The 109,306-nt window shown below is 60.4% G+C and carries 113 protein-coding genes and 2 tRNA genes (1 of these 115 cut by a window edge); 54 read left to right on the plus strand and 61 right to left on the minus strand.

Annotation, left to right across the window (positions count from 1 at the left end; all coding sequences use genetic code 11):
- Window positions 1–442, minus strand: a 442-nt coding sequence (locus BMZ35_RS10970; RefSeq protein ID WP_165610057.1) for an acetyl-coenzyme A synthetase N-terminal domain-containing protein, incomplete at its 3' end; no start/stop codon positions are given.
- Window positions 443–978: 536 nt separating this feature from the next.
- Here BMZ35_RS10970 and BMZ35_RS10975 point away from each other — a divergent pair.
- Entirely contained in the window at window positions 979–1,845 is an 867-nt protein-coding gene (locus BMZ35_RS10975; protein WP_165610058.1) for a hypothetical protein, read from the plus strand.
- Window positions 1,846–2,256: 411 nt separating this feature from the next.
- Here the strand turns inward: BMZ35_RS10975 and BMZ35_RS10980 are convergent, their stop codons facing one another.
- From BMZ35_RS10980 to BMZ35_RS11070, 19 genes are all read right to left on the minus strand, one after another.
- On the minus strand, window positions 2,257–2,736 hold the full coding sequence (locus BMZ35_RS10980) for a hypothetical protein (RefSeq protein WP_093093907.1): 480 nt from the start codon (window positions 2,734–2,736) through the stop codon (window positions 2,257–2,259).
- A 340-nt stretch (window positions 2,737–3,076) separates the two neighbouring features.
- Window positions 3,077–3,388: a hypothetical protein gene (locus BMZ35_RS10985; protein ID WP_131814363.1), complete on the minus strand. Its 312-nt coding sequence runs from the start codon at window positions 3,386–3,388 to the stop codon at window positions 3,077–3,079.
- Window positions 3,389–3,419: 31 nt separating this feature from the next.
- Complete coding sequence (locus BMZ35_RS21105) at window positions 3,420–5,027, minus strand: phage tail tape measure protein (RefSeq protein ID WP_093093909.1); 1,608 nt, start codon at window positions 5,025–5,027, stop codon at window positions 3,420–3,422.
- Window positions 5,020–5,916: a hypothetical protein gene (locus BMZ35_RS10995; protein ID WP_093093910.1), complete on the minus strand. Its 897-nt coding sequence runs from the start codon at window positions 5,914–5,916 to the stop codon at window positions 5,020–5,022. Before BMZ35_RS10995 ends, BMZ35_RS21105 begins: the two co-directional genes overlap by 8 nt.
- A complete protein-coding gene (locus BMZ35_RS11000; protein WP_093093911.1) occupies window positions 5,913–6,152 on the minus strand; it encodes a hypothetical protein in 240 nt (79 codons plus the stop codon). Before BMZ35_RS11000 ends, BMZ35_RS10995 begins: the two co-directional genes overlap by 4 nt.
- Window positions 6,130–6,309: a hypothetical protein gene (locus tag BMZ35_RS11005; RefSeq protein WP_093093912.1), complete on the minus strand. Its 180-nt coding sequence runs from the start codon at window positions 6,307–6,309 to the stop codon at window positions 6,130–6,132. The genes BMZ35_RS11000 and BMZ35_RS11005 overlap by 23 nt, the downstream gene beginning before the upstream one ends.
- Window positions 6,306–6,584 (minus strand): hypothetical protein, encoded by a 279-nt coding sequence (locus BMZ35_RS11010; RefSeq protein ID WP_093093913.1) that lies wholly within the window; start codon window positions 6,582–6,584, stop codon window positions 6,306–6,308. The genes BMZ35_RS11005 and BMZ35_RS11010 overlap by 4 nt, the downstream gene beginning before the upstream one ends.
- On the minus strand, window positions 6,585–7,904 hold the full coding sequence (locus tag BMZ35_RS11015) for a phage major capsid protein (protein ID WP_093093914.1): 1,320 nt from the start codon (window positions 7,902–7,904) through the stop codon (window positions 6,585–6,587).
- A gap of 3 nt (window positions 7,905–7,907) precedes the next feature.
- Window positions 7,908–8,120, minus strand: coding sequence for a hypothetical protein (locus tag BMZ35_RS11020; protein ID WP_093093915.1), 213 nt, complete (start codon window positions 8,118–8,120; stop codon window positions 7,908–7,910).
- Window positions 8,110–8,358 (minus strand): hypothetical protein, encoded by a 249-nt coding sequence (locus tag BMZ35_RS11025; protein ID WP_093093916.1) that lies wholly within the window; start codon window positions 8,356–8,358, stop codon window positions 8,110–8,112. The genes BMZ35_RS11020 and BMZ35_RS11025 overlap by 11 nt, the downstream gene beginning before the upstream one ends.
- A complete protein-coding gene (locus BMZ35_RS11030) occupies window positions 8,355–8,903 on the minus strand; it encodes a hypothetical protein (RefSeq protein WP_093093917.1) in 549 nt (182 codons plus the stop codon). Before BMZ35_RS11030 ends, BMZ35_RS11025 begins: the two co-directional genes overlap by 4 nt.
- Before the next feature lie 136 nt (window positions 8,904–9,039).
- Complete coding sequence (locus BMZ35_RS11035; protein WP_093093918.1) at window positions 9,040–9,225, minus strand: hypothetical protein; 186 nt, start codon at window positions 9,223–9,225, stop codon at window positions 9,040–9,042.
- Entirely contained in the window at window positions 9,212–9,430 is a 219-nt protein-coding gene (locus BMZ35_RS11040) for a hypothetical protein (protein WP_093093919.1), read from the minus strand. The genes BMZ35_RS11035 and BMZ35_RS11040 overlap by 14 nt, the downstream gene beginning before the upstream one ends.
- 847 nt (window positions 9,431–10,277) lie before the next feature.
- Window positions 10,278–13,007: a DUF3987 domain-containing protein gene (locus BMZ35_RS11045; RefSeq protein ID WP_093093920.1), complete on the minus strand. Its 2,730-nt coding sequence runs from the start codon at window positions 13,005–13,007 to the stop codon at window positions 10,278–10,280.
- A 120-nt stretch (window positions 13,008–13,127) separates the two neighbouring features.
- Window positions 13,128–13,718: a nucleoside 2-deoxyribosyltransferase gene (locus BMZ35_RS11050; RefSeq protein WP_093093921.1), complete on the minus strand. Its 591-nt coding sequence runs from the start codon at window positions 13,716–13,718 to the stop codon at window positions 13,128–13,130.
- Window positions 13,715–14,167 carry a hypothetical protein gene (locus BMZ35_RS20905; RefSeq protein WP_093093922.1) on the minus strand — a complete coding sequence of 151 codons (453 nt, stop codon included), beginning with the start codon at window positions 14,165–14,167 and terminating at the stop codon, window positions 13,715–13,717. The genes BMZ35_RS11050 and BMZ35_RS20905 overlap by 4 nt, the downstream gene beginning before the upstream one ends.
- Window positions 14,164–14,517 (minus strand): hypothetical protein, encoded by a 354-nt coding sequence (locus tag BMZ35_RS11060; RefSeq protein ID WP_093093923.1) that lies wholly within the window; start codon window positions 14,515–14,517, stop codon window positions 14,164–14,166. Before BMZ35_RS11060 ends, BMZ35_RS20905 begins: the two co-directional genes overlap by 4 nt.
- 77 nt (window positions 14,518–14,594) lie before the next feature.
- Entirely contained in the window at window positions 14,595–15,017 is a 423-nt protein-coding gene (locus BMZ35_RS11065) for a hypothetical protein (RefSeq protein WP_093093924.1), read from the minus strand.
- Window positions 15,014–16,045: a tyrosine-type recombinase/integrase gene (locus BMZ35_RS11070; RefSeq protein WP_165610059.1), complete on the minus strand. Its 1,032-nt coding sequence runs from the start codon at window positions 16,043–16,045 to the stop codon at window positions 15,014–15,016. The genes BMZ35_RS11065 and BMZ35_RS11070 overlap by 4 nt, the downstream gene beginning before the upstream one ends.
- 138 nt (window positions 16,046–16,183) lie before the next feature.
- Between BMZ35_RS11070 and dusA the strand changes: the two genes are divergently transcribed.
- The 4 genes from dusA (at window position 16,184) to BMZ35_RS11090 (ending at window position 19,983) form a co-directional block, all read left to right on the plus strand.
- Window positions 16,184–17,191 (plus strand): tRNA dihydrouridine(20/20a) synthase DusA, encoded by a 1,008-nt coding sequence (gene dusA, locus BMZ35_RS11075; protein ID WP_278247143.1) that lies wholly within the window; start codon window positions 16,184–16,186, stop codon window positions 17,189–17,191.
- An 82-nt stretch (window positions 17,192–17,273) separates the two neighbouring features.
- Window positions 17,274–18,101 (plus strand): sulfite exporter TauE/SafE family protein, encoded by an 828-nt coding sequence (locus BMZ35_RS11080; RefSeq protein ID WP_093093926.1) that lies wholly within the window; start codon window positions 17,274–17,276, stop codon window positions 18,099–18,101.
- Window positions 18,102–18,124: 23 nt separating this feature from the next.
- On the plus strand, window positions 18,125–18,883 hold the full coding sequence (locus tag BMZ35_RS11085; RefSeq protein WP_242654769.1) for a phytanoyl-CoA dioxygenase family protein: 759 nt from the start codon (window positions 18,125–18,127) through the stop codon (window positions 18,881–18,883).
- 149 nt (window positions 18,884–19,032) lie between these two features.
- Entirely contained in the window at window positions 19,033–19,983 is a 951-nt protein-coding gene (locus BMZ35_RS11090; protein ID WP_093093928.1) for a calcium-binding protein, read from the plus strand.
- 112 nt (window positions 19,984–20,095) lie between these two features.
- On the opposite strand, the gene BMZ35_RS11095 is transcribed toward BMZ35_RS11090, so the two are convergent.
- Genes BMZ35_RS11095 through ccmI form a run of 3 tightly spaced genes read right to left on the minus strand, consistent with a single transcriptional unit; the run spans window position 20,096 to window position 22,049 of the window.
- Window positions 20,096–20,335 carry a DUF1289 domain-containing protein gene (locus tag BMZ35_RS11095; RefSeq protein WP_093093929.1) on the minus strand — a complete coding sequence of 80 codons (240 nt, stop codon included), beginning with the start codon at window positions 20,333–20,335 and terminating at the stop codon, window positions 20,096–20,098.
- The gene (gene ruvX / locus BMZ35_RS11100) at window positions 20,332–20,814 is read right to left on the minus strand and encodes a Holliday junction resolvase RuvX (RefSeq protein ID WP_093093930.1); all 483 of its coding nucleotides are present in this window, start codon (window positions 20,812–20,814) and stop codon (window positions 20,332–20,334) included. The genes BMZ35_RS11095 and ruvX overlap by 4 nt, the downstream gene beginning before the upstream one ends.
- Window positions 20,814–22,049 carry a c-type cytochrome biogenesis protein CcmI gene (ccmI, locus tag BMZ35_RS11105; protein WP_093093931.1) on the minus strand — a complete coding sequence of 412 codons (1,236 nt, stop codon included), beginning with the start codon at window positions 22,047–22,049 and terminating at the stop codon, window positions 20,814–20,816. Before ccmI ends, ruvX begins: the two co-directional genes overlap by 1 nt.
- A gap of 187 nt (window positions 22,050–22,236) precedes the next feature.
- Between ccmI and BMZ35_RS11110 the strand changes: the two genes are divergently transcribed.
- The 9 genes from BMZ35_RS11110 to rarD all read left to right on the plus strand — a co-directional run bounded on the left by BMZ35_RS11110 (window position 22,237) and on the right by rarD (window position 31,764).
- Window positions 22,237–23,484: a sarcosine oxidase subunit beta family protein gene (locus BMZ35_RS11110; RefSeq protein WP_093093932.1), complete on the plus strand. Its 1,248-nt coding sequence runs from the start codon at window positions 22,237–22,239 to the stop codon at window positions 23,482–23,484.
- Window positions 23,485–23,608: 124 nt separating this feature from the next.
- Window positions 23,609–23,938: a sarcosine oxidase subunit delta gene (locus BMZ35_RS11115; RefSeq protein ID WP_093093933.1), complete on the plus strand. Its 330-nt coding sequence runs from the start codon at window positions 23,609–23,611 to the stop codon at window positions 23,936–23,938.
- On the plus strand, window positions 23,935–26,949 hold the full coding sequence (locus BMZ35_RS11120) for a sarcosine oxidase subunit alpha family protein (protein WP_093093934.1): 3,015 nt from the start codon (window positions 23,935–23,937) through the stop codon (window positions 26,947–26,949). Before BMZ35_RS11115 ends, BMZ35_RS11120 begins: the two co-directional genes overlap by 4 nt.
- On the plus strand, window positions 26,942–27,511 hold the full coding sequence (locus BMZ35_RS11125; RefSeq protein WP_093093935.1) for a sarcosine oxidase subunit gamma: 570 nt from the start codon (window positions 26,942–26,944) through the stop codon (window positions 27,509–27,511). The genes BMZ35_RS11120 and BMZ35_RS11125 overlap by 8 nt, the downstream gene beginning before the upstream one ends.
- 681 nt (window positions 27,512–28,192) lie before the next feature.
- Entirely contained in the window at window positions 28,193–28,528 is a 336-nt protein-coding gene (locus tag BMZ35_RS11130; protein ID WP_093093936.1) for a hypothetical protein, read from the plus strand.
- Window positions 28,529–28,770: 242 nt separating this feature from the next.
- Complete coding sequence (locus BMZ35_RS11135) at window positions 28,771–29,196, plus strand: hypothetical protein (protein ID WP_093093937.1); 426 nt, start codon at window positions 28,771–28,773, stop codon at window positions 29,194–29,196.
- Between the two features lie 90 nt (window positions 29,197–29,286).
- Window positions 29,287–29,886 carry a superoxide dismutase gene (locus tag BMZ35_RS11140; RefSeq protein WP_093093938.1) on the plus strand — a complete coding sequence of 200 codons (600 nt, stop codon included), beginning with the start codon at window positions 29,287–29,289 and terminating at the stop codon, window positions 29,884–29,886.
- Between the two features lie 120 nt (window positions 29,887–30,006).
- Window positions 30,007–30,789 carry an enoyl-CoA hydratase-related protein gene (locus BMZ35_RS11145; protein WP_093093939.1) on the plus strand — a complete coding sequence of 261 codons (783 nt, stop codon included), beginning with the start codon at window positions 30,007–30,009 and terminating at the stop codon, window positions 30,787–30,789.
- A 60-nt stretch (window positions 30,790–30,849) separates the two neighbouring features.
- Window positions 30,850–31,764, plus strand: a complete 915-nt coding sequence (gene rarD / locus BMZ35_RS11150) for an EamA family transporter RarD (RefSeq protein ID WP_093094176.1) — start codon at window positions 30,850–30,852, stop codon at window positions 31,762–31,764.
- Here the strand turns inward: rarD and BMZ35_RS11155 are convergent.
- Window positions 31,707–32,258, minus strand: coding sequence for an LOG family protein (locus tag BMZ35_RS11155; protein WP_093093940.1), 552 nt, complete (start codon window positions 32,256–32,258; stop codon window positions 31,707–31,709). The two genes, rarD and BMZ35_RS11155, sit on opposite strands and share 58 nt — an antisense overlap.
- A 98-nt stretch (window positions 32,259–32,356) precedes the next feature.
- On the opposite strand from BMZ35_RS11155, the gene BMZ35_RS21110 reads away from it, so the two are divergent.
- A complete protein-coding gene (locus BMZ35_RS21110) occupies window positions 32,357–34,099 on the plus strand; it encodes a LysM peptidoglycan-binding domain-containing protein (protein WP_131814365.1) in 1,743 nt (580 codons plus the stop codon).
- 76 nt (window positions 34,100–34,175) lie between these two features.
- Window positions 34,176–36,002: an ABCB family ABC transporter ATP-binding protein/permease gene (locus BMZ35_RS11165; RefSeq protein WP_093093942.1), complete on the plus strand. Its 1,827-nt coding sequence runs from the start codon at window positions 34,176–34,178 to the stop codon at window positions 36,000–36,002.
- A gap of 12 nt (window positions 36,003–36,014) precedes the next feature.
- On the opposite strand, the gene BMZ35_RS11170 is transcribed toward BMZ35_RS11165, so the two are convergent.
- Complete coding sequence (locus tag BMZ35_RS11170; RefSeq protein WP_093093943.1) at window positions 36,015–37,238, minus strand: 4Fe-4S double cluster binding domain-containing protein; 1,224 nt, start codon at window positions 37,236–37,238, stop codon at window positions 36,015–36,017.
- 153 nt (window positions 37,239–37,391) lie between these two features.
- Between BMZ35_RS11170 and BMZ35_RS11175 the strand changes: the two genes are divergently transcribed.
- Entirely contained in the window at window positions 37,392–38,195 is an 804-nt protein-coding gene (locus BMZ35_RS11175) for an efflux RND transporter periplasmic adaptor subunit (RefSeq protein ID WP_165610060.1), read from the plus strand.
- Window positions 38,196–38,204: 9 nt separating this feature from the next.
- On the opposite strand, the gene BMZ35_RS11180 is transcribed toward BMZ35_RS11175, so the two are convergent.
- Together BMZ35_RS11180 and BMZ35_RS11185 are read right to left on the minus strand one after the other, a co-directional pair.
- Window positions 38,205–41,957, minus strand: coding sequence for an efflux RND transporter permease subunit (locus BMZ35_RS11180; RefSeq protein WP_093093945.1), 3,753 nt, complete (start codon window positions 41,955–41,957; stop codon window positions 38,205–38,207).
- A complete protein-coding gene (locus BMZ35_RS11185; protein ID WP_093093946.1) occupies window positions 41,957–43,201 on the minus strand; it encodes an efflux RND transporter periplasmic adaptor subunit in 1,245 nt (414 codons plus the stop codon). The genes BMZ35_RS11180 and BMZ35_RS11185 overlap by 1 nt, the downstream gene beginning before the upstream one ends.
- Window positions 43,202–43,432: 231 nt before the next feature.
- On the opposite strand from BMZ35_RS11185, the gene BMZ35_RS11190 reads away from it, so the two are divergent.
- From BMZ35_RS11190 to BMZ35_RS11205, 4 genes are all read left to right on the plus strand, one after another.
- Entirely contained in the window at window positions 43,433–44,113 is a 681-nt protein-coding gene (locus BMZ35_RS11190) for a DUF2659 family protein (protein WP_093093947.1), read from the plus strand.
- A gap of 25 nt (window positions 44,114–44,138) precedes the next feature.
- Entirely contained in the window at window positions 44,139–45,437 is a 1,299-nt protein-coding gene (locus BMZ35_RS11195) for a PQQ-like beta-propeller repeat protein (RefSeq protein WP_242654770.1), read from the plus strand.
- 49 nt (window positions 45,438–45,486) lie between these two features.
- Window positions 45,487–46,968 carry a ribosome biogenesis GTPase Der gene (gene der, locus BMZ35_RS11200; RefSeq protein WP_093093949.1) on the plus strand — a complete coding sequence of 494 codons (1,482 nt, stop codon included), beginning with the start codon at window positions 45,487–45,489 and terminating at the stop codon, window positions 46,966–46,968.
- 154 nt (window positions 46,969–47,122) lie between these two features.
- Complete coding sequence (locus tag BMZ35_RS11205) at window positions 47,123–48,109, plus strand: fatty acid desaturase (protein WP_093093950.1); 987 nt, start codon at window positions 47,123–47,125, stop codon at window positions 48,107–48,109.
- A gap of 181 nt (window positions 48,110–48,290) precedes the next feature.
- Here BMZ35_RS11205 and serS read toward each other — a convergent pair whose 3' ends face one another.
- Window positions 48,291–49,583, minus strand: a complete 1,293-nt coding sequence (serS, locus tag BMZ35_RS11210; protein WP_093093951.1) for a serine--tRNA ligase — start codon at window positions 49,581–49,583, stop codon at window positions 48,291–48,293.
- A gap of 225 nt (window positions 49,584–49,808) precedes the next feature.
- Between serS and yajC the strand changes: the two genes are divergently transcribed.
- From yajC to BMZ35_RS11265, 11 genes are all read left to right on the plus strand, one after another.
- Window positions 49,809–50,093: a preprotein translocase subunit YajC gene (yajC, locus tag BMZ35_RS11215; RefSeq protein ID WP_093093952.1), complete on the plus strand. Its 285-nt coding sequence runs from the start codon at window positions 49,809–49,811 to the stop codon at window positions 50,091–50,093.
- Between the two features lie 21 nt (window positions 50,094–50,114).
- On the plus strand, window positions 50,115–51,776 hold the full coding sequence (gene secD / locus BMZ35_RS11220) for a protein translocase subunit SecD (RefSeq protein ID WP_093093953.1): 1,662 nt from the start codon (window positions 50,115–50,117) through the stop codon (window positions 51,774–51,776).
- A 3-nt stretch (window positions 51,777–51,779) separates the two neighbouring features.
- Window positions 51,780–52,748 (plus strand): protein translocase subunit SecF, encoded by a 969-nt coding sequence (gene secF, locus BMZ35_RS11225; RefSeq protein ID WP_093093954.1) that lies wholly within the window; start codon window positions 51,780–51,782, stop codon window positions 52,746–52,748.
- Window positions 52,741–53,496 carry a sulfite exporter TauE/SafE family protein gene (locus BMZ35_RS11230; protein WP_093093955.1) on the plus strand — a complete coding sequence of 252 codons (756 nt, stop codon included), beginning with the start codon at window positions 52,741–52,743 and terminating at the stop codon, window positions 53,494–53,496. The genes secF and BMZ35_RS11230 overlap by 8 nt, the downstream gene beginning before the upstream one ends.
- 10 nt (window positions 53,497–53,506) lie before the next feature.
- Window positions 53,507–53,860, plus strand: a complete 354-nt coding sequence (locus BMZ35_RS11235; protein WP_093093956.1) for an Mth938-like domain-containing protein — start codon at window positions 53,507–53,509, stop codon at window positions 53,858–53,860.
- Window positions 53,861–54,138: 278 nt separating this feature from the next.
- Window positions 54,139–54,762, plus strand: a complete 624-nt coding sequence (ccmA, locus tag BMZ35_RS11240) for a heme ABC exporter ATP-binding protein CcmA (RefSeq protein ID WP_093093957.1) — start codon at window positions 54,139–54,141, stop codon at window positions 54,760–54,762.
- The gene (gene ccmB, locus BMZ35_RS11245; protein ID WP_093093958.1) at window positions 54,759–55,415 is read left to right on the plus strand and encodes a heme exporter protein CcmB; all 657 of its coding nucleotides are present in this window, start codon (window positions 54,759–54,761) and stop codon (window positions 55,413–55,415) included. Before ccmA ends, ccmB begins: the two co-directional genes overlap by 4 nt.
- Before the next feature lie 103 nt (window positions 55,416–55,518).
- On the plus strand, window positions 55,519–56,250 hold the full coding sequence (locus BMZ35_RS11250; RefSeq protein WP_093093959.1) for a heme ABC transporter permease: 732 nt from the start codon (window positions 55,519–55,521) through the stop codon (window positions 56,248–56,250).
- On the plus strand, window positions 56,247–56,399 hold the full coding sequence (gene ccmD / locus BMZ35_RS11255) for a heme exporter protein CcmD (protein WP_207502962.1): 153 nt from the start codon (window positions 56,247–56,249) through the stop codon (window positions 56,397–56,399). The genes BMZ35_RS11250 and ccmD overlap by 4 nt, the downstream gene beginning before the upstream one ends.
- Entirely contained in the window at window positions 56,392–56,928 is a 537-nt protein-coding gene (locus BMZ35_RS11260) for a DsbE family thiol:disulfide interchange protein (protein WP_093093960.1), read from the plus strand. The genes ccmD and BMZ35_RS11260 overlap by 8 nt, the downstream gene beginning before the upstream one ends.
- 113 nt (window positions 56,929–57,041) lie before the next feature.
- Complete coding sequence (locus tag BMZ35_RS11265) at window positions 57,042–58,190, plus strand: serine hydrolase domain-containing protein (protein WP_131814366.1); 1,149 nt, start codon at window positions 57,042–57,044, stop codon at window positions 58,188–58,190.
- Between the two features lie 52 nt (window positions 58,191–58,242).
- Here BMZ35_RS11265 and acnA read toward each other — a convergent pair whose 3' ends face one another.
- Window positions 58,243–60,927: an aconitate hydratase AcnA gene (gene acnA / locus BMZ35_RS11270; RefSeq protein WP_093093962.1), complete on the minus strand. Its 2,685-nt coding sequence runs from the start codon at window positions 60,925–60,927 to the stop codon at window positions 58,243–58,245.
- Window positions 60,928–61,123: 196 nt separating this feature from the next.
- Between acnA and BMZ35_RS11275 the strand changes: the two genes are divergently transcribed.
- The gene (locus BMZ35_RS11275; RefSeq protein WP_242654771.1) at window positions 61,124–61,783 is read left to right on the plus strand and encodes a DUF1223 domain-containing protein; all 660 of its coding nucleotides are present in this window, start codon (window positions 61,124–61,126) and stop codon (window positions 61,781–61,783) included.
- Here BMZ35_RS11275 and BMZ35_RS11280 read toward each other — a convergent pair.
- From BMZ35_RS11280 to purB, 7 genes are all read right to left on the minus strand, one after another.
- Window positions 61,780–62,658 (minus strand): DMT family transporter, encoded by an 879-nt coding sequence (locus tag BMZ35_RS11280; RefSeq protein WP_207502964.1) that lies wholly within the window; start codon window positions 62,656–62,658, stop codon window positions 61,780–61,782. The genes BMZ35_RS11275 and BMZ35_RS11280 overlap by 4 nt on opposite strands.
- Before the next feature lie 55 nt (window positions 62,659–62,713).
- Entirely contained in the window at window positions 62,714–63,793 is a 1,080-nt protein-coding gene (locus BMZ35_RS11285; protein WP_093093964.1) for a flagellar motor switch protein FliG, read from the minus strand.
- A 64-nt stretch (window positions 63,794–63,857) separates the two neighbouring features.
- Window positions 63,858–64,400, minus strand: coding sequence for a tetratricopeptide repeat protein (locus BMZ35_RS11290; RefSeq protein ID WP_093093965.1), 543 nt, complete (start codon window positions 64,398–64,400; stop codon window positions 63,858–63,860).
- Window positions 64,401–64,477: 77 nt separating this feature from the next.
- Window positions 64,478–64,639, minus strand: a complete 162-nt coding sequence (locus BMZ35_RS21300; protein ID WP_110680249.1) for a carbohydrate-binding module family 14 protein — start codon at window positions 64,637–64,639, stop codon at window positions 64,478–64,480.
- Window positions 64,640–64,921: 282 nt separating this feature from the next.
- A complete protein-coding gene (locus BMZ35_RS20915) occupies window positions 64,922–65,071 on the minus strand; it encodes a carbohydrate-binding module family 14 protein (RefSeq protein WP_165610061.1) in 150 nt (49 codons plus the stop codon).
- Between the two features lie 49 nt (window positions 65,072–65,120).
- Entirely contained in the window at window positions 65,121–65,291 is a 171-nt protein-coding gene (locus BMZ35_RS20920) for a hypothetical protein (protein ID WP_165610062.1), read from the minus strand.
- Between the two features lie 159 nt (window positions 65,292–65,450).
- Window positions 65,451–66,755, minus strand: coding sequence for an adenylosuccinate lyase (gene purB / locus BMZ35_RS11300; protein ID WP_093093967.1), 1,305 nt, complete (start codon window positions 66,753–66,755; stop codon window positions 65,451–65,453).
- 510 nt (window positions 66,756–67,265) lie between these two features.
- Here purB and BMZ35_RS11305 point away from each other — a divergent pair.
- Window positions 67,266–67,811, plus strand: coding sequence for a hypothetical protein (locus tag BMZ35_RS11305; protein ID WP_093093968.1), 546 nt, complete (start codon window positions 67,266–67,268; stop codon window positions 67,809–67,811).
- 11 nt (window positions 67,812–67,822) lie between these two features.
- Window positions 67,823–68,086, plus strand: a complete 264-nt coding sequence (locus BMZ35_RS20770) for a hypothetical protein (protein WP_131814367.1) — start codon at window positions 67,823–67,825, stop codon at window positions 68,084–68,086.
- On the opposite strand, the gene BMZ35_RS11310 is transcribed toward BMZ35_RS20770, so the two are convergent.
- Window positions 68,087–69,304, minus strand: a complete 1,218-nt coding sequence (locus BMZ35_RS11310; RefSeq protein ID WP_093093969.1) for a bifunctional alpha/beta hydrolase/OsmC family protein — start codon at window positions 69,302–69,304, stop codon at window positions 68,087–68,089. It abuts the gene before it with no gap.
- 108 nt (window positions 69,305–69,412) lie between these two features.
- Window positions 69,413–70,756 (minus strand): dimethylsulfonioproprionate lyase DddP, encoded by a 1,344-nt coding sequence (dddP, locus tag BMZ35_RS11315; RefSeq protein WP_093094179.1) that lies wholly within the window; start codon window positions 70,754–70,756, stop codon window positions 69,413–69,415.
- A 124-nt stretch (window positions 70,757–70,880) separates the two neighbouring features.
- Between dddP and BMZ35_RS11320 the strand changes: the two genes are divergently transcribed.
- A complete protein-coding gene (locus BMZ35_RS11320; RefSeq protein ID WP_093093970.1) occupies window positions 70,881–71,627 on the plus strand; it encodes a heme-dependent oxidative N-demethylase family protein in 747 nt (248 codons plus the stop codon).
- A gap of 91 nt (window positions 71,628–71,718) precedes the next feature.
- Window positions 71,719–72,921, plus strand: a complete 1,203-nt coding sequence (locus BMZ35_RS11325) for a class I SAM-dependent methyltransferase (RefSeq protein WP_093093971.1) — start codon at window positions 71,719–71,721, stop codon at window positions 72,919–72,921.
- A 6-nt stretch (window positions 72,922–72,927) separates the two neighbouring features.
- Here the strand turns inward: BMZ35_RS11325 and BMZ35_RS11330 are convergent, their stop codons facing one another.
- From BMZ35_RS11330 to BMZ35_RS11345, 3 genes are all read right to left on the minus strand, one after another.
- A complete protein-coding gene (locus BMZ35_RS11330; protein WP_093093972.1) occupies window positions 72,928–73,413 on the minus strand; it encodes a flavodoxin family protein in 486 nt (161 codons plus the stop codon).
- 750 nt (window positions 73,414–74,163) lie between these two features.
- Complete coding sequence (glnA, locus tag BMZ35_RS11340; RefSeq protein WP_093093974.1) at window positions 74,164–75,570, minus strand: type I glutamate--ammonia ligase; 1,407 nt, start codon at window positions 75,568–75,570, stop codon at window positions 74,164–74,166.
- Window positions 75,571–75,606: 36 nt separating this feature from the next.
- Complete coding sequence (locus BMZ35_RS11345; protein WP_093093975.1) at window positions 75,607–75,945, minus strand: P-II family nitrogen regulator; 339 nt, start codon at window positions 75,943–75,945, stop codon at window positions 75,607–75,609.
- A 174-nt stretch (window positions 75,946–76,119) separates the two neighbouring features.
- On the opposite strand from BMZ35_RS11345, the gene BMZ35_RS11350 reads away from it, so the two are divergent.
- The gene (locus BMZ35_RS11350) at window positions 76,120–77,760 is read left to right on the plus strand and encodes an NAD(P)H-hydrate dehydratase (RefSeq protein ID WP_093093976.1); all 1,641 of its coding nucleotides are present in this window, start codon (window positions 76,120–76,122) and stop codon (window positions 77,758–77,760) included.
- Between the two features lie 53 nt (window positions 77,761–77,813).
- Window positions 77,814–77,898: transfer RNA gene (locus tag BMZ35_RS11355), tRNA-Leu, on the plus strand.
- A gap of 79 nt (window positions 77,899–77,977) precedes the next feature.
- On the opposite strand, the gene BMZ35_RS11360 is transcribed toward BMZ35_RS11355, so the two are convergent.
- The 5 genes from BMZ35_RS11360 to BMZ35_RS11380 are packed head-to-tail and all read right to left on the minus strand — an operon-like array spanning window position 77,978 to window position 82,386.
- The gene (locus tag BMZ35_RS11360; RefSeq protein ID WP_093093977.1) at window positions 77,978–78,724 is read right to left on the minus strand and encodes an SDR family NAD(P)-dependent oxidoreductase; all 747 of its coding nucleotides are present in this window, start codon (window positions 78,722–78,724) and stop codon (window positions 77,978–77,980) included.
- Window positions 78,721–79,302 (minus strand): DUF3833 domain-containing protein, encoded by a 582-nt coding sequence (locus BMZ35_RS11365; protein WP_093093978.1) that lies wholly within the window; start codon window positions 79,300–79,302, stop codon window positions 78,721–78,723. Before BMZ35_RS11365 ends, BMZ35_RS11360 begins: the two co-directional genes overlap by 4 nt.
- Window positions 79,303–79,310: 8 nt before the next feature.
- Window positions 79,311–80,339, minus strand: a complete 1,029-nt coding sequence (locus tag BMZ35_RS11370; RefSeq protein ID WP_093093979.1) for an SAM-dependent methyltransferase — start codon at window positions 80,337–80,339, stop codon at window positions 79,311–79,313.
- On the minus strand, window positions 80,339–81,091 hold the full coding sequence (locus BMZ35_RS11375; protein WP_093093980.1) for a DUF1365 domain-containing protein: 753 nt from the start codon (window positions 81,089–81,091) through the stop codon (window positions 80,339–80,341). The genes BMZ35_RS11370 and BMZ35_RS11375 overlap by 1 nt, the downstream gene beginning before the upstream one ends.
- The gene (locus tag BMZ35_RS11380) at window positions 81,088–82,386 is read right to left on the minus strand and encodes an NAD(P)/FAD-dependent oxidoreductase (protein ID WP_093093981.1); all 1,299 of its coding nucleotides are present in this window, start codon (window positions 82,384–82,386) and stop codon (window positions 81,088–81,090) included. Before BMZ35_RS11380 ends, BMZ35_RS11375 begins: the two co-directional genes overlap by 4 nt.
- A gap of 231 nt (window positions 82,387–82,617) precedes the next feature.
- Here BMZ35_RS11380 and BMZ35_RS11385 point away from each other — a divergent pair, with 231 nt between their 5' ends.
- From BMZ35_RS11385 to BMZ35_RS11395, 3 genes are all read left to right on the plus strand, one after another.
- A complete protein-coding gene (locus BMZ35_RS11385) occupies window positions 82,618–83,139 on the plus strand; it encodes a sigma-70 family RNA polymerase sigma factor (RefSeq protein WP_093093982.1) in 522 nt (173 codons plus the stop codon).
- Window positions 83,136–83,774, plus strand: a complete 639-nt coding sequence (locus tag BMZ35_RS11390; protein ID WP_093093983.1) for a ChrR family anti-sigma-E factor — start codon at window positions 83,136–83,138, stop codon at window positions 83,772–83,774. Before BMZ35_RS11385 ends, BMZ35_RS11390 begins: the two co-directional genes overlap by 4 nt.
- 139 nt (window positions 83,775–83,913) lie before the next feature.
- The gene (locus BMZ35_RS11395) at window positions 83,914–85,848 is read left to right on the plus strand and encodes an acyl CoA:acetate/3-ketoacid CoA transferase (RefSeq protein WP_093093984.1); all 1,935 of its coding nucleotides are present in this window, start codon (window positions 83,914–83,916) and stop codon (window positions 85,846–85,848) included.
- On the opposite strand, the gene BMZ35_RS11400 is transcribed toward BMZ35_RS11395, so the two are convergent.
- The 7 genes from BMZ35_RS11400 to BMZ35_RS11430 all read right to left on the minus strand — a co-directional run bounded on the left by BMZ35_RS11400 (window position 85,845) and on the right by BMZ35_RS11430 (window position 92,021).
- Complete coding sequence (locus BMZ35_RS11400; protein ID WP_093093985.1) at window positions 85,845–86,537, minus strand: M48 family metallopeptidase; 693 nt, start codon at window positions 86,535–86,537, stop codon at window positions 85,845–85,847. The two genes, BMZ35_RS11395 and BMZ35_RS11400, sit on opposite strands and share 4 nt — an antisense overlap.
- 39 nt (window positions 86,538–86,576) lie before the next feature.
- Entirely contained in the window at window positions 86,577–87,725 is a 1,149-nt protein-coding gene (locus BMZ35_RS11405; protein WP_093093986.1) for a M24 family metallopeptidase, read from the minus strand.
- A gap of 134 nt (window positions 87,726–87,859) precedes the next feature.
- Window positions 87,860–89,044: a vWA domain-containing protein gene (locus BMZ35_RS11410; RefSeq protein WP_093093987.1), complete on the minus strand. Its 1,185-nt coding sequence runs from the start codon at window positions 89,042–89,044 to the stop codon at window positions 87,860–87,862.
- 5 nt (window positions 89,045–89,049) lie between these two features.
- The gene (locus BMZ35_RS20925; RefSeq protein ID WP_093093988.1) at window positions 89,050–89,217 is read right to left on the minus strand and encodes a hypothetical protein; all 168 of its coding nucleotides are present in this window, start codon (window positions 89,215–89,217) and stop codon (window positions 89,050–89,052) included.
- Window positions 89,218–89,222: 5 nt separating this feature from the next.
- The gene (locus BMZ35_RS11420; RefSeq protein WP_093094180.1) at window positions 89,223–90,539 is read right to left on the minus strand and encodes a DUF2927 domain-containing protein; all 1,317 of its coding nucleotides are present in this window, start codon (window positions 90,537–90,539) and stop codon (window positions 89,223–89,225) included.
- Window positions 90,540–90,583: 44 nt separating this feature from the next.
- Window positions 90,584–91,036, minus strand: coding sequence for a GNAT family N-acetyltransferase (locus BMZ35_RS11425; RefSeq protein ID WP_093093989.1), 453 nt, complete (start codon window positions 91,034–91,036; stop codon window positions 90,584–90,586).
- Window positions 91,037–91,181: 145 nt separating this feature from the next.
- Window positions 91,182–92,021: an AAA family ATPase gene (locus BMZ35_RS11430; RefSeq protein ID WP_093093990.1), complete on the minus strand. Its 840-nt coding sequence runs from the start codon at window positions 92,019–92,021 to the stop codon at window positions 91,182–91,184.
- A 183-nt stretch (window positions 92,022–92,204) separates the two neighbouring features.
- On the opposite strand from BMZ35_RS11430, the gene dksA reads away from it, so the two are divergent.
- Window positions 92,205–92,627 (plus strand): RNA polymerase-binding protein DksA, encoded by a 423-nt coding sequence (gene dksA / locus BMZ35_RS11435; RefSeq protein WP_093094181.1) that lies wholly within the window; start codon window positions 92,205–92,207, stop codon window positions 92,625–92,627.
- Between the two features lie 72 nt (window positions 92,628–92,699).
- The gene (locus BMZ35_RS11440; protein ID WP_093093991.1) at window positions 92,700–93,884 is read left to right on the plus strand and encodes an FAD-dependent oxidoreductase; all 1,185 of its coding nucleotides are present in this window, start codon (window positions 92,700–92,702) and stop codon (window positions 93,882–93,884) included.
- 70 nt (window positions 93,885–93,954) lie between these two features.
- On the opposite strand, the gene xth is transcribed toward BMZ35_RS11440, so the two are convergent.
- Complete coding sequence (gene xth / locus BMZ35_RS11445) at window positions 93,955–94,734, minus strand: exodeoxyribonuclease III (RefSeq protein WP_093093992.1); 780 nt, start codon at window positions 94,732–94,734, stop codon at window positions 93,955–93,957.
- Window positions 94,735–95,125: 391 nt separating this feature from the next.
- On the opposite strand from xth, the gene BMZ35_RS11450 reads away from it, so the two are divergent.
- The 3 genes from BMZ35_RS11450 to BMZ35_RS11460 are packed head-to-tail and all read left to right on the plus strand — an operon-like array spanning window position 95,126 to window position 97,911.
- Complete coding sequence (locus tag BMZ35_RS11450) at window positions 95,126–95,836, plus strand: DUF6749 family protein (RefSeq protein ID WP_093093993.1); 711 nt, start codon at window positions 95,126–95,128, stop codon at window positions 95,834–95,836.
- A gap of 57 nt (window positions 95,837–95,893) precedes the next feature.
- Complete coding sequence (locus tag BMZ35_RS11455) at window positions 95,894–96,973, plus strand: DUF6902 family protein (RefSeq protein ID WP_093093994.1); 1,080 nt, start codon at window positions 95,894–95,896, stop codon at window positions 96,971–96,973.
- Entirely contained in the window at window positions 96,970–97,911 is a 942-nt protein-coding gene (locus BMZ35_RS11460) for a DMT family transporter (RefSeq protein WP_110680250.1), read from the plus strand. Before BMZ35_RS11455 ends, BMZ35_RS11460 begins: the two co-directional genes overlap by 4 nt.
- A 10-nt stretch (window positions 97,912–97,921) precedes the next feature.
- Here the strand turns inward: BMZ35_RS11460 and BMZ35_RS11465 are convergent, their stop codons facing one another.
- Window positions 97,922–98,245 carry a HesB/IscA family protein gene (locus BMZ35_RS11465; RefSeq protein WP_093093995.1) on the minus strand — a complete coding sequence of 108 codons (324 nt, stop codon included), beginning with the start codon at window positions 98,243–98,245 and terminating at the stop codon, window positions 97,922–97,924.
- Window positions 98,246–98,343: 98 nt separating this feature from the next.
- On the opposite strand from BMZ35_RS11465, the gene BMZ35_RS11470 reads away from it, so the two are divergent.
- The 7 genes from BMZ35_RS11470 (at window position 98,344) to BMZ35_RS11500 (ending at window position 105,106) form a co-directional block, all read left to right on the plus strand.
- Complete coding sequence (locus tag BMZ35_RS11470) at window positions 98,344–99,489, plus strand: deoxyguanosinetriphosphate triphosphohydrolase (protein WP_093093996.1); 1,146 nt, start codon at window positions 98,344–98,346, stop codon at window positions 99,487–99,489.
- Between the two features lie 52 nt (window positions 99,490–99,541).
- Complete coding sequence (argS, locus tag BMZ35_RS11475; protein WP_093093997.1) at window positions 99,542–101,287, plus strand: arginine--tRNA ligase; 1,746 nt, start codon at window positions 99,542–99,544, stop codon at window positions 101,285–101,287.
- An 81-nt stretch (window positions 101,288–101,368) separates the two neighbouring features.
- On the plus strand, window positions 101,369–102,361 hold the full coding sequence (locus BMZ35_RS11480; protein WP_093093998.1) for an SPOR domain-containing protein: 993 nt from the start codon (window positions 101,369–101,371) through the stop codon (window positions 102,359–102,361).
- On the plus strand, window positions 102,358–103,344 hold the full coding sequence (locus tag BMZ35_RS11485) for a glycoside hydrolase family 3 N-terminal domain-containing protein (protein WP_093094182.1): 987 nt from the start codon (window positions 102,358–102,360) through the stop codon (window positions 103,342–103,344). Before BMZ35_RS11480 ends, BMZ35_RS11485 begins: the two co-directional genes overlap by 4 nt.
- A 12-nt stretch (window positions 103,345–103,356) precedes the next feature.
- Complete coding sequence (locus BMZ35_RS11490) at window positions 103,357–104,154, plus strand: segregation and condensation protein A (RefSeq protein WP_093093999.1); 798 nt, start codon at window positions 103,357–103,359, stop codon at window positions 104,152–104,154.
- Complete coding sequence (gene scpB / locus BMZ35_RS11495) at window positions 104,147–104,803, plus strand: SMC-Scp complex subunit ScpB (RefSeq protein WP_093094000.1); 657 nt, start codon at window positions 104,147–104,149, stop codon at window positions 104,801–104,803. The genes BMZ35_RS11490 and scpB overlap by 8 nt, the downstream gene beginning before the upstream one ends.
- 87 nt (window positions 104,804–104,890) lie before the next feature.
- Window positions 104,891–105,106 carry a hypothetical protein gene (locus BMZ35_RS11500; protein ID WP_131814368.1) on the plus strand — a complete coding sequence of 72 codons (216 nt, stop codon included), beginning with the start codon at window positions 104,891–104,893 and terminating at the stop codon, window positions 105,104–105,106.
- 33 nt (window positions 105,107–105,139) lie between these two features.
- Here the strand turns inward: BMZ35_RS11500 and BMZ35_RS11505 are convergent, their stop codons facing one another.
- From BMZ35_RS11505 to plsX, 6 genes are all read right to left on the minus strand, one after another.
- Window positions 105,140–106,225 carry a 2'-deoxycytidine 5'-triphosphate deaminase gene (locus BMZ35_RS11505; protein WP_093094002.1) on the minus strand — a complete coding sequence of 362 codons (1,086 nt, stop codon included), beginning with the start codon at window positions 106,223–106,225 and terminating at the stop codon, window positions 105,140–105,142.
- Window positions 106,226–106,283: 58 nt separating this feature from the next.
- A tRNA-Pro gene (locus tag BMZ35_RS11510) sits at window positions 106,284–106,360 on the minus strand.
- A gap of 58 nt (window positions 106,361–106,418) precedes the next feature.
- Window positions 106,419–107,432 (minus strand): MerR family transcriptional regulator, encoded by a 1,014-nt coding sequence (locus tag BMZ35_RS21115; protein WP_242654772.1) that lies wholly within the window; start codon window positions 107,430–107,432, stop codon window positions 106,419–106,421.
- A 15-nt stretch (window positions 107,433–107,447) separates the two neighbouring features.
- Window positions 107,448–107,750: an integration host factor subunit alpha gene (ihfA, locus tag BMZ35_RS11520; RefSeq protein WP_093094003.1), complete on the minus strand. Its 303-nt coding sequence runs from the start codon at window positions 107,748–107,750 to the stop codon at window positions 107,448–107,450.
- A gap of 126 nt (window positions 107,751–107,876) precedes the next feature.
- Window positions 107,877–108,851, minus strand: a complete 975-nt coding sequence (locus BMZ35_RS11525; RefSeq protein WP_093094004.1) for a beta-ketoacyl-ACP synthase III — start codon at window positions 108,849–108,851, stop codon at window positions 107,877–107,879.
- 12 nt (window positions 108,852–108,863) lie between these two features.
- Window positions 108,864–109,306, minus strand: partial view of a phosphate acyltransferase PlsX gene (gene plsX / locus BMZ35_RS11530; protein WP_093094005.1) — the 3' portion only. It continues 655 nt past the right edge of the window; the window shows 443 of its 1,098 coding nt (coding positions 656–1,098); its start codon lies beyond the right edge, outside the window; the stop codon is at window positions 108,864–108,866.

The raw sequence follows: 109,306 nt of genomic DNA on the forward strand, positions 1-109,306 counted from the left end.
GGATCATCGGCAGGTAAATGACGACGCGGTCGCCCTTGCGCACGCCCAGTTCCTCGAGAATGTTGGCAAAACGGCAGACGCGGGTGTGCAGCTGTTTATAGGTGATGTGCTGCGCCGCCTCGTTGGGATCGTCGGGCTCAAAGATGATCGCGGTCTGATCGGCGCGGGTCTCCAGATGCCGGTCGATGCAGTTGGCGCTGACGTTCAGCGTGCCGTCCTCGAACCACTTGATGTCGATCTCACCGGGCGCGAAGGACGTGCTCTTGACCTTGGTGAACGGCTTGATCCAGTCGATCCGCTTGCCATGCTCGGCCCAGAACGCCTCCGGATCGGCAATCGACGCGGCATACATCGCATCATAAGTCGCCCCATCCGCATGCGCGTGCGCAACAAGTGCAGATGACGGCGGGTAGGTGCGGTTTTCGGTGGATTCAGACGACATAGAGGCTCCTCCCTCGGTACAAGAATGCGGATCTGGAAAAAGAGCCCTGGCAGGTGGCAGAGCATTATCCAGTTGCCAGAGGATCATATTGCAGACTGAAAATAAGGGAATAAGCTACGGAAACATAACAAAGTTTTTGTAAAGTATTTTCCATTCATTGCTGTAGGTTTGTAAAATCTCTTAGTTTCACAGAAAATTTACTGTATTTGCAATGGTTTGGTGGCGCGCTTTGCGGGGATGGATCGGCGTGGCAGTTTACCGGGCGGAAGCTGTTAGCGCTTATACCCACTACTGGGGAGGTGTGACAAATCGCGTCACGGTCTTGTCGCGGCAGGATTCGAAACGATGAAACGCCGCCCGACTTTGTCCCCGAGCGCCCCCGAGTTGCCCCAATCTTATCGCGATTCTACCCAAAGATGACCCGATTGCCTGACTAGGGTTCGAAAAGCTCCAAATCCATCGGGGCGATTGTGACTAGAAGATTGAGGCGAACGTGTAGGGTTTCGTCTGTCCCGGAGGGCAGCGCTTTGGAGCTGATGCAGGACAAGGCAGGAGTGCGGGTCAAACCGCAGGGCGCGCAGTGGCACGCGGTCGTGCGGTCGCGTCTGGCGGGCCGGCTCGAAGGCATCGCGCGGATCGTTTCCGGGCGCAAATCTGGCGCGGCGCTTGAATTCGACCTGATCCGCTATGGCAGCACTGCGATGTCTCTGGAAGTGCGCGCGGGCGGGCGTCGCGCCTATCTCAAACTGTTTGATCCGGCCCATACCGACTATGCCTACCAACGGGAAAAGGCCGCACTTTGCGCCCTGCGGGAAAGTGGGCTGGTGCCGCGCATTCTCGCCTACGCGGACAAGCCGCGGTTTCTTCTGTGCGAATGGTCCGGCGCGGCGGCAGAGGCCGAAGGCAACGCGTCCCTCAGTCCGACCCAGTTCGCAGAGAAGCTGGGGGTCTGGCTGGCGGAGCTGGACAGCGTCGTGCCGAGCGAAGATGCCTGTGGCAATTGGTATACCTACCTGCAGCAATTCAGCGGTGTGTTTGATATGGAACGCATCCGCATTGCGCGGGACATGCTGTCCGAGATCCCGCTTTGCGGGCGGGCCATGTCGCGCAACGATACCGCGCTGACAAGTTTCCTGAACAGCGCGGAAGGTCATCTGATGGGCTGTGATTTCGAGCGGGCGCAGATGCGGCCGCGCGGCTGGGACTACGTGTTGGGATATATCGGGCTGATCGAACAGTTTCCCGAGAACACGGGGGCCGTGCTCGAAGCATATTCGGCGGGCTTCTCACGGGCGCACAAGGGGGCCCTGATCGTCGAGGAGCTGAATGTGGTGTCCCGTATTCTCTATACTGCGCGCGCCATGGCCGACGGGCGCGCGGCGCAACTGATCTCGTGGCAGTAACCCTGTCGCCACGGTGACGGATCAATCAAACAGATTGCGTAAGGTGCACGTCAACTGATCGCACGGAGCGGCAGTGTCGGAGTTGTCAATTGCTTGAACAATGCGAAGGACCCGTGCAATAGCCCCTTTCCCGGATCGCTGTTTGCGCTTGCCGGATGTGTTACACCGTAGAGCGCGCGATTCGAATTTCCCCGGAAGCAACGTGAAATCCGGAGAGGCGTGCGGCACGGAATCCCGGTTCATGAGAGTTTGGCCACTTGAAACACAGCGTAGAAAAGGCAGCCCGGTTGAGCGTGGCACCCATGATGGATTGTGTCGACACATGGGCGCAATACGGCGCAATTACATACGCTTAGGCGAATCGGTCAGGCTTGCGTTTGCAGATTTGTTTGCAGTCACAGCGGGTGTCGGTCATTTCTTGGCGCTCCGATGCGCCGCGACACGGCATTTGGTGCTGCAATACTTCTGACGTGCATGGGTGCCGGGTTCCAGCGTCTCGCCACAGTGTTTACAGACGCGCGACCCACGCGCCATGTCTTCTGCCACACGGTCCGCTTGGCGCTTCTCACGGCGCATACGGGCGTTCTCGCCCCGCTGTTCGACCACGCGGGCCGCGAGTTCGCAGACCCGATCCATGTCGCCCTGTTCAAGCGCGACGTACATGTGACCCGTCAAATCACCGATTGCGACTTTGGCGGTATCCAGCGAAGAACGCGCACCCGACCGCATGATGCGGTCAAACAGGTCTTGGGCCGTTTCGCCGCGTTCGTTCTGTTCGTGAGGCTCGTACCGTGGTTCGTTCGTCCACGCATATTTGTGGATGTGATACCAACCCCGACGGCTGGCTTCGACTTCAGCCTTGGCAAAGGCGATTGCTTCCCCTTGGTTCATTGTCATTCCTGTAACGCAAAGTGTCATGTCGCAATTTAGTAGATGACATTTTGCGTTACATACAAGCGTGACGTGGCGTAACGCAAAGTGTCGTCGGAGAAATTCACTCACGACATTTTGCGTTTCCGGGTCCGGGATCAAGTCGCCTTCCTGCGGCTCTGGTAGCCAGCTTCCACGGCCCGATTGACGGGTCTTTTTTGGCGGTTTCCAATCCGCCAGAATCCACACCACCATTTTCCTCAGTATTTTCAACGGGTTGGTCAGAGTGCGTAGAATCCGGCATTTGCAGGATTCCACGCACCTTCCAGTCTGACACACCCACCGACCCGGCAATGGTGCGTTACGAGTTGAGGCGGCGCATGGCTTTGGTGTCTGGGTCCGTCTGCTTGTTGCTATTAGCAACGACCGTATGTTGATTGCCCGCTGCATTCAGGGAGAGCGCGCCATCACGGACCTGACTGGCAAGGTTGAGGCGGCGCATGGCTTTGGTGTCTTTGTCGTCAGATGAGGAAGGGGTATTACCCCCTCCGCTGTGCTGGTTACTGCCATTGTTTTCACGGTCTTTTTTGGCGGTTTCCAATCCGCCAGAATCCACACCACCATTTTCCTCAGTGTTTTCAACGGGTTGGTCAGAGTGTCCCATTTCCTGCATTTGCAGGATTCGGGACACCGACCCGGCAATGTCAGGTCGCCTTCCTGCGCACCGGGTAGCCCGCTTCCAGCGCGCGGGCAAAGGTTCCCTGTCCGCTGGCCATGGACTTGCTGAAATCGTTGCGCACGGCTTCCAGCGCCTGTCCGATGATCACGTGGCGTTCACCCTCGCGATCCTCAACCTGCACCTGCGCGCCCGTGTAATTGTGGATCACAACCGGGCTGGCACCGACACCAAGGTTCCCCGATCCGTCCCTTTGCAAAGGCACAATGGCCTCTGGACCCGCTTCACCCATCAGCCCCGCACCGCCCGACATGGGGAAGAGTGTCGGTCCGTTGACGATCCCGCCTTTGCCGAACCGCTGGATGCCAGCAAGACCTTGAATGATGGATTGCATGGTGTTGGTCGGGTTGCCGGGGATGCCGCCAAAGGCCGACATGAGCGAATTCACGATGATCGCGCGCACCATGATCTTGGCCAGATCGTTGAGGACCGAGCGCGCGAAGTCTTTGAACGCCAACTCGCCCGTCACCAGACCGTCCACAAAATCATCCAGCGCGCTGCTTGCCACACCGCCAAGGGCCACATCCAGCGACTCGCCAAACTGGTCGGCCTGTCGTTCTGCTTCGATCAGCTTGTCGATGACCTTTTCCACATCGGAGACCAAATTGTCGGCACCAGTGGCACCGCCACCGCCTGTACTGGTATCCGTCTGACGAGCGGCCCGACGACGACCCTCAAGGATGCGTTCCCACGCAAGTTCCCCAGCGGTCGGTGGCAAGTCCCCAGCCGCCCATGGCGGGACGTCACCGGACACAATGCCCGAACGGGTCGCGGCGGTGTAGTAGCCTGCACCAAGCGACAATTCATCGGCCAGCCGTCCAGCTTCGTCTGCCGCGCCACGCAGCCAGTCGTACCAGTTCGCGATCTGGTTGCTGATCGCCTCAACAAACGGCACGGCGCGCTCATGGGCCGCAGTCTGCGCGTTGAGGGCAATGACGGCCTCTTCCGCCGCCTTGACACGATCCTGCGCTGTCTTCAGGCGCAGGTCTTCCAGTGCCTGCCCGCGCGCGCCACCGACGCCTGTTGTAAGGCGCTCTTCGACTTTCCGCAGTTCCTCCAAAGCTTTCGTGTAGTTGTCGAGCGCCGCTTGTTGTTCAGGCGTGATCGACCACTGGATGCGCTGGGTCGCGCGCTCCAAATCGCGCGTCGCTTGGCGGGTCTCTTCCAGCGTCTTCTTGAAGGCGTTCAAACCCTCATCGGTTTTGAGGATTTGCGTCCCGAAAGCGGCCAACACACCCGTGGCAACCGTGAAGGCGATCCCCCAAGGTCCGCTCAACAGATACGACATCTGATTCAACTGCTGAGACGCACTCACCAGAACATTTTGATTATTGCCGATCTGAACGAGGAAATCGCCCATCTGGACGCCAGCTTGTTGAGCAAAGCGACCGTTGGATTTTAATGCACGATTTGTGTTTGTCGTGGCGCGGGTGAATTTCTTCGCCTCTACTTCGGCCCGGTCAAATTGGGCTGTGAAATTCGCGATCTGTCGGTTCGTATCGCGGATGGTCCGCTTCACCTGATCGGCATCAATGTCCAGAACAACCTGATGATAAGATGCGGTACGTTCATTCATTGCGGATGGCCTCCCGATTTCGGGCGATTGCCCTGAGTGTCAGATTGTCGGCGCGTTTGCCCTTCAGGCGCTGTCGTTTGCGGCGACGGATGTATTGGCGAATATTGCGACGTCGCGCGCCGAGTCGGGCTTTACCGCCCGGTTCTGCGGCTCTTGTGCGGAACGATCCGATAACGCCGAATTCCATCACCGGGACCATCACCGCCGCGCCGGATGTTTTGCGGCGCGGGCCGCGAACATACTTGTGTCGCAGGGCAATCTCGGAATCCCAGCCCTGCGCGATCATGGTCGAAATCGTCAACGACATCAGCCCGCCCGTGGCACCCGTCACGCGCTCCAGCTTGCCCGAGTAGGGTGCAGCGGCGGCGATGGTAATCCGCGTCGGCTTCGGTTCAATCGTGTCGAGCGCGCCGATGTCGACCTGTTTGCCGTCGGCAAAAACAACGAGCATGTCACCATAAGCACCTTGGCTGTCGAGCCACGGGTATTGTTCGTACCGACCGAGCAGGAAATCCCATGCTTCTTTTGCGGCCTCTGCAACCCGCTCCAGCGGCGGTGCTTCAAGGTAAACGATCCGCCCACCAAATTTGACGAGATTGGCATTCCATCCGCTGCGCTGGATTTTCGTGTCGATCACCATCGCGGTATCTGGTTCCACAGGATCGAAATCGCCTTGCGCCTGATACTTTGCGAGATATTCCGCCGCCAGATCAATGTGGGTCTTGCGAGTCGCGGTCACGATACTCTCACCGATCTGCCTGTAGAGTTCATTGCGCGCGGCGACCCGGTTGAGGTTGATCTTGCCATATTTGTTCTTGCGCGCGCCCTTGAAGGACACGGGCCGCACGCCCTTGCGGTAAGCGTTGTCAGGGACGGTCGGAAGTCTCATTGCAGGACGCGCTCCCCAAAGCTGAGAATGCGATGCAGAAGTTCTTCTCCATCGCCCATCTGGACGCCTTCGATGTGATGTGCCAGCGCCACCGGATCAGGGAAGGGATCGGACCGCACGAGACGCCACACATCACGGCATAGGGCCGTCACGTGACGCGCGAATGCTTCGTCATCCTCAGCGGCCCAAGCGAGCCGCAGGGCTATGCCGATTTCATCCTGCAGCACGATCCGCATCAATCAGTTGGAGAATGGTGAGCCTGCGCTCGTTCAGGTCACGCATGGTCTCGCTGACGTCAGCGCCGGGGGTCTTCTGCATCGCCGCGCCGTCGAGTAGCGCCTGTCTGATCAGGTCGAGTATCAACGAGTTGACGGTTTCCAGATCGGGATTCATGTCAGTGCCCCCTTCAACAATTGAGCCAGCGCCTTCGGTCCGTTGGTCTCGGCGTAGACCTTTGCCGCGCCGATGTATTGCCCAGCATCGGCAGGGGTGGCTTTGCGGCCTTCAGGCGCGACCCAGACCGTCGCCTGCGCAGGCAGGTTCAGGTCAACGAGATACGCGCCGATGGCGGCGTTCAGAGCGCCGGGGTGGGTCAGTGTGGCGCGGTGTGCGCCGTTGATGCTGATGCGGGCCGTGATGGCGTCGTCATGGTCGATTGAGACGATCATTTACCAATCCACCGATGTGAGCGTGGCCACGGTATCAGGACGCCCGAAACCCCACGATGCAGGTTGCACGAACCGGAGCGCGACTTCCCATGTTTGGAAGAGTGACCGGACTGGGGTGCCGCCGCTGTCGTTCGCGGGATCGTCCGACATCACCAACATCGCTTGGTTCGACATGTCGATTTCGGGAATGTCGATCCCCATAAACAACGAGTCCGCATCCATCGCGATGACCTGATCAGCGGGCGCGTTGTCGGCAATGACCAGCGGGACACCTGCAAGGGTGCCACGTTCCAGTTCGGCCTGATAGGGACGGGTGCCTGTGCCGGGGGCCGTGGTCAGTGACAGGGACGCCACGCGGAGCGGGTTGATGATGAACACGGGGCGACGGGCGCGGATGCCGATGAGGTGCCCGAGTAGCCATTTGAGGTCTACTTGGACGCTATCAACATCATTGCCCGCACTCACCTGCGATGTGGCTCCGTTCAGGATACCAGCGGGGCGGACGCCTGCGACGGGGGTGTTGGCGTCGAGGAAAAATCCATCCAGCGCTCGGGCACTGTCGTCAATGATACCTTGCTGAACAACGTCCACGATCTGCGGACGCGATACGCGCCGAATTTCTTCCGACAAGGTGGCGATGACGCCCAACGAATAACGGTTGAGCGTGACCGATCCGAACATGCCCGCCTTGACCGGGATTTCCGTCCCTTCCTCTTTCCACGCGGCGGGAAGGGTGTCCCGAAGACGCCGGGGATACGACATCGCGTTATGACCACGGAAATTCATTTCCCGCGCGCCAGCCCCGAGAAGCTGGGGGATAACCGCGCTCGGTGCGCGGTCCACAAAGTCCGGTCCCAGTCCGGTCCAGGTCAGTTCCTGCGCCCATCCTGCGACGTTGGTATAGGCCGGATCAGTTGCGGCTTTCTGCGCGTAACGACGCACCAGTCGCCATTCGTCCCCCGGTCGAACCTGCTTGATAAAGTCAGCGGGGTCGGTGCCATCCAGACGCCGGACAATCTCAGCAGAGACCGCCAGAGCGATGGTTCCCAGCGCCGTGGGAGCCTTCACCGAAGGCTTGGCCTGCGCGGGTGCCTTCAGCGTGGCATCCAGCTTGACCGGGCGATCCAACATGCGCCGCACGGTCGCCAATTCGGCCTCAACGGCAGGCAAGCGCGCCGCCGCCGCTTCCGCGTTTTTCAGTTCCTCATGGGCAAGGTCCAGCGCGCGTTCGGCGCGCATTCGGTCGCGCTCTGTTGCAACCTTCTGTCGCAAAATCGGGTTTTCGATTTCGCCGATCACGGCGGTGGAATCTTTGGGCATTGTTCAGTCTCCTGTGATCACGGCGCGCAGGGCGCTCCGAATGCGGTTTTGTCCGGTGATGGACTTTTCTTCGGCCACCTCGCGCCATACGCGCCGGGTAAAGGATGCGGCTTCTCGCTTGGCATCCACGACCGAACATCCGGCGGCGAGAAGCTTGGCTTTTGCCAGTGTGTAATCGGCGCGGATCGCGGCGCGGAGTTTGTGATCATTTCGCATTGCGGGCCATCCTTTCCAGATCATCCAGTGTGAATTCATCGGCGTGTTTTTCGAGCGCGGCCTCGGCATCGGCCTGCGCGTGTTCCAGCGTCTTCTCCAAGGTTGCAACGCGGTCGCGCAGCGGTTTCACGTGTTTGACGATCAGTTCGCCCATGGCGCGGGCGATGACCTGCATCTGCGCTTGGGTCAGAACTGGTTCGGCCTCTTTCCGGCGATATGGATTTCGGAACTCACTCATGTGCGGGCCTTTCTGGATGCGTTCGCTGCGGCGTTATATTTTCGGCGCAGGTCTTTGATGTCGGGATGTTTGGTATCGAAACCAGCACCGGGCAGAGCGCCCAGCAATTCGCCATGGAGCCGGGTCGCGTCCAGATCGGCCTCGGCATCCACAAGGCGCTTCTCGGCGCGATCTGCGGCGTCTCGGGCGTGCTTGGCGGCGCGTTCCAGCTTTTCGATCAGAACGGGATTTGCGCAACCCAACGCCAGACACCGCTTTGCCGCCCCGATGACGGGCGACGGGTGGAAAGCGCCGGGTTGCTTGAAGCACAGGATATGGACTGCGCGTTCAAATTCTTCGGCTCGTTTGAGGGTATCTTCGACGGCCTGCTCTGCTTCCCTCAGACGGTCGGTGAATATGGATGTCAGCTTGCGCCGGGTCTCGGTCGCTCCGTCGCGGCCTGCTTGTTCGGCCCTGCTTGCCGCTGCGAGTTCTCGGCGGATGTAGCCTGTGGATTTAACGAGGCGTCGAGCCAATGTCGGCGCGGTGCGGACGGTCAGTGTCATATTTCTCGGTCCCATGGTTCGGGTGTTCGACGAGACCGAGCGGATCAGCAAAGCGTCTTCGCACCCGGCCCGTCGCGGTCAGGGTGCACGATGTAGGTGATTCGCACAAGATGTTGGGTTTTGGTCGTACCTAAACCTATATATTGTGTTTCACGAGGTCCAAGATGACATCCGGGTCGATACCCAGCATGGCGGCGACCGCTGGGCCGGATGTTTTCAGCCAATGGATTGCGGCGGCATCTCCGCGCCGTGCGGCCTTTATTTGCGCTTCGAGCGCTGCGGACCAGAGACGGGCGCAGGCCGTTGCATCAATGTGATTCATAAGCTGCCTTCCATCGGTCAAAAATGTCCTTGCTGGATCGCGCCGTGGTGAAGGCGATGGTGGTTTCCAGACACGTGATCTGATGTGTGTAGAAATCCAGCCGCTCGTATTTGGTCGGAGCGCCGACATGGCGCGCGATCATCCGCCGGGCGTGTTGGATCGCCGCTGCGGCGCGTTCTTCTGCGATGAGTCGATCTAGTTCCATTTCGTTCCGATATAGGGCGGGCTGTGCGCGTCGGGGCGCGCGTAGACCGAGTATAATCAAACCTTCCAGTGACGGGAAGGTTGGTCATTTTGCCCGTTCGTTTTTGAGATTCACTCCCCCGTGCGGTTCCGCACCCCTTAAGTCCAGATACGACCCACCGCCCCCCTACGAGCCGATCCCGGTCTGGTGTCGGGGTGGTGCTTGGCTGGTGTCGGGGAGCCATCGGATCGGAGCGGTCCGCCGTCGGGACGATAGCGGATCGCGCTATAGCCAGTGTTGATCAGGGGTTGGGGATAGCGGATCGCGCTATACCTTCTTGGGGCCTCTGTTGGATCGCGCTATATCCCGGAATGCTCACCTATACACAACAGATGATCTGGAACAGTTGGACGCCAAGCCACGCAACCAACCACGAGTCTTCCTGTCATCACTGTCCAACAAATCCGCCAAAGTTTCGCAGAGATGTCCAATCGCCACGTAATCGGCTCTTGTTGGTCTTGGTTTTCCTCTGCCGACGTAATCGGATGGGTATGGCGACAAGATGAAAGGGGGCAACGAGTAAACGCCAACGTCCTTCAGATTGGCGATAGCTGATTCACACTCGCGGCGAAACGCATGGTTCTTTGGCAGACGACCATTGCTCCATTCCAATATCTGAGCAAGCGCAGAAGCCACGTAATCGCGTTCATTCATCGTTTTTTCCTCTGTAGACATTTGAGCCTTGCGCGCGCGATTGGCCCATGTTGGGGGGCTGTTTTGTAGACATTTGAGCCTTGCATACGGGGAGAGATTTTTTTCACCTTATTATTATTATAAAGGTGAATTTGTTTCTCGCGCGCGCTAAGGCTCAAATGTCTACACCCTTGATCTTGGCAATAACTGCGTTTCTGCGTTCACGTTCGGCAACAGCCTGCTCAGTGAACTTTGTGTGCACGCGCGGGTTCACTGTCCAATGACGTGGCAGGAAAGATTCATCGTTGGGCGTCACCCATCCAGCATCCTCAAGGAACCTGAACACACGGCGCTTCCCTGCATCGTCCAGCTTCCTGAACGCACGATAGTGTTGATGGATCACACGCGGCCCGATGACGGTCTGTTCGGGATGTGCAAGGATATACCCAGCAATCCAGCGCACATGTTCCCCGTCACCACCGTCGCCCAAGATGTCGTCATAGAGCGCGAACACGTTGGGCAGGAAAAAGTCCATGTGCAGGTCCGCAACGATTTGCGCCGTCTCGGCCCCTACCAGATAGTCAACGGCTTGCAGGCCGTGACAGGCGCAATGAATTGCGTGCAGCACCAACGCCCAGCGATACAACCCACCTTCCCACTTGTTCAGATGCGCCGTTACGGTCTCGGACAAGTTGCCGCTACTGGTCAGGGTGAAAACCTCACCCCAGCATTTTTCCAAGATGGCGGTTGCCTCGTCCGACAACTGAACGTCACGCCCCCGGCGTTGCCCACTCAGTCGCGCAACAATATCCTGATAACCCCGCATCACCGTCGGGTCCGTCGCCGCGTTCGTGGCCTTGGCGGCGCGGTTGGCGATGATGGGATAGAACCGCTGCAACAGCCCGTCATGCGGTAAGTTCTTCATGGCTTCCTTCAGGGCGGCGGGTTGAATGCCGCCAATGATGGATGCGCTCCAATTGTCCACGATCACGTCACCACGCCCGACGCGATGCACGGGATATTCTCCACCATTGTAAAGTTGAAGGTAAGCGGCGCGGTTCATGGCACCTTCTCCTCGCCCTTCCACACTCGCCATCCATCCCGACAATTCGTCACGCACCACGGTCACGCCACGCGGGTTCCATTGCAGGATGTCGCTGAGTTTTGCCACGGTGACGTCACTCACGAACAAGGTGTGGGTTTCAGGGTGCGTCGGTGGTAGGCCCTCGGGCATCGCGTCCGACTTGCCGTCGGTGTATTTCTTCACCGCAGTGTTCCAGCGTTTCAGGTCCGTCTCGTATTGGGCGATGCGGGCGCTATCCGTTCTCGTATTGTCGCTATTGATGCGGCGCGCAGGCTTCAAAGCCATGTTGATGGCGGGCGTCTTCTTGATTGACGGATCACCGATAAGAGCCATCCAAAGGCGGGGATGTTCTTCCCATCCACGATGGACATAGGGTTTGATGACAATTCTGTGGTCCAGAGCCGCAGCAGCGCCCGCCACACAGGCCCCGAACATAATTTCGCGGGGTACACCCATCGCAGGGGCCTCATGAGCCAGCAGGGGCCGCAGAACGGGCAGTACGCAGTGTTCAGGCAACTTGGTCCCCACAAGCGGCTGCATGACGTCCACAGGCTCTGTTTCTGGCACCGTTACGACGGCGTGCATGTCGGGCGCATCGGCCCATGCATCCTGCGGCATCATCACACCCGGCGGCATCTTTGCTGCTTCCCGCGCGAACGTATCGACCCCGAGCGAATAGCGCATGGGCTTGTCGCCACTCGTGTGTGCGAATGAGGCGATGTAGGGTTCCGGGGAGTCGGCGTAAATCTTCGCCGTTGTCGAACTACCGTAATCAGGCTCCATCGGATCGCGACAGGCAACCCCGTGCCAAGCGGTGGGATTGGCGTTGATCTGCGCGACCGTCACGGGGTCTTTGCGGTGCGGGTAGATCGTTAGACCCTCGGGCAATGTGTTGCCCGTCATCATGACCTCTACGGCCCGCAACGCGGCGTCCTCGGTCATTCCATTGTCCACCAGTTCCGCGACACGGGCCGCGCGGTACTCTTTGACCACCCGGTCGCATTCGGGCTTCAGGCGTTGCGCTATGGCACGTGTTGCCGCGTCAAAGGCGACTTCCTCGTCACGGGTCAGAGCGGGGAGTATGGTGCGCGTGTCGATCACCTCGGTCAGACCGGGGATCAGTTCCACCATCTTGTGTTGCGTCATGCCGGGGGCAAGGACCGCGCGCATGTAGATCGGCTGACTGGGGGTCTCCAATTTCATGTCGACCGCAGAGCGCACCAGACACTGACCCTTTGCGCTCACACGGGACATATCCAGCCCAGCGACCAGAGCGCGCTTGTGAAGCACGTCCAGAGTGCGGGGGATGTCGGTTGCGTCCGACACATGGAAATAGACGTGTGTGCCGCCCAGTCCTTTCCTCTGCGCCCCGTCCGGCCCGTAGACATTCGACGACGTGCTGGACACGGCCAGACAGGTGTAATGGGCAAGCACGGGCAAAGCGGCCCTCAGACGGGCCACGGTGTCCGCTAGGGTGTCACCGAGCGCGCCGTCGATGTCGATCACCAGAAGCCCCGCCTGTGGCCTGTGTGTCAGGTTCTTGTTGTTGCGGGATATGAGGGGAAAGCCCTCGGATGTGGTCTCACCGGGCTTGGTTTCACGACCGACCGCGACGGCTTGTGGATGCACTGACACACCGGATGTCAGGAATGTGTTGGCCGTGGTGCCTGTTTCGATGAAGGTCTTCAGATCGACCAGAGTGGGCAGGTGCAGCGTCTCGTAATTGGCGGCAACAAATCCACCAATCGTTTCGCTTGTGCCGTCGGCATAGAAGTGTTTTCCGGCGCGGGCTTCGGTTTGTTCAAACTTTCCGATAATCATGGTGGTCGGACTCCGACTTGCTGGTGTCCACCCGTCGGCGTAGAATGCCCGGTATTACAGACGTGGTTGGATGTAATTTTCTGTGACCTGACCGGGCGGGGTGGCTCGGTCAGGTCTTTTTTATGCGGGTCTCGGTACTGAACCCGGTGGCATCTGAGGAATTGTTTTGTTCCTCATAGTCATGATCTGTTGAAAACCTTCGACCGCGTTGCGCGCATGAACAACAGCACGGGCTGTTCGGAAGGTCATCCACGCTTCACCCAAGTCGACGTATTTGTTCACAGCGATAAAAATCGGCTTCCCACGGGCAAACGCATACCCGATTTCCAAATGCGTCCCGTGGGCTTCCAGATAGTCACCATCTGCCCAAACGAAGACCCAATCGGCTTGGTCGATCCAATACAAACAACGGGTAAACACTTCATGTGGGTGAATCCCATCACCACACATCTGAGATAGGGCGTGTTTGCTGTCTGGGTGTGTGTGGGCGCAACGATGATCACAAGACGCGAAATGCGGCCCAGTCATGTAGACATCCCGATACCCGCAAGCCGTTTTGCTCAATTTCAACAAACGGTCTGGTTCATTGCGGAACTGATTTGGTTCCCAATACTCCACACCCGTGCGTTGGTATCCATATGTCCCGTGGATCAGACCCAAACGCCAGTCGACGTCGCTGATGCGTCCGGCGAGATAGACTTTTTCCATCATTCCACACCCCCGATCACGGTCAGCGCGGCCTGCAACGCTTCGAAGAATTCGCCACGTTCTAGGCGTCGCCAGATCACCACAAGATTGCGAAACATAGCAGTGGTCAGGGAAGAACCGCGCCATTCTTCCAGCAACTTCACTTCTGCCACGGGTCCATTCGGCAGGCGTGTCACCTTATCACCAGTGTATTGCACCGGGATAATGGTCTCGTACTTGCGCGCCTTGGTCCGGTTGATGACGGCCCGCGCGTGAAGCGTGGCCCGCTCGGTCTGATCTTCGCGCAAAAGGCCCGCGATCACCGCGATGTCCCAAAGATACGCGGATGTGAGAGTCAGACCGTTTCGAGCCTCAAAGAGACCCGATACGCGTCTCGCTTCGGCAAGGATGTGTTCCGACAATCCATGCTTCATGGTGACGGGGGCATAGAGCCAGCCATCGTGTTCAATCATACCGCACCCCCATCCCGGTGGCGCTTGATCCAATCGTGGACGTCTTGGCGATCATAGAAGATTTCGCGGACAACGCGGATCGGGGTCGGGCCTGTGCCTTTGACGCGCATCCGGGCAAGCGTGTCGTGGCTCTTGTCGAGCAACGCGGCCAGATCGTCGTCATCGTAAAGGCCAAGATCACGCTTCAGCCGACACCGGGTTTCCGTCGCGGTCTCGGACGGGAAGGGGACGCCCTGCAAAAGCAGGTCCGCGCGGGTGTGGACGTCGAGTTCGCGCCACGCGACGTGTGTCCCGTCGTCGTAATTGGGCAGGTCCGCGCCTGCCTCGGTCATGTATTTCGGTTCTGACATTCGAGTCACCTTTTCAGTTGGTGACTCCCCTCATAAGCACGGATTTTGCCCGAGTCGCTGCGCTAGCGGCGCTAGTGTCAGACTTTCTTCATCCAGCGAATTACGGTCCGTTTGTCGGGTAAATCGCCATGTTCTTCGGACAACCTCGCCAGTACCAGATCAGCAACAGCCGACTCGCTCAGATTGGACCGTCGCGCCATGATCCGGGCGGCGATGTCCAAAGCCTCACCCCGGACCGCATCCCACTTGCCGCGCCTCACACTGCCCGCAGCGGCACGAGATTGAGCCACACGGGCGATGTCGCGGCGAATGTAGCGCATTGCCAATGCCGCCATGTCGTCACCCTCAGAGGCCAGATTCCCGGCCTGTACGGCGTCCCAGTAGGCGGACACGTCGGCAAACCCAAGCTGGTGAGCGTGTTCAGCTATGAGGCGGTCCACGGTCTCCTGATCGGGGGGATCGACCAACCACGACACCGGACCCCAGACCACGGGAGTCATCGGTGAAGGCTTTCGGGCTTGATCTGTGTGTATCTGCGCAATTGCGCCCAGTCCTGATGACCTGAGACGAGCGAGACCTGTTCGATCTGGTATCCGGCTTCAAAGAGGCGCGAAACACCGTCATGCCTCAGATCGTGGAACCGCAGATCATCAATCCCACAAGACGCCACGCCACGGGTGAAGGTGGTCGATACCGTTCGCGGATCGTGCGGGAATATCTCCGGCGCTTCCCGACGCTGCGCCAGTACCAATTCCAGCGGATCGACCGTCTCGCCGTCGATCACAACAGGACCGAGTAGCAGGGGAACATTCTGATCGTTGCCGATCTTGGCGCGGGGGTGCTTTCGATCCCGTATCCAGATCATGCGGCCTTCCACATCCAGATCATCCCATTTGATCCGGGTAATCTCGGACAGGCGCATGGCGGTCGCGATTGCGAACCGGGTCAAATCCCACATCGGCACGACGCGGCGGCGTTGTGCCCAGTGATTGCGCAAGGCGACGAGTTCGCCGTCGCTGGGGCGTCGGTCGCGCTCTTTGGGGCGTCCTACCGCGCCGGATGCGTTCAGGATCGCGCGGGCCTTGGTGTAGGCTCCAAGCGCCGTGTCGGTGTCCACATCCAGCACCGCGCCGCCCATTTTCAAGATCGTGTGGATGTAGGTCAGGTCTTGACCAATCGTGGCGGGGCCAGCGCCTTCGGCCCGACGCATCTTCGCGAATTCCCGGATGCGGGCCGATGTCAGATCGGGCAGGGGAGTCCGGCCAATCAATTCCGAGATGTGGCGGATCGTTCCGAGTTTGGATCGGCTGGCCTGATCGCCAAATTCATCAAGGTAGGCTTCGATGACATCGTTCAGGCGCAGGTCTGCAATCGCGGCTGTGACCGTGCCTGTGGTGTCCTGATGGGCTTCCTCTTGCCGCGCCCATCGTTCGGCGTCTCGTTTGTGCGAGAAGGTCCGGGATCGGCGCTTGCCGTCCAAGTTCACTTGCGCAGTCCATTTGTCCCGTGATCTATATATCGAAGCCATGTAGAGAGTCCTTTGTTTGCAGAGTGGTTTGCAATCCATACTCTCGTTTGCATGGCGTTTGCAACGGTTTGCACAATCAGACCACATTTGCACTACATCGACTGCAATCGAAACCACATCGGACGGGATCGTAAAGCCTTGGTAGAGAACGAAAAACCCAATGTTTTAAGGGCGGCGCGTCTGTCCATTGCGCCCATGATGGACTGGACCGATCGCCATTGCCGGTATCTGCATCGGCTGATGTCAGGCGAGACGTTGCTCTATACTGAGATGGTGACGGCGCCGGCGCTGGTGCGGGGCGGGGCGGTGCATCTTCTGGACTACAACCCCGAGGAACACCCGGTCGCGCTTCAGCTTGGCGGGAGCGACCCGGAAGAGTTGGCCGCGGCCAGCCGTCTGGGGGCTGCAGCGGGGTATGACGAGATCAACCTCAACGTGGGCTGCCCGTCGGACAGGGTGCAATCGGGCACGTTTGGGGCGGTTCTGATGAAGACGCCGGATCTTGTGGCCGATTGCGTGGCGGCGATGGCCGAGGCCAGCCCGGTCGAGGTGACGGTGAAATGCCGGATCGGCGTCGATGATCAGGAACCGCGCGACGTGCTGCCTGCTTTCCTTGAAAAAATCCGCGCCGCGGGCGTGACGCGGATCACGATCCACGCGCGCAAGGCATGGCTCAAGGGATTGAGCCCCAAGGAAAACCGGGACATCCCGCCGCTGGATTATGCGCTGGTGCATGAGATGAAGACCGCTTTCGCGGACATGCATATCTCGATCAACGGCGGCATTGCGACACTGGAGGAAGCCGAGCAGCATCTCGCGGCGGGGCTGGACGGGGTGATGATCGGGCGGGCAGCTTATCACAACCCGTCCGATATCCTGCTTGGGGCGGATCGCCGGATTTATGGCGTTGACCGGGAGACCGACGCCGAGACCGTGGCGCACTCCATGCTGCCTTATATCGAGCGCCACCTGAGCGCCGGGGGCAAGCTCAATCAGGTCACACGGCACATGATGGGGCTTTTCGCAGGACGGCCGGGGGCGCGGGCATGGCGGCGCACACTTTCGGAACGCGCGACGCGTCCCGGCGCGGGGCCGGAACTGGTCGAAGAGGCGCTTGGTCATGTAAGTGGGGCGGCTGCGGCCTGAGTTCTTGCTCGCTCACTGCGCTTGCGGGAGCGGGCGAAATCAGCTTTACATCGCGCATGCGAACAGACCCGGAGACCCCTACATGACCGCTGATGCCAGCCTGTTGATACAGATGTTTGTCCTGTTGCTTGCCATTGGCGGACTGGCCGGCGTGCTGGCCGGGCTGTTGGGGGTGGGGGGCGGCATTGTTCTGGTGCCGGCGTTTTTCTATGCCTTCCAGGCGCTGGGATATGGCGGGCCGCAGCTGATGCAGATCTGCCTTGCGACCTCGCTGGCGACGATCATCGTGACATCCGTGCGGTCCGTGATGAGCCACAACAAAAAGGGCGCGGTAGATTGGGAGATCCTGCGCGGCTGGGCACCGGGGATTGCCGTGGGGGCCATTATCGGTGTGCTTGTTGCGGCCAACTTGCGCTCGGTGACTTTGCAATTCGTGTTTGGTTGCCTTGGCATCGTGATCGGCGCCTATCTGGGATTCGGGCGCAGCGAATGGCGGCTGGGACAGGCGATGCCCAAGGGCCTCTTGCAGCGGGTCCTCAGCACGGTCATGGGGTTCATGTCGGTGCTGATGGGGATTGGTGGGGGCAGTTTTGGCGTGCCGGTGATGACCCTGTTCAATACGCCGATCCATCGGGCGGTGGCGACCGCGGCGGGGTTTGGCGTGCTGATCGCGGTGCCCTCGGTGATCGGCTTCCTGTTTCTTGAAATCGACGCCGCGCACCGACCGCCGCTGACCATTGGGGCGGTCAATCTCGTGGCCTTTGCCATTATCGTGTCCATGACCCTTTTGACCGCGCCCATTGGCGTCAAGATCGCCCACGCCATGGACCCCAAACCACTGCGCCGGGTATTTGCGCTGTTCCTGACGCTGGTGGCGTTGAACATGCTGCGCAAAGCGCTGGGTTGGTGACGGGGTTTTCCCAAAAAGGTTGGATGAAGATCCCGTTTGATGCGGGGGTATTGGGCTGGGCTGGGATCGCGCGGAAGGCCGGAGACGTCGCCATGCGCGACCCGGCGCTTTCCCATTGGTGGGTGTGTGAGAAGACATGGTTTGTCGGCGTGGATGCCCTGCCCAATGACGGGCGCGGGGCCTTGCTCGGCGGCGTGCCGCTCGGGGGCGCCCCGCAAAGCGCCATCGAGGCGCTATACGGGGCTTTGCCGCGCCTTCACAAGGCACAGCTTTCGGTGGTGAGGCCGGGATATCCCAAGCCGCGCGAAGGGGAGAGCGCGGCGGCGTTCCGCTATCGTGAAAATCGTGATGCTGCGCATGTGGACGGGATCAAGGCCCTTGGCCCGGATCGGCGCCGTCGCGTTGACGAGCGCCACGCATGGATCCTCGGGTTGCCGCTGACGGAAAACACCCCCGAGGAAGCGCCGCTCGTGGTGTGGGAGGGCAGCCACGAGATCATGCGCGCGGCGTTGCAGGCCGCGCTGCTGCCCTATCCGGAAACGGATTGGCAAAAGGTCGACATCACCGATGTTTACCAGACCACGCGTCGCAGGATTTTTGAATCCTGTCCACGCGTTCCGGTCTGCGCGAAACCCGGAGAAGCCTATCTGCTGCATCGTCTCTGCCTGCACGGTGTTGCCCCGTGGTCCGCAGAATCAGCGCCCGAAAACGCGCTCAGAATGGTTGCCTATTTCCGTCCGAATGTGGCGGTGAGCGTTACGGAGTGGCTTGCCCAACCGTGATTTGAGAGCCTTTTGTCTCGCCTGGGGAAACAGGTTTTGCCTGTGGCGGGGAACTGTCCCTGATGGCGAAACGGATTTCTCAATTTCCTCAGAATGGGGCAAGAATGTGTTAACATTTTGGCGTCTGCTTTTGTTTGAGGATTGGCGCCATGTTGACGGCTTTGATGATACTTGGGGGGATTGCCATTGCATATGCCGTTGTCGATTGGATCGACGACGATGATGACAATGACAATCACGGCGACCCTCAGGGAGAAATGGTTATAGGTGGCTCGGCGGACGATCTTCTCAACGGGACGGACAATGCCGACACGATCAACGGTGAAGGCGGAGATGATACCCTGAATGGCGGCGCCGGGGATGACTCGATCGACGGCGGGGCCGGGGACGACAGCATCGAGGGTGGCACCGGGGACGATGCGATTATCTCTGGCGATGGCGCGGACATCGTGCGCGCCGGAAATGGCGACGATTTTGTCAACGGTCAGGCGGGCAATGATGTCCTGCGTGGTGGAGACGGGCACGACGAATTACGCGGCGGCACCGGTGATGATGACATTGAAGGGGGTGCCAACGAGGACAGCCTGCGCGGCGGCAACGGTGATGACACGCTTCTGGGCCAGCAGGGCGACGATACGATCGAAGGCGGCACGGGTGAGGATGTCATCAAGGGCGGGCATGGCAATGACGTGCTTTATGGCATCGAAGACGGGACCGACGATGACATGTGGGGTCCAACCGACGAACCTGATGCGGATACGCTCAAGGGCGGGGATGGCGATGACATGCTTTATCTTGGAACCGGCGATCAGGCCGAGGGCGGTGAAGGCGAAGACACCTTCGTGATCGGCCCCTGGGTTGCCGAGTTCACCAGCCCGTGGATTAGCGATTACAACGGCGCGGAGGATCAGTTGATGGTGCTGGCCCCGGTCGGGGATGGCGGCGAAGTGTCGGTGGCGGAAGATCCCGACAATGCCGGTGTGGCGCTGGTGCTCTATGCCGACAAGATTATTGCAAGGGTCGAAGGCGGTTTTCCTGACCTGAGCGCGGAAGACATCGAAGTCGTGGAGAGCGAGTCTGTCATGGCGGTGGGATCATGATCGACTTTGCCATTTTCCTGACCCTTCTTTACGCCATTCTCCTGATCAAAGGGGCGACCCTTTGGGAGGAAGCACGGGCGCTGGCACAGCGGATCTACGGCGGCTGACGGCTTTAGACGCCGCGGGCCTGACGCGCGGCCCGTCCGCCACGGCGCTTCTTCAGACGTGGGGCGCGCGACGGCAACTCGGCCATGATTGCGCTGCGTTCGTCGGCATCCATCTTGGACCAGCGCGTGATCTCGTCAATCGAACGCAGGCAGCCGGTGCAGATCCGTTCTTCGGGATGCACGACACAGACCTGCACACAGGGGCTTTCGATCTCGTTGCGTTTCCACACGGCGTCCTTGGTCATTGCGCGCTCCTGATATGTCCAAGACGATCCAACACTCCTTGCAGGATATACGACGCGGCGACGTGGTCGATCACCTCGGCGCGACGTTTTCGGGTCGTATCCGCCTCAAGAAGGGCACGTTCGGCGGCCACGGTGGACAGGCGTTCATCCCAGAACCCGATCGGAATCACCACGAGGGGCGCCAGATTGCGGGCAAAAGCGCGGGTCGACTGACAGCGCGGCCCTTCGGACCCGTCCATGTTACGCGGCAGTCCAAGGATGATAGCGCCAATCGAGCGCTTGTCGATGATGTCGATCAGACGCGCGGCGTCGATGCCGAACTTCTTGCGCTTGACGGTTTCCAGCGGCGTTGCCACCGATTGAAAGCTGTCCGACACCGCGACGCCAATGGTCTTGGTGCCAAGGTCCAGTCCCATCAGCGCCTGCATTGGCGGCAGCACCTCGGCCATTTCTTCGATGGTCTCGAAGATTGTGTTCATCAGTCCGCGACCCCGGCGCGTTCGGCGCCCGCGCGCACGATGGCCAGCGCCTCGGGGTTTTCTGCAAAGACGCCCTTGGCCTCTTCCCAGATCACCAGCGCGCGTTCGCTGTCACCCAGAACCCCGTAGGCCGAGATCAGCCGTGCCCATTCCTCGGGTGTGCCGCCCTCGGTGGCGAGACGCTCGGCAAGGTTGCTGACCATGCCGCGGATCATTTCCTGACGGTCTTCGGCCGACATTTCGCTGGCCGCTTCCATGTCGTCGTTGCTTGGGCCGGACAGCCCGTCGCCGGAATGCGGCGCGGCGGGCATCTGGTATTCCACGCCGGCAAACCACGCCAGATCCATGATCCGCGAGCGGATCGCGGGCACCCAGGGCGCGTCCGGCGGGCTCTGGCGCAGCACCTGGTCCCAGATCTTGAACGTCAGGTCCGGGCGATCATTCTGCAGAAGCATCAGCCCCCAGTAATAGCGGGCAAGATTGTTGGCGGGGTTGATCTCCATCGCGCGGCGCAACGCGGCCTGAGCCTCGGGCGAGACATAGCCGTCGGCGGCGGCGATCATCATGTTGGCCAAGATGCTGTAATCGCTGGAACTTGCCCGGTCACCCTTGATGCGGATGATCTGTTGCTGAGCTGTATAGGCGGCCTTGAAGTTGCCCATTGAGGCTTCGTTTCGGGCCAGCAGTTCCTGCCCTTGAAGGTCGTCGGGACGTTCGGCGGCGGTCTGGCGCAGCTTGTCCATCAGGGCGACGAAATCCGCGTCCGGCGTCGGGCCGGGAGAGGCGGGCACCTGCGCTTCGGCTTCGGCTTGGCTTTGGCGGCTGTCCATGCGCGCGCGGGCTTCTTCCATGCGCAGCGTAAGCGGCTGATCCTGAAAGCCGGGCGCGCCCAGTTTCCAGTAACCAAGAAAGCTCAACCCGATCAAAACCACGCCCATGGCGACGATCAACGCCATGCCGCCGCGCGATTTCGTGGTCTCACCGGCCTGTTCCGCCTTGAGCTGGGCATCGGCGGCGAGGATGCGGCGCGACACCTCGGTGCGGATGCGGGTGGCGTCGGCTTCGTCGATCACGCCGCGTGCGAGATCCTTGTCGACCTCCTTGAGCTGATCGCGATACACGCGCAGATCATATTCCGCCGGATGTTCGCTGTTGCCGCGTTGACGACGAACCGCCAGCGCGATGATGCCTGCCGCCACAAGGGCCAGAGCGCCTGCCGTGATCCAGAATACCATGATGCCTCGATGCCTCCTGCAAGTGTCCCCCATCTATAGGCGGAGGGGCGCGGGAAAAAGGGCAAATCGTGATCACGACAGCGTATGTCGCAACCGAACGGCAATGCGGCGGTTTGAACCGCCTGTCCGAGGGCGCAGCAGTTCAATAAGATTGTATCAGGACTCTCCCTAATCGGAATCACTGCCCATGAGACGCTATTCAGCCTTTGCCATCGCCCGCGAAGCCGCCCGGTTCCATACCGGATGGGAACGCGCGTGGCGTTCGCCCGAACCGAAGAAGAAATACGATGTGATCATCGTCGGGGCCGGGGGGCATGGCCTTGCCACCGCCTTTTACCTTGGCAAGAATTTCGGGATCACCAACGTGGCGATCATCGAAAAGGGCTGGCTGGGGGGCGGCAACACCGGCCGCAACACCACGATCATCCGCTCGAACTATCTTCAGGATCCCTCTGCGGCGCTTTATGAAAAGGCGCGTTCGCTCTACGAGACCATGAGCCAGGACCTGAACTACAACGTTATGTTCAGCCCGCGCGGCGTGATCATGCTTGCCCAGACCGAGCACGAGGTGCGCGGTTATCAGCGCACGGCGCATGCCAACGCGCTTCAGGGCGTTCAGACCGAGTTCATTGGTCCGGAGCGGGTCAAGGAGCTGGTGCCGATCATCAATATTGACGGGCCGCGTTACCCGGTTCTGGGGGGGCTCTGGCAGGAGCGCGGCGGCACCGGGCGGCATGACGCCGTGGCATGGGGCTATGCGCGGGCGTGCTCGGATATGGGCATGGACATCATCCAGAAATGCGAAGTCATCGGCGTCCGTTCCGAAGGCGGCACGGTCAAAGGCGTCGACACAACCAAAGGACCAATTGATTGCGACAAGCTGGGCCTTGTCGTGGCGGGGAACTCGGGCGATCTGGCGAACATGGCCGGGTTCCGTCTGCCGATGGAATCCGTCGCCCTTCAGGCGCTGGTCAGCGAGCCGATCAAACCTTGCATGGACGTGGTGGTGATGGCCAACACAGTGCATGGCTACATGTCCCAGTCGGACAAGGGCGAAATGGTGATTGGTGGCGGCACCGATGGGTTCAACAACTACACCCAACGCGGATCGTTCCACCATATCGAGGAAACCGTGCGCGCGCTGTGCGAAACCTTCCCGATGGTCAGCCGCCTCAAGATGCTGCGCCAGTGGGGCGGGATCGTGGACGTGACCGGCGACCGCTCGCCCGTCATCGGCAAGACGCCGTTGGGCAACTGTTTTATCAACGCAGGCTGGGGCACTGGCGGCTTCAAGGCCATTCCCGGTGGCGGCTGGGCCACGGCCGAGCTGATCGCCAAGGGCGAACCGGGTCCGCTTTGTGCTGAGTTCGGCATGGAACGCTTTATCGAAGGCCGGTTTATTGATGAATCAGTGGCCGCAGGGGTGGCGCATTGATGTTTGACGTGACCGTTACATGCCCGGCAATGCCGGGCAGCGCCCGACCCTCCCCACGGGAGGGCGCTTTCAGCACTCGCCAAGGCTCGGGCGCTGCCCTCAACTTTTTGCAGGAGGACGCAACATGCTAACCCTTCAATGCCCCTATTGCGGCGTTCATGCCGAGGAAACCGAACTGCATGCCGAAGGCGAAGCGCACCTCAAGCGTTTTGGCCCCGGCTCAACCGATGACGAGTTCGAAACCTATCTTTTCATGCGCGAAAACCCCAAGGGCGTGCATTTCGAGCGCTGGCGGCATTCCAACGGCTGCGGCAAGTTCTTCCATGCTGCCCGGTCGACAACAACGCTTGAGGTCTTTGGCACCTATCCGGCGCAGACGCTGGAACCGCCAAAGGACATCAAGGACAAGATTTCCGCGAAATATCCCGGCTGGCGCTGGAGGGAATTCTCATGAGCACACGTCTCGCATCGGGCGGTAAGTATCTCAACCGCAACAAACAGGTAAAGTTCAGCTTCAACGGCAAGCAGTTTGCCGGGTACGAAGGCGACACGCTGGCCTCGGCGCTTCTGGCCAATGACCAGATGATGATGGGCCGGTCGTTCAAGTATCACCGCCCGCGCGGCGTGGTGGCCTCGGGCGCCGAAGAGCCGAACGCATTGGTCAACATGGGCGAGGGCGGCAAGTTCGAACCCAACCAACGCGCCACCACGACCGAGATTTTCGACGGGCTGACCTGCACCTCGCAGAATCACTGGCCGAGCCTCGAATTCGACGTGGGCGCGATCAACAACCACATGACCCGCTTCTTCCCGGCGGGGTTCTATTACAAGACCTTCATGTTCCCGCGTTTCGCGTGGAAACACGTCTTTGAACCGATCGTGCGCCAGTCGGCGGGGCTTGGCAAAGTGCCGAAAGACCGCGACGCGGACCGGTACGAGCATTTCTATGCCTTCTTCGACGTGGTCGTCGTCGGCGGCGGGATTGCCGGTCTTGAGGCCGCGTTGGCCGCCGGGGCCGCCGGAGCCAAGGTGCTGATCATGGAACAGACCTCGCATCTGGGCGGGCGTGCCCGTATTGATGGGGGCGAGATCGACGGCATGTCGGTGGATGGCTGGGTCACCGAGGCCGCAGAGGCGCTCGAGGCGATGTCGAACGTCACCATCCGCACCCGGATGATGGGGGCAGGGGTCTATGATCACGGCTATGTGCTGGGCTATGAACGCGTGGCAGATCACACGCCGCTGGCCAATGCGCCGCGCCACCGCCTGTGGCGCATCCGCGCGAACCAGATCGTGACCGCAACCGGCGCCATCGAACGCCCGCTGTCCTTTGCAGGCAACGACATTCCCGGCGTCATGCTGGCCGGAGCAATGCGCGATTACGTGGACGGCTGGGGCGTGTCGGCTGGCGACCGCACCGTGGTCGTCACCAACAATGACGACGCCTATCGCACCGCGATTGCGCTCAAGAAGGCCGGGCTGGAAGTGCCCGTCATTCTGGACGCCCGCAACATGGGCGGCGGGGCGCTGGCCGAAGAGGCGCGCGCGCTCGGCATTCGTATCGAGAATGGCAAGGGCATCGCCAAGGTCAAGGGCGGCAAACGCGTCACCAGCGTGGCAATCTGCACGCAGGCGGGCGAAGGCAGCGTGCTGGAAGAGATCAAGTGCGACGCGGTCGCCATGTCGGGTGGCTGGTCGCCCGTGGTGCACCTTTGGTCCCATTGCGGCGGCAAGCTGGTCTGGGACGAGGATCAGGCCCATTTCCGGCCCGACGCCACCCGCCCGCCGACCAACCAGGACGGCGAAGGGTTCGTCATCCCCGCAGGCAGCGCCAACGGCCCGCTTGACATGGCCGATGTGTTGTCTGATGCCCGTGCGGCGGGTCTGGCCGCGGCCAAGGCCTGTGGCTTTGAACCCGGTGACTGGGACGCGGCCATGGCCGAACCGCAACCCGAAGCGGCGATGGAGCCGGTCTGGCTCATGCCGCAGGGCGCGGGGCCGAAACTGCGCATCAAGACGTGGCTGGATTATCAGAACGACGTCAAGGTGTCGGACGTGCGTCTGGCCGCGCAGGAAGGCTATGAAAGCGTCGAGCACACCAAGCGTTATACCACGCTTGGCATGGCGACGGATCAGGGCAAGCTCAGCAATATCAACGGTCTGGCAACGCTTGCTGGTCAGCTCAACGCACCGATCCCTTCCGTTGGCACGACCACGTTCCGCCCGCCCTATACGCCGATCAGCTTTGGCGCGATTGCCGGTGAAGCGCGTGACGAGGCGTTCCAGCCTTTGCGTCGCACACCGATCCACGAATGGCATGAAGAACAGAACGCCTTCTTCGAGCCGGTTGGCCATTGGCGCCGCCCGTACTGCTATCCGCGCAAAGGCGAAAGCCACGGCGACGCAGTGAAACGGGAGATCCTGCAAACCCGAAACTCTGTCGGGCTGCTGGATGCATCAACACTGGGCAAGATCATCGTCAAGGGGCCGGATGCGGCGAAATTCCTCGACATGCTCTACACCAACATGATGAGCACCCTGAAACCCGGCAAATGCCGCTATGGTCTGATGTGTAACGAGAACGGCTTTCTTATCGATGATGGCGTGGTTGCGCGCATCGACGAAGAGACCTTCCTCTGCCACACCACCACCGGCGGGGCCGAGCGTATTCACGGCTGGATGGAAGACTGGCTGCAATGCGAATGGTGGGACTGGAAGGTCTATACCGCCAACGTGACCGAGCAATATGCCCAGATCGCCGTTGTGGGGCCAAATGCCCGCAAGGTGATCGAGAAGCTGGGCGGCGACATGGATGTCAGCAAAGAGGCGCTGGCCTTCATGGAGTGGAAAGACGGCAAGATCGGCGATTTTGACGCGCGGGCCTACCGGATTTCCTTCTCGGGCGAGCTGTCTTACGAGATCGCGGTGCCCGCGAGCCAGGGCCGCGCCTTCTGGGATGCTCTGCTGAAGGCCGGGGAAGAGTTCGACATCATGCCCTATGGCACCGAAGGGCTGCACGTGATGCGGGCCGAAAAGGGCTTTATCATGATCGGAGACGAAACCGACGGTACGGTGATCCCGCAGGATCTTGGGCTCAACTGGGCGATTTCCAAGAAGAAAGAAGACTTCCTTGGCAAACGCGCGCAGCAGCGTCCGCACATGACCGACCCGAACCGCTGGAAGCTGGTCGGGCTGGAAACGCTGGATGGCTCGGTGATCCCGGACGGCTCTTATGCGATTGCCGAGGGCACCAATGCCAACGGTCAGCGCAACACCCAAGGTCGCGTCACCTCGACCTATTATTCGCCGACGCTGGACAAGGGCATCGCCATGGGCATCGTGCATCGCGGGCCTGAACGTATGGGCGAGGTGATCGAATTCAACAAGGTGGATGGCGGCACGGTGAAGGCGAAGATCGTCGATCCGGTGTTCTATGACAAGGACGGGGAGAAGCAGAATGTCTGAGGCTGTGAGCGCCCTCAACGGGGCAAGCTTTGACGGGTTCGCCCGTGTCGAGGAAACCGGGTTGCGCGGCATGATCACCGTGCGCGGTGATCTGGCGTCCAAGGAGATGGCAGCGGCTGTCCGGAACGTCATTGGCGCAGCAATGCCCGAGACCCGCAAGGTTGTCTTTGGCAAGAGCGGTGCGGTGGCGTGGATGTCGCCGGACGAGCTTTTGATCATGGTAGCGCATGGGGCGGCCTACGAAATGGTTGAGGCGTTGAACGCGGCGCTGGCCGGGCAGCATGCGCTGGTGGTCAACGTGTCGGACGCGCGGGCGGTGTTCCGCGTTTCGGGGGAGGGTGCCCGCGAAGTTCTGGCCAAGCTGGCCCCGGTCGACCTGTCGCCGGACGCCTTTGGCGCAGGCGACATCCGCCGCACGCGCCTTGCGCAGGTGGCCGGCGCGTTCTGGGCCAATGACGATGGCAGCTTTGAGGTGATCTGTTTCCGGTCCGTGGCACAATACGTGTTCGATATTCTCAGGTTGTCCGCCACCCAAGGGGGCGAAGTCGGGCATTTCTCCTGACAAATCCACAAAACGGCATGTGATGCGCGGACCTGACGCAAGGGCCGCGCATTTTTTGTGTTGACGCTAAGTAGCGGCGGTGCAAAATCATTACAACGCAGAGGTGTATTAGAATCGTTATTGTTCAGAGAGTTGGCTTTTTCTGAGGGGGGCATACCCCTTTTGGGTGTCTTGGATCGTCATTCTGCTGCCGGGATGAAATCCATGCGGACAGGCCGCCGAGAAGGCGTTTCGCTTCTTTTTTTGCGTCGGTCAATGGGGTTCGCCGGGTCATTTGAGGGCCGGGTGCACGCCGCTCCGGGATGTTTTTTGGGGAATATTCCAGGGTGAAAAGGCCGTTTTGAGTGTTTTTTGTGGGGGCGCGAGAAGAGGGCGTCGAATGAAAATGACATCGAAAAATCTGCTCCGGATTGCCGCTATTCTGCTGGTTGTCGGGTTCATCATCTATGCGGCACCGGGCACGACGGCGCATTAGGATCACAATGAGCCGACCAGAAAACTTTTTGCCGCGTTCGGTGCGCGCCACGCTTTTCTGGTTTGCGCTTTTTGGCTCCGCAATGAGCGTCTGGTTTGTGCCCGCATAGGCAGAGACTTACAAAGTGAAGCACTCGGCCAATCAGGGGCTCTCATGCCCGTGAAGACCGGCAAAATACGCGACCTTTTTCAATCAGCCCCTGCACAATGAAAAAGACGATCTTCCGAAGTGCAGCCATGGCCGCAACCATGGCCCTCTCCACGGTGCTTGCCGGTCAGACACAGGCGCAGACCGTGATGGATTGCACCATGACCGACTTGCCGCGTAACGGAGCGGCAACGAGCCGGTATTTCTTTTCCCATGATACCGCGAACAACCGCGTCGTCGTGATGGACGAGGTGACACTCGTTGTGGCGAAAACGCCGGTCTCAGCCAAGATCACGACAAACACGGATGAGCGGCTCGGCTTTAAGTGGAAGGTGCGAAAGGTGCCCACGGTGGAGTATCGAACCGGCGCAATTTTGGAAACGACCGACTTTTAGTTCAAGGCAGTCTATTTCAAAAAACAGAAACGCCTGATGGTGCGATCCTATGCAGGGTTCCAAGCCTATGATGCCGCCTATGGGTCCTGTGCACCGGGCAAGGCGCCGCGCCCCAAGCGGTAGGCGCCGGTATTGCATGGGGAAATCCCGGCAAAAACCTGCGCCAACCTATTGAAATCCCCCCTCCGTCGTGACCAAATCTAGGACAGAAGGGTCACAAGGGCCTGTTGGGGGGCGAAAGCATGAAGTTTCTGGCGACAATCCTGTCCGGTGCGCTGCTGACCGCGGGCGCGGCAGGCGCGCAGGAGTTCAACTGCACCTTCCCCAAGCAGGGCGTGAATAGCTGGATCCGGGGGCAGATCATTGTCAAGTTCGATCCCGCGACCCAGACCGCATCGGTGTTTGACAGCCTGATCAACCAGGAATTCGGCGCGCCCATTGCTGCCAAGGTCAGCACCAACAACGACAAGCGCCTGACAGTGCGCTGGCGCCTGCGCAACGTCCAGACCCGTCTGGGCTTTGCACCGTCGATCGACTATACGCTTTCCTATCTCAAACAAACCGGGCAGGCCAACGCCAACGCCATCGCGCCGCTGGTGGACGAGCCGACCAGATCGCCGTTTTCACCGGGGCAATACAGTGCCGGCGGAAGCTGTGCGCCGCGCTAGGAATCCAACGCTTTGCCCTTGACCTTCCCCGCCAATCCCCCGCATCTGGGGATCATCAATTAACGCTCGAACAACCAAGAGGACTTTGAAATGGCTTTCGAACTTCCCGATCTTCCCTATGCCCACGACGCCCTTGCCGACAAAGGCATGAGCGCCGAAACGCTCGAATATCACCACGACCTGCACCACAAGGCCTATGTCGACAACGGCAACAAGCTGATCGCCGGGACCGAGTGGGAAGGCAAGTCGATGGAAGAGATCATCACCGGCACCTACAACGCGGGCGCGGTGGCTCAGAACGGCATCTTCAACAACATCTCGCAGCTCTGGAACCACAACCAGTTCTGGGAAATGATGGGTCCGGGCGCGTCGGCCATGCCGGGTGAGCTGGAAAAAGCGCTGGTCGAGAGCTTTGGCTCGGTCGACGAGTTCAAGTCGCAATTCGCCGCCGCTGGCGCAGGCCAGTTCGGTTCGGGCTGGTGCTGGCTCGTGAAAAACGCCGACGGTTCGCTGGCCGTGACCAAGACCGAGAACGGCGTCAACCCGCTCTGCTTTGGTCAGACCGCGCTTCTGGGTTGCGACGTGTGGGAACACTCCTACTACATCGACTTCCGCAACAAGCGCCCCGCATATCTCGACAACTTCCTGAACAACCTCGTGAACTGGGAAAACGTCGCCTCGCGCATGTAAGCCAAACGCGATCTGCGAATTGGAAAGGGCTGGCCATGGGGCTGGCCCTTTTTCGTTGCAGCGCGGGGGATTGTCAGGGCAGGGCGGCCTGTGCATCCTGCGCGACGGGAGGACAATGCAATGGCCAAAGACCAGACCAAGCTTGTGACAGAGACGCTTGAGGACGGCGTGCTCACGCTGACACTTGGCGGTGGCGTTGCGCACACGCTGTCCAGCCAGATGATCGCGGCGCTTCATGCGGCGCTGGCGCGCGCGCGGCAGGATGCAGAGGTCAAGGTTCTGGTGCTTTATGGGCCGGGCCATATCTTTTGTGCCGGGCATGACCTCAAGGAAATCACCGCCTGCCGAAGCGAACCGGACGATGGGCGGGCCTATCTTGGCGCACTGTTTGACAAGTGCGCGGCGATGATGACGGCATTGGCGACCTTTCCAAGGCCAACCATTGCGCGAGTCGAGGGCATCGCCACGGCGGCGGGGCTGCAGATGGTGGCCGCCTGCGATCTGGCCTTTGCTTCAGATCAGGCGCGCTTTTGCCTGCCTGGTGTGAAAAACGGTGGTTTCTGTTCAACACCGCTTGTGGCGGTGGGGCGGGCGATCGGGCGGCGTCACGCGATGGCACTGGCCTTGTCGGGCGAGGCCGTCGACGCGGTCTGGGCGCATCGGGTCGGGCTGATCAACCGGGTCTCGACCCCCGAGTGCCTTACAGACACGGTGAGTGATTTTGCCCGGCGACTGGCCGCGCAACACGCCCCCGCAATCAGCCAAGGCAAGGCGGCCTTTGATGCGCAGATCGCGCTGCCCCTGGAACAGGCCTACGAGGTGGCCGGGGCGGCGATGCTGGATCACTTCATGGACCCGGAACGCATTGCCATAGAACGCGAAAGCTGGGCGCAAAAGCTCTAGGCGACTTGCCAACCCGGCTTGCCCGGTCCATCAACAGGCGTTGGACAAGGAAGCATGGGCATGAACGAACGCAAGCGGGCATTATTGGCGATGATCCTGGCCTGTGTCATCTGGGGCCTGTCGCCGCTCTACTACAAACTTCTGGCCCATATCGCCCCGATCGAGGTTCTGGCCCATCGCACGATCTGGTCCGCGACGCTTTTTGCCGGGCTGCTCATGGTGCAGGGACGGCAGCGGGAACTGGCGCATGTCGGGCGTCCGCTGAAACAGGGGGCTGCGGTTCTGATCGCCGCACTTCTCATTTCGACCAACTGGTTTGTCTTCATCAGCGCCGTCGGCTCGGATCAGGCGACCGAGGCCAGCATGGGGTATTTCCTGTTTCCGCTGGTGTCCGTGCTTCTTGGACGCGTGGTTCTTGGGGAACGCCAATCAACGGCGCAATGGCTGGCGGTCGGTCTGGCCGGGCTGGCGGTTCTGGTGCTCACGGTCGGGCTTGGCGTCGCACCTTGGATTGCGCTGATCCTGTCGGGCACGTTTGGGCTTTATGGTCTGCTCAAGAAACGTCTGCCGCTTGGCCCCGTGGTGTCCGTTACCGCCGAGGTGCTGCTGCTTTGTCCTATCGCCATCCTCGTGCTGTGGCATTTCCACAGTTCCGGGGGCGGGGTCTTTGGCCAATCCTTGCAGGATTCTGTTCTGTTGGTGTTTTCAGGGGCCCTGACGGCAACGCCGCTTATCCTGTTTTCACGCGCGGCACGGCAACTGCCTCTGTCCACCGTGGGGCTGATGCAATACCTCAACCCCACGCTGCAATTCCTGTGCGCTGTCGTGATCTTTGCCGAGCCGTTCAGCCTCTGGCACATGATCGCCTTCCCTATGATCTGGGCGGCGCTGGCGCTTTATTCCCTGTCCTCGTGGCGTCAGGAAAAGGTCGCGTCGAGAACTTCGGTCGCCCCGGCCACGTCATCGACCACGTGAAAGAACTCGCGCAGCGTGCTTTCGGCGAAGCCTTGTTCGATCACATGATCCACCAAGGCCACCAGCGGCGACCAGAAACCGTTGATGTTGAGGATGATGATCGGTTTTTGATGCAGGCCCAATTGGCGCCATGTTAGCACTTCGAAGAATTCGTCAAGTGATCCCGCCCCGCCGGGCAGCACCACCAGCGCGTCGCAATTCATGAACATGACCTTTTTTCGCTCGTGCATGTTCTCGGTCACGATAAAGCGGCTGAGGTCGGTCTTGCCCACCTCCCATTTGAGAAGATGGGTCGGGATCACGCCGAAGGTGTCACCGCCCGCCATCTGGCAGCTGTTGGCCACCGCCCCCATCAACCCGATGTCCCCCGCACCGTAGACCAAACGCCATCCGCGTTCGGCGATAATCTCGCCAAGCGCCTCTGCGCCTGCGCGATAAGCGGGGTCCTGGCCCGAACGTGAGCCGCAAAAGACACAGACCGAGTGCGTTGTCATGAATTTCTCCAATATGTTCAAAGCGCTTTTGACCAGTGATACGCGCGTTGATAAGGTCGCTCAACCTTATGACAGCCGAATTCGGGGGATAATCGGCGATGAGCAAACTAGCATCTCTTCTGGGGGGAAATGCAGCCCTTGTGGGCGGTGGGGCCGTTGTGATTGGCGTGGCGGTTGTCGCCAGCGGCGTTTTCAGACAACCCGAGCCTCAGGACCCGCCAGCATCGGAACCCGCTGTGGCCGTGGCACCAAGCACGCCCGAGCCCAAGGCAGAACCGCAGCCCGCAGCAGAGCCCAAGCCTGCCGCGCCTGCGCCCGCACCGGAAACGCCGACGGAAACCACCGAGGCCCCGGCTTCCGAAGACACCGCTGTTGTCGTCGAAGAGGCGACCGCAGAGGCCGAGACCACACCTGTCGAGGCGGATAAGGCAGCCGCGCCAATCCTGCCCGCCTTTGATGTGGTGCGCGTGGATGGCGATGGCAACACCGTGATCGCCGGTCGTGCCGCACCGGGGGCGCTGATTGGCATTCTTCTGGATGGGGACGAGGTGGCGCAGGCGTCCGCGGATGCAGCAGGAAAGTTCGCAAGCCTTCTCGTGATCGAACCCAGCCCGCAACCGCGTGTGCTGACCCTGGTGCAGCGGCGCGACGAAGGCGACCTCCTTTCAGACGCCAGCTTTATCATCGCCCCGGTGATCCCAACCCCCGCAGCGCCAGCTGCGCCGGACGTGGACGAGGCCCCTGTTGTAGTGGCCGAAGCGGAGGCGCCCGCCACTTCTGAGACCACAGAGACCGCTACGGAAACCGCCTCGGATACGGCTCAGGAACAGGAAGAGGTGACGGAGACCGAACTGGCCAAGGCAGAGATCGAAGACTCCGCGCCCAAACGCGCCCCGGCGGTGCTGGTGGCGGATGAGGATGGCGTCCGCGTCGTGCAACCGGCGGCCCCTGAAACCGACGCCCCCGAAGTGCTGCAAGCGGTCAGCATCGACGGAATCAGCTATTCCGAAACCGGAGACGTCGCGGTCTCGGGGCGGGGACAGGCAAACAAGTTTGTTCGCCTGTATCTCGACAACGAACTGGCCGACGAAGTTGCGATTTCGAAGGCCGGTCAATGGCAAGTCCTGCTGACCGATGTCGACCCCGGTCTGTATCAGATGCGGGTCGACGAAGTTGATGAGGCCGGAAGAGTGATGTCGCGAGTCGAGATCCCGTTCCAGCGTGAGACACAGGAAAAAGTCCTGGCGGCCCTTGCGCCCAAGGCCAAGCCGGAGCCTGTTGCAGAGACCGAGGCCCCGTCAGTGGAAGCGGAGCCCCCCGCCGCGCATGAGAGCGGGGCGAGCGAACCCGAGCAGACGGCAGAAACTGTCACGGACCAAACTCAGGAAACCGCGCCGACACAAACTGCCGACGCTATTCCGGCGGACACGACAGGCGCAGAACCGCATGAGACGGCGGAAACCGTCCCGGCGGCAAAGCCGGATCCCGCACCGCGGCAAACCGCAGAAGCCTCTTCGACCGAAACAGCGTCGGAAGAGGTGGCATCGAGCGACAGCACGGTCGTGGTAGCCGCAGAGACGGAAACTTCGGAAGAAACGGCCCAAGCAACACCGACTCCGACGCCAGTGTCCGCGCCGGAACAACCGGCCGATCCTGAACCCGCGGCCGCAAGCGTCAAGCTTGTCACCGTTCAGCCGGGCTTCACGCTCTGGGCCATTGCCACCGAGCATTACGGAAGCGGCGTGCATTTCGTGCATGTTCACGAGGCCAACAAGGACCAGATCCGCGACCCGGACCTGATCTATCCGGGACAGATTTTCGAAGTGCCTGTGCGGGACTGATTTGTTGTCTCGTGAAGGGTGGTAGTTTCCGATTGCAGATATTAGGTCTTAGCGACCAGCAACCGGGAATGGCAGCATGACAAAGTGGCATACGGCCTCTGAAGAGGAACTTGCGCGCAACGAACAGCGCTCTGGTTGGCGCACGATACGCCGGGTTGCGCCCTATCTCTGGCCCGAGGACCAGAACTGGGTCAAAATCCGCGTCGTACTGGCGCTGGTCGCGCTGCTGGCCTCCAAGTTGATCGCCGTGGGCACGCCGATGCTCTACAAGGCCGCCGTTGATGCTTTGGCGGGCGAGGGCGTACCGCCGCTCGCGCTTGGGGCCGTCGGGCTGACCGTGGCCTATGGCATGGCGCGGCTGATGACCAACGGGTTTCAGCAGTTGCGCGATGCGATCTTTGCCAAGGTGGCGCAGCGCGCGCTGCGCACGCTGGCGCTGCAGACCTTTGAACACATTCACCGCCTGTCGATGCGCTATCATATCACCCGCAAGACCGGGGGGCTGTCCCGCATCATCGAACGCGGCGTGAAGGGTGTAGAATTCCTGTTGCGCTTCCTGTTGTTCTCGATCGGGCCTCTGGTGCTGGAGCTATTGCTGATCGCGGCCGTGCTCTTCTGGCTGTTCGATGTCTGGTATCTCGTGGTGGTGGCAGTGACGATTGCGGCCTATGTCTGGTTCACCTTCAAGGTCACCGAATGGCGCGTGAAACTGCGCCGCGAGATGAATGATCAGGACACGGATGCCAACCAGAAGGCCATCGACAGCCTGCTGAACTTTGAAACGGTCAAGTATTTTGGTGCCGAAAAGCGTGAGGCCGCCCGCTATGACGCGGCCATGCAGGGCTATGAACGCGCTGCGCTCAAAACGTCCTATTCGTTGGCATTCCTGAATTTCGGACAGTCCCTGCTGATCACCTCCGGCCTTGTCGGGGTCATGGTTCTGGCCGCGATTGGTGTGCAGAACGGTACCCTGACCGTGGGCGATTTCGTCATGGTCAACGCCTACATGATCCAGATCACCATGCCCTTGAACTTCCTTGGCACGGTCTATCGTGAAATCCGCCAAAGCCTTGTGGACATGGGGGAAATGTTTGACCTTCTCGAACAACCCGCCGAGGTTTCGGACAAGCCCGATGCCAAGCCGCTGTCTGTGACAGAGGGGCGGATCGAACTGGATGCGGTCGCGTTTGGCTATGAAAAAGAGCGCCCGATCCTGCACGGGGTCAGCCTTGAGGTGCCGGGTGGTCAGACCGTGGCCATCGTTGGGGCGTCGGGGTCAGGCAAATCGACCATCGGGCGGCTCCTGTTCCGCTTTTATGATGTCAACGGCGGGGCACTGCGCATTGATGGTCAGGATGTGCGCGACGTGACGCAAGAGAGCCTGCATGACGCCATCGGCGTGGTGCCTCAGGACACCGTGCTGTTCAACGACACGATCCGCTACAATATCGCCTATGGACGCGACGGGGCCAGCCATTCCGAGATCGTCGAGGCGGCGCGAGCAGCCCAGATCCACGACTTCATCGAAAGCCTGCCCGAAGGCTATGACACGATGGTCGGCGAACGGGGGCTGAAACTCTCGGGGGGTGAGAAACAGCGCGTCGGCATTGCCCGCACACTGCTCAAGAACCCGCCGCTCCTGTTGCTGGACGAGGCAACCTCGGCGCTCGACACCGAAACCGAACAGGAGATCAAGGGCGCGCTGGCACGGGCCGGGCAGGGGCGTACGGTGATCACCATCGCGCACCGTCTTTCGACCATTGCCGAGGCGGACCAGATCATCGTTCTGGAACAGGGCGTGATCAAGGAACGCGGCACCCATACCGAGCTTCTGGACAGGGGCGGGCGCTATGCCCAGCTCTGGCAGCGGCAGGCGTCGGATGATGACGCGGCAGCAGCCTAGGCCTTGGCGTGTTCAGCGCCCTTGGGCGCTGTTCCACCAATCCTTGGGCTTCAACCGCGTGGCGCGGTCTGAGCGCGCATCCCACCAAAGCGCCCATTTGCGAAACCGCGACAGGGCCACGCGCAGCCAGAGCCGGTCCCGCCATGTCTCGAAATCGCGGTTGAACGGGCAGACCCGCATACAGATCGCACAGTCCGACTGCAGCTTGGCCCAATAGCCGAAACAGGCCTTGGCGTCCGAGGTCCACTTGCGCACGCCACGAATGGCCGAGACATCGTCGAGCGGGCTTTCCTCGGGCGGCCCCAACGGCAGCGCCTTGGCCGGGCAGGCATCCGCGCAGGCGGTGCAGATGTCACAGAACCTGGCCACACCGGGGCGTTTGGGCGTGTCATGAGCCAGCGGCAGATTGGTGAAAATCTTGGAAAATCGCAGGCGCGGGCCGAACTCCGGTGTGATCACCATCTGGTTGCGGGCATATTCGCCCAATCCCGCTTTGACCGCATAGGGGATCACCAGCCCGGTGTCATTCATCGACGGCACCGCCTCGTAACCGAGATTGCGGATATAGGCGGCAAGCTGGATCACGATGGCCGCTTCGTGGCTGTATTCCCGCCCTGTCGCGGCCCCCGCCAGCGCCGAAGGGTAGGTTGCGACCAGTTCCTTGTCCATCTGGTGACCAAGCACGATCACGCTACTCATGCCTTCGGGAAGCGTGTTCTCGGCCTCTGAGAAATCGCGTACATCCACCCGCGTCGCATATAGCCAGCGCGGGTCCAACTCCGTCACCCCGGCCAGATCCGCACCAAAGAACCGCGCGATCCGCTTGATCTCGGCGCTCATTGCGGCCGGATCGTCGATCTCTTCGCGCACCTCGGCCACGGGCGTGTCACAGGCGATCGGGGCTTGGAATCCTTCCCTTCGCCCTTCGGTGGCGCTGCGGTTCGAGATGATGTCCGAGATCAGCCAGCTTGCGTTGCGCAGGGCAAAGTCCTTTTGTCGGAACCCATCCCCTTTGCGATAGCTGGCCTTCATCCGGTAACTCTCAAAGAACGCGGCGGTCTGCTTGCTGCGCACTTCCGGGTCCCAGAAGGCGCGGGTAAACAGGTCGTTGCGCTGCGAGAAGGGTTCGAAATTCTCGGTGGTTTCGATCCCGGCCTCTGCATCGCTTTTGCCATATCTGTCGCGCCAAGATTTGCGGTCGCTATCGGTCGTGCCGGAATTGGCGGGCCAGGGCATTTCACACTCCTTTTCTGAGAAAGGAGGGGGAAACTGTTGGCATTGTCAATGCTTTGGTCAGACGACAGGCTTGTCTGAAAGTGCGTATCGCGGCAAGCTTGCGCCAAGATGGGCGCAGCGGGGCGAATAACTGTGATCTCCAAACTGAAACGAATGACGGCCATAACTGCACTTTGCGCGGCCGTCCTGCCTGTAATGTTGCAGGCCGAGGAGAGGGTCGCCAGGGGCACCGGCTATGTCACACCCACGCGCAGCTGGGACATCGCACCCGTGATCGATGGGCAGATTGAAAAACTGCATTTCGTCGAAGGCGACATCGTGGCCAAGGGTGATCTGCTGGTGGAACTCGTGGACGACTTCCGGCGTCTGGAACTTGAGCGAGTTCAGTCGCTATTGGATATCCAACGGGCCGAGTTGCAGCAGCTTGAAGATGATCTGGAACGGATGCAGGAACTGCGCGAACGCGAAGCGGTTGCAGAGGCGAGCTATCTGGATGCCGAGTTTGCTGTCGAGGCTGCGAGGCTCTTGGTCAAGACCGCGGAAATTGATGTCAAACGCGCCGAAGCCGAGCTTGCAGCGACGCGATTGACGGCACCGGCAGATGGCATGATTTCCGCGCCACGGCTCAACGAGCGGGCAAATTTCAATGTGGTCGAAAGCGGCTCCATCGCCACCATCGCTCAGCTTGATCCAATCGATGTGCGCGTGGCGGTCGATCTGGAATGGGTACTGCGCGAACTGAAACGCGGGACCTATTCGGCCGAGGAGCTGCGGCGCATTCCTGTTGCCTTGTCGCTTCCTGATGGCACGCCATATCAAGAAATGGGCCACCTCAGCGGCATCGGCAACGATATCAACCGGGAAACCGGTGAAGGCATCCTGATCATCGAATTCCCCAATCCCAAAGGCGTTTTGCGTCCCGGTCTGCGCGTGGTTATCGCCCGCGCAGACCGCTGAACACGGCGCTTATTCCGCCGCCCGCAAGGCGTCCGGCGCATTCGGTGTCCGGGGGCTTTCATTTTCACCCTCGGCGCTGTCCTCGGCCTCAGGCGTCTTCTCCGGGGCAGGGGTGTCGTCCCAGATGATGACAGGCCCTCTGAGCTTGCGCGCCGCGCGCCGCAGCGCCCAATCCTGACCTGCCTTGCTGGTGCGCCCAAACGAGAGCCGTGCCAACAGCATCATCAGCCAGCGGAAATATGTGCTCGCCCAGACCCTGAGCGCCAACATGGACGGCGTGAAGACCAGCGTTAGAACCGTCGCGATCCCAAGGCCAAAGACCACCGCCGTAGCAAGCTGTTTCCACCAAAGTGAAGTAGGCGAGTCGATCGAATAGCCGCCATTGATAAAGTCCAGCGACAGGCCGAACATCATCGGGGCGAGGCCCGCCATCGTCGTGATCGTGGTCAGCAGAACAGGGCGAATGCGGCTCTGTGCCGTGCGCACGATCGCCTCGATGCGCGGCATGTACTGGCTGTATTCCTGATAGGTGTCGATCAGAACAATGTTGTTGTTCACCACGATCCCAGCCAGCGCCACGATCCCGGTGCCTGTCATGATGATCGAAAACGCCTGGTCCATGACCAGCATCCCGATCAGAACCCCCGTCGTGGACAAGACCACCGCCAAAAGCACCAGCACCGAGTTGTAGACACTGTTGAACTGCGCCAGCAGGATGATGAACATCAGCCCCAGCGCCCCGGCAAAGGCGGTTTGCAGGAAGGCCTGACTTTCGGCCTCGTCTTCCTGATCCCCGGTCCATTCAAAGTCGATGCCGCGCGGGAACGGATCGGTTTCAAGCCATTCGGTCAGGGTGGCGATCCGCTCGTTCGGGGTCAGCACCGTGGCTTTGAACCCCTTGGCGCGCCAGTCTTCCTGAAGCGCGGTGTCGTTGTTCCAGCTCTCGGCAGACAGCACCTCGCGTTCGCCGGTTTCGGCGTTGTGCAGCACCATCATGCCACTTTCGATCCCGGCTTTGACGTCAAAGTAACGGGTCTGGTCCACGCGGTTGATCTCTGCCAGCTTTTCGACCGGTTCGCGGGTGATGAAGTTGGACAGGGGCACCAGCCCTTCGGTGGTGCGCACTTTGAGCGTATCGAGCGTGCTCAGCACCCGATCACTTTCTGGCAGGCGCACGCGGATCTCGATTTCTTCGTCCGAACTGTCGACCCGCATCGTGTCAAGCAGGATGCCGCGCGTCACGAGCTGCACCATCGCCCCCACGGTGCGCACATCCGCGCCATAGCGGCCGGCCTTGGCCACGTCCACGTTTATTTCCCAGTCGATGCCGGGCAGGGGGCGCGTGTCTTCGATCAGGGTCAGCCCCGGGGTGGCATCCATCTTTTCCCGCGCAATCGTGGCCGCGGCAAGGAGGTCTTCCCAGTTGTCGCCCTTGACCCTTAGGTGCACAGGCTTGGCCGAGGCCGGGCCGCGCGACGCTTCGAGGATCTCGATCTGCACACCGGCAATCTTGTCGAGCTCGACCGTCAGCTCATCCAGAACCGTGTTCCCGTCCCAGCGTTCATCCTTGATGGCACGGGTCACAGTGTAGTTCAGGATCGGGATCGTGAACCACGGCTCATGCACGTCGGGGCGGTCTTCCCACGGGATCGTCTCAAGCTGGATCTGCCCGATCATGTCCTTGGGCGCCTGCGCCCCGCCGGTGTTGGAATCAAGCCCCCCTTCGCCGGCAAATGCAAAGGCCGTCTTCACACCGGGATGGGCCAGCACGACCGCTTCCGCCTGGCTGACAAGCCGGTCTTTCTGCTCCAGCGACAGGTTTCCGCGCGCCTTGACATAGACGATGGCCTGCTCGGGTTCGGATTCCACGAAGAACTCGACACCCTTGTTGTTTTCACCAAAGTAGCCGAACACCGCGATCACTACCGCGATCACAGCGCCAATGCTGACCAGAGGCATGATCGGGTTGCCCGCGATCAGCTTGATGAACCAGCCGAACGGGGTCAGGCGGAAACCCGCCTTGACCGTCTTGCGCTTGCGCTCGATACGCGCCGCATCCAGCGTGATCGACGCGGCAAAGGCCCCGGCCATGAATAGGATGAACCCGGGCAAGAAGGCCATAAGCCCGCCTTGGGGCGCCCCGTCACCAAGCAGGTAGGCGGGGTTCAGGGTCTGCATGGCACCGACAAAGATCAGGTACAGAGACGGCGGCACAAGCAACGCGCGCAGCCAATAGGGCGTACGGGCCCGCAGCCCTTCGGAGGCGCGATGGAACAGGCGGCTGAGCCGCCCTGACACGCCGCCCATCACCGGCAGGTAGATCAGCGCCACCACCAGCGAGGCCGACAGCACGAAGATCAGCGTGACCGGCAGCATGCCCATGAACTCGCCGGGCACACCCGGCCAGAACAGCATCGGCAGGAAGGCACACAGCGTCGTCGCGGTCGACGAGACGATCGGCCAAAACATGCGCTTTGCGGCCTCGACATAGGCATGCATTGGGCCGATGCCCTCGTTGATGCGCTTGTCGGCATATTCGACAACCACTATTGCGCCGTCGACAAGCATCCCCACGGCAAGGATCAGGCCGAACATCACGATGTTCGAAATCGTCACCTCCATCATCGCCAGAAGGGCAAAGCACAACAGGAAGGACGTCGGGATCGCAAAGCCCACCAAAAGCGCCGCACGTGTGCCAAGCGCGGCCAGCACCACGATCATCACCAGCGCAATCGCGGTCAGAACCGAACCCTCAAGCTGGCTCACCATCGAGCCGACAACGCGGCTCTGGTCGTTCGAGGTTCCCACCTCTACGGCAGCGCGCAGCTCATCCGGCCAGTCGGCCTCTTCGGCGGCGACCACTTCCTTGACCAGCTGCGCCGTGTCGATCAGGTTGAACCCCTTGCGTTTGACCACCTGCAGGGCAACCGTGTTTTCACCATTGAACCGCGCGGTTCCGGCGCGGTCTTCGAAGGTGAGGTTGATCTCGGCCAGATCGCCCAGCGTGACAACCCGGTCGCCATTGGTCTTGACCGGAAGGTCGTAGATGTCGCGCGGCTTGTCAAAGCTGGACGGGATCTTGACCGCGAACGAGCCTTGCGCCGAGTCTACCTCGCCTGCCGCGATCAGCTGGTTGTTGTTGACCACGACATTGATCAGCTCGGTTGCCGTCACGTTGTAGCTTTCAAGGCGCAGCGGGTCGATCACCACTTCGACCATCTCGTCCCGGTTGCCCGCGATCCCGGCTTCCAGCACCGCGTCCAGCGATTCCAGCTTGTCTTGCAAGGACTTGGCGATGCGGAACATGGTGCGTTCCGGCACGTCGCCGGTCAGGTTGACGATAATGATCGGAAATTCGGAAAAATTGATCTCGTTAATCGAGTATTTCTCGAACCCGTCCGGGAACTTGCCCTCGGCGGTGTTCATCGCCTCGCGTACGTCCGCCATCACGCGGGATTTGTCCCAGCCGAATTCGAATTCGAGAAAGATCCCGGCATAGCCCTCTGCCGCCGTGGCCGACATCTTTTTCAGCCCGTCAATGTCCGAAAGCTCGGTCTCCATCGGTTTGACCAGCATGGTTTCGGAATCATTGGCCGAGATGCCGGGGAAGGGGACCGATACGAAGAGGCCCGGGATCTGGATGTCCGGCTCGCCTTCCTTGGGCAGGCCCCAATAGGCATATCCCCCCACCGCAAGCGATAGGAGGATAAAGGCCATGACCATGCGGGCCCGGCTGGCGGCCCAGTCGACGATACCGATCATCAGGCGGGCTCCTCGAACACCGGAAGGACACGCACGCCTTCCTCGACATATTCCTGACCGATGATGATGATGTCGGCCTCATCAGGCAGGCCCTCGACCCAGACGCCCTCGGGCGCATCACGCAGCAGGGTGACGGCATTGAAGGCAACGATATTCTCGGCCCCCACAAGGCGTACCCCCAGCGTGCCATGATCGTTCAGCGTAAGGGCGGATTGCGGAATGCGGTGGGCATTCGCGCCGTCCGAGGCAATCAGGATTTCCGCCGTCTGACCGTCCCGGATGTTGAGATCGGGGTTGGGTACATCCACCTCGACCCGGAAGGTCCGGGTCAGAGGATCGGCCGAGCGCGACAGGAATGTCACCTGTCCGGCGACCTGCTGACCCGTGGTCAGCCGCGCCCCGGCCAGTGCGCCAAGCTTGACGCGGTTGACCTCGGTTTCCGGCACGAAGCCCACGACCTTGATCGGGTCCAGACGGATCACCGTGGCACAGACGCTGCCCGCCTGCATCAGGCTGCCGAGTTCCGCGGTATCGGATTCCAGCAGGCCGTCAAAGGGGGCGGTGATCGACAGACGTTCCATCTCGCGTTCCGCCGCAGCCACCAGCGCCTGTGCGGATTCGATCCCCGCCAACGTTGATTCAAGGTTTGCCTTGGCCGATTGCACTGCCGCCTCTGCGGACCGCACCGCGGCGCGGGCCGAGGCCACGCGGGTTTCAGAGGCATAGCCGCCTTCGGAGAGCTTTCGCGCTGCGTTGTCGTTGATCAGCGCTTCCTCAAGCCGGGCGCTCGCCTCGATCTGGGCAGCCTGTGCCGATGGAACGCGCGCATTGGCTTCCGCCAACCGCGCTTTTGCTTCGGCCAGAACGGCCTCTCGCGTGCCTCTGTCCAAACGGCACAGCTCTTGACCTTCCTTGACATGCGCGCCTCGGCGCAATGGGTTAGACACGATCTGGGCCGATGTTTCGGCCCGCATCTCGACCTGTCGGTCGGCCTCGGTCTGGCCGCGCAGCACAACGGCGCTGTCGATCATCTGTGCCTTGGAATGAATGGCCACGACGCGCACGACATTCTCCTGTGCCGCCAACGTGGCCGGATCTGCGCCGGTATCGCCATCCTGCGTGGTGGTGGCGGCATCCTTGGTGCCCCCGCCTGAAGCAAAGGCAAGCAGGTGGTCTCTTTCGACCACAATCAAAAAGAGAAAAACTGTCACGAGGATTGCGGTCAAAGCCGGAATCAAGCGCATGATGTACGTCCTTGCAAATTTCGCGCGTGTTGGGCTGACATATTGGCGTGCCAGACGGAAGAAACAAGCGCCCAGGGTCAATTTCTGAACCGATCTGTTCAGTTTATGGCCCTCGCCCCTTGTCTGCAAGTCAACTTGTCGCGTCTTTGCCACACTCCGGGGCAGGCCCGCGATGACTTGGCAGTCCCGGAACAACGCGATAAGAGGGGGCAAATCAAAGGGAGAGCGGGCGTGAGCGATACCGACAGTTTCATCGAGGAAGTCACCGAAGAGGTCCGCCGCGACCGGCTTTTTGCGATGATCCGCCGTTATGGCTGGATCGCGGTTGTGGTGATTGTTCTGATCGTGGGGGCCGCGGCCTGGAACGAATGGAACAAGGCCCAGGCCCGCGCTGCCGCCGAGGCGACAGGGGATGCGCTCCTCGCCGCGATCGAGGCCAATGACGACGCCGCCCGCATCGCCGCCCTGAAAGAGGCCGATATCGCCTCGCCTCAGGCGCAGATCATTGCCGACTTCCTGCTGGCAACCCATCAGGTCACCGACGGAGATTCCGCCGGCGCCGCTGCCACGCTGGACGGAATTGCCAGCGCCGGTGGCGATGTGCCCGAAATCTATCGCCAGATCGCCGCCTTCAAGGCGATCCTCGCTCGTGGGTCCGACATGCCGATGGCCGACCGCCGCGTCGCGCTCGAAGCCATGGCCGCTCCGGGCATGCCGCTGGCCCTTCTGGCACAGGAACAACTGGCCATGGCCGATATCGAAGAAGGTAAAACGGAAGAAGCGATTTCACGCCTGAATGCCATTATCGCCGATGCGAACGTGTCTGCGGGCTTGCGTCAGCGCGCATCTCAGTTGATTGTGTCACTGGGCGGGACGCTTGCCGGTACAACAGGCGCGGCTGCCGACCAATAGAACAAGTCTGGTGGGGGCCGGAGCGGTGAATAGCAAGATCTTGATCATGGCGACGGTCGGCATGGCCGTTCTGACAGCCTGTTCGGAACCCGAGCGCATTCTTCCCGGTGAACGTGAAGATCTGCGCCCGGCAGAAGAAGAAATCCAGAACGCTGCCCCCGCGATCAGCCTGCCGAAACAGACGCGCAATGCCAGCTGGACCCACCGGATTGGCACCCCGAAGTATCGTGTGGCCCACGCCGCCCTGTCGCCGACGCCGGTGCTGGCGTGGTCGGCGCCCATTGGCAAGGGCGAGTCCCGCAAGACCCGGATCACGGCCGATCCGGTTGTCGGCGACGGGCGCATCTACACGGTCGATTCCGAATCGACTCTCACGGCGACATCGCTGAGCGGCCAAACACTCTGGACTCGCGACCTTGCCACCGCGCGCGACAAGCCGGGCGAAGCCTCGACCGGCGGTATCGCCTTCGAGGGGGGCAAGCTGTTTGTGACCACCGGGTTCGGCAGCCTGCGCGCCTTTGACGCCCGCACCGGCAACGATCTCTGGGAGCAGCGGTTCGAGGCCGTCGGTAGCGGGACCCCGACCGTTTATGGCGACCTCGTATACGCCGTGTCCGGCGATTCCACCGGTTGGGCGATTAACAAGAATACCGGCAAGGTCGAATGGCAGTTGCTGTCGCTCCCGGATGTGCAGAACGTCCAGAGCCCCTCGGCCCCGGCCATCAACGACCGGCTTGCGATCTTTGCCTACGGATCGGGTGAAGTGCAGGCGGCCTTCCGCCGTGGCGGCGTCGGGCGCTGGAATGTCAGCATCTCGGGTCAGCGCGCGGGTCGTGCCATCAATACCGTCGGCGATCTCTCGGGCGACCCCGTGATCGTGGGCAACACGGTTTATGTGTCCAACCACTCCGGGCGGCTTGTCGCGCTGGACGTGGATACCGGCAACCGCCTGTGGACGGCGAGCGAAGGCGCGCTCAGCCCGGTCTTTCCGGCGGGCGGGTCGCTCTTCCTTGTCAGCGAACGCAATACGCTGGTGCGGATCAACGCATCGGACGGCACCGTGATCTGGTCCCAGGACCTGCCGCTGTTCGTCAAGGACAAGCCCAAGAAACAGTCGCGCATTTTTGCGCATTACGGGCCGGTGCTTGCGGGGGGACATCTGGCCGTCGCGTCATCTGACGGCCTGCTGCGGATGTTTGACCCGAAATCCGGCGCTTTGCTCTACAGCACCGAGATTCCCGGCGGTGCCACCACCAACCCGGTGGTCGCGGGCGGTGTTCTTTATGTCGTCGGCAGCAAGGGCGAATTGCACGCTTTCCGTTGACGCACAAATGCTGTAACGAAGCGTCTTCGAGCGTTTCGGAGTTTCGGACATGAGTTTCACACTCGCCATCGTGGGGCGGCCCAATGTGGGCAAATCCACCCTGTTCAACCGCCTTGTCGGCAAAAAACTGGCGTTGGTCGACGATCAGCCCGGCGTCACGCGCGACCTGCGCGAGGGCGAGGCGCGGCTGGGTGATCTGAGATTCACCGTGATCGATACCGCTGGACTCGAAGATGCCAACGATGACAGCCTTCAGGGCCGCATGCGGCGCCTGACAGAACGCGCCGTGGACATGGCCGATATCTGCCTTTTCATGATCGACGCCCGCGCCGGGGTGACACCGACCGACATGATATTTGCCGAGATCCTGCGCAAAAGGTCGGCCCACGTGATCCTTGCCGCCAACAAGGGCGAAGGCGCGGCAGCGGATGCCGGTGTGATCGAAGCTTGGTCGCTGGGACTGGGGGAACCGATCCGCCTGTCTGCGGAACATGGCGAAGGGTTGAACGACCTTTACACGCAACTGATGCCGCTGGCCGACGAGTTTGCCAAACGCGCCGAAAGCCACGCGCCAGAGGTCGAAGTGGATATCGACCTCGACGAGGAGGACGAGGACGAAGACAATTTCGACGCGCGCCCGTCGCTCAGCATCAGTCCCAACAAGCCAATGCAGATTGCCGTCGTTGGTCGCCCGAACGCCGGTAAATCCACCCTGATCAACAAGATTATCGGCGAGGATCGTCTTTTGACCGGGCCCGAGGCCGGGATCACCCGCGACGCGATCTCGCTGCGCACCGACTGGTCAGGCACCCCGGTACGGATTTTTGACACGGCGGGTATGCGTAAGAAGGCCAAGGTTCAGGACAAGCTGGAAAAGCTCTCGGTCTCGGACGGGTTGCGCGCGGTCAAGTTCGCCGAGGTCGTGGTGGTGCTTCTGGACGCGGCCATTCCCTTTGAACAACAGGACCTGCGCATTGCCGACCTCGCCGAACGCGAAGGCCGCGCCGTCGTGGTGGCCGTGAACAAGTGGGACATCGAGGACGAAAAACAGCAGAAACTCAAAGACTTGAAGGAGGCCTTTGAACGCCTTCTGCCCCAGCTGCGCGGCGCGCCATTGATCACCGTATCGGCCAAGACGGGCCGAGGGCTTGAACGGCTGCACGATGCGATCCTGCGCGCCTATGACGTGTGGAACCGTCGCGTCTCCACCGCCCAGCTCAACCGCTGGCTCGCGGGCATGCTTGAACAGCACCCGCCGCCCGCTCCGCAGGGCAAGCGCATCAAGCTGCGCTACATGACCCAGGCCAAGACCCGCCCTCCGGGGTTCGTCGTGATGTGCTCACACCCCGACAAGATGCCCGACAGCTACTCACGCTATCTCGTGAACGGCTTGCGCGAGGATTTCGAAATGCCCGGCACGCCAATCCGGCTCACCATGCGGGGGCAGGGTGACAAGAACCCTTACAAGGGGCGCAAGAAGTCGACCCCCAGCCGCTTGCGCAAGCATCTCAAAGGGCGCAGCGCCGACTAAAATAGGCTTTCGCACCGCCGGGGTTTGGCAAGCGCCGGTTTGACGTTATATTCTGCAGCGAGGCGTGATCCTGTCACGCATCGGTTTCGTATTTGTTTGACAGGCTTGCAGGATTGGCGGGCCAGCGAGAATTGACGTATCCGGGGGCAGGGCGATGGAAATTCGCGAACGATTGAAGCCATTTACCGTGAAGGACGACCGTATCGGAGCGCTTGCGTTTTTTCCGACATTTGTCGTTTATTTCGCCTCGCTCTACCTTGCGATCACGCATGTCGACGCCTGGTTCATCCTGATCCCGATGATGCTGATCAATGGCGCCTCCGCGGTGCGTCTTTATGTTTTGCAGCATGATTGCGGTCACGCCTCCCTGTTCAAGTCGCGCAGGCACAACGATTGGGCCGGCGAGGCGCTCTCGCTCCTGACCTTCGCGCCCTATGCCGCCATGCGCCACAATCACAACCTGCATCACGCGCATTTGGGTAATCTCGAAGCGCGTGAAACCGGGGAAATCCACACCATGACCTTGCGGGAATGGAACGCCGCCGGGTTCTGGGAACGGTTGCAATACCGGTTTTACCGCAACCCTTTCATCCTGATCCCGGCAGGAAGCCTGTTTACCTATTTCATCCGCTACCGCTGGCCCAAGAACGCCGGGGAGATGGCGACAAGCGTGATCCTGCATAACATTGCCATCGCATTGTACATGCTTGGCATCTATGCGCTTTTTGGCTGGGTCGGCGTGCTCATCTGGTTCCTGTCTTCGTTTCTCGGCGGCATGCTTGGTGTGTTCATGGTCTATCTTCAGCACAACTTCGAAGACACTTACTGGGACCGCAAACCGGATCTTGATCCGCGCATTGCCGCGCTTCAGGGCTCATCCGCCTTGGATCTCGGCCATTGGATGGACATCATCTCGGCCAATATCGCCTATCATGACATCCACCATTTCAACGCACGCATCCCGCATTACAACCTGCGCAAATGCCACCAGATGATCCGCGAAGAATACGACCTTCCGACGATCAAGTGGCCCGAGGCGCTGCGGTCATTTTCCTTGAAGCTGTGGGATGAGGATCAGCAACGGTTGGTCCCGTTTCCAAAGGCCCAGGTTGGCGGGGCAACAGCCACGCCCGTCGCGTGAGGCAAGGTGGCAGGGGGGCGCTGCCCCCTCGTTTGAAAATGCAGGCATTTCCAAACTTCACCCCCGGAGTATTTCCGGCAAAATGAAGGGGGCGGGTCTGCTCTTCATTTTGCCAAAAATACTCAAGAAATAGGCCGCCCCCAGCGGAACGGCCTGGTGTTTTTGGACGATGGCGCCTGGCTCAGGTCAATGTACCCTCTGCGGTTAGCGTGGTCTTGCCGCCAAGGTAAGGGGCGAGAACGTCCGGCAAGACGACCGAGCCGTCCGCCTGCTGACCGTTTTCCAGCACCGCGATCAGGCAGCGCCCCACGGCGAGGCCCGAACCGTTCAGCGTGTGCACGAATTCCGGCTTGCCGCCGGCGGCCGGTTTGAAGCGGGCATTCATGCGCCGTGCCTGGAAATCGCCGCAGACCGACACCGAGCTGATTTCGCGATACTTGCCCTGACCGGGCAACCAGACCTCGATGTCATGCGTGCGCTGTGCGCCAAAACCCATGTCCCCGGTGCAGAGCACCACGGTGCGATAGGGCAGGCCAAGTTTCTCAAGGATGCCTTGCGCGCAGCCGGTCATGCGGTCAAGTTCTTCGCGCGAATTCTCAGGGTGCGTGACCGAGACCATCTCGACCTTTTCGAACTGGTGCTGGCGCAACATGCCCGAGGTGTCGCGGCCCGCGCTGCCCGCTTCGGAGCGGAAGCACTGGGTATGGGCGACATAGCGGCGCGGCAGGTAGTTTTCCTCGACCGTGACACCGTTGACGATATTGGTCAGCGTCACCTCAGCGGTTGGTACCAGCCACCAGCCATTGGTGGTTTCATAACTGTCTTCACCGAATTTCGGCAATTGCCCGGTGCCATACATCATCTCGGGCTTCACCAGCACCGGCGTCCACGTTTCGGTCAGGCCGTTTTCATCGACATGGGTGTTGATCATGAACTGTGCCAGCGCGCGGTGAATGCGCGCCACGGCACCCGACAGCACGACAAAACGCGCGCCCGACAGCTTGGCGGCGGTTTCAAAATCCATGCCGGGTTTTACGCCAGCCAGCTCGTAATGCTCGACCGCGTCGAAATCGAACTCGCGCGGGGTGCCCCAGCGGTGGATTTCCACGTTGTCCTCTTCGTCCGCGCCTTCGGGCGTGTCGGCAAAGGGCAGGTTGGGGATGCCCATAAGCATGTCGGTCAGCTGCTGATCGAGCGCCTTGGCCTCGGCCTGCATCGCCGCGACCTCGGCCTTTTTCTCGCCCACCAGTGCCCGCAGACGCTCGAACTCGGCCTCGTTGCCGCTTGCCTTGGCGGCGCCCACTTCCTTGGCGGCTTTCTTCTGTTCGGACTGCGCGGTCTCGGCGGCGGCAATCTTAGCGCGGCGCTCTTCGTCCAGCGCGAGGATGGACGACGAGACGGCCTCTGTCCCACGGCGGGTCAGGGCGGCGTCGAAAGCGGCCGGGTTCTCGCGGATCGCTTTAATGTCATGCATCTCATCTGTCCTTCATGCATTGGGGGGCGGTGGGTGATTCACTTCGATGGGCAGCTTATGACGGATTTTTTGACGGATCGTAAGCACCGGAAAGCGCCATTCCCGCTCGGGTGTTGCATGGCGGGCATTTCCGGCTCTTTTCCCGCCTTGCCATTGGCGTGAATGCCCCATAGGTTCCCTGCGACTTTCGCGGGGGGTTCCCCGCCAACACAAAGGACATCCAAAATGGAAGCATTTGGCCAGTTTCTGCCCCTCATCCTGATCTTCGGGATCATGTATTTCCTGCTTATCCGCCCACAGCAGAAGAAAGTGAAAGAACATCAGGCGATGGTCGAGGCGCTGCGTCGCGGCGATCAGGTCGTCACCCAGGGTGGCGTGATCGGCAAGGTCGTCAAGGTCAAGGATGATGGCGAAATCGAGGTCGAGATTTCCGAAGGCGTCAAGGTGCGCGTGGTCAAGGCCACCATCGCCCAGGTGCTGAGCAAGACCGAACCGGCTGCCAACAGCTAAGTCAACGACAGGGCCGCGATCATGCTGCAAATCGACCTTTGGAAACGGATTTTCATCTGGTCCGTATGTGCGTTGGGGCTGCTTCTGGCGATGCCCAACGCGTTTTATCAGAGGGTCGAGGCGCGCAATGACGCTGTCGCGGCCATCGAGCTGGGCCATAGCGGCAACGGGCTGGAGGAACAGGCGGCGATGTGGCCGTCTTTCCTGCCGTCTTCGCTGGTCAATCTCGGGCTGGATTTGCGCGGTGGCGCGCATCTGTTGGCCGAGGTGCAGGTCGCGGATGTGTATGAAACCCGCGTCAAGACCATGTGGCCGGAAATCCGCGACATGCTGCGCGAGGAGCGTGCAACGATCGGCACGATCCGCCTGCAACCGTCCGAAAACGACCAATTGCGCGTCAAGATTTCCAAGCCCGAAGAAATTCAGCGCGCCGCCTCTCTGGTGCGCGGCCTTGCGCGGCCTGTGACCTCGCTCACCGGGGCGGGGCAGTCCGACATCGAGGTTTCGACTGACGGTGACGTGATCGTGGTCGAACTCTCTGAGGCCGAGAAACTGGCCACGGACGAGCGTACCGTGCAGCAAGCGCTGGAAATCATCCGCCGCCGGATCGACGAGGTCGGCACCCGAGAACCCACGATCCAGCGTCAGGGGGCGGATCGCATCCTGATCCAGGTGCCGGGCATTGGCTCGGCCGCTGAACTCAAGGACATTATCGGCACCACGGCGCAGCTTACCTTCCATCCGGTGGTCAGCCGTTCGACGACCGCAGACACCAACCCCGGCGCAGGCAATGACCTGTTCCCGTCGCTGGACGAAGAGGGCGTATATTACGTGGTCGAAAGTGCACCGGTCGTAACCGGCGAAGAGCTGGTCGATGCCCAGCCCGCGTTCGACCAGAACGGGTCTCCGGCTGTATCATTCCGTTTCAACCCGACGGGCGCGCGCAAGTTCGGCAACTACACCGCCGAAAACATCGGGTCGCCCTTTGCCATCGTGCTGGATGGCGAAGTGGTGAGCGCGCCTGTCATTCAAGCGCATATCTCGGGCGGGTCCGGCATCATCACCGGGCGCTTCTCGGTCGAGGAATCGACCAATCTCGCGGTGCTGTTGCGCGCCGGTGCGCTTCCGGCGGGGCTGGAATTCCTCGAAGAACGCACCATCGGCCCGGAACTGGGGCAGGACAGCATCGAAGCGGGCCGTATCGCCTGTATCGTGGCTTTTGCCGCCGTGCTGGTGTTCATGTTCCTCAGCTATGGCACCTTTGGCGTGTTCGCCAACATTGCCCTGATCCTGAACGTCGGCCTGATCTTTGGCTTGCTGTCGCTCATCGGGGCCACTCTGACCCTACCGGGGATCGCCGGGATCGTGCTCACCATCGGTATGGCGGTCGACGCCAACGTGCTGGTATTCGAGCGTATCCGGGAAGAGCTCAAATCCGCCAAGGGTCCGGCCCGTGCCATCGAACTTGGCTATGAAAAGGCGCTTTCCGCGATCCTGGACGCCAATATCACAACCTTTATCACCGCCGTGATCCTGTTTGCCGTGGGCTCCGGCCCGGTACGCGGCTTTGCCATTACGCTGGGGCTGGGCATTCTGACCTCGGTCTTTACCGCGATCTACGTGACGCGGCTGATGATCGTGATGTGGTTCGAACGCCGCCGTCCCAAGACAATCGAGGTATAAGCCATGCGCCTGAGACTTGTTCCCAAGGAAACCAAGTGGGATTTCTTCTCACGCCCCGTGCTCTGGTTGGGTATTTCCGGTGCACTGATGGTGCTGGCCTTGGTCAGCTTCTTCATTCAGGGCCTGAACTTCGGCATCGACTTTAGGGGCGGGACCACGATCCGTACCGAAAGCGCGCAGGTTGTCGATGTGGCCGCCTATCGCGAGGCGATCCAGCCGCTCGGTCTTGGTGATGTGTCGATTACCGAGGTGTTCGACCCGACCTTTGCGGATGACCAGAATGTCACCATGATCCGCATCCAGGCCCAGGAAGGGGCCGAGTCGGTCTCGGCTGACATCATCCGCAACGTCGAAACCGCGCTCAAGACCGTTGCACCGGACATCACCTTCGTGTCGGTTGAATCGGTCGGCCCGAAAGTTTCGGGTGAGCTGATCAAGACCGCCGTGATTGCCGTTCTGCTCGCGATCGGTGCCGTGCTGGTCTATATCTGGCTGCGCTTTGAATGGCAGTTCGCGCTTGGGGCCGTGGCGGCACTTGTGCATGACGTGGTTCTGACCATTGGCGTGTTCTCGGAACTGCAGATCCGCTTTGACCTCGCCATCATCGCAGCCCTTCTAACCATCGTCGGCTATTCGCTCAATGACACCGTGGTCGTGTTCGACCGGGTGCGGGAAAACCTGCGCAAGTACAAGAAGCTTGATCTGAAAGAGGTTCTGAACCTCTCGATCAACGAAACCCTGAGCCGGACGGTGATGACCTCGGTCACGACCCTGCTGGCGCTGATTTCGCTCTTTGTCCTGGGCGGGGACGTGATCCGTGGCTTTGTCTTTGCGATGATCTGGGGTGTGATTGTCGGGACCTATTCGTCGATCTTCATTGCGTCTGCCGTGCTCCTGAAGCTTGGCGTGAAACGGGACTGGACCAAGCCGTCCAACACGGCCGGCAACCAGTACGCCAACATTGATGCCTGATGCACTCTGGCAGGTCCTCGACCTGCCGGGTGTGTACTGGGCGATCCTGGCCGCGTTCGTGGCCGGGATCGTTCGCGGCTTTTCGGGGTTTGGAACGGCCCTGATCTATCTGCCTGTCGCCGCACAGGTCATGCCGCCGATCTGGGCGGTGATCACCCTTACAGTGATGGACGTTTTTGGCCCGCTTCCGGCAGCGCGTGGCGCGTGGCGGGCCTGTCACCGCAGGGATCTCGGGCGGCTTTTGCTGGCGACGATGGTGGCGGTGCCATTCGGGGTTCTGGTGCTTCGCGTGACGGACCCGGCGATCTATCGTTATGCGATTTCGCTCATTGCGCTTGCCATGCTGGGCCTTCTGATCAGCGGCTTTCGCTACCGCGGCACGGTCAGCCCACGCGGCGTCTATGGCATCGGTGGCGGCGCAGGTTTTCTGGGGGGCGTCGCGGGCTTGCCGGGGCCGGTGGTGATCCTGTTCTACATGGCCAGCCCGCATGGACCGGCGGTCATTCGCGCCAATACGCTTTTGTACCTCTGGGGGTTTGATGTATTGCTGCTGGCTACGCTGGGGCTTCAGGGGGTTCTGGAGGTGGGTGCGATCTGGCTTGGGATCGTCCTGATTCCGCCCAGCATTGCCGGGATTGCGCTTGGTACCGCGATTTTCAATCCCGAGCGGGAACGGCTCTATCGCCGGGTGGCGTATCTTGTTATTGCGGTGTCGGCCATATCCGGCCTGCCATTCTGGACCAGTTGAGGGTTTGCACATGCAACTGACTGAGATCACCTATGCCGAAGCGCTGCCCATCGAAAGCTATGGTCCGGGGTTCTTTCGCATCGACGGGCAGGTGATCGAAGGCGGCGCAATGTTTCACGCCGCCGGTGCGCGCAGCTGGGGGGGGTACGAGGACACGGCCACGGTTCTGGCGATGCGGGGCGAGATCGACTTCATCCTTCTAGGCACCGGGGAAAAGATGGCCCCCGTTCCAACACCGTTCCGAGTGGCACTGGAAGAGGCCGGTATCGGGGTGGAACCCATGGCCTCGCCGTCGGCCTGCCGCACCTATAACGTGCTGGTCTCCGAAGGGCGGCGCGTGGCCGCGGTGGTCCTGCCGCTCTGAGCAGGGGCAGGGGGCGCTGCCCCCGCCGCAGCAAGCTGCGACTCCCCCGGGGTATTTCTGGAAAAAGAAAAGTATGAAGGGCGCGTTGCGATTGCGCCCGGTGCGTTCATGCCGGCGCTTTCGTAGGCAAATACCGACGCGATACCGACGTCATACCGATGTGATACCGAAGCCGGTTTTGCCTGTTAACACAGGCGCTTCGGGTGTGATTCGCACTTCATGGCCGCGCCGGTGCCATTTCGCTTTTGTTGGGGGGGTATTTCGGGTAATCCGAAGCCATGATTTTGAGCGTTCAAGACCTGACGATCACCCGCGGCGGGATTCCCGTGCTGGAGGGTTTGAATTTCGCGCTGGAGCCCGGCCGGGCGCTGGTATTGCGCGGCCCGAACGGTGTCGGCAAGACGACCTTGCTGCGTACCGTGGCCGGGTTGCAGCCACCACTTGAGGGGCGTGTCGACTGCCCTCCGGAAACCATTGCCTATGCCGCGCATAGCGATGGGTTGAAGGCCATGCTGAGCGTGACCGAAAACCTGAGGTTCTGGGCGGATGTCTTTGGACAGAAAGATATTTCTGCCGCGATTTCTGCTTTTGATCTCGAGGCGCTGGCCGATCGCATGGCGGGCACATTGTCCGCCGGCCAGAAGCGGCGCCTTGGATTGGCACGGCTGCTTGTGACAGGGCGACCGATCTGGGTGCTGGACGAGCCGACGGTTTCGCTGGATACAGCATCGGTGCAGATGTTTGCCGAAGCGGTGCGCGCGCATCTCAAGGGTGGCGGCAGCGCCTTGATAGCGACGCATATCGACCTTGGGCTGGAAGAGGCCGACGTGTTCGATGTCGGGCCATTCCGGGCCAAGCCGCGCGCGGCGCAGGCGGGCGCGTTCGACGAGGGGTTCCTATGATCTCTCTTTTGATCCGCGACTTGAAACTGGCCTTTCGCGCCGGTGGGGGCTTTGGCCTCGGCTTGGCTTTTTTCCTTATCGTGACAGTACTTGTGCCTTTTGGCGTTGGCCCGAACAGCGTCTTGTTGTCCAAGATCGCGCCGGGAATCCTGTGGCTCGGGGCCTTGTTGGCCTGCTTGTTGTCACTTGATCGCATCCTTGCGCTTGATTGGGAGGACGGCTCGCTTGACCTGCTGGCGACGTCGCCCCTGCCGCTCGAAGGGGTGGTGACGATCAAGTCGCTGGCGCATTGGTTGACCACCGGGTTACCGCTCACCCTGGCCGCACCGCTTTTCGGTCTGTTGCTCAGCCTGCCGGAAGGGGGATACCTCTGGCTGGTGTTGTCGCTCATGGTGGGTACGCCTGCGCTCAGCGTGATCGGCACCTTCGGGGCGGCGCTGACCGTGGGTATCAAGCGGGGCGGGCTGCTATTGTCGCTGTTGGTTCTGCCACTCTACGTGCCGACGTTGATTTTTGGCGCGGAACTGGCCCGGCGCGGGGCCGAGGGGCTTGCCACAACCACGCCCCTGCTCATGCTGGCCGGGATCACCTTTGGTGTCATCGCGCTTTTGCCCTTTGCCAGCGCCTTGGTGCTGCGGGTCAATCTGCGATAATCGGAAAGTGTTGAAGTACGTGGTTGATGAATGTCAAAGACGTGTGCGCCGCTAACGGCGATGTGAAGTGCAAAAGAGGCCGATAGGCAGTTAGGAAGACTTCATGGGATCAATCTGGGAATATGCCAATCCGGTCAAGTTCAGCCGCACGGCGGGCGTCGTCCTGCCCTGGGTGTCGGTTTTTGCGACCGTCGCGTTGATCGTCGGGCTTGTCTGGGGATTCTTTTTCACGCCGGATGACTACCGTCAGGGATCGACAGTCAAGATCATCTACCTGCACGTGCCCGCGGCGCTGATGGCGATCAACGTGTGGTTCATGATGCTCGTTACCTCGCTTGTCTGGCTGGTGCGGCGCCATCACGTCAGCGCGCTGGCCGCCAAGGGGGCGGCCCCGGTGGGGATCGTCATGACGCTGATTGCGCTGGTGACAGGGGCGATCTGGGGCCAGCCGATGTGGGGCACCTGGTGGGCGTGGGACCCACGTCTGACCTCGTTCCTGATCCTGTTCCTGTTCTACCTTGGCTACATGGCGCTCTGGGAGGCGATTGATAATCCGGACACGGCGGCAGACCTGACAGCGGTCCTCTGTATCGTAGGATCTGTTTTCGCCGTGCTCAGCCGCTATGCCGTCAATTTCTGGAACCAGGGCCTGCACCAGGGTGCATCGTTGTCGCTGGACAAGGAAGAAAACGTGGCGGACGTGTTTTCGACGCCACTTTATGTCTGTATCGCCGGGTTTGTTCTTCTGTTCATCGCGCTGGTGTTCCTGCGCACCCGCACTGAAATCCACAAGCGCCGCGCCAAGGCGCTGCTGGCACGGGAGAGACTGGGATGATGCCCGATCTTGGAAAATACGCAGACACGGTACTGAGCGCCTATGCCGTGTCGATCCTCCTGCTGATCGCGCTGGTCTGGTGGAGCATCGTCGCCGCCCGAAAGGCGCGCCGCGAACTCGATAAGGTGGAGGGCCACCGCAATGGCTAAGGTCTCACCGCTGATGCTGGCGCCGCCGGTGGCTTTTGCGGCTTTGGCCGCGCTGTTCCTAGTGGGCATGAATCGTGAAAACCCGAACGAATTGCCCTCGGCTTTGGCCGGGAAACAAGCCCCGGCGGTTGAGATAGTGCCGCTTGGCGACAAGCCCATGTGGAGCGACGAAACGCTGGCGGATGGGCAGGTCAAGCTGGTGAACTTCTGGGCCAGCTGGTGCGCGCCCTGCCGGGTAGAGCATCCCACGCTTGAAGCCCTGCAGGACGAGGGCATCGCGATCTATGGGGTCAACTACAAGGACCCGGCGCGCAATGCGTTGAGCTTCCTAGAAGAATTGGGCGATCCTTATGCTGCGGTGGGCGCCGATCCCGAGGGACGCATGGGGCTGAACTGGGGCGTGTATGGCGTTCCGGAAACTTACCTGATTGATGGCGAAGGCAAGATCATCCTCCGGGTTGCCGGTCCGTTGACCGAGCGCGAGCTGACCGAGCGTCTACGCCCGGCCATGGCCGATCTGACCCGCTAGGCGTCTTTTATCATTCTCAAAAAGGCCAGCTCGATGGATGACGCCGGCCTTTTGGGTTGGCAAATGCCGGGCGGGCTGGTTCTCTGGGGGCAACAGCAAGCGCGCAGGTGAACATGGACGACGTCACAAGGGCCGTGGCACGGTGGGACGGCATCTTTGCCCCCAACCGCATTGACGGGAATTTCCGCAATCTCTGGCGCGAATGGCCGTCTGTGACCATCCCCCGGACGGGCAGGGTTCTGGATTTGCCCGCGGGTGCAACTCTTTCTTTACCGGAGCAGTTTAGGGTTGGTCGTCGCGCGCTGGATACCCGCAAACATCTGGCAACCATGCGGACCAGCGGTTTGGCGGTTTTACATCGTGGCCAGTTGGTGTTCGAGGATTACGGACGCGGGCGCGACGCGACGGACGTGTCGATTGTTTGGTCGGTCAGCAAATCGGTCACGGCGCTGTTGCTGGGAATCGCGCACGGGGAAGGGGTGCTGCCGGATTTCGACGTGCCGGTGACCAATTATGTGCCCGAGCTTGTAGGGTCGGGCTATGATGGCGTGAACGTGCAGCAGGTCATGGACATGCTGAGCGGTATCCAATGGCGCGAAGTCTATGACGATCCCACCTCCGAAGTGGTCCGCTCGGTAACGTCTTTTCAACTGGGGGCGCAGGATGATTTTGCGCGCCAGATGATCCGCGCGCGTGCGCCGGGCAGTTTTCACCAATATGCCAGTATTGAAACCCATGTTCTTGGCTGGGTGCTGCGGCGCGCCACGGGAATGCCAGTCGCGGAGTATTTGGCGACGCGGCTCTGGGATCGGCTCGGGGTCGAGGGCGATATGCACGTGCTGATCGACCGGGCCGGAGAGCCTGTGGTATTCGGTGGCATGTTCATGCGTCTTCGCGACATGGCGCGGATGGGCCAGATGGTGCTGGACGGCGGGTGCGCGCCGGATGGCACACGGATCGTTCCGGCTAGTTGGTTATGCTGTATGGCGGTGCCTGACCGGACGCCGCTGATGCCCGGTGTCGGGCCTCCCCTTGCTGAAAGCACCTATGGCTACAAGAACCAGTGGTGGCTTCCGGCGCGACAGGATGGCGGGGACTTTGCCGCGATCGGAATCTATGGTCAGTTCCTCTATGTGAACCCGGCGCGCGAGGTGGTGATCGCCATGAACGCAGCCTATCCGAATTATACCTCCGACGGCCCAATGCGTACGCTGGAAACGCTGGCTCTGTTTCAGCAAGTGTCGCGCCAACTCACCCCCTGACACGATGAAAGCCCCGGCACAGGGCCGGGACTTTCTACACAAACTTAAAGCTTTACTTGGCGAGGTTGCGCAGTACGTAATGCAGCACGCCGCCATGTTCGATGTACTCGATTTCGGGTGCAGTATCGATCCGGCATTTGAGTGTAATGGTTCTGGTCGTGCCATCGCCATAGGTGATGTCACAGGGCACCTCCTGCAACGGTTCGATCGTGTCCAGCCCATGGATCGACACGGTTTCGTCTCCGCGCAATCCCAACGTCTTTCGTGTATCACCGCCGGTGAACTCGAACGGGATTACGCCCATACCGACAAGGTTGGATCGGTGAATGCGCTCGAAACTCTCGGCAATCACGGCCCTGACGCCCAAAAGCGCCGTACCCTTGGCCGCCCAGTCACGCGACGATCCGGCGCCGTATTGTTCGCCACCAAACACCACAAGTGGCGTGCCAAGGCCCTGATAGGCCATCGACGCTTCGTAAACGCTGGTCTGCTGCCCATCCGGTCCCTTCGTATAGCCGCCTTCAACCCCGTCCAGCATCTCGTTCTTGATGCGAATGTTGGCAAAGGTGCCGCGCATCATGATCTCGTGATTGCCCCGGCGCGACCCATAAGAGTTGAACTCACGCGGTTCGACCTGACGCTCAATCAGGTATTGGCCTGCAGGAGTGGATTGTGCAAAGGACCCGGCGGGCGAGATATGGTCGGTCGTAACCATGTCACCAAGGATCAACAGCACCTTCGCGCCCTCGATGTTCGAGATCGTGCCCGGTTCCGGCGCCATGCCCCGGAAATAGGGCGGGTTCTGGATATAGGTCGAGGTCGGCGGCCAGTCATAGGTCTCACTGTCTGAGGTTTCGACGCTGCGCCACTTTTCGTCGCCCTTGAACACATCGGCGTATTTGCTGACAAACGCCTCTCGTGTCACGGTTTTTTCGACCAGCTCGGCAATCTCCTGCGTGCTGGGCCAGATGTCTTTCAGGTACACATCCTCGCCATCGGGCGTCTGTGCAATCGGGTCATTGGCAATGTCAATATCCATCGTCCCGGCCAGCGCATAGGCCACCACGAGGGGCGGAGAGGCCAGATAGTTGGCGCGCACGTCCGGGCTGATCCGTCCCTCAAAGTTGCGGTTGCCCGACAGCACGCTGACCGCCACCAGATCGCCCTCGGCAATCGCCTCGGACAGCTCTTTCTGGATCGGACCAGAGTTGCCGATACAGGTAGTACAGCCATAGCCGACAAGGTTGAACCCGATCTTGTCGAGATCGTCCTGCAGACCCGCGGCCTTTAGGTATTCGGTCACCACCTGTGACCCCGGCGCGAGCGAGGTTTTTACCCATGGTTTGCGGTTCAGCCCAAGTTTGGCCGCCTTGCGCGCCACAAGCCCGGCACCGATCATCACATAAGGGTTCGAGGTGTTGGTACACGACGTGATCGAGGCAATCACCACGTCCCCGGACGACAGCGTATAGTCCTCGCCCGTGACGGAGACTCGCTTGTCCATTGGGCGCTTGAATGTCTCTTCCATCTCGCGGCGGAAGGCATTTTTGGCCTCGGTCAGGGCGACAAAATCCTGCGGGCGTTTGGGGCCTGAAATCGCCGGTACAATCGTGCCCATATCAAGGCTCAGCGTATCGGTATAGACCGGCGCGTAATCCGCCCCCCGCCAGAACCCGTTTTCCTTGGCATAGGCCTCGACCAACGCAATCCGGTCTTCGTCGCGGCCCGTGGTGCGCATGTAGCGCAGGGTTTCATTGTCGATCGGGAAAAAGCCACAGGTCGCCCCGTATTCAGGCGCCATGTTCGCAATGGTCGCCCGGTCGGCCAGTGGCAGTCGATCCAGGCCTTCGCCAAAGAACTCGACAAACTTGCCCACAACCCCCTTGGCGCGCAACATTTCGACAACCTTCAGCACAAGATCCGTGCCGGTTGTTCCCTCGACCATCTCCCCGTTTAGTTCAAAACCGACAACTTCGGGAATGAGCATCGAGATCGGTTGCCCCAGCATCGCGGCCTCGGCCTCGATCCCGCCGACCCCCCAGCCCAGCACGGCCATGCCGTTGACCATGGTGGTGTGGCTGTCCGTACCCACCAGCGTGTCCGGGTAGGCGACGGTTTCACCATTCTGATCCGTATCGGTCCAGACAGTCTGTGCGAGGTATTCAAGGTTCACCTGGTGGCAGATGCCTGTTCCCGGCGGCACAACACGGAAATTGTCAAATGCGCTCTGGCCCCATTTCAGGAACTGGTATCGTTCCATGTTGCGCTCATATTCGCGGTCCACGTTCATCTGGAACGCGCGTGGATTGCCGAATTCGTCGATCATCACCGAATGGTCGATGACAAGGTCCACGGGGTTCAGTGGGTTGATCTTTTGCGCGTCGCCCCCGAGCCCCTTGATCCCGTCGCGCATCGCCGCGAGATCCACCACGGCGGGCACACCGGTAAAGTCCTGCATCAGAACGCGGGCAGGGCGATAGGCAATCTCGCGGGGGTTCCTGCCGCCATTGGTGCCCCATTCGGCAAAGGCGCGAATGTCCTCGGTCGAAACGGAAAACCCGCCATCTTCGAACCGAAGCATGTTTTCCAGCACTGCCTTGAGCGCTGCCGGCAATCTGGAAAAATCCCCAAGTCCGGCCTCTTGGGCGGCGGGGATCGAATAATAGGAAATGGACTGTCCGTTGACCGTAAGTGTCTTGCGGGCCTTGGCAGTATCCTGTCCGACTTTGATGGGCATTGTGGCCTCCTGCAGATCAGAAATAGTTGGGTCTCGCTGGAAAAAATTGTGGCCCATCACCCTGCTGCATTCAAGCGCGGATCGCAAAACCTTGATTGGCTTGTAACGTCGCATGGGCCTAGAAAGGGGTGGGGATGAAAACCAGAACACGGGCAGGATAATGAACCGAACCTTTGCAGCACTCGTTTTATCGTTGATGGGCTGGGCAGGCGCTTTGGTCGCTCAGGAACAGCCCGTCGTCGTGGAACTCTATACCTCTCAAGGATGTTCGTCCTGTCCACCGGCAGATGACTATTTTCACAAGGAACTGGCCAATCGCGATGACGTGATCGCGCTCGCGCTGCACGTGGATTACTGGGATTACATCGGCTGGAAGGACAGTTTCGCGAACCCGGCCTATACCGCTCGCCAGAAGAACTATGCCCGCGCCTCGGGGCACCGGTCGGTTTATACGCCCCAGATGATTGTCAACGGCAAGGATCATGTGGTCGGCACCCACCCTGAAAAAGTAGAGAAACTGATCAGCCGGCACAGCGGGCAGGCAGGACCTGTCGCTCTGGACCTGTCACGACAGGGAAACCGGATCAGGATTGCCGCAACCGCGTCGCGCCAACAAGCCATGCAGGTGCATGTTGTCCGCTATAAGCCCGAAGAAAAAGTGTCGATCAAGCGTGGCGAAAATGCTGGGCGTATGGTGATTTACGGCAATATTGTCAGTGACTGGAAGGTGGCCGCCGACTGGAACGGCAAGGCTCCGCTGGATATGGAAATGCGGGTCAAGGGGGATGCGCCGGTTGTTGTTTTGATTCAAGGTGTGGATAGCGGTCCGATCCTTGCCGCGGCGCGCTTGCGCTAGGGGCGGCGCGCGCCAAATGTTTCCCGGTACCAGACATAAGTGCCAGCGCAGGCAATGATGGCCGCGCCAAGAAGCGAATATCCATCGGGCCATTCATCGAACAGGACCAACCCCCAGAAAGTCGCAAAAATTAGCCCGGTATAGGCGAATGGTGCCAACATGCCCGCTTCACCCTGTGACAGTGCGCGGATCAGGCAAAGCTGGCCAATTGTGCCGAAGAGGGCGATCAGCGCCATCAAAGCCAGCTCCTTGGTCGAGGGCATGACCCACACAGGAATGACCATCAGGGTCAGGATGCCGGCCCCGATCAGGCCAGTATAGACAAGCGATGTCCAGATATCCTCATCCCGACCAACAAAGCGGGTGGTGAGGGCATAGGCCGAGTAACAACAGGCTGCGGCCAGCGGAAAGACGGCGTAGATCGTGAACACTTCTCCGCCGGGGCGAATGACGATCAGCGCACCGGTCATGGCTGCGGCAATGCCCAGAATACGGCGGATACCCAACCCTTCGCCAAGGAACACTGCCGCCCCAAGAGTGATCAGGACGGGGTTTATGTTCATGATGGCCGCAGCTTCGGCAAGCCCGATATTCGAGATGCCGACGAAATAGCTCGCCGTTGCAAGCAACAGAAACAGCGAGCGAGCCAGTTGAAGTCTCGGATGGCGGGTCTTGAGGACACCGGGAAAACGGCGCGCCACCAATGCCAGAACAAACAGCGTCTGACCGGCATAGCGCGCCCAAAGCGTGGGCAGCACGCCGATTTCCTGCGCAAGCGCCTTTGCCGTGCTGTCCATGGCCGAAAAGAAAAAGATCGCACCGATCATGAGCAGGATGGCACGTGCACGGGTATCGCGGGAGGACAATAAGAACATGGGAAGCCAATCATTCACATATAGTGAATGTGCTAAGCATGCTTCAAGGTGCTGTCTAGCCCTCCTGATCCTCGGGCCGGATCAGTTTGATCTCTCCATTCGTTTCCAATTCCCGGATCACGGTCGTCACGCCTGAGAGGGCGGCCTCGCCGTCACGCGCATTCACCGTTCCACGCTCCTCGACGGATTCGCGCAGTTGATCGGCGAGGCGCGCCGAAATGTTTTCGAGAATGAACTCGGTTGTCGCACCGGCATCGCCTTCAGTGGCATAGCCCAACGCGGCCACAAGCGTGTCTTCTTCAATTTCCTTGACGATGCGGGGCATGTCGCGCGGGGAGATGCGGGCCGGAATATGAGCATAGGTGAAAATCGTCTTGCGCACTTCTCCTGCAAAGTCGGCATCCGTGTCTTCCAGCGCCTGCAGCAGGTCATCGCGAGTCGCGGCAGTCGAGGAATTCAGGATTGCCCCAACGCGCTCCACCGGAGCTTCTGCAAATGCCTTGGGAGGCTCATCGTCAAGCTGGCTCGCCAGGGTCAACCCGATCCGGTCCACCGCTTCGGGGGTGATGGCACCCGTCATGGACACGGCATAGGTGATGCGGCGTGCGATTTCACCGGGCAGGGCGCTGAGCAACTCGGCGGCCTTGCCGACATCGAGCTTGGAAATTGTTACGGCGGCCACCTCGATACTTTCTGCTTCGATCAGGTCACGAAGCGCTTCGATCGGAAGATTGCGCAGTCGGTCCCATGGGTCGCCATATAGGCGCACCCCGGCTTCCTTGCGCAGGCGCGCGGCGGTCATCGGGCTGATCCTTCCGTCAAGGGCGGACAGCGCCCCGGAAAGCCCGCCGGGGAACGAGAGGCCAATGGACTCGAGCTCGTGGGCAAACTCCATCAAGACCGTGGCCAACGTATCGCGGTCGACATAACCCATGTCGCCCATCAGATAGGTCAACTCGGCTTGCAGATCATCGGGCAGATCGCTCAGGGACACCTCTGCGCCTTCGTTCAGAAGGAAACGAACAATAATCGCCGCCTTGTGCCGTTTGCTCAGTGTCGGAACTTTGACGCGCGACGGCGCAGCGTCCATCGACACTGGCGGTGTGAGGCGGGCAAGCTGAGTCTGGTTGCTCATTTCAGGCTCCTTGGTATTGGGCACACTTAAGCACCCAACACTAAAGAAACCCTCAACGCGTTTCTCAGAAGTTGTAGGTCACGCCAGTCTCGATGGCCGCGGCCAACGATTGTTCCGCCCAAGTTCCGGCTCCGCCCCGTTTGCGGATCTGCACGAGTTCGCTGCGCGCGAGAACAAGGTCGCCTGCTTCTACGTGAGCCTGCCCTTTGTAGGATCGGGCAAGGTAATTATCGGGATTTGCCGAAAGCGCTTTTTCATAGAAAGCCATGCCAAGCTCTGCATGCCCCATTTTCCGATGGGTGAAGCCCCAATAGGTCAAAACCCGGTCTTCATTCTGATTGGACATCGCCGACAGGGCCCGCTGCGCATTTTCCAGCTGACCTGCATAGGCGAATTCACGCACTGCTCCGTACAGCACATCATCTCCCAGGTGCGCGTTGTCCGGGTTCACACAGCGTTTTTTCTTTTCGCTCCAGACCTTGCCCTTCTTGCATTCCTTGGTGGTCTGCGTCGGTTGTGGGGCCGGTTCGTCACCGCCCGCCGCGAAAGCAGAGAAGGGCACAAGGCCCACGATGGCAAGTGCAGAAAGGGAGGTTCTCAAATTCATCTCAATTGTTTCCTTAACGCAAATATACCAGGGGCGGTCCTTGCGCCCGCATATGAACTTCATCAGGCAGGCAGTTCTTAGCTAGAAACCTGCTCTACACAGCTACGGCTGGATGCATCCCAAACCTTGCCCTCGCCACAGGACATGACTTGCTGCTCTTGGCTGGAACACCCAATTGCATAAGCGGTCACAGGCATGACCACCATGATCATTGCCAGTGCCATTTTTCGTATCATCATGACGACCTCCGAATTGCGTGTGCCGCCAGACTAACATGGTTGCGGCCCCAGCCAAAATCACGCGCGCGTCAACGCCCGTTGCCCCAGATGCATTTTTGATCCCGCGGGTCCCAATAGCTGCCAGGCGCGCATTTCTTGCGCTGGTCGGCGCTTGCCGCGGTCGCGAGAATTGAACCGGCCAAAAGGGCTGTCACGAGCGTCGCATTTAACAACTTGGACATCGGAAGTCTCCATGGTTTCGTGGCGCAGGTCGAGTGTTTCGTGCCATTCGCCTATAGATGTTCAGATCCAGTTCTCGGCAACGCATTTCCCGGAATCAGCATCATAGAAAAAGCCGGCCGGGCAGGATTTTTCATTGCCTTTGCCGACGCCGGTTTTGGTGTTTGCGCCGCCCGCCAGAGCGACCGACGGCAGCGTCAGGGACAGGATCAATAGCCCAGCTGCAAACATGCTGTGGGGTTTGCCGCACCGGAATGTCATCTTACCGTCCGTTCCCCGACATGCACATATTTTCCGACGCGTTCCACCAGTACCCATCATTGCAGTTTTCCTTGATGGCATCCGAATGGATCGTGAGTGGTGTGCTGTGCAGAGGCTCCGACAGAACAGGAGTGGCGACGAGAACAGCCGTGAAAATAAGGGGAATGCGCATGATGTCTCCAAGAGTTTAAGGGTTATTGAACTCTATACGAAGAGGCTCATCTGCCGGATCACCGCAGCTGATCACCTATGCATCACGTTGGTGTCATCACAGGAAAAAGGGCCGCTGCACAGCATGTGCAACGGCCCCAAATCTCGGCTGCGGTGAGGCTTACTCGCCAAACACCCGCTTGAAAATCGTGTCGACATGTTTGGTGTGATAGCCCATGTCGAACTTTTCGTTGATACCATCTTCGCCAAGCGCAGCCACAACTTCGGCGTCCGCCAGCAGCAGTTCGCGGAAATCGAGACGCTCTTCCCAGACCTTGAGCGCGTTGCGCTGGACCATGGAATAGGCGTCTTCACGGCTCACGCCGGCCTGGGTGAGGGCCAGCAGAACGCGCTGGGACATCACAAGGCCGGGGAACTTGTTCATGTTGTCGAGCATGTTCTCGGGGAAGATCAGCATTTTGTCGACCACGCCAGCCAGACGGTTCAGGGCGAAATCGAGTGTCACGGTGGCGTCGGGGCCTATGCCGCGTTCCACGGAGGAGTGCGAGATGTCGCGCTCGTGCCAGAGGGCCACGTTCTCCATCGCCGGGATCACCGTCATGCGCACGAGGCGAGCCAGGCCAGTGAGGTTCTCGGTCAGCACCGGGTTCTTCTTGTGCGGCATAGCTGACGAACCTTTCTGGCCCATCGAGAAGAATTCCGCACCTTCCAGCACCTCGGTGCGCTGCATATGGCGGATTTCAACGGCAATGTTTTCGATCGACGAGGCGATCACACCGAGCGTGGCAAAGAACATTGCGTGACGGTCGCGCGGGATAACTTGCGTGCTGATCGGCTCGGGGCGCAGCCCCAGTTTCTCGCAGACATGCTCTTCCACGGCGGGGTCAATATTGGCAAAGGTGCCAACCGCACCGGAAATCGCGCCAGTGGCCACTTCCCAGCGGGCTTTTTCCAGACGGTTCTTGTTGCGGTCCATCTCGGCGTAGAAACGCGCGAAGGTCAGCCCCATGGTCGTGGGTTCGGCGTGGATACCGTGCGAGCGGCCCACGCGGACAGTGTCCTTGTGTTCCAGCGCGCGTTTCTTCAGCGCGGCCAGCACCTTGTCCATACCATCAAGCAAGATGTCAGCGGCGCGCACCAGCTGCACGTTCAGGCAGGTGTCCAGCACGTCGGAAGAGGTCATGCCCTGGTGCACAAAGCGCGCCTCCTCCGAGCCGACATGTTCGGCAAGGTGGGTGAGGAAGGCGATCACGTCATGTTTGGTAACGGCCTCGATCTCGTCAATGCGCTCCACGTCGAATTCCACATCCTTGGCTTTCCAGACCGCATCCGCGTTTTCCTGCGGGATCACGCCCAACTTGGCCATGGCATCACAGGCATGCGCCTCGATTTCGTACCAGATGCGGAACTTGGTTTCAGGTGACCAGATGGCAACCATTTCGGGGCGGGCATAGCGAGGGATCATGTCACGGCCTTGTGTATTGGGAGCAATTGCGCGCGGTTTAGACTGTCAGCATCGTCGCGGCAAGGCAGGAGCGCACACATGAGACGGATTGCCCTTGTTTTGATGGTCTGGGCTGGGAGCGGCAAGGCGGACGACTGGGTGCCACTTCGCCGGTAGGACCTGACGTGTTTCCTGAACGATCAGGTGGTGGAGTACGACGCGTCCTGGCAAAGGTTTTATGCCTCGGGCCGAACGCTTTACAATGCGGGTAAGGAAAGTTGGGGGTACTGGACCGAGCGCGATGGTCAGTATTGCAGCCAGTGGCCGCCAAGCGGCATTTGGGACTGCTACGGGGGCGAAGGTCGTGGCGCAGATGACATAAGATTTGTTGGCAAGGTTGGCTCCGTTTCAAAGGGGCGGAGACGAAATTCACCTTGATGGAGGCGACTGCAAGGCTGGACAGGTGGCAAACACCGTCTAGTATGGTCCTCGTTCGAGGAATGCAATTGGTGGGAAAGTATGAGAAAAATCATGAATTTACAGGGAGTACTTGCGCTGATTGCGGGTTTCATGCCTGTGAGTGCAGCGGTGGCGGATACCCCGGTTCATTACAGGGATGGAAGCGAGACCATCTTCAGCGTGGACGTGCCCGATTTTTGGACCGTGCGTGTTGGGGGATCTCGCACATTAACCCCACCGGGCGAGGACGCGTCCCGCGATGTGGAGCGTGTTATCGGGCTTGAACCGGAAAGCGATAGCGGCGTCTGGGTTGGGTTTGTCGTGCCTGAAGGCCTGCGTACGCTGGATGAAGCGGCGGACTATGCCCGTTCGCTGGCTCCGCAAATCGCCAAGGACACCGAAGTGACCGAGTTCGAGTCCCGCCGTATCGCGGGTTACCCCGCGCGCGTGTATCGCGGGACGGGTCGGCGCAATGGTACGACGGTGCATTTCACGGTTTCGCTCATCGACCTTCCCAACGGAAGCGTGATCTTCAGCATGACGGCGCTCCATCCGGGATACAGGGCAGATGCGCTAGAGGATGTGAACGCGATCTACAATTCCATTCGGACGCGGTGAGAGAGATGCAAATGAAATCCAATCGAAAATTCCTTTTGCGCGCGATGGGTCTCACGTTAGCGGGGGGGCTGGTCCTGTCGGCCTGCGACGATCCCTACGTGTCCGGTGGCGCCCATGTCGGAATCTATTACGACTCGATGATGTGGAACGACTATTATCGCCCGAAGCCACCACGGCCACCCGGGCGCCCGGAGCACCCGATTGCCCCGCCACCACGCCCAGTGCACCCAATTGCGCCAAGACCGCCCGTGGCCCGTCCGATGCCGCGTCGTTGATCAGGGAACGGCCAGTTCGGTGATCACCCGGCTGGCCCGCTCCAAAGTCTGATGTACTGGACATTTGTCTGCGATTTCAAGCAGTCGGGCACGCTGGTCTTTATCCAGCGGCCCGACAAGGTGAACGACACGGCGAAATGTATCCACCTGGGCTGACTGCCCGGCTTCTGCATCGCGCGCATGTAATTTGTCATGGCTGACATCGACCCAGACATGTTCCAGAGGCCAGCCTTTGCGGCGGGCGTACATACGCACGGTCATGGAGGTGCAGGCGCCAAGCCCCGCCGACAGGAAGCCATAAGGGGTCATCCCGCGATTGGTCCCGCCATAGGCCAGCGGTTCGTCGGCGAGCGCATGATGGTGCGGACCGGCATTCACATCCTGCAGGAAGCCGTTCGGATCAGCTTCGGAAACGCGCACAATCCCTTCCGGGGCGCCCGGTGGTGGGGCCGGCGGACGAAGGTCAAGATAACGCCGGCTCCATGCCGCGATGACCTTCGCAACATATTCGGCGTCTTCCGCATCGCTGATCAGGTGATCGGCTTTGTCCAGTGTCACAAAGCTCTTGGGGTGTTTTGCCGTTCGGAAAATCTCGGATGCGTTTTCGATTCCTACAATGTCGTCCTGCGGGGCGTGCAGAACCAAAAGCGCACGGTGCAGGTTGGCGATGGCAGGGGCAAGGTTTTCTGCCGATACGTCTTCGAGAAAGGAGTTCCGGATCGTGAATGGGCGTCCGCCCAGATCGACTTCTGCGGCACCGTTCAGCCGGATCTCTTCAAGTGCCGCCCCGAAATTGTGGGTGACGTGGCCGGGATCGAAAGGGGTGCCAATCGTCGCGACGGCCCTTACGGTTTCAAGGCTTGCTGCTGCTCGCAATACTGCAGCGCCGCCGAGGCTGTGCCCAATCAGGAGCGAGGGCGCCATGCCCTGTGCTTCGAGATGCGATGCCGCAGCCAAAAGATCCGCCACGTTGGTGGTGAATGTGGTGTTGGCAAACTCCCCCTGGCTGTGCCCCAATCCCGTGAAATCGAACCGCAGAACGGCAATCCCCATCGCCGAGAGACGGGCCGAGATACGGCGTGCGGCGGCGATGTCCTTGGAACAGGTGAAACAATGCGCAAACAATGCACTTGCAAGGAGAGGACCTTCGGGCAGGTCCAGTCGCGCGGCAAGCGTGTCGCCATTGTGACCGGGAAACGAGAGGCGTTTAGTGGGCATGGGCCGTCCTTTAATCTGCACCCCGCCAAACTGCTACGCGCCGTCCCTGTGTCCAAGGGCCGTGTCAGCATTCTCACGCCATGGTGACGAAATGGGAGGCGCCGTGTATCATGACTCTCCCATGAGGACAGGATCAAAAGGATATGTTGTCAGGTTCTCGTAGCCATCTTCCGTGATCAACACCTGGTCTTCGAGTTTGATTGCGAAATCGCCGCCTTCCTCCCCGACCAGCGCCTCAACACAAAGTACCATCCCTGGCTCGAGCGGATAGTCGAAGGCCCCTGGCACAGCCTTGTCGGAATAGGCAACCAATGGCCATTCATCGCAAAGGCCCACACCATGCATCAGGCAGCCGTATTTGTGGTTCCAGAACTTATCGTCAAGCTTGTGCGCGTTGGCCGTCAGTTCAGGAATGGTCACCCCCGGCTTGAGCATCTCCATGTTGGTCATGATATGCTCATGTGCGTGGCGCATGGCGTAGATCATTGAGTTCGTTGGCTTCTGGTCGCCGATCCACCACGTTCGGCTGATGTCGATGCAGATTCCGTAAGACCCGATCAGATCCGTGTCAAACGCGACGATCTCATTATTTTGGACGATGCGGGGCCCGCATTCCTGGAACCAGGGGTTGGTTCTTGGACCTGATGCGAGAAGGCGGGTTTCGATCCATTCACCTCCGCGGCGAATGTTTTCGGCATGCAGAACAGCCCAGATGTCATCTTCGCTAGTATTGCCTAGGGGGACGTTTTCGCGAGTAAAACGCTCCATCTCGAAAACAGCGGTCTCGCAGGCATGATGGGCGCAGCGCATGGCAAGGATTTCATCCGCCCCTTTGACCGCGCGGGCCTTTTCCGTGACCTCTTCACCTTCCATGATCTCCAGTCCCTGCGCCTCGAGCGCGCGTAGCCCGTGAAGCATGACCTTGTCCACGGCAAGCCTCTTGTTGCTCGGAGCATGCTCCTGCAAAAGCGCGCGCACTTCATTCGAGAACGCATCTGCGGCCACGTCAATCTTGTCGCCCCGGTCGAAATAGAACAGGTCGGCGCCCGAACGAACTTCGCGCACCAAGGGGTTGAAACTGCTTAGGAAAGGCGCGTTCTTGTAGTCCCAGATGACCATGTATCCGTCGGCGCAAAGCAATACGGCGCGGAACGGATTGTGCGTGTTCCAAAGCTGCATATTGGTACTGTCGGTGGCATAGCGGATGTTGAGCGGATCAAACATCAGAAGACCGGCATAGTCTCGATCAACGATATGTTGCGTGAGGCGCTGCCAACGGTGGCGGCGCATGGCTGGAAGGTCGGGAAGCTGCAAACCCGCCCCTGCCCATTCGCCGAACGCCAGTCGCGTCGGGCCGATTTCGATCCGATCGCCGTCATTTGGCGTGTTATCGCCCAGGACTGCACCACGGGTCGGGTCAATCTTGCGAATGTCGCGATAGTGGTCGTTCATCATGGCCTCCCATTTTCCCACAAGGCCAGTCTGATCTGGCGAATCATCAAGGTCGTGCCTGTTTCCGACGCGGGATGTCCGTTTTGGGATGCAGGGCGGATGGCGCGCGGCTAAGAAAGGTCTCATGACGGAGATTTTGCAGACACATATCCCCTATGACGCCTTTGCCGAAGTGGCCTTGCCAGGCATTTCGCCGATGAAAATGACTGACTGGCTGATCATCGACGAGGCTTATGCCGGGCAAATGGCGTTGCGAGAGGAACTGCTGGCAAGGCGATGCGGGGATGTGCTTGCACTTGATGAACACGCTTGCGCTGCGGCAGCAGAGCTGTTGGACGTGATCCTTGAGCTGCTTGAGGAGAAGGAAGGGTTCTTGGTGTCCGGCACGGTTGTGACATGTCCGGATGGACGAAAGGTCACCCTTGATGGTCAGGACCCTTTAGGCTCTGTCGCGCGGCTTGTGCAGGAGGACATTTGTATCCTGCAGCGCCAAGGAGATCAGCACGTGCTAACGGGCGCGGTGTTGTGCTTTCCGGCCAGCTGGTCTTTGTCCGAGAAATTCGGAAAACCGCTGACGGGAATTCATGTGCCGGTCGACAGTTATGACGACAACATTGCGCGTCGTGTTCAGCGCCTGTTTGATGGAGTGCGGGTAGAAAGGCCCATGTGGCGCAAGAATTTGCTTTGGTACAACAACCCCGACCTGTTTCAGCCTCGCAGCGAAAACGAAAGACGCACGCCCGTGGACAAAAGCAGCGCGCCGTACTTGAGATCCGAACGTCAGAGCATACTCCGTTTGCCCCGGAGTGAGGCCGTTGTGTTTTCCATTCACACCTTCGTCGTCGCCCGTGAAAACGTGGCGACAGAATGAGCGCTCCTCTGTATGCCAGTTTCTGTCCGAAACAGGCTTGGCGCCGGATCGACGCTCTGCAAATGTGGCACCTGACAGTCAGGGGAACGGAATGAGCATTACCGAACAATACGACACCTACCCATACCCAGCCCGCGATCCGAAAGATGAGCGTAAAAGGCTGGTTCGTGGGTCGCCGTCGCATCCTGTCGAGATGGATCATTTCCTGTTCGGAGGCAAACGCAACTGGCGCGCGCCCATTCGCATTCTGGTCGCTGGTGGTGGCACCGGGGATGCACTGGTGCAACTGGCGCAGACCCTGACGAGCGCCAAGCGGCCCTATGAAATCACTTATCTGGACCTGTCGACCACAGCGCGCGAGATTGCCGAGGCTCGAATTGCCGAACGCAGGCTTTCAAACGTCACCTTTCACACGGCCAGCCTTTTGGATGCGCCGGATTTTGGGACGTTCGATTACATCGACTGTTGTGGCGTACTTCATCATTTGCCCGAACCGGATGAGGGGTTCCGGGCCTTGTCCGCAGCCTTGTCGCCCGAGGGTGGCATGGGTTTGATGGTCTATGCGCCATATGGACGGGCAGGGGTCTACCAGTTGCAATCGGCATTTGGCACCTTGTCACAGGGAATGTCGGCCAAGGATCGGCTCAAGCTTGGAAAAGCAGTTCTCAAGGCCGTGCCGGACGCGCATTCTTTCAAGCGAAATCAGGTGCTTGTGGACCACAAAAAAAGTGATGCGGGGTTCTACGATCTGCTGCTGCATTCCCAGGATCGTCCCTACACAGTAGGCGAACTGGCTGAGGCTTTGAGGCTAGCAGATCTCAAGCCTGCCGGTTTTCTTCCGACAGCCCAGTATGATTTGGACCGGCTTTTGCCGGAAGGTGTTGAGCGCCCGGACGGCATGGACATCATTGCGGCCATGGACGTGGCCGAAAAACTGCGCGGTACAATCAAGACCCATGTCGTTTATGCCGTTCCAGCCGCGCGCGACGTGCTCCACGCCAACCCGAAGGATCCTTGGGCGGTTCCGCATTTCAAGAGCCTCGCTGGGCCGCAACTTGCCGGACTGGTGGCCAAGAAAGGCAAGATCGTGCTCGATTTCCAGACGGAAACCGCCGTTCTCAAACTGCCGAAAGAAGCTGCGCAGATTGTGTCTTTGGTGGACGGGCGTACGCCGTTGGGCGCTCTGCGTGAACGCACCGGACTGGACGAGATGCTGTTTGCCTCGCTCTGGGGCCGTGTTCACGACGCGCTTGTTCCATGGAACGAACTGAACTATTCCAAGCTACTGGTCTGAGAGAACTCAGAACACCCCAAGCGCCAGTCCCGCGGCCATTGCCGCGCCAAGCTCTCGGCAGGGGGCAAGCTCTTGTTCTTCAAGGGTCTTGGGCGCGAGTATCGCCTCCGGTGTCTGGGCGTCAGTGTTCACGATCAGGGGGGGCTGCACCTCTCTGAGCCGCCAGCCTGTAGCGATCCGTGCCAATTGCCGGGCGGCACCCTGACCGTCTGATCCGGCACAAATCATCTGGGCATACGGGCTCCCCTCGACACGACCCAGAACCGGGTAATAGCAGCGGTCGAAAAAATCTTTCATGATCCCTGAAAGCGTGGCGAGGTTTTCAGGTGCGCAGAAGATATATCCGTCCGCTCTGAGCACGTCTTCCGGCTTAGCTGCGTCGGCCGTCATAAGAGTGGTTGGGGTTTCTCCAAGGGCAGCAGAAAAGGCGGCCTCTGCCATCTGCCGACTACCCCCAGTGCGGGAATGATAAACAATGAGCAGTTCGGGCATTGAGGTTCTTTCCAGCGTTCTTCCAGCGCAGGATAGCAATCTCGGGACGAAGGGGAAGGGCGCGGATTCATAGCTTCGAAAGTAATGCGCCAGGCTGATTTTGCACTTGGCAAATTTCGGTTCTGTGCCCGGGATCGCCATTCGGTGAAGTTGTAGATGGTATTCGCTTCAACCCGTACAGGCTTTTATCGTTCTTGGTTGCGGCGTGCTGATATTTCTGAATACGTCCCAGCCACGAGGAAGACGCCGCCAATTATCGTCAGTACGAAAATCATTCCAGAAATCCACTCGAAGAACACAAGCGTTTGGATCAATTCACCGATGAGCGTTGGAAGGTTGTGACACGCTGTTCCGATCCCACACCCGACGGCCTTCAATAGAAGTGTTGGACCCGCCCCAACCAGAATCAGCAAAACTCCGATGAGAAGCAACTTGCGACCCACCTCACTTCTAAAAAGTTGTTCCAACACCAGATGCAACTCCAACTTTGGAAGTCAAAAATCGGACCTTAGGATGACCGGCATGTTTGTTGATATCAAGGTTTCGAGCGAACGAATGAACGGACGCCATCCCGCGACGGCGAGCTACCAACGGGACAGGATCAAATCAGGCAAGCGACACTGCAGTCCGATAGCTCACATCCAATTCAACCGCCTGCACAGCCGCGCGCAGCGGACGTTTTGTGAGACCAAGCCATATGAAAAGGGCGCCCCAAAAGGCGCCCTTTGTTGTTGAGCAAAACAGTCTGACTTAGCAGCTGTAGTACATGCCGAACTCGACGGGGTGGGGGGTGTGCTCGTAGAGCTGAACCTCTTCCATCTTGAGTTCGATGTAGCCTTCAATCTGGTCCTTGGTGAACACGTCGCCAGCCAGCAGGAAGTCGTGATCGGCTTCAAGGGCTTCCAGTGCTTCACGCAGGCTGCCGCAGACGGTCGGAATACCGGCCAGTTCTTCGGCGGGAAGGTCGTACAGGTTCTTGTCCATGGCTTCGCCCGGATCGATCTTGTTCTGGATGCCGTCAAGACCAGCCATCAGCAGAGCGGCAAAGCAGAGGTAGGGGTTCGCCGACGGATCGGGGAAGCGGGCTTCAACGCGCTTGGCTTTGGGCGATTCAGTCCACGGAATACGGACACAACCCGAACGGTTACGAGCCGAGTAGGCGCGCAGCACAGGGGCTTCAAAGCCCGGGATCAGACGCTTATAGGAGTTGGTCGACGGGTTGGTGAAAGCATTCAGCGTTTTTGCGTGCTTCAGGATACCACCGATGAAATACAGCGCTTCCTGGCTGAGGTCGGCGTATTTGTCACCTGCAAACAGCGGCTTGCCGTCTTTCCAGATCGACATGTTCACGTGCATACCGGTGCCGTTGTCGCCATAGATCGGCTTGGGCATGAAGGTTGCCGACTTGCCGTAGGACTGGGCCACGTTGTGGATGACGTACTTGTATTTCTGCAGTTCGTCCGCCTGTTTGGTCAGCGTGTCAAAGATCAGACCCAGCTCGTGCTGACAGGACGCCACCTCGTGGTGATGCTTGTCGGTTTTCATGCCCAGACGCTTCATCGTCGAGAGCATTTCCGAACGCAGATCCTGAGCATCGTCGGTCGGGTTCACGGGGAAGTAACCACCCTTGAGGCCCGGACGGTGACCGGTGTTGCCCATTTCGTACTCGGTGTCGGTGTTCCACGAGGCGTCGATTGCGTCGACTTCGTAGGAAACCTTGTTGATCGAGTTCGAGAAGCGCACGTCGTCAAACAAGAAGAATTCTGCTTCCGGACCCATGTAGGCCACGTCACCAATGCCCGAGGACTTCAGGTAAGCTTCGGCTTTTTCGGCTGTGCCGCGCGGGTCACGCTCATAGGCTTCACCAGTGTCGGGCTCAACGATCGAGCAGTGAATGCAGATGGTTTTCTCAGCATAGAACGGATCCACATAGGCCGACGTGGTGTCGGGGATCAGTTTCATGTCGGAGTTTTCAATCGATTTCCAACCAGCGATCGACGACCCGTCAAACATGAAGCCTTCTTCGAGGAAGTCTTCGTCCACGAGGTCCACGTCCACGGTCACGTGCTGCAGCTTGCCGCGCGTGTCTGTGAAGCGAATATCGACATAGGCGGCGCCTTCGTCTTTGATCATCTGGAGAACTGCGTCTGCGCTCATTCTCTTTGTCCTTCTGATTACTGGAAAGGGTGTGGGTTAAAGCGCGTCCGGGCCGGATTCACCGGTACGGATGCGGATGGCTTGTTCGACGGGACTGACAAAAATTTTGCCGTCGCCGATCTTGTCTGTTTTGGCGGCATCGACGATCGCTTCGATCGCGCCGTCCACCTGGTCGTCATCCAGAACGACCTCAATTTTAACCTTGGGCAGGAAGTCGACGACATATTCCGCGCCGCGATAAAGCTCGGTATGGCCCTTCTGGCGCCCGAACCCTTTGACCTCGATGACGCTCAGACCCTGAATGCCAAAGTCCTGCAGCGCTTCCTTGACCTCATCGAGCTTGAACGGCTTGATAATTGCCTCGATCTTTTTCATCTGGAGATGCCTCCTCACCTGATACCTTGGCAACGCTCAGATCACTTTCATTGGCGGCCTACAATTGGCTATGGTGACGCGGACGGGGCGTATTGCAGGGATTTCATGTGTGTGCCTAAAAATTAGGCAGTACGCTCGAAAAACGCGCTGAATTGAATCGCAAGGGATTTGGAAATGAGCGAATTACTCACCGCTGCACAAATGCGCGCCATTGAAATGGCGGCCATCGAGTCGGGCGAAGTGACGGGTCTGGAACTGATGGAGCGGGCCGGGCGCGGGGTTGTAGAGGCGATCTTTGAGGAGTGGCCGGAGCTGGCCAAGACGTCGCAACGGGCGGTGGTTTTATGTGGTCCCGGCAACAATGGCGGCGACGGGTTTGTCGTGGCGCGGTTGCTGAAAGAGTGGGGCTGGGAGGTGGAGGTGTTTCTCTATGGGGACGCCGAGAAGCTGCCGCCGGATGCGAAGGTGAATTATGTGCGGTGGCGTGAGATGGGGGAGGTTGGATCCTATCCCGATTACGACAAGCGAGAAACCTGGCAATGTGATCTACTGGTTGATGCGCTTTTTGGAACCGGTTTGACGCGCGGGCTGCCTGACCTTGGTGAGCTGTTCTGGAATCTGGATGACATGGTGGATTGCTTTGAGATTGAGTTCGGGCATGAACTTGGCCGTCCAGCCGTCGTGGCGGTAGATATTCCAAGCGGTGTTTGTGCCGACAGCGGCCGCGATTTTCCCAACTCGGACGATCACTTTCGCTTTTCGGCGCGCGCCCACATGACTGTGACGTTTCACTCCAAAAAGCCCGGTCATTTATTGAATGATGGTCCAGTGGGATGTGGAAAAACTGTTGTCGCAGACATTGGCTTGTCCAGAAGCGATGAGCCGGGCTCTTTGTCTCGGCAGACGCTGATAGAGAAGCATGGGGAACGCTGGTTGGGGCGTGTCATAAGCCGTGCTGTCGAGCCTCCACTTAGTCCATACTTATCAAAGGAAACGGACGAACATAAATACGCCCACGGCCACGCGCTGGTCCTCTCCGGCGGGGTCGGCAAATCCGGTGCGGCGCGGCTGGCGGCGCGGGGGGCGCTGCGGATTGGGGCGGGGCTGGTAACGCTCGGCGTGCCACCAAGCGCGCAAATGGAAGTTGCCAGCCAGATCACCGCGCTCATGCTGCAGCGGGTGGAAGGTTCCGAAGGGCTGGAAAGCGTTTTGGAAGACGCGCGGCTCAACGCACTTTGCCTTGGGCCGGGGCTGGGTCTGGCGCGAGCGCGGGAGCTGGTTCCAGTGGCAGTGCGTGCCAAGCACGCACCCGACGTGGTTTTGGACGCGGATGCGCTGAGCGCTTTTGCCGATGAACCGGCACAATTATTTGACCTATTGCACGAGCGCTGCGTGCTGACCCCGCATGGCGGCGAGTTCAAGCGGCTTTTCCCGGATATCCATGCCAAGCTGGTCGAGGTGCCGACCAAGGGGCCGGCCTATTCCAAGGTGGATGCCACGCGCGAAGCGGCAAAGCGGGTAGGGTGCACTGTTCTGTTCAAGGGACCGGATACAGTGATCGCAGACCAAATGGGACGGTGCAGCATCAATTCCGCGCATTACGAGCGCAGCGCGCCTTGGCTTGCAACGGCTGGTTCCGGGGACGTTCTGGCCGGTTTTATCACGGGGCTTTTGGCGCGGGGATTCTCGACCATGTCGGCGGCGGAAACCGGGGCTTGGCTGCATGTGGAATGTGCGCTGGAATTCGGGCCCGGCCTGATAGCGGAGGACCTGCCCGAGCAACTGCCCGCAGTGTTTCGGAAACTGGAGCTCTAGACGCATTTTCTGCTCGCATCCCGCATTTGGCTTTGCTAAGACGCGCGAACCGTGCGGGTGTGGCGAAATTGGTAGACGCACCAGATTTAGGTTCTGGCGCCGCGAGGCGTGGGGGTTCAAGTCCCTCCACCCGCACCACGGTTTCTCGGATTTTCGAACCGTATTTATTACGGAAAACACCTGTTGGTACGACGTCGGTATTGCGTCGGTGTTGGCATCAGCTTCCTTGGCGAAATAGCGTTTGGAACCAGGGTAGCGGCACATGCCGCCCGATGGTGAAGAGCCATGAAAAGGGCGCAGGAAACGAAGTTGAGAACCTGCGCGTTTTCATGGCCCGGACACAGTGGTCCGCAGCCTTTTCCGGCGACATGAGCATGGGCATTTCGAAGCTGTTTTTGTCTGTAAGGCGGGTGCGGATGAAGCCCGGGTTCAGACATTGAACGCGAACGCCCGTGCCGCGCAGGTCGGCACGGAGGTTCTCGCCCAGATGCATCAGCGCGGCTTTCGACGCCCCATAGCCGATCGCGCCGGGCAGGCCGCGATGGCCTGCAAGGGATCCGATCAGGACAACATGACCCTCACCGCGCCGGGTCATGGCAGGCACCACGTTGCCGAGAATGCGCAGCGCACCTGTAAAGTTGACCTCGACCATCTGCTCCACGGCTTCGGTGTCCCAAGCCTGCGCCGTCATCGGATCATAGGCCCCGGCACAATAGATCACCCCGTCCGGCAGTCTTTTGCCCCGGATAACTGCCATCCATGTGTCCCGCACCGAGGACGGGTCGGTGACATCGAGCGGACACGCCTCTGCGTTCGGCAAACGCGCCGCAAGGTCCGAGAGCTTTTCGGCACTCCGGGCGGACAAGATAAGATGGGTGCCTTCGCGGGAAAGGGCAGTCGCCAGCGCGCGCCCAAGCCCTTCGGATGCGCCGACAATCCAATAGGTTTTTCTGTGAAGTTTCATTCGGCGGCGCGCACTGATTGCTGTTCGGACGGATTGGGGCGCATGGTGGCCACGAGTTCCGCGACCTTTATGCCGAATTTGCGCATTTGCGAGCGGTTGATGATGGTGCCGTTCTCAGTGAGATAGAGCCAGTCGGTGACTGACAGCACATGACCGCCGGCTTCTTCGGAAAGGCGAATTCGATAGGTCATGCGCACGGACGCGCCGCTCACGATGCCCTCGGCGATGCCAATCACGTCATCGGCCGTGGCTGTGAAACGCCCGTTTTCTCCAAGGACCAGCCGCCATTGCCGGGATTGGGTGTTTCCTGTGGAGTAAGTGAAATGTTCGTCAAGCGTCCCCGAGTCACTGGACCAGTTACCCTGCATCTGCGCCACGAACCGGCTGGCCACGCGCCCGAGCGGCCCGTAGATGACACCTTCGCAAAGGATGGCGCCGTTCAGATGGGTTGCAAGGTCGAATGCGGGGCCAGAATCGGCATAGTGCTCAGGTTTTTGCGCGGCAAAGCCGATCGTCGTGCGTCCGATCAACACCATGGCAATGATCAGTGCAACTGCGATTATCCAGAAGAAAGACATGGTCATCCTCATGAGCTGCGGGCCGAAGCGCGGTGAGACAGGGCAAGCTGCACCACATCATTCTGGCCGGTTCGGAAGCGCGCGGACCGCGTCGCCAGCGCGAAGCGCCACTCGCGCTGTAACTCCAGATCAAACCCCAGGTGGGACAGACGCGCAGATTGTTTCGCCAAACGATCCTGCCAGTGTGCCGCGGTACGGGCGTAGCTTTCTGCGAAGGCGAAGCTGTGGCGCACCTGCAGGCCAGCGGCATGGATCATCCCGTTCAGGTGCGCTTGGCTGGGTGAGTCATGTGAGGCTCGAGGTGCGGTCACCACCTGCAGGACAATGCGCCCACCCTTGGCAAGACGTGACCGGAGAGACGCCAAATAGCGGCCCCAAAGACGAGGCGACAGGCCATTGAGCTGTTCCAGCGAAACGATATTGTCGTAGATGGCGGTCTCACGCAGGGGGTCCTGACGGCGGATGTCGGCCCGCCCGTCAAGCCGTGCATCCGCGTAGCCCTTTTGGGCCGCAGACTGGGTCAGGCCCGTCACCTCATGCCCGACATTGGCCGCGTGTTCGGCCATTGCACCCCAGGCGCATCCGACGTCCAAAAGGCGCGTTCCCGGTGCCAGCATGCCCAGTATTCGATCATGGTTGCGTTTTTGAGCGCGCGCGAGATCCGTTTCGCCAGGCGCAAAAAGTGCGGAAGTGAAACTCATCCCGGGGTCGAGCCAAGGTTGGAAAAACTCGTTGCCAAGACCTTTTGGAATCTTTGGGCTGGCCCTGAGCTGCACTTGGAAGGCATGTGGGTTTGACAACAGAACGTGAGTCAACGTGGGCAAATCCGGGCTATCCCAGAGCCCGGCAGCGAAGGTCTGCGCAAGGGAGCGCGTACTGAGAGCGGACCAGTCGTAGACATGCATCTCGGCTGCATCGCTGCCCTCGCCAAACTCAAACCGTTCGCCTTCCGGTGTCGTCAGTCGCAGTGCGCCGTCAGAGATGGAAGCACAGGTGTTCAGAAAACGGGTCTTGCGGTGTTTGGTGAAGATGGACATCAGGAGATTTCCTCGGACGGAGGGGTCGGGCGGGGGCGCCAGAGGGCGCCCTTGAGTTTGAGTTTCAACGCCTGCCAGTGGATCAGGGCAACGGTGCGGATGGTGCCGAATGGCCGCCGCAGCGTTGCGCCAAGGATGGCCAGGTTGGAGAGGCGGCGACGCGTACCGCAAAGCGTCGCGACGACGCCTTCGGGACCATTGCGGAACAGGATGCGGATGGCGATCCGATCCGGCTGAACAGAAAAGGAAAAGGTATAGTCTCCGGCGACGTCCTGAAACGGGGAGACGTGCATGCGTTTGGTGGCCCGGGGGGTGTCGGAAGGCGTGATCGGGGCAAAATCGGGCAGGTGGGTCAGGTAAGAGTGCCGGTCCTTGAACGGGGTAGACACTTCGGAGATAACGGCGACGATATTGTCCCCCTGCATGGCCAGCCAGAAGCTGACCGGGTTGAAGACATGTCCGAGAAAGCCCGGCTGTGTCAGGAGGCGCAACTCGTAGCTGTCCGGGGCAAGACCGCGCAGCTTGAGCGCGTCGCGTGCCCATGCCGCGCCGCGCCCGGCACCGAGCGCGCCGCCATGGGCGCGGTCCTGAACTGAGATCAGTCCAGGGCGGTTGCGCCCGAATAGCCACGGGCCGGCGCTGCTGTCCGGATCAATCAGCACGAAATCCACGCCGTAGCGAAAACTGTTCCTGATGGAACCACGGCGCGTGTGGGTCGTGACACCGCGAATGTGTTCGGGCCAGACAATCATGCCGGGAGCCTGTGCGTCTGATCCATTTCGTCCATCTGGCGTACGACACGGACCGCGCTTGCAAAGCCGTCTTCATGAAAGCCGTGGCGGGTATAGGCACCAGCGAACCATGTCCTGTTCCGGCCCTGCAGCGCGTGCAACGCGCCTTGCGCCCGTATCGCGTCGGTATCGAAGACCGGGTGGCGGAACGTATTGTGGTCATAGACCATCTCGTCCGGGATCGGCTCGGAGGGGTTGAGCGAGATGAACATGGGATCGGTTTCCGGAATGCTTTGCAGGCGATTCATCCAGTAGGTCACGCCAATGGCGGGTTCCGGTTTCGTGGTGTCCGCCTTGTAGACCCAGCTTGACCACACGCTGCGCCGCTTGGGCATCTGGCGGGAATCGCGGTGAAGGAAGATTTCGTTGTCCTGGTATCTGAGCGGGGATAGCGCGGCCCGTTCCGAAGCGTTGGCATCCGACAGCAGGGCGAGGGCCTGGTCGGAATGGCAAGCCATGATTACTTGATCAAACTGTTCGGGTTCGCCACCACGGGTCGACACGGATACGCCGTCGGGCCCACGTCTGACGGACGTCACCGGTGTTCCGGGACGAAGCGCCACGCCGCGCCCGCGCAAGTGGTGGGTCAGGCGGCTGACATATTCGATCGAGCCGCCCTTGACCGTCCACCATTGATGTTGCTCGCGCGCGGACAAGAGGGAGTGATTGCGAAAAAAGCGCACCAGAGCCTGCGCTGGAAACTGACGGATGCGATCTGTCGGAGTGGACCAGATGGCCCCGCAAAGTGGCGTGAGGTAATAGCGCTGGAACCATTCCCCGGTACCCAGTTCATCCATGAGGTCGCCCAGCGGTGTCAGATCATCGCGGGCCAGTTCTTCGGCGCGGGCATTGAAACGGAGGATGTCGCGCACCATCCGCAAGAAACCCGGGCGCGCAAGGTTGCGGCGCTGTGCGACCAAAGCTCCGAGAGATTGAACGGAATACTCGACGCGGCCATTGTCGACCGATGCGCCAAAGGTCATGTCCGACTTGATCACCGGAACGTCGAGATCGGAAAACATCCGCGTCAGGTGCGGATAGTTCGCGTAATTGAACACGATGAACCCTGTGTCTACAGGCTGATCCCCATTGCGCCCGGCGATCACGGTGCGTGCGTGCCCGCCAAGGCGCGGCGCCGCTTCGAAAAGCGTGACCGCGTGGTGTGGCGCCAGAAGGTATGCCGCGGCGAGACCGGATATACCGCCGCCAACGATGGCAATGCGCTGCGGCTGAAAGGAAAGGGCGTCGAAAGACATGGAAACTCCGCTCGTTGATCAATGGGTTTACGCGTCTCAATGCAGGACAGATCAAAAAATGATCCGGGTTTTTGTTGCGTCCGTAGAGAGTGTATGCTGACACTGAGCCATGACATTAAGCCTTTGGAAAATGACGCACCTTCCGCGGCAGCGTGCCGTGCGGTTCCTCGCGGGGGACGTCGGAACGTGACGCCGTCATCCGGTTCTTCCTACACGGAGCAGACGTCGTGGATGCTGGCCGTGCGTGACCGTCAGGACAGGGCCGCATTTGGAGCGCTGTTCGATTACTATGCGCCACGTGTGAAAGGCATGCTGATGCGCAAGGGGTGCGGGCATGGTCAGGCCGACGAGATCGTGCAGGATGTCATGCTGACGGTCTGGCGCAAGGCGGCCATGTTCGATCCACAGCGCGCGCAGGTCTCGGCCTGGATTTTCCAGATCGCACGCAACCGTCATATCGACGTGATCCGTAAGGAAAGCCGTCCCATGCCCGAAGAGTTGGCGCAGGAGCCGGATGCCGAGCCGGATGCGAGCCAGGTACTTGGCATGGAGCAGGAAGCGAAACAGTTGAAAGAGGCTTTGGCACGTCTGAAGCCCGCACAACGTGAAATGATCGAAGCGGCCTATCTTGGGGAATTGTCGCATCGCGAGTTGAGTGAAAAGACGGGTTTGCCGTTGGGGACGATCAAGTCCCGTATCCGGCTGGGGCTGGACAAGCTGCGTCACGAGTTAAAAGGAATGCGTGCAGAATGAGCGCGATCAGTCATCATATCCCAGAGCCGTTGATGGCGGCCTATGCCGCGGGCAGCCTGCCGCGACCGTATGCGCTGGTTGTGGCCGCACATGTTTCCATGTGTGATGCCTGCCGCGCAACGGTTGCGGCGCATGAGGTGGCTGGCGGGGTGGTGCTTGACGAGATGGTCAAGGCCCCGGTCGAAGAAGATCTCAAGGCCAGTGTGCTGGCGCTGTTGGATGCGCCGGTTGACCCCGAACCGGAACCGGTTAAGCGGTCGGGGGTCTATCCGGGACCAGTCATGGAGGCTTTGAAAGGTCGTCCGCCGCGCTGGAAATCGCTCGGGATGGGAGTGAAGCAATGCATTCTTGAAACCGGCGACACCGGGTCCGTGCGCCTTTTGCATATCCCCGGGGGGCGGGCGGTGCCGGATCACAGCCATAACGGACTGGAGCTTACCCTCGTGCTGCAGGGCAGTTTCAGCGACGAAACAGGCCGCTTTGGTGTGGGCGATGTCGAGGTTGGGGATGAAGACCTTGAACACACGCCGGTGGCCGATGACGGGCCGCCCTGTATCTGCCTTGCGGCGACCGATGCGCCACTGCGGTTCAACAGCCTGATACCGCGCCTGCTGCAGCCCGTTTTCAAGATATAGAAACGTCAAACCCCGCCATTTGGCGGGGTTATCCCTTGTTGGGAGTGCATCATGCGGTGTCGCCGCAGGTCGCGGAGTTCTACGGGATTGCTTTACGCGGCGGACTTGGCAAGGCTGGGGTTCTGGAGGAGCCCGTACCATGCCCAACAAGATCATTTCAGCCGAGGCCGCCGCACGGCTGGTGTCGGATGGGGACACCATCACCACGTCAGGTTTTGTCGGTATTGGCGTGCCCGAGGCGCTTCTCAAAGCACTGGAGACGCGGTTTCTAGACAGTGGCACGCCGCGCGACCTGACGTTGATTTTTGCGGCTGGACAGGGCGATGGCAAAGAGCGTGGGTTGAACCGTCTTGGGCACAAAGGGCTGCTCAGGCGGGTGATTGGCGGGCATTGGGGGTTGATCCCCAAGGTGGCCGCGCTGGCTGTTGCGGGTGACATCGAAGGTTGGAACCTGCCGCAGGGTGTGATCAGCCACCTGTTTCGCGACATTGCCGCAGGCAAGCCCGGCACGCTGACCCATGTCGGGCTTGAGACTTTTGTCGATCCGCGATTGCAGGGTGGAAGGGTCAATGACATCAGCACCGAAGAGGTGGTGCGGCTGATGGATGTGGGCGGTGAAAAGGTTCTGTTTTATCCGACGCGACCCATCCAGGTGGCCTTGTTGCGCGGGTCGACCGCCGATCCGGCAGGCAATGTCACGATGGAGCGGGAGGCCCTGACCATCGACAACCTGGCCCAGGCGATGGCCGTCAAGAACTCGGGCGGGGTGGTCATCGTGCAGGTCGAGCGGATTGCGGCGCGTGGGGCGCTGAGTCCAAGGGACGTGGAAATTCCCGGTGCGCTTGTCGATGCGGTGGTCGTGGCATCGCCTGAAGACCACATGCAGACCTATGCCACACCTTACAATCATGCATTTGCCGGGGAGTTCCGTGTCGAGGGCGATGGCGCGGGCGATATGCCGCTGACCGCGCGCAAGATCATTGCGCGGCGTGCCGCCTTTGAATTGCCGGTTGGGGGGATCGTGAACCTTGGGATCGGCATGCCCGAAGGGGTGGCCGCCGTTGCCAGCGAAGAAAAACTACTCGATCACCTGACGTTGACAGCAGAACCGGGTGTGATCGGCGGTCAGCCTGCTTCGGGATTGGACTTCGGGGCGGCCATCAATACCGACGCCATCGTCGCACAGAATCAGCAGTTTGATCTTTATGATGGTGGCGGGCTCGACCTGGCCATTCTGGGCATGGCAGAGGTTGGCGCGGACGGGGCGGTGAACGTGTCGCGCTTTGGCCCGCGACTGGCCGGCGCCGGCGGTTTCATCAACATTAGCCAAAATGCCCAAGCTGTTGTGTTTGCGGGAACTTTCACCTCCGTTGGCTTGGACGTCGGGGTTGAGGACGGGGTGCTGGACATCCGGAGCGAAGGCAAAGTTGCAAAGTTTCTTCAACAGGTCGAGCAGGTTACGTTTTCAGGGGCGCGGGCGGCTCGGCTGGGCAAGCCCGTGCTCTATGTGACCGAGCGCTGCGTCTTTTCTCTGACGCCAAACGGGGTGGAGCTGATCGAGGTTGCGCCGGGCATGGATATCGAACGCGACATCCTTGGCCACATGGGTTTTCGCCCCATCCTGCGTGATCCGGTTGAGATGGATGCGCGGATCTTCAGACCCGAGCCGATGGAACTGCGGGTGGACCTGTTGCATCTCGATCTGGCGGACCGGATCGCGCTTGATGGGGCAGCGCGGGTCCTGTTCATCAATTTCGGCAAGTTGAGCCTGAGGTCACTCAGGGAGGTCGAGATGATCCGCCGCCGTGTGGAAGAGGTATGTGGACCGCTTGGGCATCGTGTGGACGTGATTGCCAACTATGACGGGGCGCGGATCGACCCGGAGGTTGAAGACGCCTATGGCGCCATGGTGAACGCATTGGAAGACAGGTTTTATGGGCGGGTCACGCGGTATTCCGGCTCTGCTTTCATGCGAATGAAGCTGGGCGATGTGTTCGAGCGCGGACGGGGCGCGCATATCTTCGAGAGCGCTGAAGAGGCGCGCAGCTTTCTCGGGAACAGGACGCAGGGCTAGGGCGTGGAGAGGCCCCATTTCCGTTCGAGTTCCTCGATCGCGGCAATGCGTTCGGGAGTTTTCGGGTGGCTCAGCAACCACGCGGGCATTGGGGCGGTGCCGGATTGGGTCAGGTCTTCCAGCTTGCGAAACAAGGACTTCTGCGGCCCGGTGCCGATACCCGACTTGGTCAGAAGAGCGGCGGCATAGCTGTCGGCTTCGTATTCGTCACCACGTGAGAGACGCGCCATCAGGAGTGACATGACCGAGTTCGCGATAAGCGGACCAATGCCGGGCAGGAAGCGCGAGAGCACCATGGCGAGCGCGGTGCGCAGGGCGTTCTGGCCGGAAAAGTCGATCATGCGGCGCCGTGAATGGCCAAGCGCGACATGGCCGAGTTCATGTGCGATCACGCTGGCAAGTTCGGGGGCGCTGACCTCACCGGCGCGATACCGGTTGTAAAACCCGCGCGTGATGAAGATGCGCCCATCCGGTGCGGCAAGGCCGTTCACCGGTTCGATTTCGTAGATATGAACGCGTATGCGGGGCAGGTCGAGCGCCTCGGCCATTTGCTTGATAAGAGGAACCAGTTGCGGATCGGCCAGTTCGGTGGAGCGCGCATCGAGTTCGCGTGCGGTGCGCCACGCGGAGAAGCGGAACAGGAGCAGGCCATAGACGATGGCAATCAGGATCGGGGCAAAGCGCAGCATATATCGGATATGGGGTATGAAACGACGGGGAGCAAGATACTAGCAAGTGAAGAGGTTGGGGGCGTGGCGGCTGAGGCGTTCACAGCCATCGGCGCGCACCAGAACCGAATGGCCAAGGCACATGGCATTGCCGGAGTCCGCGTCCATTAGGATCATGTGCAGGAAAAACACCTGATTTTTCAACATAATGGTGGGATTTCCTTCGTAAAACATCGGGAAGTCGACCCAGATCGGGGCATAAACCGCCCCCATGCCATAGCCGCAGGCATTGAGGCGGGCATGGTGCAACCCGTGGGCATCGAACACATTTGCGTGGGCCTCAAAGACATCGCCCATGGGGGCGCCGGGGCGGATGGCGGCTTCGCAAGCTTGCAGCGCTTCTTCGGCTGCTGCGTGCATCTTGCGATGCTGGTCGGTGGGCGTTCCGATGATCAGGGTTTGCATCATCGCTGCATGGTAGCGGGCGCAAGCGCCTGACCATTCGATTGTCATTTGGTCAATTTTATCAAGATGTTGGCGCCCAGACTTGGAGCGACAGAGAAGGGCGGCAGGACCGGATCCGAGGATGAACTCGTTGCCCGCATAATCGCCACCGCCAGCAAGAACGGCGCCTTGCATCGCAGCAAGGATGTCGCCCTCGAACGCGCCGGGTTTGGTCAGGGAAATCGCGGCATCGAGCGCATCATCAGACAGGGCGGCGGCGCGGCGATGCATGGCGACTTCGGCATCGGATTTATGACGGCGCAATTCCGGGAAAATGTCGGATGCATCCTGCAATCCGGGCAGGGCCGCGCGCAGGCGTTGGCCCCAATAATCAGTCAGGCCAGCAGTGCGGGATTCAACGCCAAGGTTGCCCGCCCTGACGCCGAGATCGTCGAGAAGCCGAGATAAATTTTCAATAGGATCAACGCCTTCCCGATCAATCCAAACGTGGATTTCATCCGGGGAAAGGGTTGATGTTTGCAGGGCCTGCAGACGATCCGGTGCGCGGGTCAGGAGGTGAATTTCACCCTTCGATGTCATGACCATGCATTGAAACATGGCAAAGCCAAACGTGTCGTAGCCCGTGAGCCAATAGTGGCTTTCGGGGGCAAACAGCAGGATGGCGTCCAAGCCGTTGTCGCGCAGTGCAGCGCGGGCGCGGGACTGGCGGGTGGTGTATTCTGCGTCGCTGAAGTGATGCGGCATCGCGGGGACTCCTGTGGTTAGACCCACTGAAACTGCAGCGCGCGTCTGGGGCAAGGAAAACCGCAAAAAACCGCGATCGGTAACACGTCGGTATCGTGTCGGTATTACGTCGGTATTGTTATCGGATCAAAGGGTTAGCGCGTCAGGTCGCGCATGCCCTGTTCCAGCCCCTGCAAGGTCATCGGGACCATGCGGTCTTCGAAGATCTCGCGGATCATCTGGATTGAGCGGGTATAGCCCCAGTGCTTTTCCGGGATCGGGTTGATCCAGAGGTTCGAGTTCCACTGATCCCGCGCACGTTCCAGCCAGACCTGACCGGGTTCGGCGTTCCAGTGTTCATTGGCACCGCCGGGATAGGCGATCTCGTAGGGGGACATGGAGGCGTCCCCAACGAAGATGCATTTGTAATCCGGCCCGTAGGTGCGCAGAATCTCGTGGGTCGGGGTCTGAGCGTTCCAGCGGCGGCGATTGTCGCGCCACACGCCTTCGTAAAGGCAGTTGTGGAAGTAGAAATATTCGAGGTGCTTGAATTCCGCACGGGCGGCGGAGAACAGCTCTTCTACCACCTTGATATAGGGATCCATCGAGCCGCCCACGTCGAGGAACAGCAGCACCTTTACCGCGTTGTGCCGCTCGGGGCGGGTTTTCACGTCAAGATAGCCGTGTTCAGCGGTCGCGCGGATGGTGCCGTTGAGATCAAGCTCTTCGTTGGCGCCTTCGCGCGCCCAGCGGCGCAGGCGCTTCAGGGCGACCTTGATGTTGCGGGTGCCCAGTTCGACGGTGTCGTCGAAATTGCGGAATTCGCGCTTGTCCCAGACCTTGACCGCGCGCTGGTGGCGGCTTTCTTTCTGGCCGATGCGCACGCCTTCGGGGTTGTAGCCGTAGGCGCCAAAGGGCGAAGTGCCCGCGGTGCCGATCCACTTGTTGCCGCCCTGGTGGCGGCCTTCCTGTTCCTTGAGCCGCTCTTTGAGGGTTTCCATGAGCTTTTCAAAGCCACCCAGCGATTCAATTTCGGCCATTTCCTCGGGGGAGAGGTGTTTCTCGGCCATCTTGCGCAGCCATTCCTCGGGAATGTCGACAGCTTCGAGAACCTGCTCCATGGTGATCTCGCCAAGGCCCTCGAACGTTGCGGCAAAGGCGCGGTCGAACTTGTCGATATTGCGCTCATCCTTCACCATGATGGTGCGGGCGAGGTAATAGAACGCCTCGACATCATAGGTGGCCAACCCGGCGCGCAAGCCTTCGAGGAACCCCAGAAACTCGCGCAGCGAGACAGGCACGCCACCAGACCGCAGGTTTTCGAAGAAACGCAAGAACATCGGGATTACACACTCATCCGGTGAATGAAGATCGTCAGAAACAGGCCAAGGATCGCAAAGGCGATGGCATAGATGGCAGCGTATTGAATGATATCAAGCCGTTTGCCGCCGCGTTTCTTGGCAAGGCCACCGCCGATGATGGCTCCGAGAATGGCTCCGAAAAGTACGAACATGCGCCTCAGAATCTCCTGTTCAGCGGACTGAGCGCGGAAATTTCACGCAGCTTTGAGCGCACCGCCCAATCCGGACCAAAGCCGTAACGTGCCCAGCCCAGACTGTCCAGCCGCACAGCGCCGGCCTCATCCAGCTTGCCCTGCACATCAAGCGCCTCGGCACGCAGAAGCATGAGTGTCGAAAGCAGGGCCGCGTTTTCGTATTGCGCGGCGGGCGGGAGCTGCGGGGCGATCAGGTTGAGCGCTTCCTGAGTGCGGCCCGAGGAGAGCGCGTGGGCGGCCAGTTGCGTGGCGACGAAAGCGCGGTGCGGTCCGAATTGGGTCACGCGGGCATAGGCGCGGTCTGCGTTGAGAAAATGGGCGTGGGCCGCGTTGCCGTCCTGGGACTGCATGAGGCGACCAAGCGCGTAGTGTGAGAAGCCGAGGCGGTGATCCTGCCAGCCCTGTTGCTGGGCGATCTGCAGGGCACGGCGCGCGGCAGCGCGGCGGTTGGCGGGCGGCGTGCCGGGGCCAAGCGCGGTTTGCACGGCATCAATCCACGCGCGGGGCGTGGCGGGCAGGTAACGCGACGACAGGCGTTCACCGCGCGGGTTGATGCGCGCAAGGATCGCGGGCAGGCGGGCGGCGACCTGATCGCGGGTCATGCCGTTTTTCAGGGACGGATCGTAATAGGCGCGCAGGACCGTCATGTCGAAGCCGGTCAGAACGGCGTGGATATTGTCATCGTTGAAGACGCTGTCGGGCAGGCGGTAGAGATCGTTGAGGGGGCCAAGCGCCTGCGCCAGTTCCTCGTGCAGGCAATCGCGGGTTTCCTGCGGGCTGGCGTCGTTGGGCACGAAGAGGGCGATTTTTTCTCGGCTTTCCAGCAAAGCCCAATTGGTCGAGGCGTTGCGCCGGGCCGAGCGGTATTGTGACAGGCTGGAGATATTGGGGACCACGAAACAGGCCGCTTGGGGCAGGGCCTTGCGGATTTCGCGGCGCGACACGGCCTGAATGGTGATATTGGCAGACGCATCGCGCACGAGGCGGATGTCAATGCGGGCCTCGTTGCGCAGGCGTGCAATCAAACGATTGAGGTCTGGCATCATGGCGGGCGGGGCCTTGCCGGTGACGCGCAGGGTGATCGGACCTTCAAAGCGGGTGAGGGTGTCAAGGCTGCGCCCGCTTTCCAGTTCGAAGCTGAGGTCAAGGAAGTCGCGGGCAATGTCGCGATTGGAGCGCGCGGGCTGCGCCGGTTGGGGCGTCGCGAAGCTCTTCATCGGGGGCAGGGTCGTGTCCGAGATGGCGGCACGGGTGGGCGTGTCGACATTGCCCGTGGACATGCAGGCACCAAGGGTCAGAAGGACCGGGAAGAGAAAGCGCAGCTTCACGGGCGGTTGTACCGGATGAAGGGGGTCAGCTTGCCGACGCGGTCATAGAGCTGGCGGGCGGTGGTATTGAAATCCTGCGTCAGCCAATAGACCGAAGGCGCGCCCTCGGCGTCGGCGGCGGCATAGACAGCCTCGATCAGTTTGCGGCCGACACCCGTGCCGCGCACTTCAGGATCGGCATATAAGTCTTGGAGATAGCACGTATTTTCTATCTTCCATGCATGGCGATGGAACAGGTAGTGGGTGAGCCCGACAAGCGTGCCATCCTGTTCCGCGACGAGGCAGTTGAAATCCTGCGGGTCGTCGCCCAGAAGGCGGGCGAAGGTGGACGCGTAGACCTCTTCCGGCACGGAGGTTTCGTAATAGGCGAGATAGCCGGTCCACAGGCGGCGCCAGTCGGATTCGTCAGCATGGGTCAGCGGGCGAATCTTGGTCTGGGGGTCGGCCATGTCGCATTCCTTGTGCTCGGGTAAGTCAGCCTAGCATATGGGCTCTTTGGGGCAAGATTTGGGAGCAGGTTCGGCAGTGGCGCGGTCAAGGCGGTGAAGCCTCGGGGCGGATTGCGCCCCGAAGATGCGATCCTGCTACGTGGAGTTAACGCCCCGACCGCGCCATGAAGGCGAGGCGTTCGAAAAGATGCACGTCCTGCTCGTTCTTGAGCAGGGCTCCGTGCAGCTTGGGAAGGGCATTCACGCCGTCACGCTTGAGATCCGCAGGATCCATATCCTCGGCGAGCAGCAATTTCAGCCAGTCCAGAACCTCGGAGGTCGAGGGCTTTTTTTTGAGCCCCGCCATGTCGCGGATTTCGTAGAATTGGGTGAGCGCGGTGGTCAGCAGCTGTTCCTTGATGCCCGGATGATGCACCTCGACGATTTTTTTCATCGTGTCGGCATCGGGGAATCGGATGTAGTGGAAGAAACAGCGGCGTAGGAAGGCGTCGGGAAGTTCTTTTTCGTTGTTCGAGGTAATGATCATGATCGGGCGTTGCTTGGCCCGAATGGTCTGACCGGTTTCGTAGACGTGGAACTCCATCTTGTCGAGTTCCTGCAAGAGGTCGTTGGGAAACTCGATATCGGCCTTGTCGATCTCGTCGATCAACAGAACAACCTTTTCGTCCGACTCAAAGGCCTCCCAAAGCTTACCGCGCTTGATGTAGTTGGAAATGTCATGCACCCGCTCGTCGCCAAGCTGGCTGTCGCGCAGGCGAGAAACGGCATCATACTCGTAGAGCCCCTGCTGTGCCTTGGTCGTGGATTTGATGTTCCACTCGATCATGCGCAGCCCGAGCGCGTCTGCCACCTGGCGGGCCAGTTCGGTCTTGCCGGTGCCCGGTTCGCCCTTGACCAGAAGGGGGCGTTCCAGCGCCACGGCTGCGTTGACGGCCACCGTGAGGTCCTCGGTTGCCACGTATTCCTTGGTGCCTTCGAATTTCATGAAGTTTCCCCGCGCGTTCGCTAATTCGAGCGGCACCCTACATTAGACATATTTTGTCCGCAATGCGGGGTTAAGAGGTAGTGACAATCCCACGGCGAACGAGTATTGGCAGGCGCAGAGAAGGGGGGTCCGATGTCTGAGAATTCTACCGCAATGGACGTTGACCACGATGAGGGAGCAGAAATGAAAGCAGAATCTTTCCTGCCCGACGATTATCGTCCCGCAGAAGACGAACCATTCATGAACGAACGCCAGGTGGAATATTTCCGCCGCAAATTGCTGGCCTGGCGTGAAGAGCTGCTGGCAGGCAGCCGGGATACGATCGAAGGATTGCAGGACAGCACCCGCAATATCCCCGACGTGGCCGACCGCGCCAGCGAAGAGACCGACCGTGCGCTGGAGCTGCGCACCCGGGACCGTCAGCGCAAACTGGTGCTCAAGATCGACTCGGCCCTGCGCCGGATCGACGAGGGTGAGTATGGCTATTGTGAAGTGACCGGCGAGCCGATCAGCCTCAAGCGGCTGGACGCACGTCCGATCGCAACCATGAGCCTTGAGGCGCAGGAACGTCATGAACGGCGCGAAAAAGTGCACCGCGACGATTAAACCGCAGGGCATGAAGAAAAAAACACCGCGCCGGGGCTTTTGTCCCGGCGTTTTTCGTTTCATAGGTCGCGCATGGAACTGAACGACTTGAAAACCAAGGTGATTGGCGCCGGGATCGGCGGGCTGACCGCAGCGTTGACCCTGCACCGGCAGGGCGCGCGGGTCAGCGTGCTGGAGCAGGCCGACGCGATCACCGAAGTCGGGGCCGGATTGCAGGTCAGCCCGAACGGCGTGGCCGTTCTGCGCAAGCTGGGGCTGGAAGAGCGACTGGCGGAAAAAGCGGTGCGCGCGCAGGCGGTCGAGTTGCGCGACTATGCCGGGGGACGGCTTGTGACGCGTTTGGACTTGGGGCGCCTTGGGGAGGCGGCAGGGTATTATTTTGTGCACCGCGCCGACCTGATCGACCTGTTGGCGGACGCGGTGCGCGATGCCGGAATCAAGGTTTTCCTGTTGCAGAAAGTGCAGGACATTCTGCCCGGAGACGCGCCGGTGGCGCATCTGGCAAATGGCTCCGAAGTGAAGGCGTCGTTGCTGGTGGGGGCCGACGGGCTGCACAGCAGGGCGCGCGCAGCCCTGAATGGCACCGTGGCACCGTTCTTCACGCGACAGGTCGCGTGGCGGGCGACAGTGCCCAACACGATGGGGCACGGCCCCGTAGCGCAAGTGCATATGGGACCGCACCGTCACGTGGTCAGCTATCCTCTGCGCGGCGGCGAACTGGTGAATATCGTGGCGGTTCAGGAACGGGCCGCCTGGGCCGAGGAAGGCTGGCATATCGCGGACGACCCGGACAATCTGCGCGCGGTATTTGCCGATTTCGGTGGGGATGTACCGGCGCTTCTCGGTGCGGTGGAGCATGTGCGGCGCTGGGGATTGTTCCGGCATCCGGTGGCCCCTGTCTGGCAGCGTGGCAATGTTGCCCTGCTCGGTGACGCGGCGCATCCGACCCTGCCTTTCATGGCGCAGGGCGCAGTGATGGCGATGGAGGATGCCTGGGTTCTGGCCGAGGAACTTGCTGCAGCGCAAGACGTGCCGTCAGGCCTCGTCGCCTATCAGCGCCGTCGCGAAGGGCGGGTGCGTAAGGTGGTCGACACGGCCTCGAAAAATGCATGGAAATACCATCTGAGCACGCCGCCATTGCGGGTGGCCGCGCATCTGGGGTTGCGCCTGGGATCTGCAATCGCACCGGGGCGGATGATGGCGCAATACGACTGGATCTATCGCCACGACGTCACCACGGAGCGCGCCGGGGCCTGATCCGGTTGCGTGCCTGCGGCACACAGGTTTGCTCCGTGCGTGGCCTCTTGGCCCCGCAAGGCAATTGGTGTCAGGCGGCGAGGTCGACCCAGACCGGGACGTGATCAGAGGGTTTCGACCGTCCGCGTTCGCTTGCGTCGATCTGGCAGTCCCGCAACAGGTCGGCGCATTGCGGGCTCAGGAGGAAATGGTCGATTCGAATGCCGTCGTTCCTGTCCCATGCTCCGGCCTGATAATCCCAGAAAGAATAATGGCCCGGCCCTTGGGTGCGGGCGCGAAACGCCTCGGTCAGGCCCAGATTGAGCAGGCGGCGGAAGGCGGCGCGACTTTCGGGCAGGGCGAGCGCATCCTCGGTCCACGCGTCGGGGCGCTTGGCGTCTTCATCCTGGGGTATGACGTTGTAATCACCTGCCATGAGAAACGGCTCTTCTGATGTGAGCAGTTCGCGCGCACGGTCGATCAGCCGTTCCATCCAGGCCAGCTTGTAGTCGTATTTCGGCCCCGGAGTCGGGTTGCCATTGGGCAGGTAGAGACCGCAGAGGCGGATGGCCCTGTCACCAACGACAGTGGCCTCGATATAACGGGCCTGTTCGTCGTCGTTATCTCCGGGCAGTCCGCGCGAGACATCCTCGAGCGGGTATTTAGACAGGATTGCGACCCCGTTGAAGCTTTTCTGTCCGTGGGTTTCGACGTTGTAGCCACGCTCTTCGAAAACCTCGCGCGGGAAGTTTTGGTCCACGGATTTGATCTCTTGCAGCAGCGCGACATCGGGTTGTGCTTCGTCCAGCCAGCGCGGCAGGGTGTCGATGCGGGCTTTGATGCCGTTGATGTTGAAGGTGGCGATCTTCATGACGTGTCCCCTTTGCGCGCCGTTTGGGGCGACTATCCCCCGGATCAGACGGATCGGCAAGGGGGGAAGCGGGAGGGAATCGGGCGCTGAAACCCCGACCGGAATCACCTGTGCGCTAGATCGGATCGTTGCGGATTCGGGGGGTGATTCTTAGCGAGACCCGTGCAGGACCGGATGGACTCTACGGGAAATGCGGCGAGAATGTGGCGCAAATCGGGCGAAAAATAGACCCAGTAAGTTTTGTGTTTTAATTAAATAAATACAGAATTTTGCGATCAAAAGTTAATGTAAATATTGCACTGCTTAACACGATTAGCGAGAAAAAATAGTTTGAAAAACACGGAATGGGTGCAAGCGTGAAGGGGTCGAAACCTCAACTGGGAATTCAAAAATGCTCGCTCAAAAATCCACTCAAATCGTTAACGAAACCTTTGCACAGCGTTCGCCCCGCAACACCGAAGCCAGCCCCCTTGATGGCGTGGCGACCGAGATGTTCACGTCGGGTCTTTCGCCAGAAATGGCCGGCGATGTGATGGACGGCGGCGCGACCGCGCTTTTCACCAGCGGTCTGGTGCAGATGTTCACCAGCGGTCTTGCCCCGAACCCCTCGGCAGATGCCAGCCGCGGCGAAGGCCTTGAAATGTTCACGAGCGGCCTGTCGGCCAGCGGCACCTCGGCAGAAGATGGCGACGCGGTGGAAATGTTCACCAGCGGTCTGGTGCAGATGTTCACCAGCGGCCTTGCCCCCAATGCGTCGGTCGAAGCGGCCAAAGGCGAAGGTGTCGAGATGTTCACGAGCGGCCTGTCGGCCAGCGGCACCTCGGCGGAAAGAGGCGACGCGGTGGAAATGTTCACCAGTGGCCTGGTGCAGATGTTTACCAGCGGTCTTGCCCCGAACGCCTCGGCAGACGTGACCAAGGGAGAGGGTGTCGAAATGTTCACCAGCGGTCTGTCGGCCAGCGGCACTTCGGCCGAAGATGGCGATGCGGTGGAAATGTTTACCAGTGGTCTGGTGCAGATGTTCACCAGTGGTCTTGCCCCGAATGCCGGTGCCAAGGCCGAAGCCGGCGAAGGTGCCGAGCTTTTCACCTCGGGTCTGTGATCCGGCGCATGGGAACGGGGCGCGCGGTGCGCCCTTGGTCAAGAAAGGAACAATCCGATGTCCAATGTCGTGCAACTGATCGTCCCGTCCCAGCGGCAAACCCCTGCTGAGCGCCATGGCGCGCTCATGCAGAGCTTTGCCCGCCATCGCCGCTTTGGCGACGATGTGTTCTGGCTCAAGGAAAATGCCGAATTGCTCAATATTCTGGAATGCACCGGGGCGGCCGTGGATGCGCCCGCACTGGACGCGTACCAGGGCTTTTACGAAAACGTGGAAAAACGGCTTCAGTTTTTCCCGCAATACTACCGGTTCCTGTTGTCGATCTGTCTTGATCTCGAAGATCTCGGCATGCCGGGTGACAAGGGCGCGCAGCTTTGTGAATGGGTTTCAGACCAAGGGTTTGCCCAGGCGGAGCTGTCTGATCTTCAACGTATGGAAGCGCGTCGGCTGATGTTGCGCCGGGGTACCGATCCGCTTCCCGAGGACGCGACGTTGGAAGCGCGGATGCGGGGCTTCATGGCGCGGTCCGCAACATTCTCAATGCCCAACAAGAAAGCGGCATACGAGTTGACCCATGCGGTGTTCTACCTCTCCGAATACGGGCGCAAGGATCCGCAATTGAACGCGGATGTGGCGAAATCACTGGAGTTCACCGGGGTTCTGGCTCTGCTGGAACAGAATGCCGATCTGTTGGCAGAGGTCTGTGTGGCGATGCGCTTTGGCGGAATCGCGGTTCCGGAACTATGGCAGAACTGGCTGGTGCGCCATACTGCGCTGTTTGCCGTGGAAACCGGCGATCATGTGGTACAACAAGATGATTATCACGAGTTCCTCGTGTGCAACTGGATGCTGGCAGCGACGGAAAAAGCGCCGTTCCAGCGGGAATTCCTCGCGGAACGCACCGGCTTTTTCCGCCCGGACAATGCCGGTGGAGCGCTGCGCGAATTGTCGGAATGCATGTACCGGCTGGACGAGGACCGTTCTAGCGACTGGGATGCGATGCGCCCCGTCGTGCTGGAGAGCCTCAGCCCGGATGCACAGGTGGTCGTGGCCTGTGCGGAAAGCTCAAGCGACGTATTTGATGAGTTTTTCCAAGGGTTTGCCCGCGCCAACACGATGGTGGAGTACGCAGGATGACCGCGCGTCGACCGGTTGTGATCGGCACCATTCTTGTGGTGCTTTACACGCTGATGATTTCCTCGGCGGACGCGATTACCAAGCTGATCGCCTCCGGCTACTCGGCACCGCAGCTTTTTGCGGTGTCGGGCTTTCTGGTGGTCGCACTGAGTCTTGCCTCGGCGCGACTGTCCGGCGGGGGGCAGGGACTGGGGACGATCTGCCCCAGGGCCATGGCACTTCGGTCCGGGTTGACTGTGATCGGGTCGGTTGCGTTCTTTTATGCGTTCCGGCTGCTGCCCCTCGCAGAAGTATTTGTTTTCATTGGAATGATGCCGATATTCGCCGGGTTGTTCTCGGCGCCGATCCTGGGTGAGCATGTGCGTCCTATGGCGTGGTTGGCGCTGGCCGCCGGATTTGTTGGCATGTTGTGCCTGTTCCCGGGCGGGCTTTCTGCTGTCACGCTGGGGCATTGGGTGGCGCTGTTCGCCTGTGTGTGCGGCACGCTCTCGCTGGTTCTGGCCCGATACATCGGGCGGCATGAACAGAATGCGCTTGCGCAGGTATTCTATCCCAACCTTGCTTTGGCCGCGTCGATGGCTCTGGCTTTGCCGTTTGTTTACAAGCCAATGCCGTTGGCGGACCTCGGGTGGGTGCTGACCTATGGGCTGTTCCTGTTCGGCGCGCGCTGGGTGTCGGTGGTCGCGCTCCGGCTTTTGGCGGCTTACACGGTGACACCGCTCATGAACCTGCAGTTTGTCTGGATGGTGGTTCTTGGCGCGGTATTCTTTGGCGAAACGCCCGAGCTGAACATCTATCTCGGTGTTGCAATCGTGATCGGGTCGGGGGTGTTTCTTGTCTACGATCAGATGCAACCGGAAGGACAGCCTTACCCTTGGGCAGTGCGGATCATGGCGCTGTGGCCGCCGCTTCGTCAGAAGATAAAGTTTGCCAAATAAATATTTGGAATTACATGGAAAAGCTTGTTCCGCAGCCGCAGGAACTGGTGGCGTTCGGGTTGTTGATCACGAACCGGGCGCCGATCAGTTCTTCGGTGAAATCAATCGTCGCATTGGCAAGGAATGGCAGGGAAACGGAATCCACCAAAACCTTTTCGCCGTCCCGTTCAAGCACCAGATCGTCTTCGCGCGGTTCATCAAGCTTGATCTCGTACTGGAACCCCGAACAACCGCCACCTTCGACGGCCACGCGTAGCGCCTGCCCCTGAGAGGCGGCACCGATTTCAGCCAGACGGGCAAAGGCCCGTTCGGTCACTTTGGGAGGCAGTTGCATTTTATCACCCTGAGGCCGTTTCGCGCGTTTCCCCGGTTCAAACCGGGGCCACCCTGCAATATAGAAGGGCCAAGGACAGGCTACAAGGACCAGCAGACATGCAGGAACCCTATGCCTCTGATCCGGTGCGCGCCAGGGGACGGCGTTTTCCGGAGGAGGAAAGCAGTTTCCGATCGTGTTTTCAGCGCGACCGGGACAGGATCATTCACGCCAGCGCGTTCCGGCGGCTGAAGCACAAGACGCAGGTGTTCGTTGAACATGAGGGCGATTATTTCCGCACGCGTCTGACCCATTCCATCGAGGTGGCGCAGGTGGCACGGACCATGGCCGGGGCGCTGGGGCTGAACCAGGAACTGACCGAGGCCGTAGCCCTGGCGCATGATCTGGGCCATACGCCGTTCGGGCACACCGGAGAGGACGCGCTGGACGCGCTGATGGCGCCTTATGGCGGGTTTGATCATAACGCACAGGCGGTGCGAATCGTGACCTCGCTTGAGCGGCACTATGCCGAGTTTGATGGGTTGAACCTCACCTGGGAAACCCTTGAAGGCATTGCAAAACATAACGGTCCGGTAGTAGGTGAGTTGCCCTATGCGCTTGCCGATTACAACGCCGAGCACGACCTTGAGTTGCACACCCATGCCAGTGCCGAGGCACAGGTTGCGGCGCTGTCTGATGATGTGGCCTATAACAACCATGACCTGCATGACGGGTTGCGCGCCGGTTTGTTCACTGAAGAGGAAATCGTGGACCTGCCGATCGTCGGAGATGCCTATGCCGAGGTGGACCGGCTTTATCCGGGGCTGGAGCATATCCGGCGGCGACACGAGGCCCTGCGGCGGGTTTTTGGGGTGATGGTTTCGGATGTGATCGACACATCGCGGCGGTTGCTGTCACAGAGCGGGGCGCAATCGGTTGAAGAGATCCGTCACCATGGCGCGCCGGTGGTGCAGTTTTCTCCCGCGCTTTGGTCCGACCTGAAGCAGATACGCAGCTTTCTGTTTACCCGGATGTATCGGGCGCCATCGGTTGTCGAGATGCGGCGGGAGGTGACAGAGGTCGTGAACGCGCTTTTTCCCTTGTATATGGCGGACCCGATGCTGCTGCCGGAACGCTGGCACCCCGATTTGCGGGCCTGCAATGACGAAGTGGCGGTGGCACGCAAGGTTTCCGACTATATCGCGGGCATGACGGACCGTTTTGCGTTGCAGGAACACGACCGCCTGTTGGGCAAGCCTCATTGACCTGACCGTCCATGGTGATAAACCCGGTCCAAATCGAAAAGGACGGGGCCAAATGAACCTCTTTACCGAGATGCGCGCGCTTGTGATCGGCGCGCTGGAACGCATGCAGGCCGAGGGCACGCTGCCCGCAGAGCTGGATTTCGCCAACGTGGCGGTCGAACCACCGCGCGATGCCGCACATGGCGACATGGCGACCAATGCCGCGATGGTTCTTGCCAAGCCGGCGAAGACAAAGCCGCGCGATATTGCGCAGAACCTGGCAAGCATCCTGGCCGGGGATGCGCGCATTACCTCGGCGGAAGTGGCCGGGCCGGGCTTTATCAACCTGCGTCTTGCCCCCGAGTTGTGGCAGGGGCTGGTCAAGGCGGCGCTGGAAGAGGGGAGTGATTTCGGGCGCTCGACCATGGGGCAGGGCAAGCGGGTGAACGTGGAATATGTGTCCGCCAACCCGACCGGGCCGCTGCATGTGGGCCACACCCGTGGTGCGGTATTTGGCGATGCGCTGGCCAGTTTGCTCGATTTCGTGGGCTTCGACGTGACCCGCGAATATTACATCAACGACGGTGGCGCGCAGGTCGATGTGCTCGCGCGCTCGGTGTACCTGCGCTATCTGGAAGCGCATGGGCAGGAGGTCGCGTTCGAGGACGGCACCTATCCGGGCGACTACCTGATCCCGGTGGGTGATGCGCTCAAGGCGAAAGTCGGCGACGCTTATGTCGGCAAGGGCGAGGATGTCTGGCTCGAGGAGATCCGCGAATTTGCCACAGAGGCGATGATGGATCTGATCCGTGCGGACCTTAAGGCGCTTGGCGTTGAGATGGACAATTTCTACTCGGAAAAGTCGCTTTACGGCACGGGCCGGATCGAGGCGGCTCTCAAGGCGCTGGAAGACAAGGGCCTGATCTATGAGGGCGTGCTTGAGCCGCCCAAGGGCAAGAAGCCCGAGGATTGGGAACCGCGCGAACAGACCCTGTTCAAATCGACGGAACACGGTGATGACGTGGACCGTCCGGTCAAGAAATCGGACGGGGCATGGACCTATTTTGCACCGGATATTGCTTATCACTATGATAAGGTTTCCAGAGGGTTCGACGCTCTTATTGATGTATTTGGCGCCGACCATGGTGGCTATGTCAAGCGCATGAAAGCGGCCGTGTCGGCGCTCAGCGATGGCAAGGTGCCGCTGGATATCAAGCTGACGCAGCTGGTGAAGCTGTGGAAGAATGGCGAGCCTTTCAAGATGTCCAAACGCGCAGGAAATTTCGTGACGCTGCGCGACGTGGTCGATCAGGTGGGGCCGGACGTGACGCGTTTCGTGATGCTGACCCGCAAGAACGACGCGCCGCTGGATTTCGATTTCGACAAGGTTCTGGAGCAGTCCAAGGACAATCCGGTGTTCTATGTGCAATACGCCCATGCCCGCGTGTGTTCGGTGTTGCGCAAGGCACAAGAGGCCGGGATTGCGGCTGATGATGCTACGCTGGTCGGGGCGGACCTGTCGAAACTGGATCACGAGGCCGAGATTTCCGTGGCCAGGAAGCTGGCTGAATGGCCGCGTCTTGTCGAAATCGCGGGGCGCACGAACGAGCCGCATCGCGTGGCGTTCTACCTTTATGAACTGGCCAGCGAGCTGCATGCGCTTTGGAACCGGGGCAACGACGATCCCGCCTTGCGCTTTGTCCAGGAGGGTGATGCCGCCACAAGTCAGGCGAAAATCGCCCTCGCGCGGGCTGTAGCCGTTGTTATTTCTGCTGGTCTTGGTATTCTTGGCGTAACTCCTGCGCAGGAGATGCGGTAAACAAGCTGCACGTCGCGCGGGGTTGAGGCAAAGGCAAGACAACCCCGGCGACAACGTATCGCCGGTGGCAGTGAGGCGATAATGGCAGAGATTCCCTTGGGGACGCATGGCGTCAACCCGGATGAGACTCATAACGCTGGCAAGGTTGCGAACTGGGCCGGGGCGATCCTGTCCATGGCGCTGGTCGCGGGCACCTGTGTCTGGGGTTACAAGCTCTTGATGCGGGACGTGAGCGGTGTGCCCGTTGTGCGCGCGCTCGAAGGACCGATGCGGGAAAAACCCGATACGCCAGGGGGGCTCCCCGCCGAACATCAGGGATTGGCCGTGAACAAGGTGGCTGCGGACGGATCGGCAGAAAAGCCTGCGGACCGGCTGGTGCTTGCGCCGCCGCCGATTGCGCTGTCTGAAAATGACGCCGTGGTCACGCCGTCGAACCTGCCATCGGTGGATAGTGAAGAGTTGAAAGCTGCCAAGCCTGCGCCGCGCGCGTCAGCGATTGTCGCGCCACCCCCCCTTGAGAACAAGGAAAGCCTGTCGGTCGCAGAGCTGGCCGAGCAGTTGGCGGCAGGGGCCAAGCCGCTGAGCCAAACCGAAGAAGTAGAGACGCCCCCGGTCAAGACCGCGCTGGCGGATGTGGCGGCGTCGGAACCCGAGGTGGAAACACGCAAGCCGGTGATCGAGGGCGGTATCAAGCGGTCCTTGCGCCCGGTGCCGCGTCCGGCCGATCTGGCCGTGACCAAAACGAAGCCGGTCGAGCTGGCTTCGGCTGATACAGGTGCGATTGATGCCGTCCCGCGTGCGGTTGAAGCCTCGGAAATCCCCGCTGGCACGCGCATGGTGCAGCTTGGCGCCTTTGCCAGCCCCGAGATTGCCGCCGCGGAGTGGGATAAGCTGAATGCACGTTTTGAAGATTACCTGACCGACAAAACACGCGTGATCCAGAAGGCAACGAGCGGTGGGCGAGTGTTCTACCGTCTGCGTGCCATGGGCTTTGCCGATGTGAGCGATGCGCGCCGCCTGTGTTCAGCGCTCAAGGCGGAGAACGCCGATTGTATTCCGGTGACAACCCGGTGAGCGGATTTGGCGCGTGCATCTTCGGATGCGAAGAACCGCAGCTGCGCCCGGATGAACGGGATTTCTTTCGAGAGGTGCGCCCCTTTGGGTTTATCCTGTTCGCGCGCAATATCGTGGACAGTGAACAGGTTATTCGCCTCTGTGCAGAGCTGCGTGAGAGCGTCGGGCATGATGCGCCGATCCTGATAGATCAGGAAGGCGGGCGCGTTCAACGCGTGCGCGCGCCGCTCGCGACTGACTGGCCTGCGCCGTTGGAGCACGTGCAGGCCGCGGGGGACAAGGCTGCGCGGATCATGTATTTGCGCTATCGTCTGATCGCGCATGAGCTGCTGGCGTTGGGTATTGATGCCAATTGTACCCCCATGGTGGATGTCGCACGTGCAGAGACCCATGAATTCCTCAAAACCCGTTGTTACGGCGATGATCCGGCGCAAGTCGCGCACATTGGGCGCGCGGTGGCGGACGGGCTGATGCATGGCGGGGTTCTGCCCGTGCTCAAACATATACCGGGGCATGGGCGTTCGGTGCTTGATACGCATTTCGATCTTCCCTTTGTGACCGCGTCCGAGGCCGAGTTGGAGGCGGATTTCGCGCCGTTTTGTGCCTTGAATGACCTGCCAATGGGCATGACGGCACATCTGGTGTTCGAAGCTTTCGACAAAGAGGCCCCCGCGACACTGTCGCCGGTCATGATGCAACTGATCCGCGACAGGATCGGCTTTGGCGGGTTGATCATGACCGACGATATTTCGATGGAGGCCCTTTCGGGCACCGTTCCAGAGCGATCCGCGCGCGCGATTGCAGCCGGCTGCGACGTGGTTTTGCATTGCAATGGCCTCTTGCCGGAAAAGATCAAGGTGGCAGAGGCCAGCGGGCGGATGGGCGAAGCGGCCCAAGCGCGGGCCGAAGCCGTGCTTACCGCTCGGAAAACGCCCGACGAGGTTGACATTGAGGCCCTCACTGCGGAACTTAAAGCGTTCTGAACGGGCTGGGGTATGAGCGAGGCGGATATCGAGGAAACACAGCAGATTTCTGTTGCCGAGCGATTGGCAGCGGAAGCCCTGATCGTGGATGTGGATGGGTTCGAGGGGCCGCTCGACCTGTTGTTGACGCTGTCGCGCACACAGAAGGTGGACCTTCGCAAGATCTCAATCCTGCAACTTGCGCGGCAATATCTTGCTTTCGTTGAAAAAGCCAAGCAGCTGCGGCTTGAGCTGGCGGCGGATTATCTGGTCATGGCAGCGTGGCTGGCGTTTCTGAAGTCGCGTCTTTTGCTACCTCCCGATCCAACCGAAGAGGGGCCGTCGGGCGAGGAGCTGGCGGCGCATTTGGCCTTTCAGCTGGAACGCCTTCAGGCGATGCGGGACGTGGCGGCCAAGTTGATGGCGCGGGATCGCATGGGGCGCGATTTCTTCGTGCGGGGCATCCCGGAAGACGTGACGCGGGTGCGCAAGGTGACCTATTCGGCCTCGCTGTTGGACCTGATGCAGGGCTATGCGCGTATTCGTACGCGGGACGAGTTTCGCCCCTTTGTCATGGATCGGGATTCGGTTTTCACCATGGAAGAGGCGCTTGAGCGGATGCGGGGCATGATCGGGTTTGCCGGGACATGGACGGATATCCTGAGCTATCTGCCCGTTGGGTGGGAGAGCGATCCCAAAAAACGGCGCTCGGCCACGGCGGCGACCTTCGCTGCATCTCTGGAACTGGCCAAAGAAGGCAAGGTCGAGATCCGACAGGCCGAGACATTCGCACCGATTCAAGTGCGCAGGAAAGATGAAGGTTATGTCTGAAGGCATTGAAACCCAAGAAGAAAGCCTATTTGAAGCGCCGCCGATGGCGGAACAGGAACGCATGTGTGAAGCGATTCTGTTTGCCAGTGCCGAACCGGTGACGATTAAGGAAATGAACGCCCGCATGCCGCATGGTTGTGATGCCGCAGAGGCCATGGTGCATCTGCGCAAGCGCTATGAAGGGCGCGGGGTACGGGTGGTCAAGGTGGGGGATGCCTGGGCGATGCGCACGGCGCCGGACCTTGGGTTCCTGATGCAGAAAGAGATGGTCGAGACCCGCAAGCTGTCGCGGGCGGCGATCGAGACACTGGCAATCATAGCCTATCACCAACCAGTCACACGCGCTGAAATCGAAGAGATTCGGGGTGTATCGGTAAGCCGGGGGACAGTGGATCAGCTTCTTGAGATGGAGTGGATTCGCTTTGGACGGCGGCGTATGACGCCGGGCCGACCCGTGACCTTTGTGGTGACGTCCGAGTTCCTTGACCATTTCGGCCTTGAAAGCGCGCGCGATCTGCCGGGGCTAAAGGAACTGCGCTCGGCTGGTCTGCTTGAGAACCGCCCGCCGCCCGGTGCCATGCCATTGACACCGTCAGATGAGGACGACGAAGAGGCGGCTGAAGGGCAAAGTGAATTGTTCGAGGATTGAGGACAATCCGTTGATTGGTGGGGCTGTGGTCTTATTCTGGGCACAATTGATCCCTATCTTGAATGACGAGCAGAAATGGAGGGCGTCATGAACGTCAATCAACTCGTCAACATGATCACCCGCATGTTCGTGCGTAAGGCCGTGAATGGCGGCATTCGCGCTGGCATGAACGCCATGTCGACTCCGGACAGCGCCGGGCGTGGCCAGCCACGCAAGAAACAGGGCGGCGGGCAGGGTCCAAAGATGGACACCAAGCGCGCACGTCAGGCGATGCGCATGGCGCGTCGCGCCAGCAAGTTCTGAACTCTTGCTTTTTGAGGGATTGCCAAGCCGCCGTCAGGCGGTTTTCGGCGTTTTGAAGTGCTTGGACAGTTTGAGGCCCTGGCCCTGATAGTTCGAAGCAATACCCGCGCCGTAAAGCTGATCCGGGACATCCGCCATGCGTTCATAGACCAGACGCCCGACGACCTGCCCATGTTCGAGCACGAAGGGCGCTTCGTGACAGCGCACTTCCAGAACGCCACGTGACCCGGTGCCACCAGCGGCGTCATGGCCGAACCCGGGGTCGAAAAAGCCTGCGTAATGCACGCGGAATTCACCAACCATCGCCAGAAATGGTGCCATTTCAGCGGCATAGGCCGGAGGGATATGCACGGCCTCGCGGCTGACAAGAATGTAGAACGCGCCGGGATCAAGGATGATCTGGCCGTCCGAGCTGTGCAGTTCTTCCCAGTATTCGGCCGGGTCGTAATGGCCGATATTGTCGAGATCAATCACCCCGGTATGGGGCTTGGCGCGATAGCCGACCAGCGTGCCGGAGGCGGGTTTCAGATCGACTGAAAAGCCCAGGCCATCGCCGATCACGGCCTCGCCATCAACCAAGGGAGTGCGCTCGTGGACGCCGCGCAGGTCGTCATCCGTCAGGATGCTCTGTCCGGCGCGGAAACGTATCTGGTTGAGCCGCATGCCGGGGCGCACCAGAACCGAGAAAGAGCGGGGGCAGATTTCGGCGTAAAGCGGGCCAGTGTACCCTTGGGGGATGCGGTCAAACTCGGTCCCGCCGTCGGTGATGGTGCGGGTCAGGAGGTCGAGCCGACCGGTTGAGCTTTTGGCGTTCGCGACAGCCTGCACCGTGTCAGGGAGCGCCAAACCTTCCATGAGCGGCACGACATAGACGCAGCCCTTTTCCAGCACGGCCCCATCGGTGAGGTCGATGCGGTGCATCTCGAATTCTGTAAGCCGGTCGGCCACCGTGCGATCGTTCCCGGCAAGGAAAGAGGCGCGCACGCGATAGGCGACCTGCCCAAGGCGCAGATCAAGAGAGGCGGGTTGCACCTGTCCCTCGACAACCGGGTGGGTTGTGGTGATCTCGCCAGAGACCAGCATGTTTTCAATGGTTTGGCTGGGCAATACGCCTGTCATCGTCTTCCCCCCGGATACAAAAAACGCCCGTGCCTTGCGGCAAGCGGGCGGTTTTGATTGGTCGGGCTAGCAGGACTCGAACCTGCGACCTTCCGTCCCCCAGACGGACGCGCTACCAGGCTGCGCCATAGCCCGACGATGGGCTGTTCATAGCGAATTTGAGGGCAGGGGCAAGTCAAAAACGCAACTTTCCTCACGCGGTTTCGGATTCACCGGCGCGGGTGCGAAGGGCTTCGAGCTGTGCCACGAGTTCCGCAGCGCGGGGGCGGTCCTTGGCGGCGATTCTGTCGGCCTTGGAGAGTTCGATCAGGAAGGCATCGCGGGAAAACTCGTTCTGCGCCGAGGCCGGGCGTTTCGCGTCGTCGTCGGCCTCGTCCAGTTCCTCATCTTCCGCGTGATCTGAAGTGGAGGGCGGTGTGTCGTCGGCCGCGTTCACGAGTGCGGAAAGCGTCTCGGAGGGGCTGTCATCTGCCGGGTCCTCGGGTCCGTCGTCAGCGACGGTCTGATCGGTCACACGATTGATGAAGGCAGGGATCGTATCCTCCGCCGGGGCCATGTCATCGTCATCCGAGCCATCCGCTGCGCCGCTTTCAAGCGTGTCCTGCGCGTGGGTGAAAAGATCGCTGATACCCCCGGCTGGCGGGGTGTCGCGGGTGGCAAATGGCGCGGTCACACCGTCTTCTTCCTGAGAGTCTTCGTCGGCGTCGTCCCCGGTATCGGCGAGGGCCGTCGCGTCGGCTTGCACCAATTCTGGCAGGTCGTCCTCTTCGCTGGAGGCGCTTTCGGCCTCAGGCAAATACTCTTCCTCTTCGGGCAGCCCGTCATCTTCCGGCAGGTAGTCTTCGGCTTCTGACGTCACATTCACCGGCGCGGGAACAGGTTGCGCGGGCTGGACAGCGGCCTCGACGGTTTTGGAAGTTTCTTCTTCTCCCTCAAGAGGTTGGGAGAGGCCAGAGACGTATTTGACGCCCTTTTCCCGGAGCAGCTTCTGGGCACCCTTGATGGTCAGGCCGTCATCATGCAGCAGTTTCTTGATCCCGCCGAGCAACAACATGTCCTGTGGGCGGTAATAGCGGCGGCCCCCGGCGCGTTTGACGGGCTTCACCTGGGGAAACTTGCTTTCCCAGAACCTGAGGACATGAGCTTGGGTATCCAGCCATTCAGCGACTTCGCTGATGGTTCGAAACGCGTCGCGGGATTTGCCCATGGCGGCCGTCCTGTCTTACTTCTTGTTTCCAGCCGCGACGCGGTCCTTCATCAGATGCGAGGGGCGGAAAGTCAGTACGCGGCGCGGGTTGATCGGAACCTCTTCGCCGGTCTTGGGATTGCGGCCAACACGGGCGGCCTTGTCACGCACGCTGAACGTGCCGAAGGAGGAAATTTTTACCTGTTCGCCGTCAACCAGCGCATCGGACATATGGGCCAGAACGCTTTCGACAAGCTGTGCAGAGTCGTTCCGGGAAAGTCCAACCTCACGAAAAACCGCTTCGCTGAGATCCATGCGTGTCAATGTCTTGCCGGTCATTCCGGTCCCCCCTGTTCCTCGTTTCTAGAAACATAGGGGGAATGGAATTTCCGAGTCAATAAAAACGGCTTGTGATCAGCCGATTATCTTTGATGCAGACCAATGGGTTAGAGGCGATTTTTGAGCCTACCAGCGCAGAACGACCGCGCCCCAGGCCAAACCGCCACCGATTGCCTCGGCCACAAGAAGATCGCCCTTCTTGATTTTCCCACTGCTCACACCGACCGACATGGCCAGCGGGATGGAAGCCGCGGAGGTGTTTCCGTGGTCCTGAACCGTGACGATGACGCGGTCCATCGGGACGCCCATCTTGCGAGCGGTCCCCTGGATGATGCGGATGTTGGCCTGATGCGGAACGATCCAGTCCACGGCGTCGTCATCGAGCCCGATCTTGGTCAGGGCCGCGTGGGCGGTGGAGGTCAGTTTTTCGACGGCCTGACGGAACAAGGCATTGCCCTGCATACGCAATTTTCCGGAATCTCCCGTGGTGGACACGCCGCCGTCGACATAAAGCATATCGCGATAGCGTCCGTCCGAATTGAGATCGGAAGACAGCACACCACGGTCCGAAATCTCTCCGCTGCCGTCCTGCGCTTCGAGAACGAGCGCGCCCGCGCCGTCGCCAAACAGCACACAGGTGGCCCGGTCGGTCCAGTCCATGATACGTGAAAATGTTTCGGCGCCGACGACAAGCACGCGTTTGGCCTGTCCCGAAACGATCAAGGCATTGGCATTGGTCAGGGCAAAGATGAACCCGGCACAGACGGCCTGAACGTCGAAACCGAAGCCACGGGTCATGCCGAGCTTGCTCTGAAGCATGGTGGCGACCGAGGGAAAGGTCAGGTCAGGCGTCGAGGTGGCGACGACGATTGCGTCGATGTCATCCGGCGTCAGCCCGGCGTCTTCCAATGCGGCACGTGCGGCAAAGGTGGCCAGATCCGAGGTGGTTTCGTCTTCGGCGGCGAAATGCCGGCGCTCGATTCCCGAGCGCGAGCGAATCCATTCATCCGACGTATCCAGCGATTTTTCGAACTCGGAGTTAGGAACGACCCGTTCCGGCAAGTAGTGGCCTACGCCAATCACCACGGCGCGTGTCGTCATATCAATGCCTTGCTAGTTATTTGTTTCGCTGCTTTGCAGCGTATCTTGGGGCAGTGAGACAGCGGATGCAACCCGCGCTGCAAGCTTTTGCGAAAAGCCTGACTGACCAAGTTTGAAAGCGAGCTTGACGGCTGCGGAAACGCCGGTGGCGTCAGAGCTGCCGTGTGATTTGACCACGGTGCCGTTCAGGCCAAGAAACACGCCGCCATTGACCCGGCGCGGATCGATACGTTTGTTCAGGCGATTGAGCGAGGTATAGGCGAGCAGGGCAGCGAGACGCGACAGGGGCGAATATTTGAACGCCTCGCGCAGGAGGCGCCCGATCAGGCTGGCGGTGCCCTCACCGGTCTTGAGCGCTACGTTGCCGGTGAACCCGTCGGTGACAATCACGTCGGCCACATCGCCGGGCAGGTCACGGCCTTCGACGAATCCCACGAACTCGAAATTGGCGCTCT

It is taken from the genome of Shimia aestuarii, assembly GCF_900114635.1.
Lineage (GTDB): Bacteria > Pseudomonadota > Alphaproteobacteria > Rhodobacterales > Rhodobacteraceae > Shimia > Shimia aestuarii.

What these genes read in the sequence shown, in the direction of transcription:
- BMZ35_RS10975 (WP_165610058.1), top strand. Translation starts at nt 979, where the DNA reads ATGCAGGACAAGGCAGGAGTGCGGGTCAAACCGCAGGGCGCGCAGTGG.
- BMZ35_RS10980 (WP_093093907.1), bottom strand. Translation starts at nt 2,736, where the DNA reads ATGAACCAAGGGGAAGCAATCGCCTTTGCCAAGGCTGAAGTCGAAGCC.
- BMZ35_RS10985 (WP_131814363.1), bottom strand. Translation starts at nt 3,388, where the DNA reads ATGCAGGAAATGGGACACTCTGACCAACCCGTTGAAAACACTGAGGAA.
- BMZ35_RS21105 (WP_093093909.1), bottom strand. Translation starts at nt 5,027, where the DNA reads ATGAATGAACGTACCGCATCTTATCATCAGGTTGTTCTGGACATTGAT.
- BMZ35_RS10995 (WP_093093910.1), bottom strand. Translation starts at nt 5,916, where the DNA reads ATGAGACTTCCGACCGTCCCTGACAACGCTTACCGCAAGGGCGTGCGG.
- BMZ35_RS11000 (WP_093093911.1), bottom strand. Translation starts at nt 6,152, where the DNA reads ATGCGGATCGTGCTGCAGGATGAAATCGGCATAGCCCTGCGGCTCGCT.
- BMZ35_RS11005 (WP_093093912.1), bottom strand. Translation starts at nt 6,309, where the DNA reads ATGAATCCCGATCTGGAAACCGTCAACTCGTTGATACTCGACCTGATC.
- BMZ35_RS11010 (WP_093093913.1), bottom strand. Translation starts at nt 6,584, where the DNA reads ATGATCGTCTCAATCGACCATGACGACGCCATCACGGCCCGCATCAGC.
- BMZ35_RS11015 (WP_093093914.1), bottom strand. Translation starts at nt 7,904, where the DNA reads ATGCCCAAAGATTCCACCGCCGTGATCGGCGAAATCGAAAACCCGATT.
- BMZ35_RS11020 (WP_093093915.1), bottom strand. Translation starts at nt 8,120, where the DNA reads ATGCGAAATGATCACAAACTCCGCGCCGCGATCCGCGCCGATTACACA.
- BMZ35_RS11025 (WP_093093916.1), bottom strand. Translation starts at nt 8,358, where the DNA reads ATGAGTGAGTTCCGAAATCCATATCGCCGGAAAGAGGCCGAACCAGTT.
- BMZ35_RS11030 (WP_093093917.1), bottom strand. Translation starts at nt 8,903, where the DNA reads ATGACACTGACCGTCCGCACCGCGCCGACATTGGCTCGACGCCTCGTT.
- BMZ35_RS11035 (WP_093093918.1), bottom strand. Translation starts at nt 9,225, where the DNA reads ATGAATCACATTGATGCAACGGCCTGCGCCCGTCTCTGGTCCGCAGCG.
- BMZ35_RS11040 (WP_093093919.1), bottom strand. Translation starts at nt 9,430, where the DNA reads ATGGAACTAGATCGACTCATCGCAGAAGAACGCGCCGCAGCGGCGATC.
- BMZ35_RS11045 (WP_093093920.1), bottom strand. Translation starts at nt 13,007, where the DNA reads ATGATTATCGGAAAGTTTGAACAAACCGAAGCCCGCGCCGGAAAACAC.
- BMZ35_RS11050 (WP_093093921.1), bottom strand. Translation starts at nt 13,718, where the DNA reads ATGATGGAAAAAGTCTATCTCGCCGGACGCATCAGCGACGTCGACTGG.
- BMZ35_RS20905 (WP_093093922.1), bottom strand. Translation starts at nt 14,167, where the DNA reads ATGATTGAACACGATGGCTGGCTCTATGCCCCCGTCACCATGAAGCAT.
- BMZ35_RS11060 (WP_093093923.1), bottom strand. Translation starts at nt 14,517, where the DNA reads ATGTCAGAACCGAAATACATGACCGAGGCAGGCGCGGACCTGCCCAAT.
- BMZ35_RS11065 (WP_093093924.1), bottom strand. Translation starts at nt 15,017, where the DNA reads ATGACTCCCGTGGTCTGGGGTCCGGTGTCGTGGTTGGTCGATCCCCCC.
- BMZ35_RS11070 (WP_165610059.1), bottom strand. Translation starts at nt 16,045, where the DNA reads ATGGCTTCGATATATAGATCACGGGACAAATGGACTGCGCAAGTGAAC.
- BMZ35_RS11080 (WP_093093926.1), top strand. Translation starts at nt 17,274, where the DNA reads ATGACCGCTGATGCCAGCCTGTTGATACAGATGTTTGTCCTGTTGCTT.
- BMZ35_RS11085 (WP_242654769.1), top strand. Translation starts at nt 18,125, where the DNA reads ATGAAGATCCCGTTTGATGCGGGGGTATTGGGCTGGGCTGGGATCGCG.
- BMZ35_RS11090 (WP_093093928.1), top strand. Translation starts at nt 19,033, where the DNA reads ATGTTGACGGCTTTGATGATACTTGGGGGGATTGCCATTGCATATGCC.
- BMZ35_RS11095 (WP_093093929.1), bottom strand. Translation starts at nt 20,335, where the DNA reads ATGACCAAGGACGCCGTGTGGAAACGCAACGAGATCGAAAGCCCCTGT.
- ruvX (WP_093093930.1), bottom strand. Translation starts at nt 20,814, where the DNA reads ATGAACACAATCTTCGAGACCATCGAAGAAATGGCCGAGGTGCTGCCG.
- ccmI (WP_093093931.1), bottom strand. Translation starts at nt 22,049, where the DNA reads ATGGTATTCTGGATCACGGCAGGCGCTCTGGCCCTTGTGGCGGCAGGC.
- BMZ35_RS11110 (WP_093093932.1), top strand. Translation starts at nt 22,237, where the DNA reads ATGAGACGCTATTCAGCCTTTGCCATCGCCCGCGAAGCCGCCCGGTTC.
- BMZ35_RS11115 (WP_093093933.1), top strand. Translation starts at nt 23,609, where the DNA reads ATGCTAACCCTTCAATGCCCCTATTGCGGCGTTCATGCCGAGGAAACC.
- BMZ35_RS11120 (WP_093093934.1), top strand. Translation starts at nt 23,935, where the DNA reads ATGAGCACACGTCTCGCATCGGGCGGTAAGTATCTCAACCGCAACAAA.
- BMZ35_RS11125 (WP_093093935.1), top strand. Translation starts at nt 26,942, where the DNA reads ATGTCTGAGGCTGTGAGCGCCCTCAACGGGGCAAGCTTTGACGGGTTC.
- BMZ35_RS11130 (WP_093093936.1), top strand. Translation starts at nt 28,193, where the DNA reads ATGAAAAAGACGATCTTCCGAAGTGCAGCCATGGCCGCAACCATGGCC.
- BMZ35_RS11135 (WP_093093937.1), top strand. Translation starts at nt 28,771, where the DNA reads ATGAAGTTTCTGGCGACAATCCTGTCCGGTGCGCTGCTGACCGCGGGC.
- BMZ35_RS11140 (WP_093093938.1), top strand. Translation starts at nt 29,287, where the DNA reads ATGGCTTTCGAACTTCCCGATCTTCCCTATGCCCACGACGCCCTTGCC.
- BMZ35_RS11145 (WP_093093939.1), top strand. Translation starts at nt 30,007, where the DNA reads ATGGCCAAAGACCAGACCAAGCTTGTGACAGAGACGCTTGAGGACGGC.
- rarD (WP_093094176.1), top strand. Translation starts at nt 30,850, where the DNA reads ATGAACGAACGCAAGCGGGCATTATTGGCGATGATCCTGGCCTGTGTC.
- BMZ35_RS11155 (WP_093093940.1), bottom strand. Translation starts at nt 32,258, where the DNA reads ATGACAACGCACTCGGTCTGTGTCTTTTGCGGCTCACGTTCGGGCCAG.
- BMZ35_RS21110 (WP_131814365.1), top strand. Translation starts at nt 32,357, where the DNA reads ATGAGCAAACTAGCATCTCTTCTGGGGGGAAATGCAGCCCTTGTGGGC.
- BMZ35_RS11165 (WP_093093942.1), top strand. Translation starts at nt 34,176, where the DNA reads ATGACAAAGTGGCATACGGCCTCTGAAGAGGAACTTGCGCGCAACGAA.
- BMZ35_RS11170 (WP_093093943.1), bottom strand. Translation starts at nt 37,238, where the DNA reads ATGCCCTGGCCCGCCAATTCCGGCACGACCGATAGCGACCGCAAATCT.
- BMZ35_RS11175 (WP_165610060.1), top strand. Translation starts at nt 37,392, where the DNA reads ATGACGGCCATAACTGCACTTTGCGCGGCCGTCCTGCCTGTAATGTTG.
- BMZ35_RS11180 (WP_093093945.1), bottom strand. Translation starts at nt 41,957, where the DNA reads ATGATCGGTATCGTCGACTGGGCCGCCAGCCGGGCCCGCATGGTCATG.
- BMZ35_RS11185 (WP_093093946.1), bottom strand. Translation starts at nt 43,201, where the DNA reads ATGCGCTTGATTCCGGCTTTGACCGCAATCCTCGTGACAGTTTTTCTC.
- der (WP_093093949.1), top strand. Translation starts at nt 45,487, where the DNA reads ATGAGTTTCACACTCGCCATCGTGGGGCGGCCCAATGTGGGCAAATCC.
- BMZ35_RS11205 (WP_093093950.1), top strand. Translation starts at nt 47,123, where the DNA reads ATGGAAATTCGCGAACGATTGAAGCCATTTACCGTGAAGGACGACCGT.
- serS (WP_093093951.1), bottom strand. Translation starts at nt 49,583, where the DNA reads ATGCATGACATTAAAGCGATCCGCGAGAACCCGGCCGCTTTCGACGCC.
- yajC (WP_093093952.1), top strand. Translation starts at nt 49,809, where the DNA reads ATGGAAGCATTTGGCCAGTTTCTGCCCCTCATCCTGATCTTCGGGATC.
- secD (WP_093093953.1), top strand. Translation starts at nt 50,115, where the DNA reads ATGCTGCAAATCGACCTTTGGAAACGGATTTTCATCTGGTCCGTATGT.
- secF (WP_093093954.1), top strand. Translation starts at nt 51,780, where the DNA reads ATGCGCCTGAGACTTGTTCCCAAGGAAACCAAGTGGGATTTCTTCTCA.
- BMZ35_RS11230 (WP_093093955.1), top strand. Translation starts at nt 52,741, where the DNA reads ATGCCTGATGCACTCTGGCAGGTCCTCGACCTGCCGGGTGTGTACTGG.
- BMZ35_RS11235 (WP_093093956.1), top strand. Translation starts at nt 53,507, where the DNA reads ATGCAACTGACTGAGATCACCTATGCCGAAGCGCTGCCCATCGAAAGC.
- ccmA (WP_093093957.1), top strand. Translation starts at nt 54,139, where the DNA reads ATGATTTTGAGCGTTCAAGACCTGACGATCACCCGCGGCGGGATTCCC.
- ccmB (WP_093093958.1), top strand. Translation starts at nt 54,759, where the DNA reads ATGATCTCTCTTTTGATCCGCGACTTGAAACTGGCCTTTCGCGCCGGT.
- BMZ35_RS11250 (WP_093093959.1), top strand. Translation starts at nt 55,519, where the DNA reads ATGGGATCAATCTGGGAATATGCCAATCCGGTCAAGTTCAGCCGCACG.
- ccmD (WP_207502962.1), top strand. Translation starts at nt 56,247, where the DNA reads ATGATGCCCGATCTTGGAAAATACGCAGACACGGTACTGAGCGCCTAT.
- BMZ35_RS11260 (WP_093093960.1), top strand. Translation starts at nt 56,392, where the DNA reads ATGGCTAAGGTCTCACCGCTGATGCTGGCGCCGCCGGTGGCTTTTGCG.
- BMZ35_RS11265 (WP_131814366.1), top strand. Translation starts at nt 57,042, where the DNA reads ATGGACGACGTCACAAGGGCCGTGGCACGGTGGGACGGCATCTTTGCC.
- acnA (WP_093093962.1), bottom strand. Translation starts at nt 60,927, where the DNA reads ATGCCCATCAAAGTCGGACAGGATACTGCCAAGGCCCGCAAGACACTT.
- BMZ35_RS11275 (WP_242654771.1), top strand. Translation starts at nt 61,124, where the DNA reads ATGGGCTGGGCAGGCGCTTTGGTCGCTCAGGAACAGCCCGTCGTCGTG.
- BMZ35_RS11280 (WP_207502964.1), bottom strand. Translation starts at nt 62,658, where the DNA reads ATGTTCTTATTGTCCTCCCGCGATACCCGTGCACGTGCCATCCTGCTC.
- BMZ35_RS11285 (WP_093093964.1), bottom strand. Translation starts at nt 63,793, where the DNA reads ATGAGCAACCAGACTCAGCTTGCCCGCCTCACACCGCCAGTGTCGATG.
- BMZ35_RS11290 (WP_093093965.1), bottom strand. Translation starts at nt 64,400, where the DNA reads ATGAATTTGAGAACCTCCCTTTCTGCACTTGCCATCGTGGGCCTTGTG.
- BMZ35_RS21300 (WP_110680249.1), bottom strand. Translation starts at nt 64,639, where the DNA reads ATGATGATACGAAAAATGGCACTGGCAATGATCATGGTGGTCATGCCT.
- BMZ35_RS20920 (WP_165610062.1), bottom strand. Translation starts at nt 65,291, where the DNA reads ATGCGCATTCCCCTTATTTTCACGGCTGTTCTCGTCGCCACTCCTGTT.
- purB (WP_093093967.1), bottom strand. Translation starts at nt 66,755, where the DNA reads ATGATCCCTCGCTATGCCCGCCCCGAAATGGTTGCCATCTGGTCACCT.
- BMZ35_RS11305 (WP_093093968.1), top strand. Translation starts at nt 67,266, where the DNA reads ATGAATTTACAGGGAGTACTTGCGCTGATTGCGGGTTTCATGCCTGTG.
- BMZ35_RS20770 (WP_131814367.1), top strand. Translation starts at nt 67,823, where the DNA reads ATGAAATCCAATCGAAAATTCCTTTTGCGCGCGATGGGTCTCACGTTA.
- BMZ35_RS11310 (WP_093093969.1), bottom strand. Translation starts at nt 69,304, where the DNA reads ATGCCCACTAAACGCCTCTCGTTTCCCGGTCACAATGGCGACACGCTT.
- dddP (WP_093094179.1), bottom strand. Translation starts at nt 70,756, where the DNA reads ATGAACGACCACTATCGCGACATTCGCAAGATTGACCCGACCCGTGGT.
- BMZ35_RS11320 (WP_093093970.1), top strand. Translation starts at nt 70,881, where the DNA reads ATGACGGAGATTTTGCAGACACATATCCCCTATGACGCCTTTGCCGAA.
- BMZ35_RS11325 (WP_093093971.1), top strand. Translation starts at nt 71,719, where the DNA reads ATGAGCATTACCGAACAATACGACACCTACCCATACCCAGCCCGCGAT.
- BMZ35_RS11330 (WP_093093972.1), bottom strand. Translation starts at nt 73,413, where the DNA reads ATGCCCGAACTGCTCATTGTTTATCATTCCCGCACTGGGGGTAGTCGG.
- glnA (WP_093093974.1), bottom strand. Translation starts at nt 75,570, where the DNA reads ATGAGCGCAGACGCAGTTCTCCAGATGATCAAAGACGAAGGCGCCGCC.
- BMZ35_RS11345 (WP_093093975.1), bottom strand. Translation starts at nt 75,945, where the DNA reads ATGAAAAAGATCGAGGCAATTATCAAGCCGTTCAAGCTCGATGAGGTC.
- BMZ35_RS11350 (WP_093093976.1), top strand. Translation starts at nt 76,120, where the DNA reads ATGAGCGAATTACTCACCGCTGCACAAATGCGCGCCATTGAAATGGCG.
- BMZ35_RS11360 (WP_093093977.1), bottom strand. Translation starts at nt 78,724, where the DNA reads ATGAAACTTCACAGAAAAACCTATTGGATTGTCGGCGCATCCGAAGGG.
- BMZ35_RS11365 (WP_093093978.1), bottom strand. Translation starts at nt 79,302, where the DNA reads ATGTCTTTCTTCTGGATAATCGCAGTTGCACTGATCATTGCCATGGTG.
- BMZ35_RS11370 (WP_093093979.1), bottom strand. Translation starts at nt 80,339, where the DNA reads ATGTCCATCTTCACCAAACACCGCAAGACCCGTTTTCTGAACACCTGT.
- BMZ35_RS11375 (WP_093093980.1), bottom strand. Translation starts at nt 81,091, where the DNA reads ATGATTGTCTGGCCCGAACACATTCGCGGTGTCACGACCCACACGCGC.
- BMZ35_RS11380 (WP_093093981.1), bottom strand. Translation starts at nt 82,386, where the DNA reads ATGTCTTTCGACGCCCTTTCCTTTCAGCCGCAGCGCATTGCCATCGTT.
- BMZ35_RS11385 (WP_093093982.1), top strand. Translation starts at nt 82,618, where the DNA reads ATGCTGGCCGTGCGTGACCGTCAGGACAGGGCCGCATTTGGAGCGCTG.
- BMZ35_RS11390 (WP_093093983.1), top strand. Translation starts at nt 83,136, where the DNA reads ATGAGCGCGATCAGTCATCATATCCCAGAGCCGTTGATGGCGGCCTAT.
- BMZ35_RS11395 (WP_093093984.1), top strand. Translation starts at nt 83,914, where the DNA reads ATGCCCAACAAGATCATTTCAGCCGAGGCCGCCGCACGGCTGGTGTCG.
- BMZ35_RS11400 (WP_093093985.1), bottom strand. Translation starts at nt 86,537, where the DNA reads ATGCTGCGCTTTGCCCCGATCCTGATTGCCATCGTCTATGGCCTGCTC.
- BMZ35_RS11405 (WP_093093986.1), bottom strand. Translation starts at nt 87,725, where the DNA reads ATGCCGCATCACTTCAGCGACGCAGAATACACCACCCGCCAGTCCCGC.
- BMZ35_RS11410 (WP_093093987.1), bottom strand. Translation starts at nt 89,044, where the DNA reads ATGTTCTTGCGTTTCTTCGAAAACCTGCGGTCTGGTGGCGTGCCTGTC.
- BMZ35_RS20925 (WP_093093988.1), bottom strand. Translation starts at nt 89,217, where the DNA reads ATGTTCGTACTTTTCGGAGCCATTCTCGGAGCCATCATCGGCGGTGGC.
- BMZ35_RS11420 (WP_093094180.1), bottom strand. Translation starts at nt 90,539, where the DNA reads ATGTCCACGGGCAATGTCGACACGCCCACCCGTGCCGCCATCTCGGAC.
- BMZ35_RS11425 (WP_093093989.1), bottom strand. Translation starts at nt 91,036, where the DNA reads ATGGCCGACCCCCAGACCAAGATTCGCCCGCTGACCCATGCTGACGAA.
- BMZ35_RS11430 (WP_093093990.1), bottom strand. Translation starts at nt 92,021, where the DNA reads ATGAAATTCGAAGGCACCAAGGAATACGTGGCAACCGAGGACCTCACG.
- dksA (WP_093094181.1), top strand. Translation starts at nt 92,205, where the DNA reads ATGAAAGCAGAATCTTTCCTGCCCGACGATTATCGTCCCGCAGAAGAC.
- BMZ35_RS11440 (WP_093093991.1), top strand. Translation starts at nt 92,700, where the DNA reads ATGGAACTGAACGACTTGAAAACCAAGGTGATTGGCGCCGGGATCGGC.
- xth (WP_093093992.1), bottom strand. Translation starts at nt 94,734, where the DNA reads ATGAAGATCGCCACCTTCAACATCAACGGCATCAAAGCCCGCATCGAC.
- BMZ35_RS11450 (WP_093093993.1), top strand. Translation starts at nt 95,126, where the DNA reads ATGCTCGCTCAAAAATCCACTCAAATCGTTAACGAAACCTTTGCACAG.
- BMZ35_RS11455 (WP_093093994.1), top strand. Translation starts at nt 95,894, where the DNA reads ATGTCCAATGTCGTGCAACTGATCGTCCCGTCCCAGCGGCAAACCCCT.
- BMZ35_RS11460 (WP_110680250.1), top strand. Translation starts at nt 96,970, where the DNA reads ATGACCGCGCGTCGACCGGTTGTGATCGGCACCATTCTTGTGGTGCTT.
- BMZ35_RS11465 (WP_093093995.1), bottom strand. Translation starts at nt 98,245, where the DNA reads ATGCAACTGCCTCCCAAAGTGACCGAACGGGCCTTTGCCCGTCTGGCT.
- BMZ35_RS11470 (WP_093093996.1), top strand. Translation starts at nt 98,344, where the DNA reads ATGCAGGAACCCTATGCCTCTGATCCGGTGCGCGCCAGGGGACGGCGT.
- argS (WP_093093997.1), top strand. Translation starts at nt 99,542, where the DNA reads ATGAACCTCTTTACCGAGATGCGCGCGCTTGTGATCGGCGCGCTGGAA.
- BMZ35_RS11480 (WP_093093998.1), top strand. Translation starts at nt 101,369, where the DNA reads ATGGCAGAGATTCCCTTGGGGACGCATGGCGTCAACCCGGATGAGACT.
- BMZ35_RS11490 (WP_093093999.1), top strand. Translation starts at nt 103,357, where the DNA reads ATGAGCGAGGCGGATATCGAGGAAACACAGCAGATTTCTGTTGCCGAG.
- scpB (WP_093094000.1), top strand. Translation starts at nt 104,147, where the DNA reads ATGTCTGAAGGCATTGAAACCCAAGAAGAAAGCCTATTTGAAGCGCCG.
- BMZ35_RS11500 (WP_131814368.1), top strand. Translation starts at nt 104,891, where the DNA reads ATGAACGTCAATCAACTCGTCAACATGATCACCCGCATGTTCGTGCGT.
- BMZ35_RS11505 (WP_093094002.1), bottom strand. Translation starts at nt 106,225, where the DNA reads ATGACAGGCGTATTGCCCAGCCAAACCATTGAAAACATGCTGGTCTCT.
- BMZ35_RS21115 (WP_242654772.1), bottom strand. Translation starts at nt 107,432, where the DNA reads ATGGGCAAATCCCGCGACGCGTTTCGAACCATCAGCGAAGTCGCTGAA.
- ihfA (WP_093094003.1), bottom strand. Translation starts at nt 107,750, where the DNA reads ATGACCGGCAAGACATTGACACGCATGGATCTCAGCGAAGCGGTTTTT.
- BMZ35_RS11525 (WP_093094004.1), bottom strand. Translation starts at nt 108,851, where the DNA reads ATGACGACACGCGCCGTGGTGATTGGCGTAGGCCACTACTTGCCGGAA.